The following is an 83143-nucleotide window of genomic DNA, read 5'->3' on the forward strand; positions in this document are numbered from 1 at the left end:
GTGTTGGCGCGGGTGCTGCGAATGCCGAGCAGCAGCCGGACGGCAGGGCGTTCGTCCTTGCTCAGACGGTGCCCGGTCCGTGCGCTGGTCCGCTCACTGGGCGCCGGGGCGCACCAGGCCGCTCTCGTACGCGTATACGGCCGCCTGCACCCGGTCGCGCAGACCGAGCTTGGTCAGCACATGGCCGACATGCGTCTTGACCGTGGTCTCACTGACGAACAGATCCGCGGCGATCTCCGCATTCGACAGACCGCGCGCCACCAGCTTCAGCACCTCGACCTCACGGTCCGTCAGCGTGTGCAGGGTGTCGGGCACCGGCTCCTCGCCGGACGGCAGATGGTCCGCATACTTGTCGAGCAGCCTGCGGGTGATGCTCGGAGCGAGCATCGCCTCGCCCGCGGCGACCACGCGGATGGCCTGCACCAGCTCATTGGCCGGAGCGTCCTTCAACAGGAAGCCGCTGGCACCGGCGCGCAGCGCCTCCACCACATACTCGTCGAGATCGAACGTGGTCAGCACCAGCACCTTCGCCGGACCGTCACGGCCGGGACCGGTGATCTGACGCGTCGCCTCGACGCCGTCCATCCGGGGCATACGGATGTCCATCAGCACCACATCGGGCTGCAGCGCCCGCACCTGGTCGAGAGCCTGGAGACCGTCACCGGCCTCGCCCACCACCGCGAGATCCCCCTCCGCCTCCAGAATCATCCGGAAGCCGGTGCGCAGCAGCGGTTGGTCATCGACCAGTAGGACGCGGATAGCCACAGGGTCTCCTTAAGGTCCTTCGAGGGCCACAGGCCGGCCGGCCTCAGCACGGACCGGATCCATTCTGCCCTGGACATCCTGCTCCGACTCCGCCGGGCGTACTGACAACGGATAGACCGGGGGAGTGCCACCGAATTCGGGGCAGACCGACTGGTGGTCGCACCAGCCGCAGAGCTTCGTCGGCCGGGGCCGCCACTCGCCCGTCTCCGTCGCCTGCCGGATCGCGTCCCAGAGCGCCAGCAGCTTCCGCTCGACGCGTTCCAGATCCGCCACCACCGGGTCGTACGTCATGATGTCGCCGCTGCCGAGATAGACGAGCTGGAGCCGGCGGGGCACCACGCCCTTGAGCCGCCAGATCACCAGGGCGTAGAACTTCATCTGGAAGAGCGCGCCTTCCGCGTACTCCGGGCGCGGCGCCTTCCCCGTCTTGTAGTCGACGATCCGGACCTCGCCCGTCGGTGCCACATCGATGCGGTCGATCACCCCGCGCAGCCGCAGCCCCGACTCCAGCTCCGTCTCGACGAACAGCTCCCGTTCGGCGGGCTCCAGGCGCGTTGGATCCTCCAGTGAGAACCACCCCTCCACCAGGCTCTCCGCCTCCGAGAGCCAACGCGCCAGCCGCTCGCCCCCGGCATCCTCCGCGAACAGCTCCGACAGCTCCGGCTTCGACTCGAGCAGCCGGTCCCACTGGCCGGGGATCAGCGCCGTGGCCCGGCCGGCCGTGCGCTCCACCGCCGGGTTGTCGAAGAGCCGCTCGAGCACCGCATGCACCAGCGTGCCCCGGGTCGCCGCTTCGCTGGGCTTCTCCGGCAGTTTGTCGATGACCCGGAAGCGGTACAGCAGAGGACACTGCATGAAATCGCTCGCCCGCGACGGCGACAGGGACGAAGGCGGCTGAGGCGGCCGCGGCAGGGAGGTCATGTCGAAGACCCTACGGCCCGCCACTGACAGTCGGCGGCATACCATCGACCACACACCCTCGAACACTGCATGATCGTGCCGGACGGCACCGACCGAAGGGACCTCGTGGACGAGAGCGGCGACAGCGGGCGGCCGCAGCCCGGTGCAGGGGGAACGGACCCCGGCGCCGGCCCCGAGAAGGGCGAACCGCGGCGCCCCGAAGAGCCCGGCGGCGGCCTGCTCATGGGCCGTCCTTTCGGCGTGCCCGTGTACGTCGCGCCCAGCTGGTTCATCGTGGCCGCACTGATCACCTGGGTCTTCGGAGGCCAGCTCGAACGGGTACTGCCCGAGCTCGGCGCGGCTCGCTATCTGGTCTCCCTCTTCTTCGCGATCGCCTTCTACGCGTCCGTGCTCGTCCACGAACTCGCCCACACAGTCGTCGCGCTGCGCTACAAGCTGCCGGTGCGCCGCATCCAGCTCCAGTTCTTCGGCGGCGTCTCCGAGATCGAGAAGGAGTCCGAGACCCCCGGCCGCGAATTCGTTCTCGCCTTCGTCGGCCCGCTGCTCTCCCTGGTGCTCGCCGGGCTCTTCTACGTAGGGATGACGTTCGTCGCGCCCGGTACCGTGCCCGGTGTCCTCCTCGCCGGACTGATGATCTCCAACCTCCTGGTGGCCGCCTTCAATCTCCTCCCCGGTCTCCCGCTCGACGGCGGGCGCATGCTCCGTGCCGTCGTCTGGAAGATCACCGGGCGGCCGATGAGCGGCACCGTCGCAGCCGCCTGGGTCGGCCGCGCGCTCGCCGTCGTCACTCTCATCGGCCTCCCGCTGCTCACCCACACCGGCTCCTTCGGGAACAACCCCCGAGACCTCAGCGGCTTGGACACCGTCACCGACGCGCTGCTCGCCGCCATCCTCGCCGCCATCATCTGGACCGGTGCGGGCAACAGCCTGCGCATGGCCCGCCTGCGCGAACACCTCCCCGAACTGCGCGCCCGCACCCTCACCCGGCGTGCCGTTCCGGTGGAGGCCGCCACCCCGCTCTCCGAGGCCCTGCGCCGCGCCAACGAGGCGGGCGCCCGTGCCCTCGTCGTCGTCGACGGACACGGCGAACCCCAGGGCGTCGTCCGCGAGACGGCCATCGTCTCCGTCCCCGAACACCGCCGCCCCTGGGTCGCCGTCAGCAGCCTCGCCCAGGACCTCACCGAGGGCATGAAGATCTCCGCAGAGCTGGCCGGCGAAGCACTCCTGGACAGGCTCAAGGCCAACCCCGCCACCGAATACCTCGTCCTCGAGGAGACCGGCGAGATCTACGGCGTGCTGTCCACCGCCGACGTCGAACGGGCATTCGTCGCCGCCCTGGCCAGGCCCGCCGCCTGACCGCCCGGGCTCGCGGTCGGCGCGCCGGGAATCACCGGTAGGCTGGTCACATGTCTGAACCGACCGGTGCCGCCCGCCGACGCGGGCCCTTCAAGGTCGGGGACCAGGTCCAGCTCACCGATCCCAAGGGACGCCACTACACCTTCACGCTCGAAGCCGGAAAGAATTTCCACACCCACAAGGGTTCTTTCCCGCACGACGAGCTGATCGGTGCCCCCGAGGGCAGTGTTGTCCGAACCACGGGAAACGTCGCCTACCTCGCGCTGCGCCCCCTGCTCCCCGACTACGTCCTGTCCATGCCCCGCGGCGCAGCCGTGGTCTACCCCAAGGACGCGGGGCAGATCCTGGCCTTCGCCGACATCTTCCCCGGCGCCCGCGTCGTGGAAGCCGGCGTCGGCTCCGGGTCGCTCTCCACCTTCCTGCTGCGCGCCATCGGCGACCAGGGCATGCTGCACTCCTACGAGCGCCGTGAGGACTTCGCCGAGATCGCCCAGCAGAACGTGGAACGCTACTTCGGCGAACCGCACCCCGCCTGGCAGCTCACCGTCGGCGATCTCCAGGACAACCTCTCGGACACCGACGTCGACCGTGTCATCCTCGACATGCTCGCCCCCTGGGAGTGCCTGGAGGCCGTCTCCAAGGCGCTCGTGCCCGGTGGCATCCTCTGCGCGTACGTCGCGACCACCACCCAGCTCGCACGGACCGTCGAGTCCATCCGTGAGATCGGCTGCTTCGCCGAACCGCAGCCCTGGGAGTCGATGATCCGCAACTGGCACGTCGAGGGCCTGGCCGTCCGCCCAGACCACCGCATGATCGGCCACACCGGCTTCCTCGTCACCGCCCGCCGTCTGGCCGACGGTGTGGAGGCCCCGCTGCGCCGCCGCCGCCCCGCAAAGGGCGCCTACGGTGAGGACTACGACGGTCCCGGCAGCCAGAGCGGCTCCTCCCGCGGCTGAGCCGCACAACGGACCGGCGCCGCCGACGAGTTCCCGGACCGACACGGGAACTCGTCGGCGGCGCCTTTTCGTTGCCGCTGGGGAAGCCCATCCGTGCCGACCCCACCGTTTCCCTGCTCTGTGAGGTGTGGCACGATGCTGGCCACCCCCACGCCACAGCGGACATCCCACCGGCGGCACCGCCCACCCAGGCATCGTCGAACCACAGGAACCACAGGAGACATCCCGCGTGCAGCCCTCCGAGCTCCCGGACCTCGCGCACACCGACACCAAGCCGCTGCACTGGCTGGCCACCGCGACAGCCATGGCCGCTGTCGTCGCAGCCGCCGGCATGCTCCAGCCGGACCCCACGGCCTCCGCCTCGACCCCCCACCGCACCACCGCGCAGCACGGCACCGCATCCGTCGCCGCACCCGATCCGGAGCGGGCAACCTTCCCCCTGGAATGCGGCGGGCTGGAGAGCACCGTGGCCAAACAGGCACCCGGCGACCTCGACGGCGACGGCCGCCCCGAGACCGTCGCCGTGGTCCACTGCGCGGCCGGCTCCGGCACCCCGCCCAGCGGCGTCTACGTCCTCACGCAAGGAAGCGGGGCCACGCCCAGGGTCGTGGCGACCCTGGTGGACCCCGCCCAGGAGATGAGCGTCGGCGATTTCGCGGTGCGTGACGGCGTCATCTCCGCCACCCTGCTCGGCTACTCCTCGGCCGCAGTGCCGCGCTGCTGTCCCGACCAGCAGGAAGAGGTCACCTGGCAGTGGCAGGGCGGCGCATTCGTCCGCGCCACCCAGGCCGCCCCGAGCAGCGCCTGATCGGTCACTGCGCGTGATCGCCCGCCCGGAACCGCCGGATCAGGCGGCCTCGGGACCGTACACCTCGACCCTGTCCGAAACGCGACGCACATGGATGCAGTCGCCCGGGCACTCCTTGGCCGAGTCGACCACATCCTGAAGAAGCGGCAGCGGTACGGGCGTCGTCGCGCCCTTGTCCTGCAGCAGCTCGTCGTCGCTGCTCTTCACATACGCCAGACCGTCGATGTCCAGCTCGAACACCTCGGGTGCGTACTGCACGCAGATGCCGTCTCCCGTGCAGAGGTCCTGATCGATCCAGACCTCCAGGTCCTGCGTGTCGCTGCCGGTGGGAGCGTCCTGCTGCACGGTCATTTCTCCTGCCGTTTCCTGCGTATCCGAACCAAAAGTAGCCAGCCCTGACGGGTGTTGAACGGTTCGACGATACAACCGGCCGCTTTCCGATGTTGAAGGGTGGGTATTCCCCTGACACGAGGGGGAACGCAAGGGTGAAGATCGGACACGCCTCGCAGTCTTTGTGATCTAGGGGTTTCAATCATCACCCACCCAGGTAGGGTCAGGAAGCGTCCAGCTCCCCTTGGAGGAGGTGAGGACCGTGGCAGCCCACGACGACGACATCAACCGCGGCATCCGGCCCGGGCGGGGGTCCGAAGACCCAGCCGGCCAGGTCGCCTATCTCGAGCAGGAAATCGCCGTCCTGCGACGTAAGCTCGCCGACTCTCCGCGCCATACGAGGATTCTCGAAGAGCGGATCGTCGAGTTGCAGACCAACCTGGCAGGCGTGTCCGCGCAGAATGAGCGGCTCGCCAACACACTCCGCGAGGCCCGCGACCAGATTGTGGCCCTCAAGGAAGAAGTCGACCGGCTCGCACAGCCGCCGGCCGGTTTCGGTGTGTTCTTGCAGGGCAATGAGGACGGCACCTGCGACATCTTCACCGGGGGCCGAAAGCTCCGGGTGAACGTCAGCCCCAGCGTTGAGCTCGACGACCTCCGGCGCGGCCAGGAAGTCATGCTCAATGAAGCGCTCAACGTGGTCGACGCCATGGAATTCGAGCGAGCCGGGGACATCGTCACACTCAAGGAAATCCTCGAGGACGGCGAACGGGCCCTGGTCATCGGGCACACCGACGAGGAACGGGTGGTACGGCTCGCCGAGCCGCTGCTGGACATCACCATCCGCCCCGGCGACGCCCTGCTGCTCGAACCCAGGTCCGGGTACGTCTACGAAGTGGTGCCCAAGAGCGAGGTCGAAGAGCTCGTCCTCGAAGAAGTGCCGGACATCGACTACGACAAGATCGGCGGCCTGGGCGACCAGATCGAGCTGATCCGGGACGCGGTCGAGCTCCCCTACCTCCACCCCGACCTCTTCAAGGAACACGAACTGCGGCCACCGAAGGGCATCCTGCTCTACGGCCCGCCCGGCTGCGGCAAGACACTCATTGCCAAGGCCGTGGCCAACTCCCTTGCCAAGAAGGTCGCCGAGGTCACCGGCCAGCCCGCGGGCAAGAGCTACTTCCTCAACATCAAGGGCCCGGAACTCCTCAACAAGTACGTCGGCGAGACCGAGCGGCACATCCGCCTGGTCTTCCAGCGCGCCCGTGAGAAGGCGGGCGAGGGCACCCCCGTCATCGTCTTCTTCGATGAGATGGAGTCCCTATTCCGCACCCGGGGATCCGGCGTCAGCTCGGACGTGGAGAACACCATCGTCCCCCAGCTGCTCGCCGAGATCGACGGCGTCGAGGGCCTGGAGAACGTCATCGTCATCGGCGCCTCCAACCGCGAGGACATGATCGACCCCGCGATCCTGCGACCCGGCCGGCTCGATGTGAAGATCAAGATCGAGCGCCCCGACGCAGAGGCTGCGAAGGACATCTTCGCGAAGTACCTCACGCCTTCGCTGCCCCTGCACGCGGACGACCTCGCGGAGCACACCGGCTCCAAGGAAGCCGCTGCGCACGCCATGATCCAGTCGGTCGTCGAGCGGATGTACACCGAGTCCGAGGAGAACCGCTTCCTCGAGGTCACGTACGCCAACGGCGACAAGGAAGTCCTCTACTTCAAGGACTTCAATTCCGGCGCGATGATCCAGAACATCGTCGACCGGGCCAAGAAGATGGCCATCAAGGCCTTCCTCGACCAGGGCCAGAAGGGGCTTCGCGTCTCCCATCTCCTCCAGGCGTGCGTGGACGAGTTCAAGGAGAACGAGGACCTGCCGAACACCACGAACCCGGACGACTGGGCCAGGATCTCCGGCAAGAAGGGCGAGCGGATCGTCTTCATCCGTACGCTGGTCACCGGAAAGCAGGGCGCAGACACCGGTCGCTCCATCGACACGGTGGCGAATACCGGGCAGTACCTGTAGAACGCAGACCGGCTGCGGATGCCCGGCCGGGCATCCGCAGCCGGTTGCTTTCCGGACAGCTCACGCGACACCGCAGCAATGACGTATTTGATCTCCCCACCAGCACAGAGTCGCTCTAGGCTCTTGCGTACCGCCCGGTCGCGCAGTGCGGGAACGGGCACCGCACACGCACCGGACAAGCAGCGGTACTTGAGCGCCGCCCCCTCAAGGGAGCGCCGCCGGGCAAGGAGGGCCGCATGACCGTACGGCGAGTAATGGGCATCGAGACGGAGTACGGGATCTCCGTCCCCGGCCACCCCAACGCCAATGCCATGCTCACCTCGTCCCAGATCGTCAACGCCTACGCAGCGGCGATGCACCGGGCGCGCCGCGCCCGCTGGGACTTCGAGGAGGAGAACCCGCTGCGGGACGCGCGAGGTTTCGACCTCGCCCGCGAGACCGCGGACTCCAGCCAGCTCACCGACGAGGACATCGGCCTGGCCAATGTCATCCTCACCAACGGGGCCCGCCTCTACGTCGACCATGCGCACCCCGAATACAGCTCCCCGGAAGTCACCAATCCGCGGGACGCGGTCCTCTGGGACAAGGCCGGCGAACGCATCATGGCCGAAGCGGCCGAACGCGCGGCCCAGCTTCCCGGCGCCCAGCCGATCCACCTCTACAAGAACAACACCGACAACAAGGGCGCCTCGTACGGCACGCACGAGAACTACCTGATGAAGCGGGAAACCCCGTTCTCCGACATCGTGCGCCATCTGACGCCGTTCTTCGTCTCCCGCCAGGTGGTCACCGGAGCGGGACGCGTGGGAATCGGCCAGGACGGCCACGAGCACGGCTTCCAGATCAGTCAGCGCGCCGACTACTTCGAGGTCGAGGTCGGGCTGGAGACCACCCTCAAGCGCCCCATCATCAACACCCGCGACGAACCCCACTCCGATGCCGAGAAGTACCGCCGGCTCCATGTGATCATCGGCGACGCGAACCTCTCGGAGATCTCCACCTATCTCAAGCTCGGCACCACCGCCCTGGTCCTCTCCATGATCGAGGACGGCTTCATCAACGTCGATCTCGCGGTCGACCAGCCGGTGCGCACCCTGCACCACGTCTCCCACGACCCGACACTGAAGCATCTGATCACGCTGCGTAGCGGCCGTACGCTCACCGCGGTGCAGCTCCAGATGGAGTACTTCGAGCTGGGCCGCAAGTACGTCGAGGAACGGTACGGGGTGGACGCCGACGAGCAGACCAAGGACGTCCTGATCCGCTGGGAGGACACCCTCAACCGGCTGGAGAACGATCCGATGAGCCTGTCCGGCGAGCTCGACTGGATCGCCAAGCGGGAGCTGATGGAGGGCTACCGCCGCCGGGACAGCCTGGACTGGGACGCGGCGCGCCTGCACCTGGTGGATCTCCAGTATGCCGATGTGAGGGCCGACAAGGGCCTCTACAACCGTCTGGCGGCCCGCGGGAAGATGAAGCGCCTGCTGGACGAGGACGCGGTCGAGAAGGCCCGTACGAAGCCTCCGGAGGACACCAGGGCCTATTTCCGCGGCCGCTGCCTGGAACAGTACGCGGACGACGTGGCCGCGGCCTCCTGGGACTCGGTCATCTTCGACCTGCCGGGTCATGACTCACTGCAACGGGTACCCACCCTGGAACCGCTCCGAGGCACCCGTAATCACGTCAAGGAGCTCCTGGACCGCTGTCGCACGGCGGAAGAGCTGGTCCAGGTGCTGTCGGGCGGCTGAAAGGGCCGCGATCGGGGAAACATCGGGATGACCCCCGGACGTTGAGACAACTACCGGGCCAATGTCGGACCCCGTAGGTAGGGTCTGATCAAGTGCTTCGAACCGAGCGGGGTGAGCTAGATGGCGACCAAGGACACCGGCGGCGGACAGCAGAAGGCGACGCGCTCCACCGAGGAGGTCGAGGAGCAGGCGCAGGACGCGCAGGCGTCCGAGGACCTCAAGGAGCGCCAGGAGAAGCTGAGCGACGATGTCGACTCGGTTCTGGACGAGATCGATGACGTACTCGAAGAGAACGCAGAGGACTTCGTGCGTTCCTTCGTTCAAAAGGGTGGACAGTAGTTCACGAACGTGAACGCGGGGGAGTGGAGAGGTACGCGCGGTACGGGCCGGGTCGGCCCGTACCGCGCGGCCACAAGCGCACCGCAGGCCGTGCAGCTGTCCCCGCAGTTCATGTGGATCACCGCCGCGGGGCGGGTAGGGTCCGTGGCGTAAACGCATTGACTGCAATTCGGCCGTCGGCACGTTGGGAGACGATCCTGACACCTTGCGCAGGGCCGTCGCATACCTGGAGGGAAACGCGTGGAAGCCAACACTCGTAGCACCGGGCGTCTACCAGCTGCCTTCCTGACGCCGGGATCCTCTTCGTTCATGGATTTCCTGTCCGACCATTCTCCCGAGATGCTCCCGGGCAACCGGAACCTGCCGCCCCTGCAGGGGGCCATCGAGGCGCCGCACGGGACGACCATCGTGGCGGCGACGTTCCCCGGCGGTGTGGTCCTGGCCGGTGACCGGCGGGCGACCATGGGCAACGTGATCGCGCAGCGCGACATCGAGAAGGTCTTCCCGGCCGACGAGTATTCGGCGGTGGGCATCGCCGGCACGGCCGGACTGGCCGTGGAGATGGTCAAGCTCTTCCAGTTGGAGCTGGAGCACTTCGAGAAGGTCGAGGGCGCCCAGCTCTCCCTGGAGGGCAAGGCGAACCGGCTCTCCACGATGATCCGCAGCAATCTGGCGATGGCCATGCAGGGTCTTGCCGTGGTGCCGCTCTTCGCGGGCTTCGACGTCGACCGCGGGAAGGGCCGGATCTTCTCGTACGACGTCACCGGCGGCCGCTCCGAGGAACACGGATACGCTGCCACCGGATCCGGGTCGATCTTCGCCCGTGGCTCGATGAAGAAGCTCTACCGCGAGGATCTGACGGAGCAGCAGGCCCTCACCCTGGTCGTGCAGGCGCTGTACGACGCCGCGGACGACGACTCGGCGACCGGCGGTCCCGATGTGGCCCGGCGGATCTACCCGATCGTCACCGTCATCACCGACGAGGGCTTCCGGAAGCTGGCCGAGGCGGAATCCTCCGAGATCGCCCGCTCGATTCTGGAACGCCGGATGGAACAGCCCGACGGCCCGCGCGCCGCGCTGCTCTGATCCCCGTTCCGCTGCTTCTTCGATGCTCTCGTCACTGACAGAAAGGGACGGATAACCGGTGTCGACGCCGTTCTATGTCTCACCTCAGCAGGCCATGGCCGACCGGGCGGAATACGCCCGGAAGGGCATCGCCCGTGGTCGCAGCCTTGTTGTGCTGCAGTACGCCGACGGCATTGTGTTCGTCGGCGAGAACCCGTCCCGTGCGCTGCACAAGTTCAGCGAGATCTATGACCGGATCGGTTTCGCCGCCGCCGGCAAGTACAACGAGTACGAGAATCTCCGCATCGGCGGTGTGCGCTATGCCGATCTGCGTGGATACACGTACGACCGTGACGATGTGACAGCCCGTGGGCTGGCCAATGTCTATGCGCAGACGCTCGGCACCATCTTCTCCAGTGCGGCCGAGAAGCCGTACGAGGTGGAGCTGGTGGTCGCCGAGGTCGGCGCCGAGCCGGAGGGTGACCAGATCTACCGGCTGCCGCACGACGGCTCGATCGTCGACGAGCACGGATCGGTCGCGGTCGGCGGGAATGCCGAGCAGATCAGCACCTTCCTGGACCAGCGGCACCGCGACGGCATGACGCTCGCCGAGGCGCTCAAGCTGGCGGTGCAGGCGCTGTCCCGCGATCCCAACGGCAGCGAGCGGGAGATCCCCGCGGAGCGGCTGGAAGTCGCAGTCCTGGACCGTACGAGGCCGCAGCAGCGGAAGTTCAAGCGGATCGTCGGCCGGCAGCTGGCGCGGCTGCTGGAGGCGGACGGCGGCTCCGCACCGACGGATGCCCCCTCCGACATCGAGGACGGCGAGGGCACCGAGTCCCCCACGAGCACGACGGATGTCACCAAGTCCACCGATTCCGGTGGGGACGTGGAGTCCTCCGAGGAGTAGTCCACGCTGTGCCGGTGCCCCGGTCCGCCCTTCCCGGCGGGCCGGGGCACCGTCATGAGCGCCGACCGTCCGCGGGCGGGGGCGCCGAGGAGCCCCGTGCGACCAGGTGCACGGGCAGGCTGCCGGGCTCGGCCGGGCGGCCGTCCAGGACCGCCAGCAGGGCGGCCATGCCACGTTCACCGACCCGCTCGGCGGGCAGCTGCACCGTGGTGAGCTCCGGTTCGACGGCCGTGGCCAGGGCCAGATCGTCGAAACCGGTGACGGAGAGGTCGTCGGGGACGCGGAGCCCCAGCCTGCGGGCAGCCTTGCAGGCGCCCGCGGCGAGGATGTCGTCGTCGCAGATGATGGCGGTGGGCCGGGGGCCGGAGGCGCCGAGTGCGTGTTCCGCTCCTTCGCGGCCTGCCTGTACGTCGAGCGTCGCCGTGACGGTCCGTACGGAGGTGCCGGGCACCGCCCCCAGGGCGTCGTGGAGCGCCCGGGCACGGACCGCGAAGGTCCAGGTGTCGACCGCCGACGCGAGGTGGACGAAGCGGCGGTGGCCGAGCGCGAGCAGATGCTCCGCGACCTGCCACATGCCGTCGGCGATGTCGAGGTTGACCCGTGCCGCGACGCCGGTGTCCGCCGGGTCGCTGTCGAGCATGACCAGCGGCAGGCCGGCGCCGCGCAGCACGTCGAGTGCGCCGGCGGCCATGGAGGAGGCGATCACCCCGTCGAGGGAGGCACGCGCCGAGGCGAAGGGATCCCTGGCCGGCCCCGTGCCTTCGGGGGACGGGTAGAGGACGACCCCGAAGCCGTGTTCGGCGGCGACCGCGGCGGCGCCGGTGTAGACGCGCGCGAAGAATTCGCTGGTGAGCGCGGGGACGACCAGCAGTGCGGTCCTGGTGCGGCCCAGGCGGAGGTTGCGGGCGGCGAGATTGGGCTGGTAGCCGAGTTCGTGCGCGGCGTGCCGTACACGCTCGGCGGTGGCCTCGGAGACCCTGCCTCGCCATTTGTCGCCCAGCACGAGGGAGACGGTGGCCTGCGAGACGCCTGCGGCCCGCGCGACATCGCGGCTGGTTGGCCGGGCTGGGGCGGGCTGTGACTGTGGTGCGCTGGTCACTCGGGCCTCCGGGCCGGTCGGGGGGCAGGCGCCGTGAGGTGGACCTGCGGACTGGGCACATGGTACGTATGAACCTCGGCGTTATACGTAAAACCCAGGGTGCCGGAGAGCGCCCGAGGGAGAGGGGCGGGACATGGCCGCGGGATTTCTGGACATCCTCCGGGCGCGGCACGCCGCCCGGCTGCTGGCAGGGACCCTGGTTGGGCGGCTCCCGAGCGGCACCGCCCATATCGCGATCGTGCTGTTCACCCGGGCCGAGGGCGGCAGTTACACCCTCGCCGGTGCGCTCGCGGCCGTGTACGGGCTGTCCACCGCGGTCGGGCAGCCGCTGCTGGGCCGCGCCGTGGACCTGTACGGTCAGCCGCGAGTACAGCTCCCGGCCTCCGTGGTGTCGGCGCTGGGTATGGCCCTGCTGGCACTGGTGGGCCTGGGGTCACTGCCGCTGGCCTACGGGGCGGTGATGGTGGCCGGCGTGTTCACCCCGCCGCTGGAGGGCGGTCTGCGGGCCCTGTGGCCGAGCGTCCTGGGCGGCGAGGACCGGGTGCACCGGGCGTACGCGATGGACGCCGTCGCCCAGGAGGTGATGTTCACCGTGGGCCCGCTGCTGGTGACGCTGCTCGTCTCCCTCTGGTCGCCCGCTGCCGCTCTGCTCGTCATCAACGCGATAGGGGTCCTGGGGGCGCTCTCCGTCGTCCTCTCCGAGCCCTCCCGCGCCTGGCGTTCCGCGCCCCGTGAGGCGCACTGGCTGGGCGCGCTGCGCTCGCCGGGACTGCTGGTGCTGCTCGGCTCGTTCTTCTTCGTGGGGCTCGCGCTCGGTTCGATCACGGTGGCCGGGGTGGCGTACGCCGACGACCACGGCCGGGAGTCGGTGTACGGCTGGCTGATGGCCGCGCTCGGGCTGGGTGCGCTGGTCGGTGGTGCGGTGTACGGGGCGCGGCAGTGGGCCGGGGCGCCGGAGCGCCGGCTGCGTGTCATCGTCGCGCTGCTGGCGCTGGGCTATCTGCCGCTGATGCTGACTCCCGGGGTGGTCGCCATGACCGCTCTGGCAGCAGTGTCCGGAGTCTTTCTGGCGCCCGCGATCGCGTGCTCGTTCATCGTGGTCGACCGGCATGCTCCGCAGGGCACGGTGACCGAGGCGTTCTCCTGGCTGGTGACGACGTTCGGAGTGGGCGCGGCGGCGGGAACGGCCGTGGCAGGTCCGGCCGTCGAGCTGGGCGGCACGACGTGGAGCTTCGCCGTCGCGGGGGCCGGCGGGGTGGCGGCGCTGCTGGTCCTGCTGGCCACGGGAAAGGTCCTCGCAGTTCCCGGGCGTACGGCCGTTGCTGTACAAGGATCGGAAAATGATCGAAACGGTGCTGTCGAACCCGGTTTCAGCTCAGGCCATCAGGCGTAATGTTCAGTCATGGACCGCCGCATTTTCGGGCTGGAGAACGAGTACGGCGTCACGTGCACGTTCAGGGGACAGCGCCGACTGTCTCCTGATGAAGTGGCGCGCTACCTCTTCCGCCGTGTTGTGTCATGGGGCCGCAGCAGCAATGTCTTTCTGCGGAACGGCGCCCGCCTCTACCTTGACGTGGGATCGCATCCGGAATATGCAACCCCCGAATGCGACAACCTGACCGAGTTGGTCACCCACGACAAGGCCGGCGAGCGCATTCTCGAAGGCCTGCTCGTCGACGCCGAACGCCGCCTGCACGAGGAGGGAATCGCGGGCGACGTCTATCTCTTCAAGAACAACACCGACTCGGCGGGAAACTCCTACGGGTGTCACGAGAACTATCTCGTGGCGCGGCACGGAGAATTCTCCCGGCTCGCGGACATCCTCATTCCCTTCCTCGTCACGAGGCAACTGATCTGCGGCGCGGGCAAGGTGCTGCAGACACCCCGGGGCGCCGTCTACTGCGTCAGCCAGCGTGCCGAGCACATCTGGGAGGGCGTCAGCTCCGCCACGACGCGCTCCCGCCCGATCATCAACACGCGTGACGAGCCGCATGCGGACGCGGAGCGGTACCGCCGCCTCCACGTCATCGTCGGTGACTCCAACATGTCCGAGACGACCATGCTGCTCAAGGTGGGCGCGACCGATCTGGTGCTTCGCATGATCGAGGCGGGCACCGTGATGCGGGATCTGACGCTGGAGAACCCGATCCGGGCGATCCGCGAGGTCAGTCACGACACCACGGGGCAGCGCAAGGTGCGCCTGGCCAGTGGCCGCGAGGCGTCCGCCATCGAGGTGCAGCGCGAGTACTACGAGAAGGCCGTCGACTTCGTCGACCGCCGTGGCATCCGGACCGGAACCGTCGCTCAGGTCCTGGAGCTGTGGGGCCGTACGCTCGACGCGGTCGAGGCCGAGGACCTCGACCGGATCGAGACCGAGATCGACTGGGTGATGAAGTACAAGCTCATCGAGCGGTACCGGGCCAAGCACAACATGACCATGTCGCATCCGCGGGTCGCCCAGATAGACCTCGCGTACCACGACATCCACCGCCGCCGCGGCCTGTACTACCTGCTGGAGCGCAAGGGACAGGCCGCCCGTGTCTGCAACGACCTGAAGATCTTCGAGGGCAAGTCCGTGCCCCCGCAGACGACCAGGGCACGGCTGCGAGGTGACTTCATCCGCAGGGCCCAGGAGCAGCGGCGGGACTTCACCGTCGACTGGGTCCATCTCAAGCTCAACGACCAGGCGCAGCGCACGGTGTTGTGCAAGGACCCGTTCCGTTCGGTGGACGACCGAGTGGAGAAGCTGATCGCGGGTATGTGAGCCGGCAACAGGACAACCTCGGCTTCCGACGCGACGCGGGCCCCGTACGTTCCTCGTACGGGGCCCTGCGTACGCCCTAGAGTGTCGAGGACTAAACCAACTGTGCCGTCTGAGATCTGAGGAACAAGTGCGCCGACTTGCCGGCCTTCTCGTCGTCCCCCTGTTGCTGCTGACAGCGGCCTGCGGTGACGAAAAGGGCTCCGCTTCCGCTTCCGCTTCCGCTTCCGCCGCGTCCAAGGACGGGTTCCCCGCGATCACCGCGGGCGCGAAATTCGGCGAGAAGCCCACCCTGTCCAAGGGCACGGGGAACCCGCCCAAGGAGCTGAAGACCAGGGTCGTCAGCCAGGGTGACGGCGCCACGCTCAAGAACGGCGATGCGATCCAGGTCAACTACCTCGGGCAGGCCTGGGACTCCGACAAGCCGTTCGACAACAGTTTCGACCGCAAGCAGCCGTTCGATCTGACCCTCGGCGCCGGCATGGTCATCCAGGGCTGGGACAAGGGCCTCGTCGGCCAGAAGGTCGGCAGCCGGGTCGAGCTGGTCATTCCGCCGGATCTCGGTTACGGAGCGCAGGGCCAGGGCGACATCAAGCCGAACGCCACGCTCGTCTTCGTCGTCGACATTCTGAAGTCGACGCAGATCCCGACGTCGGCCAAGGGCACCGCGGTCGCCCAGGACAATATCGACCTGCCCAAGGTCGGCACCAACACCGACGGCAAGGCCCCCAAGGTCACCATCCCCACCAAGACCGACCCGCCGAAGAAGCTCGTCTCCAATTACATCCTGGAGTCCAAGGGCGACGTCGTGAAGGACACCGACAGCGTCATCGTGAACTACGTCGGTCTGCTGTGGAAGGACGGCAAGACGTTCGACAGCACCTACACGGCGGGCAAGACGCAGACCTTCCCACTGGCCCAGGTCACCCTGAAGGGGCTCAAGAACGGTCTGGTCGGCAAGAAGATCGGCAGCCGTGTGCTCCTTGTCATCCCGCCGGACCAGGGGTTCGGTGACAAGGCGCAGCAGACCATCCCCGCGAAGTCCACGCTGGTGTTCGCCGTGGACATCCTGGCAAAGATGTAAGACTGTCCCGGTTGCCCAGTTCATCATTAAGAGGAGCAAGTCAGTGAGCATCGAGAAGCCCGAGATCGACTTCCCGGGTGGCGAGCCGCCGGCCGACCTGGAAATCAAGGACATCTGGGAAGGCGACGGCGCGGTGGCCGAGGCGGGCGCCACCGTCTCCGTCCACTACGTGGGCGTGGCCTTCTCCACCGGCGAGGAGTTCGACGCCTCCTGGAACCGCGGCACTCCGCTGCAGTTCCAGCTCGGTGCCGGCCAGGTCATCTCCGGCTGGGACAAGGGCGTGCAGGGCATGAAGGTCGGCGGCCGTCGCCAGCTGACCATCCCCGCGCACCTCGCGTACGGCGACCGCGGCGCCGGTGGCGGCCGTATCGCCCCCGGCGAGACGCTGATCTTCGTCTGCGACCTGGTCGCCGTCTGATCCGCATCCGTGCGATACGAGGGCCCGTGCCTGGGGGCACGGGCCCTCGCTTTTGTCCGGACCGCGCGTAGCGGTACGGTCGACGGTTGTAGAGCAAAACAGAAAGGGCGTCGATGGCGATTGCCAAGGCCGAGCGGTTGATGAACCTGGCCCTGTGTCTGCTGGGGACCCGGCGCCCGCTGAGCAAGCGCGAACTGCGCGGCTCCATCGAGGCCTACCTGGAAGCCGGTTCCGACGACGCCTTCAACCGGATGTTCGAGCGCGACAAGGACGATCTGCGCGAGCTCGGTCTGATCATCGAGACCGTGGAGAACCTGGACGGCGACACGGGATATCTCGCCCGCCGCGACAGCAACCGGCTGCCCCCGATCACGCTGGACGCCGAGGAGGCCGCCGCACTCGGACTGGCCGCCAAGGTCTGGCAGCAGGCGCGGCTGGCCGGTGCCGCCAGCGGAGCGTTGCAGAAGCTGCGGGCCGCGGGCATGCCGGAGGCCGAGGACGCGTACGAGGTGCACAGCGCCCTCGAGCCCCGCATCCCCGTTCATGAGGCCGCGTTCGAGCCGTTGATGCTGGCCTGCCGGGACCGCCGCCCGGTGACCTTCGACTACCGCAAGGCCAACGCCGCCCGGCCCGAGCAGCGCCAGGTCGAGCCGTGGACGCTGGAGTGCTGGCGCGGCCACTGGTATCTGGCCGGCTGGGACCGGGACCGCGGCGCCGAGCGGGTGTTCCGGCTCTCCCGGATCACCGGCCGGGTCCGCTCCCGGGCCGGGGCCTTCACCGTTGAGGTGCCCGACGTCGTGACCGTCCGCGAGACCGTCGAGAGCTGGGCGGGGGAGACGGCGACCCGGACCGCGCGGATCAGGCTGCGGGCCGGTGCCGGATACCCGCTGCGCTCGCGCGCCATATCGGTCCGGGAACTCGGGGACGGGTGGGACGAGTTGGAGATTCCGTACGGACACGGCCTGGACGCCTGGCTCGTCGAGTTCGGTCCGGACGTCGTCGTACAGGAACCCGCCGATCTGCGGGCCGATGTGGTGGACCGGCTGCGCGCCGTGGCCAAGGACTGAGGGGGACCGTATACATGGCCACGAACGCGATCGACCAGACCCGCCGGATGCTCTCCCTGGTGACGTATCTGCGTGAGCGCCCCGGCGCCCACGTCCAGGACGTCGCCCGTGCCTTCGGGATCACCGAGGACGAGCTGATCTCCGACCTCGACGTGCTGCCCATGTGCGGTACGAGCTTCCGCGGCGGGGATCTGCTGGACATCGACACCGACGGCGACCGGATCTGGTGGCACAACCCGGACGATGTCGCGGAACCGCTGCGGCTCGCGGCCGACGAGGCGACGGCGCTCCTGGTCGCCGCCCGCGCCGTGGCCACGCTGCCGGGGCTGCGTGAGAGCGACCGGCAGGCGCTGCTGCGGGCCACCGCGAAGCTGGAGACCGCGGCCGGTGAGGTGGGGGCGGCGAGCTCGCGGCTTTCGGTCACCTTCGAGTCCGAGGGCGGTGTCTTCGCCGATGTCGACCGGGCGATCTCCGAGCGGCGCCGGCTCTGGCTGCGCTACTACTCGCCCGCGCGCGATGAACTCACCGAGCGCGAGGTGGACCCGATCCGGCTGTTCGCCGTGGGGCATACGTACATGGAGGCCTGGTGCAGGTCCTCCGAGGACCGGCGGACGTTCCGGCTCGACCGGGTCGCCGAGATCCGGCTGCTGGACGAGCCGGCCGCGCCGCCCGAGCTCGAACTGCGGGATCTTTCCGAAGGGCTCGTCCAGCCGGCGGCCGAGGACCCGGAGGTCGTGGTAGAGGTGGGCCCCGGCGGCCGGTGGGTCGCCGAGTACTACCCGCACGACAGCGCACAGGAGCTGCCGGACGGCGGGCTGCGGATCACCCTGCGCACCCCCGATCCGGCTTCGCTGCGCAGACTCGCGCTGCGACTGGGCCGGGAAGGCCGCATCGTCTCCCCGCCGGAACTGGCGCAGAGCGCACAGCAGGCGGCCCGTGCGGCGCTCGCTGCCTATGACGGACCGGCCTGAGCGGATACCTGAGGGAGATATGCGCAATATATCTGTGGTGTCAGGTGTCCCGACCGTGGTGGTGCCCGAGTCTGTACGGTTCAAGGCCGCCTGCCCGGACTGCCGCGAGCGGTTCGAGCTGGCAGCGGGCGCCATCCGCCTCGCCGTGGGCGCCAGCCGCCGGACGACGTTCTACTCCTTCACCTGCCCGGAGTGCGGCGCGGCCGTCCGTAAGCCCGCCGGAGAACGGATTGTTGAGCTCCTCACCGGTGGCGGGGTGCGGACGCTGCGCCTCCACACCGGCCTTTAGAACTTCGGACACCTAGACACATTGAGGCTCTGCGCATGTTCTGGCCCATGCTCGCCATCGTCCTGGGGTTTCTCGGGATCACCGTTCTCGGCGTGCTGGCCGTCAAGGTCTTCATCGAGGCCCAGCGTCTGGGGCGTCAGGTGACGCGAACGACCCAGCGCATCAACCGGGCGGCGGAGGACCTGGAGCGGGCCGCGACGGATCTTGCTGCCACCGGTGACGCGTTGCGCTAGATGTACCGCCCCACGATCGTGTGAGCCTGTGAGCAGGGTCGATCGATCGGGGGAGGGCGCGGCCTCCAGTTTCTGGGGTTCGGGGGGTACGCTGCTGAAGCGGCCCTGAGAGCGAGGCATGGGCCGTAATCGCAAGGATGCATGGGTATTGCCCTGCGTTTACTTCTGCGGGATACGATCGCTGACAGTACGACGATCGGACGTCCGTCCGACGTTCGATCCGCCCCACCCCTGCTGCCTCGGTGAGAAGGTACACGCATATGTTCGGAAGGCTCGGCGCTCCCGAGATCATCCTGATCCTCGTCGTCGTTGTTCTGCTGTTCGGCGCGAAGAAGCTTCCTGACATGGCTCGCTCGCTCGGCAAGTCGGCCCGCATCCTCAAGAGCGAGGCCAAGGCCATGAAGTCCGAGGGCAGCCCGTCGGCCACCCCGGCCGAGCCGGCGAACGACGCCGCCCAGGACCAGGTTGCCCCGCGCACCATCAAGGCCGCGCCCGGTGATGTGACCAGTTCGCGTCCGGTCGCGGAGCCGACCGACTCGACCAAGCGCTGACAAGAACCGGGCCGACGCAGGCGCCCTGATCAGTGAGGGCCTGCTGCACGAGATGAGGACGTGGGTTGCTCAAGTCTGCCCGCAAGCAGGAGACGGACCCAGAGGGCCGCATGCCCTTGGTGGAGCACCTGCGTGAGCTGCGTAACCGGCTGGCGAAGGGCATGCTGGCCATCGTTGTCGTGACGATCGCCGCAGCCTTCTACAGCCAGGCGCTGATGGAGTTCCTCTCTGCTCCCGTGCCCCGTTGCGAGAAGGGACTGGGCGAGACAACCGGGGGCGCGTGCGCGGTCATTGCGTACACCGACCTTCTCTCCCCCTTCACGACGACGGTGAAGGTCAGCCTCATGGCCGGCGTCATCGTCGCCAGCCCGATCTGGCTGTTCCAGCTGTGGGCGTTCGTGGCGCCCGGGCTCCACAAGCACGAGCGGAAGTACACGTACGCCTTCGTGGCGGCCGCAGTACCGCTGTTCCTCGGTGGTGCCGCGCTCGCCTACACGATCCTGCCGATCAGCATGCGTGTCCTGTTGGGCATCACGCCCGACGGGTCGGCGAACATCCTTCCGATGGACAAGATCCTCGACTTCACGGTCCGGATGGTGCTCATCTTCGGAGCGGCTTTCGAGCTGCCGCTGCTCCTGATCATGTTGAACCTGACGGGCATAGTGACCGGACGTCGCATGCTCGGCTGGTGGCGCGGTGTGGTCATGGGAGTGTTCGTCTTCGGGGCAGTGGCGACTCCCACCACCGACCCCGTGGGGATGATCGCGCTCGCGGGTCCGATCGTGGTCCTGTACTTCATGGCAGTCGGTTTCTCTCTGCTGAACGACAAGCGGCGACGCCGTGCCGATCCCGACGCCGAACTGGACGACGACGAGGCATCGGAGCTGGACCTCACCCCCGAGGACGTCGGCGAGGTCGAATCGGTCTCGTCCGCCCGGGCGTTGCCCGCACAGGCGAGTTCGGACCGGGACCGCGTGAACGGTTACGACGACATCACCTGACCTTGTAGGGTCCCCGGGTGACCAGCGAGATCACCCTTTTCGTCAATCCCACCGCAGGACGCGGCCGGGGCGCGCACGCCGCGCAGCCGGCCGCTTCCGCGTTGCGGGACGCCGGATTCTCCGTACGTACGGTTCTCGGCGTGGACGCCGACGACGCTCTGCGGCGGGCCCGCGAGGCCGTCGCGGGCGGGACCGGTGCGCTGATAGCGGTGGGCGGGGACGGCATGACGTCCCTCGCCCTGCAGGCCGTTGCCGGGACGACGACCCCGCTCGGGGTTGTCGCCGTGGGCACGGGGAACGACTTCGCCCGCGCGCTCGGCATGCCGATACGGGATCCGGCCGCCGCCGGACGGCTGGCCGCCGAGGCGCTCAAGGGCGGCGGTACCGTCCGCGAGATCGACCTCGGACGGGTCGGTGAGCGGTGGTTCGGGTCCGTGCTCGCCTCCGGCTTCGACTCCCGGGTCAACGACCGCGGCAACCGGATGCGCTGGGTCGGCGGACGGTTCAAGTACGACCTCGCGATCCTCGCCGAACTCGCCGCGTTCAAGCCCATCCCGTACCGCGTCAGGCTGGACGGCGGACCGGTCCGGGAGATCGAGGCGACGCTCATCGCCGTCGGCAACGGATCGACGTACGGCGGAGGTATGCGGATCTGCGCGGACGCCGTCATGGACGACGGCCTGTTCGACGTGACCGTCGTCGGGGACTGCAGCCGCACCACCCTGCTGAAGGTCTTCCCCCGCGTCTACAAGGGAACGCACCTCAGTCACCCCGAGGTCACCGTGCACAGGGTTTCCTCGATCGAGCTGGCCGCAGTCGGTGTCACCGCGTACGCGGACGGTGAACAGCTGGGGGTGCTGCCGCTCACCGCGACCTGTGTGCCGGGTGCGGTGCGAGTGCTCGCGCCGGGTTCTCCCACGGGGATTTAAAGATCGCGTCACTGTCAGAGGTGGCGGGTAGGCTCGTATGCAAGATGACAGAGGACCTCTCACCAGCTGAGCGATACCAGGCTTCGCGGATCCGTGCCGCCGAGCTGGCCACCGCACTCGCGCCCTTCCGCGAGATGTACGAGTTCGATCTGGACCCCTACCAGATCGAGGCCTGCGAGGCACTGGAGGCCGGCAAGGGCGTGCTCGTCGCCGCCCCGACAGGCTCGGGCAAGACCATCGTCGGCGAGTTCGCCGTGCACCTCGCCCTCGAACAGGGCCGCAAGTGCTTCTACACCACCCCGATCAAGGCCCTGTCCAACCAGAAGTTCACCGATCTGGTCAAGCGCTACGGACCGGACAAGGTCGGCCTGCTGACCGGTGACAACAGCGTCAACGGCGATGCCCCGGTGGTCGTCATGACCACCGAAGTGCTGCGGAACATGCTGTACGCGGGCTCGCAGGCGCTGCGCGGCCTCGGCTATGTGGTGATGGACGAGGTGCATTACCTCTCCGACCGCTTCCGGGGTGCCGTCTGGGAGGAAGTGATCATTCACCTCCCGGATTCCGTGACCCTCGTGTCACTGTCGGCGACCGTGTCCAATGCCGAGGAGTTCGGTGACTGGCTGGACACCGTCCGCGGCGACACCGAGGTGATCGTCTCCGAGCACCGCCCCGTGCCGCTCTGGCAGCACGTGCTGGCAGGCCGTCGGATGTACGACCTCTTCGAGGAGGAGACCGACCACGGCGGCCGCGGCGCCGGACGCCGCGAGGTCAACCCCGACCTCGTCCGGCTCGTCCGGATGGAGAACCAGCGGGCGTACAACCCGCGTGAGCGCCGCCGCGGCAAGATGGTCCGCGAGGCGGACCGTGAGCGCGAGCGGCGCCAGCGCAGCCGGATCTGGACCCCGGCCAGGCCCGAGGTCATCGACCGGCTGGACGCCGAAGGGCTGCTCCCCGCCATCACGTTCATCTTCAGCCGGGCCGGCTGCGAGGCCGCCGTACAGCAGTGTCTGCAGGCCGGACTGCGGCTCAACGACGAGGACAAGCGCCGCCTGGTCCGCGAGATCGTCGAGGAGCGGACGGCATCCATCCCCGGCGAGGACCTCCATGTCCTGGGCTACTACGAGTGGCTCGAAGGGCTGGAGCGAGGCATCGCCGCGCACCACGCCGGCATGCTGCCCACGTTCAAGGAAGTCGTCGAGGAACTCTTCGTGCGAGGGCTCGTCAAGGCCGTCTTCGCGACGGAGACCCTCGCCCTCGGCATCAACATGCCCGCACGCTCGGTCGTGTTGGAGAAGCTCGTCAAGTGGAACGGCGAACAGCACGCCGACATCACCCCGGGCGAGTACACCCAGCTGACCGGGCGGGCCGGACGGCGTGGGATCGACGTCGAAGGCCATGCGGTGGTGCTGTGGCAGCGCGGCATGGACCCGGGGGCGCTGGCCGGACTCGCGGGTACGCGTACGTATCCGCTGCGGTCCAGCTTCCGGCCCTCGTACAACATGGCCGTGAACCTGGTGCAGCAGTTCGGGCGGCACCGCTCGCGCGAGCTGCTGGAGACCTCCTTCGCACAGTTCCAGGCGGACCGGTCGGTGGTCGGGATCTCCCGGCAGGTCCAGCGGAACGAAGAGGGACTGGAGGGCTACCGGGAGGGCATGACCTGCCACCTCGGTGACTTCGAGGAGTACGCGCGACTGCGCCGCGAACTCAAGGACCGGGAGACGGAGCTCGCCAAGCAGGGCGCGTCGCAGCGGCGGGCCGCGGCCGCGGCGTCCCTGGAGAAGCTCAAGCCCGGCGATGTCATCCATGTCCCCACCGGCAAGTTCGCCGGACTTGCACTGGTCCTCGACCCGGGGCTGCCCGCTGGACGGACCAATGGGCACGGGCACCGCGGGCTCGAATACCACGACGGGCCGCGGCCGTTGGTGCTGACCGCAGAGCGGCAGGTGAAGAGGCTCGCCTCGATCGACTTCCCCGTTCCGGTGGAGGCCGTGGAGCGGATGCGGGTGCCGAAATCGTTCAACCCGCGCTCGCCGCAGTCGCGCCGCGATCTGGCCTCCGCGCTACGGACCAAGGCCGGGCACATAGTGCCGGAGCGGCACCGCAAGGAGCGGTCTGCCGCGGCCGACGACCGGGAGATCGCCCGCTACCGGGCGGAGTTGCGCGCGCACCCCTGCCACGGGTGCGACGAGCGTGAGGACCATGCGCGATGGGCCGAGCGGTATCACCGGCTGCAGCGCGACACCAGGCAGCTGGAGCGGCGGATCGAGGGGCGGACGAACACGATCGCCCGCACCTTCGACCGGATCGTCGCGCTGCTCACCGAGCTCGACTATCTGCGGAGCAATGAGGTCACCGAACACGGGCGGCGGCTTGCGCGGCTCTACGGCGAGCTGGATCTGCTGGCGAGCGAATGCCTGCGGGCCGGGGTGTGGGAGGGCCTGAACCCTGCCGAACTTGCGGCGTGCGTCTCGGCGTTGGTGTACGAGGCGCGGCAGGCCGATGACGCGGTGGCGCCGAAGCTGCCGTCGGGGTCCGCGAAGACCGCGATGGGCGAGATGGTTCATATCTGGGGCCGGCTGGATGCCCTGGAGGAGGAATTCAAGATCAATCAGGCGGAGGGGGTCGGGCAGCGGGAGCCCGATCTCGGGTTCGCCTGGGCGGTCTACATGTGGGCGTCGGGGCGGACGCTGGACGAGGTGCTGCGCGAGGCGGAGATGCCGGCGGGGGACTTCGTGCGGTGGTGCAAGCAGGTGATCGATGTGCTGGGGCAGATTGCGGCTGCGGCTCCGCGGGAGGGTAGCTCTGTGGCGCGGAATGCGCGTAAGGCGGTGGAGGCGGTGTTGCGGGGGGTTGTGGCTTACAGCTCTGTGGGGTGAGGTTTGCGGGGGGTGGGGTGGTGCGCCTGCGGCGGGCTTGTCCCCTACCCGCTCCTTCCCGAAACCGGGGCTCTGCCCCGGACCCCGGTCCTCAAACGCCGTACGGGCTGGAAGGGTGCCGGGCGGGGCGGAGAAGAGCCGGGCCGGCAGGAATGGGGCCTGGACGGGCTGGAAGGGTGCCGGGCGGGTCGGGTTTGTCGGCCCGCCCGGCACCTCTTGCGTATTACGGGGTTGTGCGGGCCGCGTCCCGCTTGGCCACTTCCTCGCGGACTATCGGGATGACGTGCCTTCCGAAGTCGATCGCGTCGTCCAGCAGGTCGTAGCCGCGGGCGGACAGGATTTCCACGCCCAGGTCGTAGTAGTCCAGCAGCGCCTGCGCCACCGTCTCCGGTGTTCCTACCAAGGCCGTCGAATTGCCGGCGCCGCCCGTCTCCGCCGCGGTCGGTGTCCACAGTGCCCGGTCGTGGCGCTCGCTCTCGGCGGCCACTGCGAGGAGTCGTTGGGAGCCGGCGTTCTCCGGGCTGTTCAGCGGGTGACGGCGGCTCAGCGGTGCGCCCGCCTTGCGGGCCTTGATGCGTGCCAGCGTTCGGTGCGCCTTTTCCCAGGCCAGTTCCTCGGTCGGTGCGATGATCGGCCGGAAGGCAACTTGGATCCTGGGGACGTCCGTGCGGCCGGCTGCCTTCGCCGCGGCCTTCACCGATGCGATCTGTTCCGCGGTCTGTGCCAGCGGTTCGCCCCACAGGCAGTAGATGTCGGCTTCGGCGCCCCCGGCCGCGTACGCCGCTGGTGAGGAACCCCCGAACGAGACCCGCGGATGCGGCTGCTGCACGGGGAAGGTGTCGCTCACGAAGTCGTTGAAGCGGTAGTGCGTGCCCTCGTGGTCGAAGGGCTCGTGCGAAGTCCACGCCTTCTTGGTGATCTGGATGGCCTCACGGGTGCGAGCGTATCGCTCGTCCTTGCTGAGGAAGTCGCCCTCGCGCTGCTGCTCGTGATCATTGCCGCCGGTGATGAAGTGCACGGCGAGGCGGCCGTCGCTGATCCGGTCCAGGGTTGCGAAGGTCTTGGCCGCGAACGTCGGGTACGAGACGTTGGGGCGGTGCGCGACCAGGATCTGGAGCGTTTCGGTACGGGCCGCGATGTAGGCGGCGGCGGGGGACGGATCGGGGGAGCCGGAGCCGTAGGCGAACAGCACTCGGTCCCAGCCGTGGTCCTCGTGTGCGCGGGCCAGTTTGAGCGTGTACGTCTTGTCGAAGGACGCCCCGGAGCGGGGTGTCACTTCGGAACCTTCATTGGTTGCTGCGATGCCGAGAAACTCGACGGGCATGGCAAAGCCTCATCTCGTGCTGCGGGGGAACCGGTCGTGTGAAGCGCTGACGTCGGAGCAGTCAGGAACAACACGAGGCGGACCACACTCGACCCAAGTCGATGTGGTCGCGGGTGACCAGCCGCAGCTGAGGGCGCATCTGCCCAGTGGAACAGGCGTGTTGGTGCCGAGTCAACTGTTCTGGGATCAACGACCGAGGTACGCGCGCCAACTGCCGTGCGATGTGATGTCCGCGGCGCTTTCCAGCGCGTACGGCTCGCACAGGAAACCGGTCACCGTGGTTCCGTCCGCGAGTTCGACCCGGCTCGGCGTCATGGGCGTCGGGAGAGCGGTGACGAGTCGCCCGAGTCCTTCGGCGGGCAGTGCCCGGTCTGATCGGAGTGGCCGACACACCGATGGCGCTCGCCGACGACAAGGGCAACAGCATCATCGTCGACGCCGTCTCCAACCACGCTGCCGAGCGCATCGGCCGGGCCGTCTGCGTGGAACTCGGCTGCCAGATCTCCAGTGCCGACACCGTGCTACGGGGGGACCAGCTCGCCGACGGACTCGTCCCCGCCACGCTGACGCTCGCCGAACGGCTCGGCGCCGCCGTCCGCGAGGCGCGCGGTGTACGCCGACCCGGTGCACGCGGCCCGCACCATGCTGTCCGGCACCCATCCGCTGACCGGCAAGGTCGTCGACGTCAGCCGCCGCACCCAGGGCGGCTTCGCCCGGGGCAGCGCCCGTATCGAGGGCATCGGCGACGACGCGGGCCGGGTCCTGGAACTCGGTTTCCAGAACGAGCATCTGCTCGCCACCCGCGACGGCGAGACGGTCGCCACCACGCCCGACCTCATCTGCGTGCTGGACACCGACACCGGTGACCCGGTGACCACGGAGGGCCTGCGCTACGGCCTGCGCGTCAGTGTCCTCGCGGCCCTTGCGACCCGCGTTGGACCACACCGGACGGCCTGGCCCTCGCCGGGCCGCGGTACTTCGGGTACGACGTGGACTATCTGCCGTTCCGACAGGTCTGACCCACGGCACCGGGCTCCGCCAGCCGTCGGCCGGTCCGCGTCACGCGGACCGGCCGAGTGTCCTTGTCTCAGGCCGAGCGCTTGCCGCTCTTCATCGACACCGCTACGCAGACCAATCCCAGCAGCACGGTCAGTCCGCCGATGATGACGTTGTTGAGGACGACGCCGAGGTCCGGGCTGCTGCCGACGACCCACGTCGAGATGATCATCCAGGCGCCTATGGCGCAGATGGCCCAGCTCAGGCCGTACATGCGCTCCGGCATGACGGTGAACCCGAGACCGAGCGCGGCGATCGCGATACCCATGATCAGGTTGTGCGTCATGAGTGCGGGCTGACTTGCCGTGAAGCTGAGCACCCAGGGCGAGATGGCGCAGTAGAGACCGATGAGGAACACCGGTGCGTCCACGAGGGCCACATCACGGCCGCCGAGCATTCGGGCATAGCGATCGCGCATTTCAGAGACATCGGGGTGACTGGCAATGTCACGGCCGGTGTGCGAGAGGTTTGACATGGGTTCGTCTCCTTCGCTCATGCAGACCCGAACGCCGCTTTTGTGTGATAAGCGGCCTGCTATGTCATTCTGCGCTTATCCAGACCTTATGTGTAGATTCAAGGCACGCGAATATCCGTGGGAATCGCGCCGGGTGGGGCACTGTCCAGCCGTCGGGCCAGGGTCAGCAGATCGGGCGTCCGCAGCACACGGTCCCCGTACCCCGGCAGCGGCACGTGCAGCGATTCCGCCCAGTGCGACGGAATCGCTTCGAAGCCGTAGACCGCCCCCGCCAGGCCACCGGTCACCGCTGCGACCGTGTCCGTGTCCCCACCCACGTCGACCGCTGCGGCCAGGGCGTTCTCGTACGTACGTGTCGTGCGCAGTGCCCAGAGCGCGGTGCCCAGACACGGCCACACCGCACCGTTGAACTCCGTTGCCGCGTCCGGATGCCAGCCGGGCGCGAGGACGGCGGCCCAGCGCTCGCGGTGATCCTCGTGCACCCGGTCCAGGGCGCCGGGGACGGCGGCGAGCGGATCGTCGCCGTCCAGTGCCACCCGGATCAGCTCATGGAACACGGCGGTGCCCTCCCAGGCGGCCCGGTCACCGTGCGTCAGCGCGGCGATCCTGCGGGCGGCGTCCATCGTCGCCACCCGCCCCGCCCGCGCGAAATACACCGCCGGTGCGGCGGCCCGCATCAGCGAACCGTTGCCCGCCGCGCGCCCGTTGACCTGGAAGTGCAGCGCTGCCGCGAGGTCCCAGGGGTCACCGCTCGTCAGGACGTCCTCGGTCTGCAGGCCGATGTCCTTCGGCCCACCCTGCGCCCATCGGCGAAAGCGGCCGAACATGTCGGGGAGGTCGAGGCCGCCCTGTTCCAGCAGGGACTCCGCGACCAGAACGGCCATCTGGGTGTCGTCCGTGGCCTCGCCCGGATCCCAGCCGCCACCCCCGCACATCGTGCCGACGCCGTCCGGGAAGCGGGCCGCGTACACACCGGCGGGACCGAACTCGAACGGCGCCCCCAGCGCGTCACCGACCGCCGATCCGACGACGGCACCCGCCACCCGGTCCTGCCGATCCACGACGCTCAGACGGTTCATCCGGTCAGCGTACGGAGGACGATCGCCTCCCGTACACGCGATGAACCGCACCGAGCGGCACCGCCGCGCCCGGGAAGAGGAGCGTGAACCACTGGAAGTACCAGTGGCCGCCCGCCGGGTCGTACACCGCCGCCCGCGGCCAGGCCAGATCGACCGTCATGCCCGGCCCGTACAGGAAGGCCAGGGCGTTGACCGGAAGCCCCGGCCGCCCCGGCGAGAACAGCGGCCTGTCCGTCTGGTCGTGGGGCGTGCCGTCGGTGTCCGGGGTGAGCGGGATGCCGCGCAGCCGGCGCAGCAGTATCGGGCCCGTGACCATCGCGTACGCCAGATAGAGCATCGCGATACACGTGGTGCCGATTGCCAGGAACGCCTCCGGGGACGCCAGGTTGAGAAGTCCGAGCGCCGCTGCTGTCGCGCCCACCAGGAGCGCGGGTGCGGCCGGCATTCCGGTGCGTGGGGAGACCTTCGCCAGCCGGGCGGAGCATGGCAGGACACCGTCCCGGGCCATCGGGAACAGCATCCGGGAACCGGCGGTCTGGATCGCGAGTGTGGCCACGGCGACGGCGACCGCCACATCGGCGAGCAACAGCCGCCCCACTCCGTCGCCCAGGCTGCTGGTCAGCACCTACGAGAGGCTCTCCGTGGCCAGTCGCCCGTCGGTGAGACTCGGCGCGGCCGGCACCCCGCCCAGCACCAGCAGTCCGCCGAGCACGCCGGCCGAGGCGAGCGCCGGCAGGATCGTGCGGGGCGCGGTCGGTACGGCGCGGACCGGCCGAAGTGCTCACGCCTGCCCGTAGGCGGTCCCGGAAGCACTCGGCTGCGTCCTCGTCTCAGGAGACCTCGACCTCCACCGAGTGCCAGCCCGTCGCACCGTTCGGCACCGTGTCGGCCCGCCGACCGGTCTGGGTGGTGCCGGTGCCGTCCGTCGCACGGACTTCGAGGGTGTGACGGCCCGATGTGGCCGGCCACTCCCACACCCACTGGCGCCAGGTGTCGTGGCTGTCCTCGGCCGCCAGCCGGGCCGGGTGCCATGGGCCGCCGTCAACCCGGACCTCCACCCGCGAGATACCGCGGTGCTGGGCCCAGGCCACCCCGGCCACCGGCACGGTGCCGGGCTTCGGGGAGGCGAACGGGCGCGGGGTGTCGATCCGGGACTCGGTCTTGACCGGCGCCTGCTGGGACCAGCTACGCCTGACCCAGTAGGCGTCGTACGCGTCGAACGTCGTCAGCTCGATGTCTTCGATCCATTTGCAGGCCGACACGTATCCGTACAAACCGGGTACCACCATCCGGACCGGAAAGCCGTGCGCGAAGGGCAGCGGCTCGCCGTTCATGCCGAGGGCCAGTATCGCGTCGCGCCCGTCCATGACCGCCTCGACCGGTGTGCCGATCGTCATGCCGTCGACGGAGCGCGCCACGATCTGGTCGGCGGGCCCGCCCCGCGACGGCGGCCGCACCCCGGCCTCGCGCAGCAGGTCGGCCAGATGTACGCCGATCCACCTGGCGTTGCCGATGTACGGGCCGCCGACCTCGTTGGACACGCAGGCCAGCGTGATGTCGCGCTCGATGATCTCCCGGCGCAGCAGGTCGTGGAGGCCGGCCGTGACGGGCCGCGCCACACCCTTGCCGTGGATCCTCAGCCGCCATGCGCCCGCATCGAGGCGAGGCACGACCAGGGCCGTGTCCACCCGGTAGAAGTCCTTGTTCGGAGTGAAGAAGGGGCTCAGCCCCCGGATCCTCATATCGGCACCGGCCGGTACGGCGGGCGCGGCGGAGTCGGGTACGGGGAGGACCAGGGCATGGCGTGAGGCGGTGGCCCCGGCCTGGACGGAGGAGGTGAGCCGTCGTCCCAGGAGCCCCGCGCCGGCCGAGGCCGCCGCTGCCGCGGTTGCCGCGATCACGAAGCCGCGCCGGTCGAAGGTGCCGTGCTCCTCCCCGGCCACCGGGGAAGCACCAGGAGCCGGTGCGAGCCGTCCGACCAGGAGATACAGCACTCCTGCGGCCGCCAAGGCACCCACCGCGGAGGGCAGCGCGTCGGCGGGGCTGCCCTCCGGCCGACCCGTCGCCGCCACTGCCCCGACCGCCCCGAAGACCAGTACGGCAGCTGAGCCCGTCCGCCGGTGGTGCAGCGCCAGCACCCCGACCGCCATGGCGAAGACCGCCAGCAGCACCACGATGCCCAGCTCCAGCACCAGTTTGTCCTGGGTGCCGAACTTCCGTACGGCGAAGTCCTTCAGGGCCGGGGGCGTGCGGTCGATGACCGCCCCGCCCACGGCCGTGACCGGCCCCGCCTCGGGACGCACGACGGCCGAGACCAGTTCGGCCACGGCCAGGGCTCCGAACCCGGCGATCAGGCCGCTGAGCGCGGCGAGGGCGGTGCGGGCCCGGTGCGACCGCCGGGCCCTGGAGGCTCCGTGCCGTTGCGCATCGTTCCGATCCTCTTTCACGCGGCTTACTCCCCGGTCGCGCATCCCTGGTTGCAGTGCGCGAGATCCTTCCACGCATTCCCAAATTCGCGATACATCGTGGTTGACGCGTCCGGGTGAACGCGATATATTCGCTCACGAGTATTAGAAGGCGGAGTGAAGAGCGGTGGGGGCGGGTGGCCATGCGACGCAAGCTCAGCAATCCACTGGCGCTGACGGTCATGGTGCTGCTCGCCGAGCGTTCCATGCATCCGTACGAGATTGCCCAGACGCTTCGCCGGCGCGGCAAGGAACACAGCGTCAAGATCAATTTCGGCTCGCTGTACACCGTCGTCCAGAACCTGGAGAAGCACGGTTACGTCGAGGTCGCGGGCGTCCAGCGGCAGGGCAACCGCCCCGAGCGCACGCTCTACGGCATCACCGAGGCCGGGCGCGCCGAAATGCTCGACTGGCTCTCCGATCTGCTCGCCGTTCCGGCCGTCGAGTACCCGGTCTTCGAGACGGCCCTCTCGCTTCTGCCGGTGCTGCCGCCGGAGGATGTGGCCGAGCTGATGGAGACCCGGGAGGCGGCGCTGGCGGTCCAGGCCGCGGCTCTCCGGGGGGTCCTCGGCCGGCTGGGGGAGAAGCTGCCCCGCGTCTTCGTCGTCGAGACCGAGTATCAGCTCCACATGATCGACGCACAGCTGGAGTGGGTCAAGAACTTCCACAAGGAACTCACCGACGCCTCGATCGGCGGCATCGAGGAGTGGAAGTCCTTCCATGAAACCGGTGAAGTCCCGCAGGACTGGCAGGACTTGGACCAACAGGAGATCGTTCTCGACCCCGAGCGGAAGGTGTAGCAGAAGCGGCACCACAGAAAAAGACCCCGGTGGGAGCTGTTGGAGCAGCAACCGCCGGGGTCTCGAACCCCGGACCGGCCATGCCGTGAAGGCGAGCCAGGCGATCGAGGTGCGGCACACCCAGGATAGCCCGGCGCTCTTCACCCGGCTCGGCTCGGCATGCCCGAGTGCTCGGTGGACCCGAGTACCCCGCTGACCACAGGAGAGCTCTGTCATGAGCACCCGTGCGCCCGCAGTAGCGGCGCGAAATCTGATCAAGACCTATCCCGGCGATGTCACCGCACTGGGTGGCATGGACCTCGACGTCGATGCCGGCACGGTCTTCGGACTCCTCGGCCCCAACGGCGCCGGAAAGTCCACCACCGTCAAGATCCTCACCACCCTGGCCCGCCCCGACTCCGGCACCGCGACCGTCGCCGGACACGACGTCCTGCGCCACCCCGACCGGGTCCGCCGCACGATCGGCGTCGTCGCCCAGAAGTCCGGCGCCGACCCGGTCGCCACCGGCCGTGAGAACCTCCTGCTCCAGGGCAGGCTGTACGGGATGCGGGGCGCCGCCGTCCAGCGCCGCGCCGATGAACTGCTGGACCGTTTCGACCTCGCCGACGCCGCGAAGCGCCAGGTCAAGGGGTACTCCGGCGGTATGCAGCGACGCCTCGACGTGGCGCTCGGCCTGGTCCACCGCCCCGAGGTGCTCTTCCTCGACGAACCCACCACCGGACTCGACCCCGAGGCCCGCACGGCCATGTGGGACGAGATCTCCCGGCTGGCCGGCGACGAGGGACTGACCATCGTCCTCACGACGCACTATCTGGAGGAGGCCGACCGGCTCGCCGAGCGCATCGCGATCGTCGACCGCGGCCAGGTCGTCGTCGAGGGCACCCCTGACGAACTCAAGGGCGAACTACGGGGCGACGCCGTCCACATGGAGTTGCGTGCCGAGGGCGAGGCAAGGGCGATCAACGACGCGCTGACCGGACTGCCCGGGGTGTACGAGGTGCTGGTCGACGCCCGCCGGGTGAGCGTCCGCGCCGAGGACGGTGCAGCGGCCGTCCCTGTGCTGCTCGCCGCCCTGGAGCGGGCCGGTGCGGCGGTCGCCGCCGCCACCGTGGCCCGCCCCTCCCTCGACGACGTCTATCTGCGCTATGCCGGACGCCGTTTCTCCGAGGCCGAAGCAGCGGACGCCCGGCAGGTCCCTGCCCTCACCCCTGCAGGAGGCACCCGATGAACAGTCAGGTTCTCGCTCAGACCTGGTATATGACTCAGCGACAGCTCATGGCGATCATCCGGCAGCCGGTCTTCCTGGCCATCTCGTTGATCCAGCCGGTGATCTGGCTGTTCCTGTTCGGCAGCCTCTTCAAGAAGGTCGTCGAACTCGGAGGCTTCGGTACCACGTCCTATCTGGACTACCTGATCCCGGGCATCGTGGTGATGAGTGCCCTCGGATCGAGCATGTGGGCCGGTATGGGCACCCTGGAGGAGATCGAGCGGGGCACGCTCAACCGCTTCCTGACGACGCCGGTCAGCCGCAACGCGCTGATGAACGCCAATGTCGTACAGAACGGCATCAGCACCGCTGTGCAGTCCGTCATCATCGTGCTGCTCGGCTGGGCCGCCGGGGCCACTTACCCGGGCGGTGCGGGCGGGCTGCTGATTCTGGTCGTCGCCTCGATCCTGCTCGGTACGGTCTTCGGTGCGCTCTCCAACGCGCTCGGCATGCTGGTCCGCCAGCGCGAGTCGATCATCGGCATCAACACCTTTCTGCTGCTGCCGCTGACCTTCCTCTCCTCCTCCTTCATGGCCCCGGGCCAGATGCCGTCCTGGATGCGGCACATCGCCGACTTCAACCCGGTCAACTGGGCGATGGTGGCAGGCCGTTCGGCGCTGACCGCCGACCCCGACCGGAGTCTGGTGCTCAGCCGCGGGGGAGCCCTGCTGGTCCTTGCGGTGGCGGCGGTCTGGCTGTCGACCCGTACGTTCCGCTCGTACCAGAAGTCCGTCTGACGGGCGCCATCACCGCAGCGACGCGTGACCGGCCCGGTCCGGGATTCCGTTCCCGGGCCGGGCCTTCGGCCGCAGCACCGCCCGTAGCACGAGAAAGACCAGCAGCCCGAAGGGCGACAGCGCAATCGTCAGCACCAGCAGTGGCCCCATCACCAGCGGAGAGATCCCCAGCCGGCGTCCCTCCAGGAACATCCACTGGCCCAGCAGCAGATCCCAGGCGATGACCTGCGCCCAGACCGCCCCCGCCCCGTTCGCCAGGGCCGTCAGGTCGCGGAAGGTGTCGATGTCGGGGCTGCGCACCGCGTCCCAGAGTTCGGGGAAGACCGGTACGGCCATGACCAGATAGAGCGCGAGCACCGGCAGGACGGTGAGCGGGGATGCGGCGATACGCGCTGTGGGACGCCAGTTCGGCGCGAGGATCATGAGCAGCCAGAACGGGGCTGCCAGGAAGAACGAGATCTCGAAGAGTGCACCGGTCATGCCACGGGCTCCTTGTCGGCGAAATCGGAGGCGGAATCTGAATCGGCCTTCTGTGGTGCGGAAGTCGACCTCAGTGCCCCATAGCCGCAGACGGCGGTCGCCGCCACGATCAGGGCCGCGGCGACGAGCGTCGCACCGTCCGGGTGGATCAGCGGCTGACCGCGCAACGCCTGCCAGGTGACCAGCGCGACGACCGCCGCGTACGCACCGGAGGCGACCAGCACCAACCGCAGCCGGACCCGCGGGTCGCGCAGTCGGGGGAGGTGCGGGGCCAGGGCGACCAGCGCGAGCAGAAAGAGCGGCAGCAGTTGGAGCGCGTGCATGCCGACGAAGTGCGGTATGCGCAGATCCCCGCCGGCTGTCGACCAGCCGGTGAGGGGCATCGACGGACCGCCGTCCGGTACGCCGACGGAATGCGCGCCGATCACATCGGCGGTGTCGAGATTCCCGGCTGCCCGCTGCTCGGGCGTGGGCTGCGTCATCAGGAAGCCGAATCCGGCACCCACCAGGGCGAGCAGCACGCCCGAGCGGATCGCCCAGGCGGCGGCGCGGTCGGCTATATGGGCGCGCAACAGCAGGACGGCTATGACCAGTGTGCCGGTCCAGAGCACGACGACGGTGACGGCCATCGTGTTGAACAGCGTCTCGTCGAACGGGGTGGTGTGGTTGAAGTGGCTGCGCTTCCCGCGGATCACCTGGCCGGTGATGATCGCCATCTCGCCCAGGCTGGACAGGGCGACCACGGTTCCGGCCCACCAGCCGACGCGTCGGCCGCGGGTGAGCAGCGTCAGCATCCAGGCAAGTGCGAGTGCGTACACGACGAACGAGACCGCGAACTTGAACGGCTTGAACCATATCGCCGAGCCCGCCAGGACCCGGTCGTCGACCAGCAGTCCCACGGCCGAGACGGCCGCCATGACGGCCATCGCGGCCGCGAAGAGGACTAACGGCCGGTGCCATGAAGGCATGAGAACCCCCTGCAATTATGGATAGTGGCACTTTCCGCTATCCGATAGTGGAACTATCTATGATGGGTCGGGGGGTTGGCAAGCGCGGAAGGAAGAACACGCGGTGCGCATCGGTGAGTTGAGTCGCAGGTCCGGGGTTCCGGTACCGACGATCAAGTTCTATGTACGTGAAGGGCTTTTGCCCGCCGGGCAGTTGACCAGCCCGAACCAGGCGAGTTACGACTCCGGCCATGAGCGCAGGCTGCGGCTGATCCGCGCCCTGCTGGATGTCGGCGGGCTCTCGCTCGCGGCCATCGGCGATGTGCTCCGGGCGGTCGAGGACCCGGAGCAGCCGGTCCATAAGGTGCTGGGTGTCGCGGCGAAGCGACTCACTCCGCTGCAGGGGGACGAGCCGGGGCCCGAGCTGGACGACGCCCGCGAAGAGGTGGCGGAGCTGGTGGAGCGACGCGGCTGGCGGGCCGAGGCGCACGGTCCGGCCGGTGAGTGCCTGGCCGGGGTGATCGTCGCGCTGCGGCGGGCCGGGCACGGCGGGTTCGTCGAGCTGCTCGACGACTACGCGGCCGCCGCCGAACCGGTCGCGCGGGCCGACCTCGACTATGTGGGGCGGCGGGTGGCGCGCGAGGACCTGGTGGAGAGCGTGGTCGTCGGCACGGTGCTGGGGGAGGCGATGTTCAGCGCACTGCGACGGCTCGCGCATGTGGACGCGTCCTCGCGAGCGTACGACGGCGACGGCGAGGGTGGTCCGGGCGGCGGCGACGGGGCAGCGGTGCATGCCGCCGGTGGATGAGCCGGCGCCCCGGGAACACGTACGCCCCGGTCGGGGACCGGGGCGTACACGAGTGAGCCGGTGTTACGCCGCGCTCTCCTGCTCGCGCTCCACCTGTGCGTTCCACTCGCGCTTGACCGAGCGCCAGGCGTCGTCGTTCTGGCCGAGCCGCCAGTAGCCGGAGATGGACAGCCGGGGAAGCGGGATCTTGCGGTCCAGGCGCAGATGGCGGCGGATCTCCTTCACGAAGCCCGCCTCGCCGTGGACGAAGGCCTGGACCTCGCCCGCCGGGAACTCCAGCTCCTTCACCGCGGCTGTCAGCGCCTCGCCGACCGGGCGCTCACCGCGGTGCAGCCAGGTCATCTCGACCCCGTCGGGAGTCGCGATCTTCTGCTCCTCCGAGGCGTCCGCCACCTCGACGAACGCGTGCACCACCGCACCCGCCGGCATCTGCTCCAGGGCGGCGGCTATGGCCGGCAGAGCGCTCTCGTCGCCGGCCAGGAGGTGCCAGTCCGCCGAGGCGTCCGGGCCGTAACCCCCGCCGGGGCCGAGGAAGGTCACCTGGTCACCCGCGACCGCCCGCATCGCCCAGGGTCCGGCGAGGCCCTCGTCGCCGTGGACCACGAAGTCGATGGCCAGCTCCCGGGTGACCGGATCCCAGGAGCGCACCGTGTAGGTGCGGGTGGTGGGCCACAGCTCCCGCGGCTGCTCCTCACGGATGCGGGCCATGTCGAACGGGTGCGCGTAGTCCGCACCCTCGGGAGCGAAGCAGAGCTTGACGTAGTGGTCGGTGAACCCGGAGAGTCCGAAGCCGGCGAGGCCGTCACCGCCGAGCACCACGCGCACCATGTGAGGGGTGATCTGCTCGGTGCGCAGAACGTGGGCCCCCTGCGCCTTGGGTGCCTGCCGTGCCGGTCGTTCTGCCACGAGGTTCTCCCTGCTCCGATTGCTTAGGCTTACCTAAGCTAGCACCTCAGTCGCGCAGTGTGGAGAGCAGGCGTTGCAGGGCACCGCCCAGCCCCCACTGCTTCGCGAGGGCTTCGAGGGCGGCGGGATCGCGTGGCTCGGTGGGCAGCGCGGGGTCGAACTCGGGCAGGGGTACGTCACCGGCGACGCGGACCACCTTCGGTGCGACGGCCACATAGTCCCGGGCCTCGTCGAGGCGCTTGCGCTGCGAGGGCGTCAGCTTGGCGGCCGGATCGTCCACCGCGGCCATGATCCCGGCCAGATCACCGAAGGCGTCCAGCAGTTTCGCCGCCGTCTTCTCACCGATGCCGGGAACGCCGGGCAGTCCGTCGCTCGGGTCACCGCGCAGCAGGGCCAGATCGACATAGCCGGGGCCGTCCACCCCGTACTTCTCCCGCAGCCACGCCTCGTCCGTCAGCTGGAGCGAGCCGACCCCCTTCAAGGGGTAGAGCACCCGCACCCCGCGGGCGTCGTCGACCAGCTGATAGAGATCCCGGTCGCCGGTGACGATGTCCACGGGGCCGGTGGCCAGGCCGGTGAGCGTGCCGATCACATCGTCCGCCTCGTAGTCCGCGACGCCGACCCGGGCGATGCCGAGCGCATCGAGGACGTCCTCGATGACCGGCACCTGCGGGGCCAGTGTGTCGGGGGTCTCCTCCTCGTCGGGCAGCCCCTCGGCGGTCTCCACCGCGACGCGGTGCGCCTTGTACGTAGGGATCAGCTCCACCCGCCAGTGCGGCCGCCAGTCCGCGTCCATGCAGGCGACCAGGTCGTCCGGCCGGTGGTCCTGCACCAGGCGCCCGATGAAGTCGAGCAGCCCGCGCACGGCGTTGACCGGGGTCCCGTCCGGGGCGCGCACCGAATCGGGAACCCCGAAGTAGGCGCGGTAGTAGAGGGAAGCGGTGTCGAGGAGCATCAGGCGTCGCGTCACACCTCGATGATGCCGCACCCCACTGACACCGGCCGTCGCGGACACCGGGGCGAGGGGGCGCGCCCCGGTGGCGGCCGCTCATGGGTGACCTGGGTCACTCTTGCGTTTGGCTCGTGTAAGTGAGGGCAGGCGCGCAGCCGGAGCGGATCACGTAGCAGTTTCAACCAGTGCACGTGCCATGCGGACCGAATCCGCGCTGCTCCACGGTCTGCCGGAGGGGGTGGCAGACCGTTTTTCGGTTCAACCCGCGAGGTGTATGTGTCAAGGCTGCAAGCTGAGCACTTGTACAAAGTGTTCGGCAGACGACCCGATCAAGCCGTGCAGAAGCTCGAAAGCGGCGCCGACCGCGACGAGCTGCGCGCCGACGGAACGACCGCAGCGGTGATCGACGCCTCGTTCACCGTCGAACCGGGACAGATCTTCGTCGTGATGGGTCTGTCCGGGTCCGGAAAGTCCACGTTGCTGCGCATGCTCAACGGACTTCTGGAGCCCACAGCCGGACGCGTGCTGTTCGACGGCCAGGACCTGACCGCCCTGAGCCCCGCAGAACTGCGCCATGTCCGGTCCTCCAAGATCAGCATGGTGTTCCAGCACTTCGCGCTCTTCCCTCACCGGAGCGTGCTGGAGAACGCCGCGTACGGGCTCGAAGTGCAGGGTGTGCCGCGCGCCGAGCGCGAGAAGCGCGCCACCGAGGCGCTCGAGCTGACCGGCCTCGCCGGCTGGGAGAAGTCCTGGCCCGACGAGCTGTCCGGCGGTATGCAGCAGCGTGTCGGCCTCGCCCGCGCCCTGGCCACCGACGCCGACCTGCTGCTGATGGATGAGTCCTTCAGCGCGCTCGACCCGCTGATCCGCCGCGACATGCAGGACCAGCTGCTCGAACTGCAGAAGCGCCTGAAGAAGACCATCGTCTTCATCACCCACGACCTCAACGAGGCCATGCGCCTCGGCGACCGTATCGCCGTGATGCGCGACGGGAAGATCGTCCAGCTCGGCACCGCCGAGGACATCCTCGTCACCCCGGCCAACGACTACGTCGCCTCCTTCACCCAGGACGTCGACCGCACCCGGGTGCTGACCGCGGGCGCCATCATGGCCGAACCGCACACCGTCATGGGTACCAGCACGGACGACGGCGAGGAACTGCGTACCGACGACGACGTCCTCAGGGCCGCCCCGGCCACCGTCACCGAGTCCACGCCGATCATCGAGCTCTTCACGCCCTGCTCGCAGAGCGGAGTCGCGGTCGCCGTGACCGACGCCGAGGGCAAGCTCGTCGGTGTCGTACCGCGCGCCCGGCTCCTCGCCGTCCTCGGTGAGCCGATGAGCCCCGCCGAGGCCCCGCAGGACGTCGCGATCACCGCGAAGAAGGTGGCCAATGTTTAGGCTTCCTCTCGGTGACTGGGTCGACTCCGCGGTCGACTGGCTGCAGACCCACCTGTCCTGGCTGTTCGACGCGATCAGCTCGATCGTCAGCGGCATGTTCGACGGCATAGCCGCCGTGCTCTCCGCCCCCGCACCGCTGCTCTTCGCGGGCATCGTCGCCGTCATCGCCTGGTGGCTGCGCGGTCTGCTCGCGGGTGTGCTCGCCTTCGTGGGCTTCGCCGTCATCGACTCCGTCGCGCTGTGGGACGAAGCGATGGACACCCTCACCCTGGTGCTCGTCGCCACCATCATCGCGCTGGTACTGGCCGTACCGCTGGGTATCTGGGCGTCCCGCTCCAAGACCGTCAGCGCGGTGACCCGGCCCGTCCTGGACTTCATGCAGACCATGCCCGCCATGGTCTATCTGATCCCCGGCGTCATCTTCTTCGGCGTCGGCGTGGTCCCCGGCATCATCGCCACCATCATCTTCTCGCTGCCCCCGGGCGTCCGGATGACCGAGCTCGGCATCCGCCAGGTCGACGGCGAACTCGTCGAGGCGGCCGAAGCATTCGGCACCACCCGGCGCAACACCCTGCTGCGGGTGCAGTTGCCGCTCGCCCTGCCCACGATCATGGCGGGCATCAACCAGGTCATCATGCTGGGCCTGTCCATGGTGGTCATCGCCGGCATGGTCGGCGGCGGCGGCCTCGGCGGCGCCGTCTACCGCGCCATCGGCAACGTCGACGTGGGCCTCGGCTTCGAGGCCGGTATCTCCATCGTCATCGTGGCGATGTACCTGGACCGGATGACCAGCGCGCTCGGCCGCGAGGTCTCCCCGCTCGCCCGCCGCGCCCTCGCCAGGGCGCAGTCGATGGCCGGCGGACTGAAGGTCTGGAACCACCGCCCGCAGCCCGTCGTCGCGGTCGTCGGCATCGTCGTCCTCGCACTCGTCGCGGGCGGCATGGGCCTCTTCGGCTCGTCCGGCTCGGACAAGGCCACCGCCGCAGGCGGCTCGAAGATCGGTGCGGGCAAGAAGATCAGCATGGGCTACATCCCGTGGGACGAGGGCATCGCCTCCACCTTCCTGTGGAAGGAGCTGCTGGAGCGGCAAGGCTTCCAGGTCGATGCCAAGCAGTACGAGGCCGGTGCGCTCTACACCGGTATGGCCAACGGCCAGATCGACTTCGAGACCGACTCCTGGCTTCCGGTCACCCACGCCAGCTACTGGAAGAAGTACCAGGACCGCCTGGAGGACATGGGCTCCTGGTACGGCCCCACCTCGCTGGAGCTGGCCGTCCCCTCGTACATGAAGGACGTCCAGTCGCTGGACGACCTCAAGGGCAAGTCCTCGCAGTTCAAGGGCCGGATCGTCGGCATCGAGCCGAGCGCCGGTGAGATGGGCCTGCTCAAGGACAAGATCCTGCCGGGCTACGGCCTGGACAAGGAGTACAAGGTCGTCGACGGCTCCACGCCGTCGATGCTGGCCGAGCTGAAGCGTGCGTACGCCAAGAAGGAACCGATCGTCGTCCCGCTCTGGTCGCCGCACTGGGCGTACAACCAGTTCGAACTGACCAAGCTCAAGGACCCCAAGAACCTCTGGGGCAAGGGCGACGGCATTCACACCCTGGCCCGCAAGGGCTTCTCCGCCGACAACCCCGAGGTCGGCACCTGGCTCAAGAACTTCAAAATGAGCGAGGACCAGCTCACCAGCCTCGAGGCAGAGATCCAGAAGGCCGGCTCCGGCAACGAGCAGGAGGCCGTCCGCATCTGGCTGAAGGCCAACCCGGGCGTCGCCGACGAGTGGACCCCCGTCGCCAAGGACAAGACGTCCAAGGACGCGGGCGGCAAGGACGAGCGCGACCGCGCCGTCGAGATGGCCTGGTTCCCCTGGGAGGAGGACATCGCCGCCACGTACCTGTGGAAGGCGGTCCTGGAGGAGCGCGGCTACAAGATCAACCTCAAGCAGTTCGAGGTCGGTCCGATGTACACCGCGATGTCCCGCGGCCAGATCGATGTGCAGTTCGACGGCTGGCTGCCGTACACCCAGAAGAACTACTGGGAGAAGTACGGCTCGCAGCTGAGCGACCTCGGTTCGTGGTACGGCCCGACCTCGATCGAGGTCGCGGTGCCCTCGTACGTGAAGGACGTCAAGTCCCTCGCCGACCTCAAGGGCAAGTCCTCGCAGTTCAAGGGCCGGATCGTCGGCATCGAGCCGGGCACCGCCACGATGGAGAATCTCAAGAAGAACGTGCTGCCGGCATACGGCCTGGACAAGGAGTACGAGGTCCTCGACTCCTCGACGCCCGGCATGCTCGCCGAGCTGAAGCGCGCGTACGCCAAGAAGGAACCCATCGCGGTGCTGCTCTGGACGCCGCACTGGGCGTACAACGAGTTCAGCATGACCAAGCTGAAGGACCCCGAGAAGGCCTTCGGCGACGGCGACCGGCTGCACACCATCGCCAGCAAGGACTTTCCGAAGCAGTACCCGCAGCTGACGAAGTGGTTCAAGAACTTCAAGCTGAGCGAGGACCAGCTCGCCGGCCTGGAGAACCAGATCCAGAAGCACGGCTCCGGCCATGAGGAAGAGGCCGTGAAGGCCTGGATGGAGAAGAACCCGGGCATCGCGGACAAGATGGCTCCGCAGTAGGGCTCTTTGCAGGGCCTGTGCAGGGGAAGGGGTGGGCGCCGCCGTCGGCGGGCCCGCCCCTTCCGGCTGTCCGGAAGACGTCCATCAACCGGCCGACCTTGCGTAACCGTGTGCGTAATGTGCTGGCAGCCGGAAGGATGACGAGTCGGGAGGGAGCCGGACATGGACGACAAGGAAGCACTCCGCGTGGGCGCCGCGGTCCGCCGACGGCGCAGAACCCTGGGGCTCACACTGGCCGCGGTCGCGACCCGCAGTGGTCTGTCCGTGCCGTTCCTCAGCCAGATCGAGAACGAGCGGGCCCGGCCCAGCGCCCGGTCCCTGGACCGGGTCGCCGAAGCCCTGGAGACCACCACGGCGCGGCTGCGCGCCGCCGCGGACTCGGCGCGCGCCGTCGATGTCGTCCGGGCGGGCGAGGGCGACGGGGTACGCCGGGTGGTGCGCGGACGCCATCAGCTCAGCGCCCTGGAGTTCACCGGTGAACTCGACCTCGGGCGCGAGTTCCAGCACCGCAACGACGAAGTGATGTACGTGGTGCGGGGCGCCGCGGAGGTGGAGGCCGAGGGGCAGGCGCACCGGCTGGAGCAGGGCGACACACTTTTTCTGTCCGGCGGAGTGCGGCACCGCTGGCGGGCCACGATGCCCGGTACGCGGCTGCTGGTCGTCGCGGTCGCCGAGCACATCGACGCCACCTTCGACCCGCGTCGCTGAGAGGGGTTTCCCACCGTGCGAGTCGTCTCCCTGGTCCCCTCGCTCACCGAGGCCGTCGCCGTCACCGCCCCCGGCCTGCTGGTCGGCGTCACCGACTGGTGCACCCACCCGGCCGGTCTGACCGCGGCCCGTATCGGCGGTACCAAGAATCCCGACGTTGCCGCGGTCGTCGCGCTCCGGCCCGATCTCGTCGTCGCCAACCAGGAGGAGAACCGCGAGCCCGACCTCGCGGCCTTCAGGGCCGCCGGGATCGAGGTGCTCGTCACCGATGTCCGGACCCTCGACCAGGCCTTCGAGGAACTGGAACGGGTCCTGGTCACCGCCTGCGGACAGGCCAGGCCGCGCTGGCTGGACGAGGCCGAGGCCGCCTGGGCCGCGCTCCCGCCACCCCGCGCTCCGCGCCGTGCGGTCGTACCCGTCTGGCGCCGGCCCTGGATGGTGCTGGGCCGAGACACCTTCGCCGGAGATCTGCTGGCCAGGCTGGGCGTCGAGAACGTCTACGCGGACCACGCCGAGCGCTATCCCCGCATCCCGCTCGACGAACTCAACAGGGCGGGCGCCGATCTGGTAGTCCTGCCCGACGAGCCGTACCGCTTCACCGCGGACGACGGGCCCGAAGCGTTCCCCGCACTGCCCGCCGCACTCGTCGACGGGCGGTTCCTCACGTGGTACGGGCCGTCACTGGCGCAGGCGCCTGCGGCGCTGCGAGCAGCGCTCCGCTGAGCAGCCCGCGCACCGTCCGGAGCCCGGCCACCGCCCACACCGTCACCAGCAGTACGTACAGCGCGACGGCCAGCCAGGTGTACGCCGTGAGACCGGTGTGCCGGGCCAGGCCGGCGGCGCCCGTGACACACGTACCGAGCGGGAAGGTGAAACCCCACCACGTCATGCTGAAAGTCATGCCGTTGCGTATGGCCCGCACCACGAGCGCGACGGCCAGCGCCAGCCACATCAGCGCGAAGCCCATCACCGGCACCCCGTACAGCACGGCGAACGCCCCCAGGCCCGAGGCGTACGGCTCCCCGATCGCCCCCGGCGCCACATCGGCGAGCTGATTGACCGCGGTCGTCGACTGGCCGAGCGGCCCGAGGACCAGGAACAGCGTGGGCGTCAGCGCGAGCGGCAGCGGGCCCTGGTGGACGAGCCGGGCGAAGATCAGCGGCAGCATCACCAGCGTGGCCAGCAGACTCAGACCGAACATCGCGTAGCAGGCCAGCAGCATTGCTTCCCGCCACTGACCGGCGGGCAGCTCCGGCACCAGCAGCGGACCGAGCGCCGCGGAGACCATCGGGGCCACCACCGGCAGCAGCCACACCGGCGATGCGGTGCCGGGCTCGACCCGGTGACGTACGACCATCAGATACGGAATCGCGACCGCGGCGGCCAGCCCGATCACCGTGCCCGCCGTATAGAGCACCACGTCCAGGGCGAGGGCCGCATCGTGCCCGATGACGTCCCGGCCGACCACCATCGACGAGCCGCCGACCGCCAGCAGGGCCATCGAGAGGCAGCCGTAGAACGGGGCGACGGTGGGGTCGAGCAGATGGGTGCGGGCCTGGTCGCGGTGGGCGATCCAGTGCCCGGTACGGGCCGTGAGCACGGCGGCGAGCATGACCGTCGCGAGCGCCCACACCACCGTGCAGGCACCGCGCAGTCCCGGGATGTGGACGGGCAGCGCGACGCCCGCGCTCGCGACGATCGAGGTGCCCATGACGGTCGCGTACCAGTTGGGGCCGAGGTACCGCAGCTGAGGGAGGTGCGAAACGGCCGGATACGAGGCTGAGGGCTGTTGTGTCTGCGGAAAGGTGGCCATGCCACGATTTTCGCGGCGCGGGCGGAGCCCCACCAGGGGCTCCATGTCTATGAGGTCATAAGGTGGCTTTATGACCGGTGAAGAACATATTCCGCTTTCCCACCGGGTCCCCGACCTCGGTGCGCTTGAGCTGCTGCTCGCCGTCGCCCGGCACGGCAGCCTGGGGCGCGCGGCACGGGACATCGGCGTCAGCCAGCCCGCGGCCAGCAGCCGCATCCGGTCGATGGAACGGCAGCTCGGCCTGGCCCTGCTGGACCGCTCGCCGCGCGGCTCCCGGCTCACCGACGCGGGCGCGCTGGTCACCGACTGGGCGCGCAGGATCGTCGAGGCGGCCGAGGCATTCGACGCGGGCGCGCAGGCGTTGCGTGACCGGCGGGACTCCCGGCTGCGGGTCGCCGCCTCCATGACCATCGCCGAATACCTGCTGCCGGGCTGGCTGATAGCGCTGCGTGCCGAACGTCCGGACACCGCGGTCTCGCTGCTCGCCGGAAACTCGGCGGCGGTTGCGGGGCGGCTGCTCGTCGGCGAGGCCGACCTCGGATTCGTGGAGGGTTTGTCCGTGCCGGAAGGGCTCGACGGCACGGTCATCGCCCATGACCGCCTGGTTGTCGTGGTCGCCCCGTCCCATGTGTGGGCCCGCCGCCGTACGCCCCTGACCCCGCAGGAACTGGCCGCGACCCCGCTGATCCTGCGCGAGCACGGCTCCGGCACCCGCCAGGTCCTGGACGCGGCCCTCGCCGTGCACGGCGGCCTCGCCCAGCCACTGCTCGAACTCTCCTCGACGACCGCGGTGAAGGGAGCGGCGGAGAGCGGCGCGGGGCCGTGCGTGCTGAGCGAACTGGCGCTGGGCGAGGAGCTGTCCTCCAGACGCCTGGTCAAGATTCCGGTCGCCGGGGTGCGGCTGAGGCGGCAGCTGCGCGCGGTATGGCCCTCGGGTCACCGTCCGACGGGTCCGGCGCGCGATCTGCTGTCGTTGACGGGGCGGGACACGTAGCGGGGAATCCCGTGTCCGGCCCGCGCGCCGGTTCGTCCTGCTGACGCCTCTTTCCAGGCCGCGGCACTCCGAGGCCGCCGGCACCCGCTAAGACCGACCGGCAAATGGGGGGGGGCGGCGTCGCGGGGCTGGGCACGCACTCCCCCAAGGCCTTAAGGGCCAGGGGGGACCCCCTCCGGCGTTGTCGTCAATCGCCGACTTCCCCGAGCTCTCGGCTTCGCTCGAGCCGGGGAGGCCCCATCGCGTTGCCTCCCTCCTCCGCCTTGCAGCTGCACGCACCCAGCCCCGCTCCTTCTCCCACCCCCCCCTTTACCGGTCGGTCTAAGGCCGCAAGCGCTCGCGGGCTCCCGTGGTCCGCGGCGGTGCCAGGTCCTCGGACGGCGTACGAGCCGGGATCAGCCGGGCCGTCGACGCCGCCACCAGTGCCTGCATCAGCCGTGGGTCGTCGCCCATCTCCGGATGCCACTGCACCCCGAGCACCCACTGCGGTCCCGGCAGTTCGATCGCCTCGATCGTGCCGTCCGCCGCGTGCGCCGAAGCCACGAGTCCCGGTGCGAGCCGTTGCACGCACTGGTGGTGGTAGGTGGGGACGGCTGACTCCCCGGGCACGATCGACGCGCAGAGCGTTCCCGGCACGGGTTTCACCGGGTGTGCGCCGAGGATTCCCGTCGCGCCCAGCGGGCCGGTGTGCCCGTCGAGGTGCTGGGTCAGGGTGCCGCCGAGCGCCACATTGAGCAGCTGCATGCCGCGGCAGATGCCGAGCAGCGGCGTACCGGACTCCAGCGCGGCCCTGATCAGGGCCAGCTCCCAGGCATCGCGCTCCTGTGCGGGGGGACCGGTCCTGAAGTCGCGCTCCGCGCCGTACAGCCCGGGTTCCACATCGGCGCCGCCCGCGACGACGAGGCCGTCCAGCCGGGCCACCGCGGCCCCGGCCCGGGCGGGGGCGTCCGGCGGGAGCAGGGCGGCCAGGCCGCCGGACTGCTGGACCATCCGCGGGTAGGCGGCCGGGAGGAGGGCGGCGGGCAGCTCCCAGACACCCCAGCGGGTCACGGGCTCCAGATAGGTGGAGACGCCGATGAGAGGTTCGGACACGGGGCGGTCCCTCCGGTCGGCCGCCTGTGCGGGCGGGCTCGGTTCCATGGTTTCAATGGTGGCAGAGGATACCTTTACGTTTCCGGAGGCTGTCACCGAAGCGGAACCGGTGGCACCTCGCTCAGGCCAGGAATCCGCGCAACAGCGCGGCCGTGCCCGCACAGTGCTCGCGCATCACCGCGCGCGCAGCCTCCGCGTCCCCGTCGAGAACCGCCTCGACGAGACTCGCGTGCTGATGCTGCGAATGCTCCAGGTTCCGCACGAGCAGCGGTATGCAGTCCAGCAGGTCGTTCACGGTGGCCCGGACTGCCGCGTACTGCGCTGTCAGGGATGCGGAGCCGGAGAGTTCCGCCAGGGTCAGATGGAACAGGGTGTCGCGCCTGCGGTAGTCGGGCAGAGGTGCTTCGTGAGTCTCCGCCAGAGCCGTACGCAGCCGGTCCGCACCCTCGTCCGTCAGCCCCTGCGCGGCGCACAGTCCGGCCGCCCCGGCCTCCAGCACCTCGCGGAAGCGCAGTACATCCTCGATGTCGACCGACTCCACCTTCCGGCGCAGCTCGTCCTCGCCGGGGCTGCCGGTGCGGGGCAGCACGAACGTGCCGCCGTACCGCCCACGCCTGCTCTCCACCAGGCCCTGGTCCTGCAGGACCTTCAGCACCTCGCGCAGCGTGACCCGGCTGATCCCCAGCAGCTCGGCCAGCTCGCGCTCGGCCGGCAGCCGCCCGCCGCCGGGCACCAGCCCGAGCCTGACCACCTGGAGGATCTGCTCCAGCGCCTCCTCGAAGCCGTTCCCCGCCCGGACGGGCCGCAGTACGGGCATCAGGCGGTCGGTGAACTCGCTTTCCTCGGCCATGTCCCGTTCCCCTTCACAATTAATGGTTCTCTCGCATACCTTAAGCTTTCCGGCTGACCGAAGGAGGAGTATCCCGTGGCAGACCGAACACCACCGCTGGCGATCGAGGAGCTGCGTGTCCTCGTCAGAAGCGGTGAGATCGACACCGTCGTCCTCGCCTTCCCCGACATGCAGGGACGGCTGCAGGGCAAACGGTTCGCTGCCCGCTTCTTCCTCGACGAGGTCGTGGAGCACGGCACCGAGGGATGCAACTACCTGCTGGCCGTCGACACCGACATGAACACCGTCGACGGATTCGAGATGTCCTCCTGGGAGCGCGGCTACGGCGACTTCGCCATGCACGCCGACCTTTCCACCCTGCGCCTGGTGCCCTGGAACGAGGGCACGGCCATGGTCATGGCCGACCTCACCCAGGAGGACGGCTCGCCCGTCGCCGCCGCGCCCCGCCGGATCCTGGGCCGCCAGCTGGAACGCCTGGCCGAGCACGGCTACACGGCTCATGTCGGCACCGAGCTCGAATTCATCGTCTTCAAGGACACCTACGAACAGGCCTGGGACCGCAACTACCGCGATCTGACCCCGGCCAATCAGTACAACGTCGACTACTCCGTCCTCGGCACCGGCCGCGTCGAGCCGCTGCTGCGCCGTATCCGCAACGAAATGGCCGCCGCGGGTCTCACCGTCGAGTCCGCGAAGGGCGAGTGCAACCCCGGCCAGCACGAGATCGTGTTCCGTTACGACGAGGCCCTGGTCACCTGTGACCAGCACGCCGTCTACAAGACCGGCGCCAAGGAGATCGCCGCCCAGGAGGGCGTCGCACTCACCTTCATGGCCAAGTTCAACGAGCGTGAGGGCAACTCCTGCCACATCCACCTCTCACTCCGTTCCACCGACGAGGCCGGGCACGGCGTCATGGCGGGCGAGGACGGCGGCATGTCACCGGTGATGCGCCACTTCCTCGCCGGACAGCTGGCCGCCCTGCGCGATTTCTCCCTCCTCTACGCACCGAATATCAACTCCTACAAACGCTTCCAGCCGGGCTCCTTCGCCCCGACCGCCGTCGCCTGGGGCCACGACAACCGCACCTGCTCGCTCCGCGTCGTCGGCCACGGCCGCTCGATGCGCTTCGAGAACCGGCTGCCCGGCGGTGACGTCAACCCGTACCTCGCCGTCGCCGGACTGATCGCAGCGGGCATCCACGGCATCGAGAAGGGGCTCGAACTCCCCGATCCGTGCGGGAGCAACGCCTACACCGCCGACTACGACCACGTCCCCACCACGCTGCGCGAGGCCGCCGAACTCTGGGAGAGGAGCGAGATCGCCAGGGCGGCCTTCGGCGACGACGTCGTCTCGCACTACCGCAACATGGCCCGCGTCGAACTCGAAGCCTTCGACGCCGCAGTGACCGACTGGGAGCTCCGCCGCTCCTTCGAACGCCTGTGAGGCACCCCGTGACCACGCCCGACCACCCGGTGGAACACCACGTACTCAACCCGGCGACGGAAGAACTCCTCGCCACCGTCCCGTCCACCACCGCCGCCGAGGTCGACGCGGCAGTCGTCCGGGCCGCAGCCGCCCAGCGCACCTGGGCCGCCCTCGCCCCCGCCGACCGCGCCAGGCTGCTGCGCCGCTTCGCCACCGCCGTCGACGGCGAAGCCGAACAGCTGGCCCGGCTGGAGGTCCAGGAGGCCGGCCACACCCTCGGCAACGCCCGCTGGGAAGCGGCCAACGTCCGCGATCTGCTCGACTACGCCGCCGGGGGAGTGGAACGACTCGCCGGCCGGCAGATCCCGGTCCCCGGCGGACTCGACATCACCCTCCTCGAACCCCTCGGCGTCATCGGCGTGATCGCACCGTGGAACTTCCCCATGCCGATCGCCGCCTGGGGCCTTGCCCCCGCCCTCGCCGCCGGCAACGCCGTACTCCTCAAGCCCGCCGAGACGACCCCGCTCACCGCCCTGCGGCTGGCACGGCTCGCCCTGGACGCAGGGCTTCCCGAACACCTCCTCCAGGTGCTGCCGGGCGCCGGCGATATGACCGGAAACGCCCTGGTCGAGCACCCCGGTGTCGCCAAGATCGTCTTCACCGGCTCCACCCGGGTCGGCAAGCAGATCATGGCCAAATGTGCCGACCGCGTGAAGCGGCTCACCCTCGAACTCGGCGGCAAGAGCCCCAACATCGTCTTCGCCGACGCCGACATCGAGGCCGCCGCAGCCGCCGCACCCATGGCGTTCCTGGACAACGCCGGCCAGGACTGCTGCGCCCGCACCCGCATCCTGGTCCAGCGATCCGCGTACGACCGCTTCCTGGAACTGCTCGCCCCCGCAATCGAATCGGTCGTGGTGGGCGACCCGTCCGACGAGAACACCCGGATGGGCCCGCTGATCTCCCGGGCGCAACTGGAACGGGTGCGCAGTTACGTCCCCGAGGACGCGACCGCCCTCAGCGGCAAAGCACCCGAAGGGCCCGGCTTCTGGTTCCCGCCGACCGTCCTCACCGACGTCCGACCGGACTCACCCGTCGCCACCGAAGAGGTATTCGGGCCGGTCGCCGTCGTTCTTCCCTTCGAGGACGAGGCCGACGCCGTCCGGCTCGCCAACGCGACGGAGTACGGCCTCGCCGGGTCGATCTGGACCCGCGACGTGGGCCGCGCACTGCGCGTCTCGCAGTCGGTCCGGGCCGGGAACCTCTCCGTCAACTCCCACTCCAGCGTCCGCTACTGGACCCCGTTCGGCGGCTACAAACAGTCCGGACTCGGCCGCGAACTAGGCCCCGACGCGCTTGCCGCATTCACCGAAACCAAGAACGTCTTCATCAGCACGGAGGCCTGAGCCGGCATGACCACCACCGACAGCGAGAACATCTGCCGCCGCCTGATCGGCCGCACCGCCGTCATCACCGGAGCCGCCAGCGGCATCGGCCTGGCCACCGCACGCCGGCTGGCGTCGGAGGGCGCCAGTGTCGTCTGCGGCGACATCGACGAGAACGCGGGCAAGGCCGCGGCCGAGGAAGTCGGCGGTACGTTCGTGCGCGTCGACGTCACCGACCCCGAACAGGTCGAGGCTCTCTTCAAGACCGCGTTCGACACCTACGGCTCCGTCGACATCGCCTTCAACAACGCGGGCATCTCCCCGCCCGACGACGACTCCATCCTCACCACGGGACTGGAGGCATGGAAGCGCGTCCAGGACGTCAACCTCACCTCCGTCTACCTCTGCTGCAAGGCCGCCCTGCCCTACATGCGCCGCCAGCGCCGCGGCTCGATCATCAACACCGCGTCCTTCGTCGCGATCCTGGGAGCGGCCACCAGCCAGATCTCCTACACCGCGTCCAAGGGCGGCGTCCTCGCCATGTCCCGCGAACTCGGTGTGCAGTTCGCCCGCGAAGGCATCCGGGTCAACGCGCTGTGCCCGGGACCGGTCAACACCCCGCTGCTCCAGGAGCTGTTCGCGAAGGACCCGGAACGCGCGGCCCGCAGGCTCGTGCACATCCCGGTCGGGCGGTTCGCCGAAGCCACGGAGATCGCGGCAGCCGTCGCCTTCCTCGCGAGCGACGACTCCTCGTTCGTGAACGCCACCGACTTCCTCGTCGACGGCGGTATCTCGGGGGCGTACGTCACACCGCTCTAGAGTTCCACCGCCAACAGGGGCTCGTCGGGATCCCGTCGGCGGCGGAACTTCGGAGTGGTGGGATGAGCAACGCGACACCGCCCGGTGTCCGGACGCCGCGACACCGGGCACCGAGCGGTGGGGGGACGGTTCGGCATGGACCGCGCATACCCGCCCGAGCGCCTCCGTGCCTCGGCAGTTCGGGCCGCCCGAGCCGGTCGCGTACGCGTACGGGAACGGCGGCGGCAGCGGCAGTGCGGCGACCGGTGGCGGCACCCGGATCGTCGCGCTCGCCGTGGCCGGACCGGTCGTCGTCGGCGCAGGACGTCACCACCGCCGCCGACAGCGCGTATGAGGAGAACATCGGCGGCGACCGGATCCACGGCGCCATCACGCCCCACAGACAGCTCGCTTCCGCGTCCGTGAGCGTCGCCGGGCGCACCGGCTACCAGGTGCGCCGGCGGGTCACCACCGGCAAGGGCCCCGGCGGCTATGTGCGGTCGCTCGTCTTCCCGTCGACGGTCGGCGGCGAATCACTGATCGTCGTGCGCTACGCCTTCGACGCGGCGCCCGACGGCCCGCCGCCCTCCCTCATGGACACCATCACCGAGGCGATCCGGCCGATCGACGACAGCGGGACGAGCGGAGGCGTGGGCAGCTCCCTGGCTCCCTGAGCTCACAGGAACGTACGGCCCTCGCCGCGGTACGTCGGCACGGTCGCCGTCACCCGGTCACCCTCGATCAGCTGCAACTCGTCGAAGCGTTCGCACAGTTCACCGGCCTTCGCGTGCCGGAACCACACCTTGTCGCCGATCAGCAGATCGTCGGCCGGGGCACCGAGCAGCGGAGTCTGCACCTCGCCCGGCCCCTCCTGCGGGTCGTAGCGCAGTCCCTCCGGCAGATACGGGACGGGCAGCCGGTCCGCACCCGCGGGCCCGGACGCCGGATAGCCGCCACCGAGGACCGTCACCACACCCACACCCGGCCGGCGCACCACCGGCTGGGCGAACAGTGCCGCCGGACGCGCCGTGAACGACGTGTAGTTGTCGAACAGCCGCGGTACGTAGAGCCCCGATCCGGCCGCGATCTCGGTCACCGCGCGCTCCGCCGCGGTGTGCTGCACACTGCCGGTGCCGCCGCCGTTCACGAACTCCAGGTCCGGCGCCACCGCCCGTACCGCCCGCACGACCTCGGCCCGCCGGGCGGCCAGCTCCTTGCGGCCCGCGGCCTGCATCAGCTGGATCGCCCTGGAGCGCAGCGGCCGTCCCGCGACCGAATCCCCGACCCCGGCGATATGCCCCTCGTACGCCATCAGACCCACCAGCCGGAAGCCGGGCCTGCGCGCCACCGCGCGTGCCAGTTCGGCCAGTTGGGCGGGGGAGCGCAGCGGTGAACGCAGAGCGCCGATCCTGACCCGTCCGCCGAGCAGTTGCAGTGAGGTGTCCAGCTCCAGACAGACCCGGATCTCCTCGCGGCCACCGGCCCGTGCCGCGTCGATCAGCTCCAGCTGTGCGTGATCGTCCACCATCACCGTCACGGCGGCGGCCGGCTTCGGATCGGCGGCCAGCTCCGCGAAGGCGGACCGGTCGGCCGACGGATAGGCCAGCAGTACGTCGTCGAAACCGGCCCGCGCCAGCCACAGCGACTCGGCCAGTGTGAACGACATGATCCCGGCGAACCCGGGCCGCGCGAGCACCCGCTCCAGCAGGGCCCGGCAGCGCACGGACTTGCTCGCCACCCGGATCGGCTTCCCTGCGGCCCGGCGGACGAGGTCGTCGGCATTGGCATCGAACGCATCGAGATCGACGATGGCGATCGGGGCGTCCAGATGAGCGGTGGCCCGTTCGTAACGGGTCCGGTCAGCAGCGCGGGCAGTCATGGCCGCAGCTTGCCAGACGGCCGTACCGCTGGGTAGGGGGATGATCTGCGCAGATCGTCCAGGGGCAGGGCGTCCCGCTCCCACCGGGGCCGTTTCACCCCGTAGAGTGACGGGCACGCGGCAACCAACGGGCCTGCCTGTGACGTCGATCCGCGCGCGGTACGGAAAAGGACCAGGGGGGCGGATGAGTACCGAGGCGCAGCGCGCTCCAGTCCCGCCCCGCCCCACGACCCCACCACCCGCGTCCGCGCATCCCGCCGAGGCTCCTTCCGCGACATCCGCGAGCGTGCCCGTTCCGCCGCGCCCGAAGACACCACCGCCCGCAGTGCCGGCGCCGATGCCCGGCCCAGCGGCGCCGGTGGGACCGGCCGCCCCGGTAGCGATGCCCGCACCTCAGCGGCAGGAGCCGGACCCGAAGCCGGTCGCGCCCCCTCAGCCGACGCACCCCTCGGCAGTCCCGCCCGTGGAGACCACAGCGCGGCTCCGGCCCGTGCCCGCCGCGCCCGCGCCCGCCACCACCCCGCCCCGCCCCGAGCAGCCGCCCGCCGCGACCCGCCGGCGGCCCGTCGGCGCCGTGGACCTCACCCCGCGTCCAGGAGCGACCCCGCCACCGCCCGGGCAGGTGCACGTCCCGCACGCGTACCCGCAGCCGCACCCGTACCGCCATCCGCTCCCCGAGACGCCCGTGGAGACCACCACCCGGCTGCGCCCCGTCCGCACCCGCCACCCCGTCAGGACCGCGACCGCCGCCGCCTGCGTCGTCCTCGGGCTCGGACTGATCGGCGGCGCGGCCACCGGCGCCTGGCTCACCAGCGACTCCTCGGCCGACCCCGCCGCCCGCAGCGCCTACACCGTGGGCCGCTCGGCCTGGCACAGCGTCCCAGTGGACACCCTCTTCCCGCGCACGCTGGGTGGCGACGGAGCGGGGCCCGGCGGTGCCGACCGGGTCTGGACCCGGGTCGGCGTCGCCCCGGACAGCGGCTGCACGCCGGCCCTGGACCCGCTGCTGGCCAGGACACTCGGCCCGGTCGGATGCGAGCGCATGCTCCGCGCCACCTACACCGACGCCACCAGCAGCAGTGTCACCACGGTCGGGGTGATCTTCACCGTGGTCGACACCGAGGCCATGAGAGCGCTGAGCACCCGCTTCAGCGACCAGCATCTCGACCGGCGCACCGACCTGATGCCCCGTACGTACCCCGTCAAGGGCACGGTCGCCGCCGGGTTCGGCGACCGGCAGCGCGCCAGCTGGACCGTCCATGTACTGACCGAGGTACCCGTCGTCGTGTTCGCAGTCTCCGGGTTCGCCGACGGGCGTACGGTCACCGATCCGCAACCCGTCGCCAAGGCGATGGCCGCGAACGCCACCACGGCCGCCGCCCAGGCCGGGCTCGGCCACGAGGCCAAGGGAATCGCCGACCGGATCGAGCGCGGCCTGCGCCGGACCGTCACCGACCTCACGGAGAAGCCGGAATGAGCCGCCGCACCCGCCGCCACCGCCGTGTCCTCGGTGCGGTCTGCGCCGCCACCGCGTTCGCGCTCCTGCCCGCGGCGCCGGCCAGGGCCGATGCCATCCGGGACCAGCAGTGGGGCCTTCAGGCGCTCCACACCGATCAGGCATGGCGGACCACCAAGGGCAGGGGGATCACCGTCGCCGTCGTCGACACCGGGGTCGACGGCAGCCTCCCCGACCTGGCGGGCCAGGTGCTGCCCGGCAAGGACATGATCGGCTTCGGTGCCGGCCGCGGCGATCGGTCCTGGGCCCGGCACGGCACCGCGATGGCTGGGATCATCGCAGGTCACGGCCATGGTGCAGGACACGGCGACGGAGTGCTGGGCATCGCACCCGAGGCGAAGATCCTCCCGGTCCGGGTGATCCTCGAAGCCTCCGACCCGGCCCGCGCCAAGGCCCGGGAGTCCCGCGGCACGGCCCTCGCCGACGGCATCCGCTGGGCCGCCGACCACGGCGCCGACGTCATCAACCTCTCGCTCGGCGACGACAGCGAGTCGGCGCACCCCGAATCGGGCGAGGACGCCGCCATCCAGTACGCGCTGAAGAAGGGGGCCGTCGTCGTCGCCTCGTCGGGCAACGGAGGCGAGAAGGGCGACCACGTCTCGTATCCCGCCGCGTACCCCGGCGTGATCGCGGTCGCCGCCGTCGACCGGTACGGCACACATGCCGCGTTCTCCACCCGCCGCTGGTACGCCACCGTCAGCGCCCCCGGAGTCGACATAGTCGTCGCCGCCCCCGACCATCAGTACTACGTGGAGTGGGGCACCTCCGCCGCCTCCGCGTTCGTCTCGGGCGCGGTCGCGCTGGTCCGTGCCGCACATCCGGGACTGACGCCCGCCCAGATCAAGCAACTGCTCGCGGACACGGCCCGCAGCGCCCCGGCGTCCGGCCGTGACGACGCCCGCGGGTACGGCATCGTCGACCCCGCCGCGGCGATCAAGGCCGGAGCCGGCCTCCGTCCCGCCGGCCTGCGTGCCGACTCCGCCGAGGCCGGATACCGAAAGCGGTACTTCGGCCCCGGCCCCACCCCCGGGCACCATGACAGCGGCCCCGCAGGCTGGCTCGCCCCCGCCGCGGGCGGCCTCGGAGCGGTCCTGCTGGCTCTGGCCGTGGTGCTGTGGCGCGGCAGGGGCAACAGGCCGGCCACCGTACGGCGCTGAACGCGGCTCCAGCAACGCTCAGGCCGCGCTCACCGGGCGGCGTCGAGCACGCCCACCGCCGCCTTCGCCACCGACTCCACGAGCGCGATCCCCGTCTCCTTCGTCCGCTGCCCGCCCGAGAGCACCGCCACCAGATAGGTGCGGCCGTCCGCGCTCACCCGCCCGATGCTGTTGATGGCCCACAGCCCGGTCGTCGTCCGGGGCATCCAGCCGTTCTTCAGCGCCCAACTGCTGCCCGCCGCCGACACCCCCCACTGCTGGTCGGCCTCGACCTGCGCCATCAGCCCCTGCAGATAAGTACGGGAACCCGCGCTCAGCTCCGATTCCGTACCGAACACCGCTTTCAGCAAAGTCAGTTGATCCGCCGCCGTGGTCTGGGTCAGCCCCCATGCGTGCGCCGCCGTCGTCTCGGTCAGGCCCAGGCGTTCATTGGCCGCGTCGAGTGCTTCCGCCCCGCCGATCGCCCGCAGCAGCACGGTGGCGGAGGCGTTGTCGCTCCACTCGATCATGGCGGTCGCGTAGCCGTGCTCGCCGGCGGTGAGTGCGCGCTTCTCGTCCTGGGCCCTGAGCAGCAGCGCCGCGAGTATGTCGACCTTGACGATGCTGGCGGTGTCGTACGCCCCGTCCCCGTAGACCGCCCGCGCCCCGCTCCCGGTGTCCAGCACCGCGACGGACACCTCCGCGTCACCCATGTCGGTCAGCAGCGACTCCACCGCCGCGGCCAGCGCCGCGTCGAGATCCACCGTCGGCTCCTCACTCGTCGTTGCCGGGACCGGAGTGCTCCCGGCGGCCGGTACGGACGATACGGACGCCGTGGCGCGGGGAGCGTGATCCGACGACCGGCCGGCCAGACAGATGCCACCCGCGGCCGAACCCGCCAGCAGGAGCACGGCCGTCACGGATGTGGACAGGGCGGAGCCGCGGAATCTGTTTCGGGACATGCCCCGGACGTTAGGAACGGCACCTGAGAACAGGCTGGGTCCGACCTGTTGCCAGGGTAAGAAACCCCCGGTTGCCAGGGTAAGAAACCCCCAGTTGCCAGGGTGAGGAACCCCAGGCACTACGCTCGCCCTGTGGCGCTGAAGAACATTCCGGACCCCGGTTACTCCGACGACGACGGCACGGCTGCCCCTGCCCTGACCGCGGCACTCGCCGCCTGGGCCGAGGACCGGAAGGCCATCGGCCCGGTACTCGAAGCCCTCAGGGGAGCCCGTCTCCTGGTGCCTGTCGTCGCTGTCCTGGGGGAGGTGGAGGAGGACGAGAAGGGACTGCGTCGCGAGAAGACCAGCGACATGGCCGTCCCCACCCTTCAGGCGGGGGACCGTCGCGCCCTGCCCGCTTTCACCTCGACCGCCTCACTGGCCCGCTGGGATCCGCAGGCCCGCCCTGTCGCCGTACCCCTGCACCAGGCGCTGCAGGCCGCCGCGCACGAGAAGGCGGACACGGTCGTCCTCGATCTCGCCGGCCCGGTCGCATTCGAGCTGACCGGCTCCGCACTGCTCGCCCTCGCCGAGGGCCGCACCAGCGCCGATCCGCTGGACGACCCCGCGGTCACCTCGGCGGTACGGGACGCGGTCGCCGCCGAGCCCGCGGTGCTCCGCGCCCACCTCGGCCCCGGCCGGGCCGACGGCACCCTGGCCCTCGTCCTCGCACCCGATGCCGACCCCGCCGACGCGGCCCGCCGGGTCGCGGAACTGCTGGCGGGCGACGACGTCCTGCGCGCCCGCCTGGTGCGCGGCCTGGACCTGGCGCTGCTCCCGGCCGATGCGACCACGCCCGGTGAGGCCCTGTTCACGCGCTGATCCCCGAGCCGGCCGCCGACTCGAAGTGCGGAAGGCCGTCCCGTACCGGGTGGCCCAGCCGCTGGGCGCCGTCCGGCTTCGGCTTCGGCGACGTGAGCCCCCCGCCCGGGAAGGGCGGGGGGCTCACGTCGTCAGAAGTCGTACGACCGACCGGCAAATGGGGGGGAGAAGGAGCGGGGCTGGGTGCGTGCAGGTGCAAGGCGGAGGAGGGAGGCAACGCGAAGGGGGTCCCCCCATGATTTAAGGGGCCTTTAAGGGCTATGGGGGAGTTGTCGACTGACGACAACGCCGGAGGGGTTCCCCCCTGGCCCTTAAGGCCTTGGGGGAGTGCGTGCCCAGCTCCGCGACGCCGCCCCCCATCTGCCGGTCGGTCCAAGTCGCATGAAGGGGAAGGCGGGCGGGCTCAGCCGAAGACGGGACCGGTGTACTTCTCGCCGGGGCCCTGGCCGGGCTCGTCCGGTACGAGCGATGCCTCGCGGAACGCCAGTTGCAGGGACTTCAGGCCGTCACGCAGCGGAGCCGCGTGGAAGGAGCTGATCTCGGTGGTGCTGGCGTCCAGCAGGCCGGCCAGCGCATGCACCAGCTTGCGGGCCTCGTCGAGGTCCTTGTGCTCGTCGCCGTCCTCGGTCAGCCCGAGCTTCACGGCGGCTGCGCTCATCAGATTGACCGCGACCGTCACGATCACCTCGACCGCGGGCACCTCCGCGATGTCGCGGGCCATGTCGTCGAAGCCGGGGGAATCGGTGGTGGGGGTCGCGTCACTCATGCGCCATACGATAGGCCCACTCCGGTGCCGCCCTGTCTGCGGGAGCGATGGGCGAGAGCTGGTTCGCGCACGCCCGGGGGAGCTGCTAACCTTGTGTAACGACCGGCTGGGCACCTATGTGCTCGGCCCACAAGTGGAGGCTCCGATCTCCCACCTGGCCATCTTCCGGGACGGCAGGTCACCGGTCAGGTGGCGCCCATCGTTCCGTACGGACGATGGAGCCACCCGATGCGCCCCGCGGTTGACCGCGGCGGTGTTCCGGTTTTCCAGGAGCCCCGCCTGTGTCCCGTCCGGGGCATTTTTGATGTGCTGGTGCGGTTGGTCTCACGAAACAGACGTTACGTGGCTGTCCGCCAGGCGGCCGCGTGGTGCTACCGAGGAGGATCCATCAGCGCCGAGCCCCGCATCAACGACCGGATTCGCGTTCCCGAGGTGCGACTTGTCGGTCCCAGCGGCGAGCAGGTCGGGATTGTTCCGCTTGCCAAGGCCCTGGAACTCGCACAGGAGTACGACCTCGACCTGGTCGAGGTGGCGGCGACCGCCCGTCCGCCCGTGTGCAAGCTCATGGACTACGGGAAGTTCAAGTACGAGTCGGCCATGAAGGCCCGTGAGGCGCGCAAGAACCAGGCGCACACGGTCATCAAGGAGATGAAGCTCCGGCCGAAGATCGACCCGCACGACTATGACACCAAGAAGGGTCACGTCGTCCGGTTCCTCAAGCAGGGCGACAAGGTCAAGATCACGATCATGTTCCGTGGTCGTGAGCAGTCCCGCCCTGAACTGGGCTTCCGACTGCTCCAGCGTCTCGCTTCGGACGTGGAGGAACTCGGCTTCATCGAGTCCAACCCGAAGCAGGACGGCCGGAACATGATCATGGTTCTGGGCCCGCACAAGAAGAAGACCGAAGCCATGGCCGAGGCCCGCGAGGCCCAGGCCGCCCGCAAGGCGGGGCGTCAGGGTTCGACCCCCGACGCCGAAGCTGCGGGCGAGGCTGCCGAAGCGCAGTCCGAGGCTCCGGCCGAGACACCTTCCGAGGCGTGACCTCAGGGGGCCGCCATCCAGGCGGCCCCGGGTCTCCCCGGAATTCCCACCAAGATCTGACGCCCCTGCTGTCCGGTGCCCGCACCGCGAGGGGCGCCACTGACGAGGAGAGAACGGCGCGATGCCGAAGAACAAGACGCACAGCGGTGCCAGCAAGCGCTTCAAGATCACCGGCTCCGGCAAGGTGCTCCGTGAGCGCGCCGGCAAGCGCCACCTTCTTGAGCACAAGTCGTCCAAGAAGACCCGCTCGCTGACCGGCACGGTCGAGCTGGCCCCGGCCGACGCCAAGAAGGTCAAGAAGCTTCTCGGCAAGTGAGTCCGCAGCCCTCGGTGAATCCGCGGGCGGCGACCTCGACTCAGACCGGGACCAATTCGTTTCCGGGCCGTGTGAGTCCAACCACGGCCCCGCTACAAGGAGTTAAAAAGTGGCACGCGTCAAGCGGGCAGTAAACGCTCACAAGAAGCGCCGGGCAATCCTCGAGCAGGCCAGCGGTTACCGGGGCCAGCGCTCCCGCCTGTACCGCAAGGCGAAGGAGCAGGTCACCCACTCCCTCGTCTACAACTACAACGACCGCAAGAAGCGCAAGGGCGACTTCCGTCAGCTGTGGATCCAGCGCATCAACGCCGCTGCCCGCCAGAACGGCATGACGTACAACCGCCTCATCCAGGGGCTGAAGGCCGCCAACATCGAGGTGGACCGCAAGATCCTGGCCGAGCTCGCGGTCAACGACGCCAACGCGTTCGCCGCCCTCGTCGAGGTTGCCCAGAAGGCCCTCCCGAGCGACGTCAACGCCCCGAAGGCCGCCTGATCCAGGTCGCACTTCTTGGCTGGGCCGGACCCGCAGGCGCTCGTCGTCTGCGGGTCCGGTGCGTTGCACGACATGTTCCGTACGTCCGTCACCTCCGTACGCAGAGAGGCTCGCCGCCGACCATGGGCACCCCCGAACTGATCTCCCCGCGATCGCCGCGCGTCACCGCCGCCCGGCGGCTGGCCAAGCGCAACTTCCGCGGCAAGGAGCGCAGGTTCATCGCCGAGGGGCCGCAGGCCGTGCGCGAGGCCGCCGGGCACCGCGGCAGCGACGGCGAGGCGACGCTGATCGAGCTGTTCGCCACCGTCGAGGCGGCCGAGCGGTACGCCGACATCGTCGACGCCGCCCACGCCGCCGGTGCCCGGGTGCACCTCGCGGACGGCGATGTGCTCGCCGATGTGTCGCAGACCGTCACCCCGCAGGGCCTCATCGGTGTCTGCCGCTTCCTCGACTCGCCGTTCGACGCGATCCTCGCCGCGAAGCCGAAGCTGGTCGCCGTCCTCGCCCACGTACGCGACCCGGGGAACGCCGGTACGGTGCTGCGCTGCGCCGACGCCGCGGGTGCCGACGCCGTCGTGCTCACCGATGCCTCGGTGGACCTCTACAACCCCAAGTCCGTCAGGGCCTCGGTCGGCTCGCTCTTCCATCTGCCGGTCGCCGTCGGTGTTCCGGTGGAGCAGGCCGTGCAGGGGCTGAGGGACGCGGGCGTACGGATCCTCGCCGCCGACGGAGCGGGCGACGACGACCTCGACGACGAGCTCGACGCGGGGACCATGGGCGGGCCGACCGCCTGGGTCTTCGGCAACGAGGCCTGGGGCCTGCCGGAGGAGACCCGGGCGCTGGCCGACGCCGTCGTGAGGGTGCCGATCCACGGCAAGGCGGAGAGCCTCAATCTGGCGACGGCGGCGGCCGTCTGCCTGTACGCCTCCGCACGGGCCCAGCGCCCGCGCCGCTAGGGCCTGGTCCGGCGGATCTTCGCGGATCAGCCCGCGGCGTCTGGTGCGGTGCATCGCAAGGCGAAGGACCGTCCTCGTACTGGACGTACTTGGACGACTTCGACAACGCAGCGAGGTGCCGTGCCAGGCGTGGCGGGCCCGCGAAGATCCGCCGGACAGGCCCTAATCCGCGGCCGCGGTCCTGGCCCGCAGGGCCACCGCGACCAGTGCCGCGTCGTCGGGGCGCCGGACGTCGCGGCCGGTCAGCTCGTGGAAGCGGGCGAAGCGGTGCTGGACCGTGTTGCGGTGGCAGTACAGCGCGGCCGCTGTGTCCGCGATGGAGCCGCTGCCGCGCAGATGCTCGGTGACGGTCTCCAGCAGACGTGCCGCCTCCGTCGCCGACACCCCGGGGCCGTCGAGACCACCCAGCACATCGGCGGCCAGATCCGTGCCGAAGTCCCCGGCCCGCCGCACCAGCACATCCAGCCAGCTGTCCTCCAGCAGCCTCGGTGAACGGGCGTCCGGCGGCAGCATCTGCGCCGTCGCGATGGCCAGCACAGCCGCCCTGGGCACCGCTGCGAGCCCGTTCGCCTGCGGCGAGACACCGCACGGGGTGGACGCGAGCCGGACCAGTACCGACTGCCACGTGGTGCGCCGTCCCAGCTCCACCACGAGCACAGCGTCCCCGCCGACCGCCTGGTACTGCACCGGAGCACCCGCCGCGCGCAGCGCCGTCGCCGCCCGGTGCAGCCCCGAACCCTCCGCCGCCGGGGCCGCCGCGCACAGAAACGTGCCCGCGCCGTCGAAGCCCAGGGCCAGCGCCGCGTTCCGTACCACCGTCGGATTGTGGCCCTCGCTCTCCAGCAGCCGGGAGAACCACATCCGCCGCTCGTCCTCCTGGCGCCGGCCCATCTCCAGAACGGTGCGCTGATACGCCGTCATGATGCCCGTGACATGGGACTCGACGGCCTCCCACACGTGGTACGCGGACGTCACCAGCTCCGCCATGTCCTCCTCGTCCGCGCGCTGGACCAGTGCCGCCCACACCACCCGGAAGTCCAGCCGGGCCGCTTCCAGCAGCGAGTCCAGCGGGACGCCCTGGCGGGCCCGCTGCTCACCCACGCGCTGCGACACCCCGGCGATGTGCACGGGCACCGGAAGCTGCGCCACCGTACGCAGCAGCAGCTCGAACGCCTGCCAGGCGGAGCTGCGGAAATCGGCGTCCGGCACCCGGTCCGCATAGGCGCTCCGGACCGGATTGATCATCTCCATCCACTGGCCGATCAGACCGTCGATGTTGTCCAGGCACTGGCCCGCGAGCTCGGCGATCCGACGGGACGGGGGAGGGAAACCGGAAACCGGAGTGTGCATATGACCAATGTAAGGGGCTGTACGGGTGATGTTTCGACGTTGGATCTGTGCTCGTTGCCCTTGAAGCTGAGGCAATCCGGAATCCCCCCTCCGGGCCCACCGCATTCAGGGAGGTTCTGGCAGTGCATCTGACGCCTCGCGAGCAGGAGCGTCTCCAGCTGTTCACCGTCGCCGAACTGGCCCGCCGCCGCAGGGCGCGCGGCCGGCGGCTGAACACGCCGGAGGCCATCGCGCTGATCTGTGACGAGGTGCTGGAAGCCGCCTGGGACGGGCTCGGTCTGGATGAAGTGATCGAGGTGGGCCGCTCCGTGCTCACCGAGGCCGACGTGATGGACGGCGTGGCCGACATCGTCACCACCGTGCAGGTCGAGGCGCTCTTCCCGAGCGGCACCGCCCTCGTCGCCGTCGACCGGCCGATCGGCCCGGGGACACCCGACACCGCACCCGGTGCCGTACGGACCGCCCCCGATCCGGTACGGATCAACGAGGGGCGTCCGCGCACCACCCTCACCCTCCGCAACACCGGTGACCGTACGGTGTTCGTCTCCTCGCACTATCCGCTGCACGAGGTGAACGCGGCCCTGGAGCTGGACCGGGAAGCGGCGCGGGGGCTGCGGCTGGACATCGCGGCCGGCACCGCGCTGGCCTTCGAACCGGGGGAGTCCCGGGAGGTCTCGCTGATCCCCCTCTCCCGTCACCCGCAGCACACCCAGTCCGAGGAGCAGCGCGCATGACCAGCATCGACCGCCGTACGTACAACGCTCTGTACGGTCCCACCACCGGTGACCGCATCCGGCTCGGCGACACCTCCCTCTGGGTCGAGGTCGAGGCCGACGACGGCACCCCCGGCGACGAACTGCTCGGCGGCTGCGGCAAGACCGTACGCGACGGGCTGCTGGCCTCGCCCCGCTCCGACCGGGACTCCGCCCTGGACATGGTGGTCGCCGGAGTCGTCCTCATGGACCCGGTTCTCGGCGTCCGCAAGACCGACATCGGCATCAAGGACGGCCGGATCGTCTCCGTCGGCGGCGTCGGCAACCCGGACGTGATGCCGGTCGAGTACGCCATCGACTCACACACCTCGGTCGTCCCCGGCGAAGGGCTGATCGCCACCCCCGGCATCGTGGACAGCCACGTCCATCTCTCCTCGCCCGAGGTGGCGCCCGCAGCGCTCGCGGCCGGAGTCACCACGCTTGTCGGCATGGGGCTCGGCGGGGTCTGGGAGATCGGCTGCAATCCGGCCCACAATCTGCACACCCTGATGAGCTCCTGGCAGGGCACCCCGCTCAATATCGCGTTCCTGGCCCGCGGTTCTTCCAGCTCCCGCACCCTGCTCGACGAGTCCGTGCTCGCCGGGGCCGGCGGCTTCAAGATCCATGAGGACTTCGGGGCCACCCCGCGCATCATCGACAACTGCCTCGACACCGCCGAGGCCGCCGATCTGCCGGTCGCCCTGCACACCGACTCCATGAACGAGTCCGGCTATCTGCGCGACACCATCGGCTCCACCCGGGGCCGGACCGTGCACGCGTACCACGTGGAGGGCGGTGGAGGTCACCCCGATCTGCTGGAGATCCTCTCCGAGCCGAACATCCTGCCGTCGTCGACCACGCCGACCATCCCGTACACCCCGAACACCGTCGGGGAACTCTTCCCGATGACGATGACCGTGCACCGGCAGAACCACCACTCCGCCAGCGATGTGGAGATCTCCAGGGGCCGCATCCGCGCCCATGCCATCGCCGCCGAGAACGCTCTGCACGACCTCGGCGCGATCTCCATCGTCAACTCCGACTCCATGGGCATGGGCCGCATCGCCGAGACCGTCCGCCGCACCTGGCAGCTCGCCCACCTCCAGGCACTGGCGGCCGGGGAGGGCGGTGTCGAGCACCGCGCCAACCAGCGGGCCCTGCGCTACCTCGCCAAGATCACCCTCAACCCGGCGATCGCCCACGGCCTCGCGCACGAGGTCGGCACCGCCCAGGTGGGGCGCCTCGCCGACCTGGTGCTCTGGCACCCCGCCTACTTCGGCTCGAAGCCCGAACTGGTCATCAAGGCCGGGTTCGTGGCGTGGGGCAACACGGGGTCCGGTTCGGGATCGACCCGGCTGACCCAACCCCGTACGTACAAGCCCTACTTCGGCGCCCTCGGCCAGGCGCCCGCGCGGCTCTCCCGGATCTTCGTCGCCGAGGCCGCGCTGGCGGACCGGGCCGCCCGGGCGGCGCTGCCCAAGGGACTCACCTACGCGCCGATCCGCGGCTCCCGCGGTCTCACCCGCGCCGACATGCTCCACAACACCGCGACCCCGCGCGTCGTGGTGCCCCGCGAACCGGCGCCCGTCCTGGTCGACGGTGTCCCCACCGGCACCCCCGCCGCCGACGCCGTGCCGCTCGCCCAGCTGCACCACCTCGCCTGAGCCCGAAAGACCTTCGCCCGTGAAACTCGATCTGCTGGTCCGCAACGCGAACATCCTGACCCTCGACGACGCCCGGCCCACCGCCCGCACCCTCGGCGCCCTGCACGGCCGCATCGTCGGGCTCGACGAGGAGGTCGAGCACCTCCCCGCCGCACGGGTCATCGACGCGGGCGGCGCCACGGTCGTGCCCGGTTTCAACGACGCCCACTGCCACACCGCGTGGTTCGGCCTCACCCTCACCCAGCTCGACGTCTCCGGCGCACGGACCGTCGACGAGGTGTACGACGCCGTGGCCGCGTACGCCGCCACGCTGCCCGAGGACACCTGGGTGATCGGCGCCGGACTCGACCACAACCGGACCGGCGGGCGCTACCCGCACCGCGACGCCCTGGACCGGGCAGCAGGCGGCCGGCGGGTGTGGCTGAAGCACACCTCCGGGCACGCCTGCGTGGTCAACACCCCGGTGCTGCGCCTCGCGGGCATCCTGGCCGACGGCTTCACCGACCCGGACGGCGGGGTCGTCTCCCGCGACGAGGACGGCCGGCCCGACGGACTCCTGGAGGAGACCGCCCAGCGCCTCGTGCAGCGGCACGTACTCCCGTACCCCGTGGAGACCGTCGCCGACGCCGTCGACGCCGCCACCCGGCACTACCTCACCGAAGGCATCACCAGCTTCACGGAGGCCGGTATCGGCGGCGGCTGGATCGGCCACACCCCGGTCGAACTCGCCGCCTACCAGCTCGCCCGCGACACTGGCAGACTCCACACCCGCGCCCAGCTGATGGCCGCCTCCGACGTCCTGCACCCGCTGGTCTCGCACGCCGACGACGGCATCGGCCTCGGGCTCGACCTCGGGATGCGCACCGGCTTCGGCGACGACCGGCTCTCCCTCGGACCCGTCAAGATCTTCCTGGACGGCTCCCTGCTCGGCCGGACCGCCGCCGTCACCGAACCCTTCTGCGGCTGCCCGCACAACGAGGCAGAGGCGGCCAACCCCACCGGATACCTCCAGAACGACGCCGACGCCATGACCGAAACCGTCGTCGCCGCCCACCGCTCCGGCTGGACCGTCGCCGCCCACGCCATCGGCGACCGGGCCGTCGACCTCGCGCTCGACGCATTCGCCCGCGCTCAGCGCGAGCTCCCGCGCCCCGGCGTGCACCACCGCATCGAGCATGCCGGAGTGGTCCGCCCCGACCAGCTCGGCCGGTTCGCCGAACTCGGCGTGATCCCCGTACCGCAGCACAACTTCCTGCCGCCGTTCGGCGACGCCATGGCCGAGTCGCTCGGCGCGCAGCGCACCGCCTGGTCCTACCGGTTGCGCTCGCTGCTCGACCTCGGCCTGCCCGTACCCGGCAGCTCCGACCGGCCCGTCGCGCCCGGCGCCCCGCTGCCCGCCATCCAGGCCATGGTCCAGCGGCGCACCGGCTCGGGCGCCGTGTACGGGCCCGACGAGCGCGTCCCGGTCCTCGACGCCCTGCGCGCCTGGACCGAGGGTTCCGCCCGCGCCACCGGCTTCGGCGGCCGCAAGGGACGCCTCGTCCCCGGGCAGCTCGCCGACCTCGCGATCCTCGACGCCGACCCGCTCCGCACCGATCCGGACCGGATCGGCTCGCTCCAGGTCCTCGCGACCGTCGTCGACGGTGATCCCGTCCACGACCCGCACGGCCTCGCGGCCCAGGCCGCCACCCGCACGCCCGTACAGCCCGTTCCCCCGTCCCCTCAAGGCCACCAGGCCCTCCGTCCCCAGGAGAACGTGTGAGCTCGCCCGACATCAAGGACATCCGGCGACTGCTGATCGCAGCCTTCACCGGCACCGCCCTGGAGTGGTACGACTACTTCCTCTACGGCACCGCCGCCGCCCTGGTCTTCAACCGGCTCTTCTTCCCCGAGCTGGACCCGGCCGTGGGCACCATCGCGTCCTTCGTCACCTTCGCCGTGGGCTTTGTCGCCCGCCCCATCGGTGCGGCTGTTTTCGGCCACATCGGCGACCGCTACGGCCGCAAGGTCGCCCTGATCATCACCGTCGTGATGATGGGCGTCACCACCGGCTGTATCGGCCTGCTGCCCAGCTACGCCACCATCGGCATCTGGGCCCCCGCCCTCCTCGCGCTCCTCCGCTTCCTGCAGGGGATCTCGGTCGGCGGTGAGTGGAGCGGCGCCATGCTGCTCACGCTGGAGCACACGCCGAAGGAGAAGCACGGCAGCTACTCCTCGATCCCGCAGCTCGGCTCGCCCGTCGGTACGCTGATCTCGTCCGGCGCGTTCGCCCTCGTCGGGATGCTGCCCGACGACTCCTTCTACTCCTGGGGCTGGCGCCTGCCCTTCCTCGCCGCGTTTCCGCTGCTCGGCTTCGCGCTCTACATGCGGCTGCGGATCGAGGAGTCGCCCGTCTTCCACGCGATGCTCGCCGACGCCGAGAAGAACGGCCCGAAGCCCGCACCGCTCATCGAGGCGTTCCGCCGCACCTGGGGACGCATGATCATCGGCATCGGCGCGGCCCTGCTCGGTGTCGGCGGCTTCTTCCTGATGACCACGTTCATCATTTCGTACGGCACCGACGAGCTGGGCATCGACAAGTCCGTGATGCTGAACGCCACCGTCATCGGATCGGTCGTCGAGATCGTCGTGCTCGTCGTGGCGGGGCGGATCGCCGACCGGATCGGCGCCTGGACGGTCTGTGCCATCGGCGGCCTCGTCACGATGGCCGTCGCCTTCCCGGCCTTCTGGCTCGTCGACACCGGCAAGCCCGCACTGGTCTACCTCGGGGTGGGGCTCGGGATCGGCGCACTCTCCATTCCGTACGCCCCCATCGGTGCCGTGGTCTCCGGAATGTTCCCCGAGGCGTTCCGCTACAGCGCCGTCGCGATGTCCTACAACCTCGCGGGTGTCGTGGCCGGATTCGTACCGCTGCTCGCCACCTCGCTGACCGGCGCGGCGAACGGTGCCTCGTGGGGTGCGGCCCTGCTCCTGATGGTGATCGCGGCCTGCACGGCCGCCGGATCGTTCGCCTCCGGATCGCTCATGAGGCGTGAACGGGCGGCCCGGCCGGCCGGGGACCGCGTCGAGGTCGCCGTCTGACCGACGCCACGCCCCGTACCCCGTCGAACGGCGGACCGCAGCAGTGCGCCCCCGCAGGGTGTCGCTCCGTCACCGACGACTAGTAGGGTGACGAACTCGGGGGCCCACTGCACCGGTTCGAGAGGTGGGGTACGGGATATGGCTGTCGGCATGAGCAGGCCGCGCGAGACACACGCGGCCGTCGTGCGCGCCGGTGAAGGCCCCGGCACGGCGGCCGAACCGGCCGAAGGACCGGACCTCGGTCCCGTCGATGCGACCGTCGATCCCGACGACCTCCCCGACGGCCTGGTCGTCGCCGACGAGACCGGCCGGGTCATCTGCTTCAACTCCGCGGCCACCCGGATCACCGCCGTGCCCCGGGCCGCCGCTCTCGGCCGCCCCCTGGAGCACGCGCTGCCGCTGGAGGACCTCAAGGGCCGCCGCTGGTGGGCGCTGACCGATCCGTACGGCGGCCTCGCCACCCGGGTCGGTCAGCCCGAGCGCAATCTGCTGCTGCCCGGCGGCCGCGAGGTCCTGGTCTCCGCACGGTACGTACGAGAGCACCCGACCGGTCCCGTACGCCGTCTGGTGATCTCGCTGCGCGGCACCGAGGCCCGCCGCCGCACCGAACGCAGCCACGCCGAGCTGATCGCGATCGTCGCCCACGAGCTGCGCTCCCCGCTGACCTCCGTCAAGGGCTTCACCGCGACCCTCCTCGCCAAATGGGAACGGTTCACCGACGACCAGAAGCGCCTGATGCTGGAGACCGTCGACGCCGACGCGGGCCGCGTCACCAGGCTCATCGCCGAACTGCTCGACATCTCCCGGATCGACTCCGGCCGGCTGGAGCTGCGACGGCAGCCCGTGGACCTCTCCGCCGCCGTCGAACGCCACATCCAGGCCCTCACCGCGAACGGCCAGACCCCCGACCGCTTCCTCGTCCGTACCTGCCAGCCGCTGCCCGCGGTCTGGGCCGACCCGGACAAGGTCGACCAGGTGCTCGGCAACCTGCTGGAAAACGCGGTGCGCCACGGCGAGGGAACCGTCACCATTGAAGTCGCACCCGCACCCGCGAAGAGCGACGAGAAGGGAACGGCCGTCACCGTGAGCGACGAAGGCCCCGGCATCCCCGAGGAGTCGATGGGCCGTGTCTTCACCCGCTTCTGGCGGGGGAGCAAGCGCGGCGGTACGGGCCTGGGCCTCTACATCGTCAAGGGCATCGTCGAAGCGCACGGCGGTACGATCACGGTCGGCCGCGGCCCCGGCGGCGGTGCGGAATTCCGATTTATCCTGCCCGTGAGCACGCCGGCCTACCTGGTCTGAGCAGCCCACGGGCCTCCCACACATCCTGTGACCCTTAGACTCGACCTTTGGCACCTTTGCGTCCTCCAGCCGTCGAGCGGGGCCATGGGGGTCCGGGGCTGTCCCCCGGTAAGCGCAGTACCAGCCAATCGGAAGCACGGGAAGAGATGTCGGCACCGAACAAGTCGTACGACCCAGTCGAGGTCGAGGCACTGAAACCGGAAGAGATCGAGCGCATGCGGGACGAGGCGTTCGCCGCCTTCGCCGCCGCCGGTGACCTCGACGCGCTCGCCCAGGCGAAGACCGCGCACACCGGTGGTACCTCGCCCCTGTCGCTCGCCAACCGGGAGATCGGCGCCCTGCCGCCGCAGGCCAAGGCCGAGGCGGGCAAGCGCGTGGGCCAGGCCCGCGGCGCCGTGAGCAAGGCCCTCGCCGCCCGTCAGGCGGAGCTGGAGGCCGAGCGGGACGCCCGTGTGCTGGTCGAGGAGGCGGTGGATGTCACGCTGCCCCACGACCGCGTCCCGGCGGGCGCCCGCCACCCGCTGACCACGCTCATGGAGCGCCTCGAGGACATCTTCGTGTCCATGGGGTACGAGGTCGCCGAGGGCCCCGAGGTCGAGGCGGAGTGGTTCAACTTCGACGCCCTGAACTTCGTGCCCGACCACCCGGCCCGGCAGATGCAGGACACCTTCTTCGTCCAGGGCCCCGAGGGCACCACGGACGACGAGTCCGGCATCGTGCTGCGTACGCACACCTCCCCGGTGCAGGCCCGCACGCTGCTCGACCGCGAGCCGCCGGTCTACGTCGTCGTACCGGGTCGCGTCTACCGCACCGACGAGCTGGACGCGACGCACACCCCGGTCTTCCATCAGATCGAGCTGCTCGCCGTCGACGAGGGCCTGACCATGGCCGACCTCAAGGGCACCCTGGACCACATGGTCCAGGCGCTCTTCGGCCGGGACATGAAGACGCGGCTGCGCCCGAACTTCTTCCCGTTCACCGAGCCGTCCGCCGAGATGGACATGGTCTGTTTCGTGTGCCGCGGCGAGTCCGTCGGCAACCCGGACCGGCCCTGCCGCACCTGCGGCAGCGAGGGCTGGATCGAGCTCGGCGGCTGCGGCATGGTCAACCCGAAGGTGCTCGTCGCCACCGGCGTCGACCCCCAGAAGTACAGCGGATTCGCCTTCGGGTTCGGCATCGAGCGGATGCTGATGTTCCGCCACAACGTCGAAGACATGCGAGACATGGTCGAGGGTGACGTCCGGTTCACCCGGCCGTTCGGGATGGAGATCTGATGCGGGTCCCGCTTTCTTGGCTGCGGGAGTACGTCGACCTGCCGGCGACGGAGACCGGCCGTGACGTCCAGGCCAAACTTGTTTCCGCCGGCCTCGAGGTCGAGACCGTCGAGCAGCTCGGCGCCGGGCTCAAGGGCCCCCTCGTCGTCGGTAAGGTCCTCACCATCGAGGAGCTGACGGAGTTCAAGAAGCCCATCCGCTTCTGCACCGTCGACGTCGGCCAGGCCAACGGCACCGGCGAGCCGCAGGAGATCGTCTGCGGCGCGCGCAACTTCTTTGTCGGCGACAAGGTCGTCGTGGTCCTGCCGGGCGCCGTACTGCCCGGTGACTTCGCGATCGCCGCGCGCAAGACGTACGGCAAGACCTCGCACGGCATGATCTGCTCGGGCGACGAGCTCGGCATGGGCGACGACGGCAGCGGCGGCATCATCGTGCTGCCGCCCGAGCACGAGGTCGGCACCGACGCGATCGAGCTGCTCGAACTCGTCGACGAGGTCCTCGACATCGCGGTCACGCCCGACCGCGGCTACTGCCTGTCGATGCGCGGTGTCGCCCGCGAGACCGCCATCGCGTACGGTCTGCCGCTGCGCGACCCGGCGCTTCTCGATGTCCCCGCCCCGAACTCCTACGGCTACGTGGTGAAGGTGGCCGACCCGATCGGCTGCGACCGCTTCACCACGCGTACGGTCGTCGGACTGGAGCCCGAGGCCCGTTCCCCGATCTGGCTGCAGCGCAGGCTGCAGAAGGCCGGGATGCGCCCGATCTCGCTCGCCGTCGACGTCACCAATTACGTGATGCTCGAGCTGGGCCAGCCGCTGCACGCCTACGACCGCTCCCGTCTCGACGGGCCGATCGGGGTGCGCCGCGCCGAGCCCGGCGAGAAGCTCACCACCCTCGACGGCGTCCAGCGGGTGCTGGACCCCGCAGACCTGGTGATCACCGACAACCGCGGGCCGATCGGTCTCGCGGGTGTCATGGGCGGCGCCAACACCGAGGTCGCCGACCACGACGACCAGGCCGGTGCCACCACCGAGGTCGTCATCGAGGCAGCGCACTTCGACGCAATCTCCATCGCCCGTACCGCGCGCCGCCACAAGCTGGCCTCCGAGGCGTCCAAGCGCTTCGAGCGCGGCGCGGACCCGCAGGCCGCGGCAGCTGCCGCGCAGCGGACCGTCGACCTGCTGGTGCTGCTCGCGGGCGGCACCGCCGAGGCCGGTGTCACGGAGATCATCGCGCCGTCCGCGCCCCGGACGATCACCATGCCGGCGAACCACCCGGACCGTGTCGCGGGCGTCGACTACGGCCGCGAGACCGTCGTACGCCGCCTCCAGGAGGTCGGCTGCGACGTCTACGGGCAGGACGAGCTGGTCGTCACCGTCCCGTCCTGGCGTCCCGACCTGGGTGAGCCGAACGATCTGGCCGAAGAGGTCATCCGGCTCGAGGGGTACGAGAACCTCCCCTCGACGCTGCCCAAGCCGCCCTCGGGCCGCGGGCTCACGGAGCGGCAGCGGCTGTACCGCCGCGCCGGCCGCGCGCTGGCCGGCGCCGGTTATGTCGAGGCGCTGAATTACCCGTTCATCGGCGACCAGGTACTCGACCAGCTCGACATCCCGGCGGACGACGAGAGCCGTCGCCTGGTCAAGCTGGTCAACCCGCTCTCCGACGAGGAGCCCGCGCTGCGCACGACGCTGCTGCCCGGGCTGCTCGGTGCGCTGCGCCGCAACGACGGCCGCGGCAGCCACGACCTGGCGCTCTTCGAGGCGGGCCTGGTCTTCCGGGCTCCCGAGCAGGAGGGCATCGCGGTACGGCTGCCCGTCCACCGCCGTCCGACCGACGAGGAGATCGCCGGTCTGAGCGGGGTGCTGCCCGTACAGCCGCGCCATGTCGCCGTCGTGCTCGCCGGTGCGCGTGAGCAGGCCGGCTGGTGGGGCAAGGGCCGCCCGGCCGACTGGGCGGACGCGATCGAGTCCGCCCGCACGGTCGCCCGTGAGGCGAAGGCCGAACTGATCGTCCGACAGGGCCAGTACGGTCCGTGGCACCCTGGCCGCTGCGCCGAGCTCGCCGTGGTGATCGACGGAGCGGAGCACACCGTCGGATACGCCGGTGAGCTGCACCCGCGCGTGGTCAAGGCGCTGCACCTGCCCGCGCGCAGCTGCGCGATGGAGCTGAACCTGGACCTGCTGGAGCAGGCGTCTCAGGGCGCCCTCCAGGCGCCGCGGATCTCCACCTTCCCGGTGGCGACCCAGGACGTCGCGCTGATCGTCGCCGAGCGCGTCCCCGCCGCCGAGGTGGAGCAGGCGCTGCGTGCGGGCGCGGGTGAACTCCTCGAATCGCTGCGGCTGTTCGACGTCTTCACCGGCGACCAGATCGGTGCGGGCCGCAAGTCCCTGGCGTACGCGCTGCGCTTCCGCGCGGCGGACCGCACGCTGACCGTGGACGAGGCCACGGCCGCCCGCGACGCGGCGGTGGCCCTGGCCGCCGAGCGGACGGGCGCGGTGCTGCGGGGCGCGTAACGCCTCATCCGGCACACATCATGAAAGAGGGGCGTATCCGCTGACCGGATACGCCCCTCCTGTGCTCGCCGAGCGGCACAGAACCGCTCGCGGGCGTTGCCCGCACCGTCCGCGCCGCCACGGAGTGTCGGGCAGGTCGGCGGAAACGGACGGCGCGGGTGCGGGTCGTCGACTGTACGAGGGGGAGCAGACGACCCGGCCGCCTCTTGCGAGACGACTGATTCAACCGATCCGCGCACCGGCGCAACAGAGTGCGCAGCGGGACGGTTCGGGCATTGCGTTCACACCCCGTGTGAATCGTGCTCCACTGGTTCGGCACGCCTCGGCGTGCCGAACCACCGGAGGGGCAAATGGGGGCAACGGAGCCCAACATTCTGCTGGAGGCCCTGATCGGGGAGGCGGGTGTCTCCCGGGCGGGCCTCGCCGCGCACATCAACCGGGCCGGCCGTTCCCGCGGACTGTGCCTGCGGTACGAACACACCGCGGTGGCACGCTGGTTGAAGGGGCAGCGCCCGCGCGGCCAGGTGCCCGACCTGATCTGTGAAGTGCTCGGGAACCGGCTGAACAGGTCTCTTTCGCTGGACGACATCGGCATGGCGGCCCCGGGCGCCGGCGCGGCCGTGCCCGGATCCACGCTCACCGGATTCGTCGAGCGGGCCGCCGCGCTGTGGCGTTCCGACGACCAGCAGCGCCCGCACATACTCGCCTCGGCCGCCGTCACGGGCACCACTGCGGTGATGCCCGTCTGGGAGTGGGAGAACCCGCCGGAGGACGTCGACGTCTCCCGCAGTGGCACGACCCGGGTCTGCATGGCCGACATAGTGACCCTGCGCGCGGCCCGTGCCCACTACGAACTGATGTACCGCAGGGCAGGCGGAATCGCGACCCGTTCCCGCATCGTCGGCTTCCTCAACACCGAGACCGCCCCGCTTCTGCGCGGCGGCTACACCGACGCGATGGGCCGTCAACTGCACCGGGCGACGGGCGGGCTGGTGGCGGTCGCGGGCATCTGCGCCTACGACTCCGACGCGCACGGGCTCGCCCAGCGCTACTTCCACCAGGCACTGCGGCTGGCCAAGGCGAGCGGCGACCGGGGGCTCGGCGGCTATGTGATCGCCCTGCTGGTCAACCAGTCGCTGTTCCTCGCCGACTACCGGCAGTCGGTGGCCTTCGCGCAGGCGGCGCTACGGGCCGCCGGCCGGCACATCACTCCCGCGCTGGCCGCCGACCTGTACGCGATGCAGGCCAAGGCGTACGCCCACATCGGCGACGCCACAAGCGCCCTGGAGTGCATCCGGCGCGCCGAGTCGGAGGCCGGACGCATCCGGCCGGGCCATGAACCGGACGAGACGGGGTACGTCCAGCCGGGCCTGGTCGATGTGCAGGTGGCCGAGGCCCTGCTCGGCCTCGGCGATCTGCCGGGGGCCAGGGAACACGCGGTGACGGCCGTGCGGACCCCGGCGCACGACCGGGGCCGGGTGCACCGGCTGGCCATGCTGACCCATATCGAGCTGCGTCAGGGCGAGGCGGACCGGGCGGCGGCCACGGCCGTGGAGATGGCCGAGCGGGCCAGGGGCATGGAGTCGCAACGGCTGCGCGACCGGCTGCGTGCGGTGCGCGAGGATCTGATCGCGAGCGGCTGCGCCGACGCGGGGCGGGCCGCCGAACTGATCGACGGGGCGTTGCGCGTACCGCTGTGAGTTCGCACCCGCGGGTACCGGTACGTTCCCCTCCGGTCCCGCTCCTGCTGCGATGTTGTCACCTACTTGTCGGAAGGTGGCAAAACTGTGCAGTGGGCGAATCTGAACGAGCAAACTGTGTATGAGAACCGCTGGTTCCGGGTCAATTTGGCGGATGTCCTCATCCCCGACGGCCGCCATCTCGACCATTACCTCATCCGGCTCCGCCCCGTCGCGGCGGCCACCGTCGTCAACGAGGCCAACGAGGTACTGCTGCTCTGGCGGCACCGGTTCATCACCGACAGCTGGGGCTGGGAACTCGCCGCCGGCGTCGTCGAGGACGGCGAGGACATCACAGCGGCCGCCGCCCGGGAGATGGAGGAGGAGACCGGCTGGCGCCCCGGACCGCTGCGTCCGCTGCTGACCGTGGAGCCGTCGAACGGCCTCACCGACGCCCGGCACCACCTCTACTGGTCCGAGGAGGCCACCTGGACCGGCCACCCCAGCGACGACTTCGAGTCCTCGCGCCGCGAGTGGATACCGCTCAAGCTGGTGCCCGAAATGATCGCCCGCGGCGAGGTCCCGGCCGCGGGCATGGTGGCCGGGCTGATGATGCTCCATCACTTACGGCTGGGATGAAATCCCCGGAACCGCGAAGGGGCCGGCCGGGGGTTTCCCGGGCGGCCCCGTGCGGGCACGAGAGACGGATCAGGAGTACGGGTAGAAGCCCGAGCCCGTCTTGCGGCCGAGCCGGCCCGCGTCCACCATCCGCTGGAGCAGCGGGGGAGCGGCGTACAGCGGCTCCTTGAACTCCGCGTACATCGAGTCGGCGACCGAGGCCACGGTGTCCAGACCGATCAGGTCGGAGAGCTTGAGCGGGCCCATCGGGTGGGCGCAGCCGAGCTCCATGCCGTTGTCGATGTCCTCACGGCTGGCGATCCCCGACTCGAACATCCGGATCGCGGAGAGGAGATACGGAATCAGCAGTGCGTTGACGACGAAGCCGGAGCGGTCCTGGGCGCGGATCGGGTGCTTGCCGAGCACGTCCTGCACCAGGGCCTCGGCGCGCTTCACCGTCTCGTCGGACGTCGTCAGCGCGGGAATCAGTTCGACGAGCTTCTGCACCGGGGCCGGGTTGAAGAAGTGGATGCCGATGACCTGGTCCGGGCGAGACGTCGCCACGGCCAGCTTCACCAGCGGAATGGAGGAGGTGTTCGAGGCGAGGATCGCGTCCCGCCGGGTCACCACCTGGTCGAGCACCTGGAAGATCTCGGTCTTGACCTGCTCGTTCTCCACGACGGCCTCGATGACGAGATCGCGGTCGGCGAACTCTCCGAGGTCGGTGGTGAAGCTCAGACGAGCCAGTGTCTCGTCGCGCTCCTCCGGAGTGATCTTGCCGCGTTCGGCGGCCTTCGAGAGAGAGTTGTGCAGCCGGGTGCGGCCGATCTCCAGCGCCTCGCCGGTGGTCTCGGCCACCATGACCTCAAGACCGCTGCGGGCGCACACCTCCGCGATACCCGCGCCCATCTGGCCACAGCCCACCACTCCGACGCGTGCAATGTCGGCCATAGAGTCCGTCACCTCGTGCCTTTCGCTGTTCTGCGTGTCGCAGGTTCCCGTCTGATTCCGGTGCCCGCCCCGACCCCCCGACGTTACTCCGCGACCTACGGGTCATTGCGGGCCGGGGCGGGCATGCTCTGCGTTACGCCCGGATACCGGGGCGACGGACGAGGACAGAGAGACGGCAGGTGCAACGAAATGCGGCAAATGGCCAGAAGAGGCTTTGTGGCGGGTGCGGCCGGAGTGGTCGCAGCGGTGGTGAGCACAATCACCACGGCGGGTGATGCCGTCGCGCTGCCGTTCCGGCAGGCCGGCACCGAGCCGGCGCACACAGCGCCGCGCAAGGGTCACCATGTGGCGCGGCGCGAGCTGCGCGGCATGTGGGTCGCCACAGTCGCCAACATCGACTGGCCCTCCGCGCCCGGCCTGACAGCGGCCGCGCAGGAGGCCGAGCTGATCGCGTACCTCGACGAGGCCGTCGACCGGCGGCTGAACGCCGTGATCCTCCAGGTCCGGCCGACGGCCGACGCGCTGTGGCCCTCACCCTACGAACCGTGGGCCCAGTACCTCACCGGGGTGCAGGGCAAGGACCCCGGCTGGGATCCGCTGGGCACGGCCGTCCGCGAGGCGCACCGCCGCGGGCTCGAACTGCATGCCTGGTTCAACCCGTACCGGGTCGCCAACCACACCGATCCGTCCCGCCTGGTCGCCACCCACCCCGCCAGGCTGCACCCCGACTGGGTCCTGCCGTACGGCGGGAAGCTCTACTACAACCCCGGAATCCCCGAGGTCCGCCGCTTCGTCCAGGACGCGATGCTCGACGCGGTCCGCCGCTACGACATCGACGCCGTGCACTGGGACGACTACTTCTACCCGTACCCGGTGGCCGGGCAGGTCTTCGACGACGACGCCACGTACGCGAAATACGGTGCGGGCTTCCCGGACAAGGCCGCCTGGCGGCGCGACAACACCGACAAGCTGGTGCGCGAGACGGCCGAGCGGATCAAGAAGATCAAGAAGAACGTCCAGTTCGGGATCAGCCCGTTCGGCGTGTGGCGCAACGCCGCGACCGACCCGCTCGGCTCCGACACGAAGGCGGGTGTGCAGACCTACGACGATCTGCACGCCGACACCCGCGGCTGGGTCGAGAAGGGCTGGATCGACTACATCTGCCCGCAGATCTACTGGAACATCGGCTTCGCCGCCGCCGACTACGCCAAGCTGCTGCCCTGGTGGGACGCGGTCGTACGGGGCACGGGCGTCGATCTGTTCGTGGGCGAGGCGCTCTACAAGGCCGGTGACCCGGCCCAGCCCGCCGCCTGGCAGGACCCGGCCGAACTCTCCCGCCACCTCGACTTCGCCGCCGCCTACGACCAGGTGCGCGGCCATGTCTACTTCTCCGGCAATGACGTAGTCACGGACCGGATCGGCACCATGGACCGGGTGGTGGCCGACCACTATCGCAACAGGGTGCGTCCACCCCGCTGACAGAAGAAGCGGAGTGGACGCACCGGGTGTTGTGGGCGGGCTGCCGGGAACTGATCGGCCCGCCCAAGGCCCGGGGGGCGAAGAGCAGTGCCGTCCGCCGGAGGCCGCTACGGAGTCTCCGGCGCCTGCTTACGGACTCTGTGCTGTACGACGCTGTCGGGACCGGGCGAAATCAGGTGTTCGTGTCCGTCCTCGGAGCGGACGCGGTACGGGGGAGTGCCCCCGGCCCCGAGCACTTCGAGGATCTCTGCGACCTGGTCGTGCTGTCCCACGGTCCTGCCGTGCGTCAGCAGCCGGTCGCCCGCGTGTGCCTCCATCTGGAGTGACCTCCTCACGGGTGACGGTCCTTGTCGACAAGTCTATGACCGAAAACCGACTTCGCCCGGCGGAAGGTGTGTGGTTCTCACTCCGGACGCCGGGCGCGCCCCGTCCGCTGGGTGGCCGCGATGCAGACGAGCACCGCGATCGCCGCCACCGGCGCCGCCGTCGAGACCTCCTCGCCAAGCAGGAGGAACGACCACACCAGTGTCAGCAACGGCTGCGCGAGCTGAAGCTGGCTGGCCCGCGGAACCCCGATCTCCGCCATCCCGCGGTACCAGACGTACAGGCCGATGAAGGTGGACCCGGCCGCCACCCAGGCCAGTCCGATCACCCCGTGCGCGGTCAGCCGCACCGGCTCCAACGGCAACGCGATGGCCGCCCCCGCCACCGCGAGCGGCAGGGAGAGAATCAGAGCCCAGCCGACCACCTGCCAGCCCGGCATGATTCCGGCCAGCCTGCCGCCCTCGGTGTATCCCGCCGCGCACACCAGCAGCGCACCGAACAGATACAGATCACCGCCGGACAGCGCACCACCGCTCTCCTGCACGGTAAAAGCGATCACCACGGCCGCCCCGGCGAGCGCCGCGATCCAGAAGGCACGCGGCGGCCGTGCCCCGGTCCGCAGCGAGGAGAACACCGCAGTGGTCAGCGGCAGCAGCCCCACCACGACGGCTGCGTGCGAGGTCGTCGACGTCTGCAGCGCCAGCGTCGTCAGCAGCGGGAAGCCGACCACCACACCGGCGGCGACGACGACGAGCCCGGCCCGGTGCCGGCGGTCCGGCACCGGGACACGGCCCGCCAGCAGCACACCACCCGCGATCGCGGCGGCGAGCAGGGTGCGCAGCGCCACCAGCGACCAGGGGCCGAAGCTCTCCAGGCCCCAGGCCGTGGACGGGAAGGTCAGCGAGAAGGCGACGACACCGAGCCCGGCGAGAACCACGCCACCGCGGTTCGCCGTACCGGCCGTCGATGAGCCAACCGCTATCGTGGTTTCGGGAGTAGCGCTATCCTTAACTTTCATGCAAGAGCGTAGCAGCGTCGCTGAACTCGTTGGTTCTCTGCGCGGTGAACTGAACCGCTACTCACCAGGTGGAAAGCTGCCGTCCAGTCGGGCCCTGGTGGAGCGCTTCCGGGTCAGCCCCGTCACCGTCTCCCGGGCCATTGCCCAGCTCGCCGCCGAGGGTCTCGTCGTCACCCGCCCCGGCTCCGGCGCCTTCCGGGCGCAGCCCCGTACCGATGTACCCCCGCCGGGCGACACCTCCTGGCAGGAGATCTCCCTCAGTGGCGACGGCGGCCCCGAAGCGGTGCCGCGTACCGTCGACGCCTCCGGTGTCCTGGTCACGCTCACCGCACCGCCGCCCGGCGTCATCGAGCTCAACGGCGGCTATCTCCACTCCTCGCTCCAGCCGGAGCGGGCGCTCGCCGCCGCCCTCGCCAGGGCCGGCCGCCGCCCCGGTGCCTGGGACCGCCCGCCCACCGACGGTCTGACCGAACTGCGTGCCTGGTTCGCCCGGGGGGTCGGGCCCGCACTCACCGCCGCCGACGTACTGATCACCGCGGGCGGCCAGAGCGCCCTGGCCACCGCACTGCGCGCCCTCGCCCCGCCCGGCGCCCCGGTCCTGGTCGAATCGCCCACCTACCCGGGAATGCTGGCCGCCGCCCGCGCCACCGGACTGCGGCCCGTACCGGTACCCGTCGACGCCGACGGTGTGCGGCCGGAACTGCTCGACGCCGCCTTCCGGGCCACCGGCGCCCGCGTCTTCGTCTGCCAGCCGCTCTTCCAGAACCCGACCGGCGCGGTCCTCGCCCCCGAACGGCGCGGCGAGGTCGTGCGGATCGCCCGTGCCGCGGGAGCCTTCGTCATCGAGGACGACTTCGCCCGCGGCCTGGTCCACGACGACGCCGGGCCACTGCCCGCACCCCTGGCCGCCGACGACCCCGACGGTGTGGTCGTCCACGTCTGCTCCCTGACCAAGATCACCTCGCCCAGCCTGCGGGTGGGTGCGCTCGCCGCCCGCGGTCCGGTGCTGGGACGGCTGCGCGCCATCCAGATCGTCGACAGCTTCTTCGTACCCCGACCGCTCCAGGAGGCCGCGCTCGAACTGGTCGGCTCCCCGGCGTGGGGTCACCATCTGCGTTCCGTATCGACCGAGCTGAGAAAGCGGCGCACCGCCATGACGACGGCCCTGCGGCAGGAGCTGCCCGTCCTCGCGCTCCCGCACATCCCCGCGGGCGGCGGCAGCCTGTGGCTGCGCCTGCCCGACGCGGAAGCCGGTACGGACGGGTCCGCAGTGGTCTCGGCGGCCCTGCGCGCGGGCGTGGCCATCGCACCCGGCCGCCCGTACTTCTGCGCCGAACCCCCTTTCCCGCAGATCCGGTTGAGCTTCGCCGCGGTCGCCGGAGCGGCCGAGATCGCCGAGGGGGTCCGACGCCTGCGTACCGCCTGCGGCGAAGTCCTGACCGGCTTGGGGGGATGACCTCCGGCCGTGAACGACGACACGCCCCAGCAGCGTCACGAGATCTCGTCCGACCCGTCCCGTCCGGACGCGGCCCGTATCCACGGCAGGTTCACGCTCGCCACCGAGGACGCCCACGGGGTCTACGAGAAGGTCGGTTTCAAGCCACTGAAGGACCCGCACAAGTGGATGTACATCCTGCTCCGCTGAGCCGGAAGCGCTTGTGAAGGCCCTTGACCCGCGTGGCGTTGGGATCCACGATCACCGCCATGACTGTTCGAGTCTCGCTCGTTGCCGCGGCGCGCAGCTCCGCACTGCTTGCCGAGCGCTTCGACGACGACCGGCCGCTCGACCACGCCGGCTGGCACGAGGTACAGCTCGCCGCGCACACCCTGGTTCCCCTGGGCGCCGCCGAACTGCGCTACTGCTCACCGACCCCACGCAGCCGCGCCACCGGCGAGGCGCTCGGTTACGCCCCGCTCGTCCAGCCCGCCCTGCGCGACTGCGACATGGGCCGCTGGCGCGGCTGCACCCTCGCCGATGTCACGGCATGCGAACCCGCGGCCGTCGACGCCTGGCTCGCGGACCCGCGCTCCGCCCCGCACGGCGGTGAACCGCCGCTCGCCTTCATCTCGCGGATAGGGGGCTGGCTGGACACCCGCCCCGCATGCGACGGAGCCATCGTCGCCGTCGCCGAACCGGCAGTCGTCCGGGCCGCCCTCGTCTATGCGCTCAAGGCCCCGCCGTCGACGTACTGGAACGTCGACGTCCGACCGCTGTCCACGGTCACGCTCGCCGGTATGCCGGGCCGCTGGAGCCTCAGGCTCGAAACGGGAGCCCGCTGAACGGCCGCCTCTCGTGGGCGCATGAAGTCTTCCCGCCGGTCCGACCAGTCGGTACGTTGCGTACCCATCGAGTCCGCCGGACGGGGCAGATCGGGCGGCCGGCGGTTTCTCTCCGAGGAGGCCGTCGAGCGCGCCCGCGAGGGACAGGGGTCCTGTCGCGACCTGGTGCTCGGTACGGGCATCGGCCATGGCACGGAGATCGCGCTCGGGCTGTGGCTGAGCGGCCCCGAGGGCTCGTACGGTCCCAACCCGCGGGCCTTCGGCCATGACGGCGCGGGCGGCTCCTGCGGCCTCGCCGACCCGGAGGCCGATCTCGCCCTGGGCCAAGTGATGAACCGGATGGGCCCCCGGATCTTTGACGATCCGCGCAAGACGGTCCTGATCGAGGCGGTGTACGGGGCGCTGTGACCGGCCGACGCGCGAAGGCCGGCACCGGATGACCGGCACCGGCCCTCGCCGCGCATACCCCGGACGGGCTGCTTCGGTCAGGCCTCCTTGTCCGAGGCGTTGGCGATGTGCGTGAGGGCCTCGGCGATGCCCGTCTCGGCGGTCGCCTTGTCGTTGGCGATGAGCGTGAGGGCCTCGGCGATGCTCGTCGCGGCGGTCGCCTTGTCGATGCCGAGGTTTGTCAGCACACCCGCGCCGTCCTCCTGCTCCAGCAGGGCGAGCAGGATGTGTTCCGTGCCGACGTAGTTGTGGCCCATCCGCAGGGCCTCCCGGAACGTCAGCTCCAGTGCCTTGCGAGCCCCGGCGTCGAACGGGATGAGGTCCGGCAGCTCGTCGACCGCGGCCGGCAGAGCCTCGGTCGCGGCCTGACGGACGGCCTCCAGCGCCACGCCCTGGGACTTGATGAACGCGGGGCCCAGTGCCTTCGGCTCGGCGAGCAGCCCCAGCACCAGGTGCTCGGTGCGCACCTCGTTGTTGCCTGCGGCGCGGGCCTCGTTCTGCGCCGTCATCACGACGTTCCTGGCCCGCTCGGTGAAGCGGCCGAACCCTTGGCCGGGGTCCAGGTCCGAGGGCTCGCCGGGGTCCTTGGCGACGAACCGCTTCTGGGCCGCCTGCCTGGTCACTCCCATGCTCTTCCCGATCTCCGTCCAGGAAGCGCCCGAGCGCCGGGCCTGGTCCACGAAGTGCCCGATCAGATGGTCGGCCACATCGCCGAGGTGGTCCGCGGCGATGACCGCGTCGGAGAGCTGGTCGAGGGCGTCGGTGTGGACCTTCTTGATGGCCTCGATCAGGTCGTCGAGGCGTACGGGATTGGTTGGGCGTACAGGTTTCACCATGTGTCAACCTTAGGTTGACACACCTCCACTGTCAACCGTCAGTTGACAGTGGAGGCTGCAGAGGCCGCGCCGCAGGTGCGGGATCACCGGTGCCCCGTACAGAAGACGCATCCCTCCCAGTGGACCGGCGCGCACAGGATGCGGTGCCGTACGCACAAGGCCATGGCAGCTTCTTCCGGGCCGGGAAATGGGAAGCCACCGCTTCGCCGCTCGGAGTCGGCCGGATCGAATGCCTCGACCATCTCCCGGTACTGCCGCAGATAACCGTCGGCCAAGGGTGGCTCGTAGCCCAGCTCGTCCCACCGGTGCCTGCGCAGGGCGAGATCGAGCACTCGCAGGACGAAGTCCTTCTCCGCGGCCCGCTCGCGCGGGGAGCGCCCCCAGTCGATGTCCTCCAGATCGAACCCGACCGCCCCGCGCCCCATGACGCTCTGGTCCTGCAGGGTCAGCAGGGTGGCGAAGCGGTGCTCCCAGATGCTGTCGGCGAGGTCGGACACGGCCAGCATGAGCACATCGACGAAGACGTCCGTGCCTCCGTTGGACATGGACAGACTGCGGCCCCCGCCGTGAAAGACGTTCCCCATCCGAGCACCGTACCGAGCAAAATCGCGCGGCGGCCGGTCGGCCGTGGCTGTCCCTCTCCGGGCCGGATACGACGGAGCGGGGGGGGGGGGGGGGGGGGGGGGGGGGGGGGGGGGGGGGGGGGGGGGGGGGGGGGGGGGGGGGGGGGGGGGGGGGGGGGGGGGGGGGGGGGG

Annotated in this window: 79 protein-coding genes and 5 pseudogenes; 57 read left to right on the forward strand and 27 right to left on the reverse strand. The window is 70.1% G+C overall.

Translation table 11 applies throughout. The annotated features are described in order from the left end of the window. Positions 1-93 precede the first annotated feature (93 nt). Positions 94-765: a response regulator gene (locus ACZ7IB_RS17490; protein ID WP_093541287.1), complete on the reverse strand. Its 672-nt coding sequence runs from the start codon at positions 763-765 to the stop codon at positions 94-96. Between the two features lie 9 nt (positions 766-774). After that, complete coding sequence (locus tag ACZ7IB_RS17495; protein WP_470913381.1) at positions 775-1620, reverse strand: RecB family exonuclease; 846 nt, start codon at positions 1618-1620, stop codon at positions 775-777. Between the two features lie 171 nt (positions 1621-1791). Between ACZ7IB_RS17495 and ACZ7IB_RS17500 the strand changes: the two genes are divergently transcribed. From ACZ7IB_RS17500 to ACZ7IB_RS17510, 3 genes are all read left to right on the forward strand, one after another. Beyond that, positions 1792-3042: a site-2 protease family protein gene (locus ACZ7IB_RS17500; protein ID WP_114248900.1), complete on the forward strand. Its 1251-nt coding sequence runs from the start codon at positions 1792-1794 to the stop codon at positions 3040-3042. Positions 3043-3092: 50 nt separating this feature from the next. After that, complete coding sequence (locus ACZ7IB_RS17505; protein ID WP_093541283.1) at positions 3093-3998, forward strand: tRNA (adenine-N1)-methyltransferase; 906 nt, start codon at positions 3093-3095, stop codon at positions 3996-3998. A gap of 229 nt (positions 3999-4227) precedes the next feature. Continuing rightward, a complete protein-coding gene (locus tag ACZ7IB_RS17510) occupies positions 4228-4806 on the forward strand; it encodes a hypothetical protein (RefSeq protein WP_470913315.1) in 579 nt (192 codons plus the stop codon). Positions 4807-4845: 39 nt separating this feature from the next. Here ACZ7IB_RS17510 and ACZ7IB_RS17515 read toward each other — a convergent pair whose 3' ends face one another. Continuing rightward, positions 4846-5157, reverse strand: a complete 312-nt coding sequence (locus ACZ7IB_RS17515) for a ferredoxin (protein WP_093894146.1) — start codon at positions 5155-5157, stop codon at positions 4846-4848. Positions 5158-5398: 241 nt separating this feature from the next. Here ACZ7IB_RS17515 and arc point away from each other — a divergent pair, with 241 nt between their 5' ends. The 6 genes and pseudogenes from arc (at position 5399) to prcA (ending at position 11224) form a co-directional block, all read left to right on the forward strand. Then, positions 5399-7165 (forward strand): proteasome ATPase, encoded by a 1767-nt coding sequence (gene arc / locus ACZ7IB_RS17520; RefSeq protein ID WP_351087150.1) that lies wholly within the window; start codon positions 5399-5401, stop codon positions 7163-7165. A gap of 236 nt (positions 7166-7401) precedes the next feature. Beyond that, positions 7402-8913: a depupylase/deamidase Dop gene (gene dop / locus ACZ7IB_RS17525; RefSeq protein ID WP_470913316.1), complete on the forward strand. Its 1512-nt coding sequence runs from the start codon at positions 7402-7404 to the stop codon at positions 8911-8913. Positions 8914-9033: 120 nt separating this feature from the next. Then, entirely contained in the window at positions 9034-9252 is a 219-nt protein-coding gene (locus ACZ7IB_RS17530; RefSeq protein WP_016325855.1) for a ubiquitin-like protein Pup, read from the forward strand. 101 nt (positions 9253-9353) lie between these two features. Then, positions 9354-9541 (forward strand): annotated as a pseudogene (locus ACZ7IB_RS17535) (endonuclease domain-containing protein); the annotation flags it as partial. Next, the gene (prcB, locus tag ACZ7IB_RS17540) at positions 9493-10338 is read left to right on the forward strand and encodes a proteasome subunit beta (protein ID WP_470913317.1); all 846 of its coding nucleotides are present in this window, start codon (positions 9493-9495) and stop codon (positions 10336-10338) included. The pseudogene ACZ7IB_RS17535 and the gene prcB, both read left to right, overlap by 49 nt. A gap of 58 nt (positions 10339-10396) precedes the next feature. Beyond that, positions 10397-11224, forward strand: coding sequence for a proteasome subunit alpha (gene prcA, locus ACZ7IB_RS17545; protein WP_389604282.1), 828 nt, complete (start codon positions 10397-10399; stop codon positions 11222-11224). A gap of 52 nt (positions 11225-11276) precedes the next feature. Here prcA and ACZ7IB_RS17550 read toward each other — a convergent pair whose 3' ends face one another. Then, positions 11277-12323 (reverse strand): LacI family DNA-binding transcriptional regulator, encoded by a 1047-nt coding sequence (locus tag ACZ7IB_RS17550; RefSeq protein ID WP_470913318.1) that lies wholly within the window; start codon positions 12321-12323, stop codon positions 11277-11279. A 133-nt stretch (positions 12324-12456) separates the two neighbouring features. Here ACZ7IB_RS17550 and ACZ7IB_RS17555 point away from each other — a divergent pair, with 133 nt between their 5' ends. From ACZ7IB_RS17555 to ACZ7IB_RS17610, 12 genes are all read left to right on the forward strand, one after another. Next, positions 12457-13716 carry an MFS transporter gene (locus ACZ7IB_RS17555; RefSeq protein ID WP_470913319.1) on the forward strand — a complete coding sequence of 420 codons (1260 nt, stop codon included), beginning with the start codon at positions 12457-12459 and terminating at the stop codon, positions 13714-13716. A 9-nt stretch (positions 13717-13725) separates the two neighbouring features. Further along, positions 13726-15087 (forward strand): Pup--protein ligase, encoded by a 1362-nt coding sequence (pafA, locus tag ACZ7IB_RS17560; RefSeq protein WP_093894153.1) that lies wholly within the window; start codon positions 13726-13728, stop codon positions 15085-15087. 127 nt (positions 15088-15214) lie between these two features. Next, positions 15215-16168 carry an FKBP-type peptidyl-prolyl cis-trans isomerase gene (locus tag ACZ7IB_RS17565; RefSeq protein WP_470913320.1) on the forward strand — a complete coding sequence of 318 codons (954 nt, stop codon included), beginning with the start codon at positions 15215-15217 and terminating at the stop codon, positions 16166-16168. 43 nt (positions 16169-16211) lie between these two features. Further along, positions 16212-16586 carry an FKBP-type peptidyl-prolyl cis-trans isomerase gene (locus ACZ7IB_RS17570; RefSeq protein WP_266362870.1) on the forward strand — a complete coding sequence of 125 codons (375 nt, stop codon included), beginning with the start codon at positions 16212-16214 and terminating at the stop codon, positions 16584-16586. A 113-nt stretch (positions 16587-16699) separates the two neighbouring features. Then, a complete protein-coding gene (locus ACZ7IB_RS17575) occupies positions 16700-17653 on the forward strand; it encodes a helix-turn-helix transcriptional regulator (RefSeq protein ID WP_189276192.1) in 954 nt (317 codons plus the stop codon). 14 nt (positions 17654-17667) lie between these two features. Continuing rightward, complete coding sequence (locus ACZ7IB_RS17580) at positions 17668-18624, forward strand: helix-turn-helix transcriptional regulator (RefSeq protein WP_351262375.1); 957 nt, start codon at positions 17668-17670, stop codon at positions 18622-18624. Between the two features lie 19 nt (positions 18625-18643). Beyond that, positions 18644-18913, forward strand: a complete 270-nt coding sequence (locus tag ACZ7IB_RS17585; protein ID WP_470913321.1) for a hypothetical protein — start codon at positions 18644-18646, stop codon at positions 18911-18913. A 35-nt stretch (positions 18914-18948) separates the two neighbouring features. After that, on the forward strand, positions 18949-19146 hold the full coding sequence (locus tag ACZ7IB_RS17590; RefSeq protein ID WP_470913322.1) for a hypothetical protein: 198 nt from the start codon (positions 18949-18951) through the stop codon (positions 19144-19146). A 260-nt stretch (positions 19147-19406) separates the two neighbouring features. Next, positions 19407-19697, forward strand: coding sequence for a Sec-independent protein translocase subunit TatA (gene tatA / locus ACZ7IB_RS17595; RefSeq protein ID WP_470913323.1), 291 nt, complete (start codon positions 19407-19409; stop codon positions 19695-19697). A gap of 110 nt (positions 19698-19807) precedes the next feature. Continuing rightward, positions 19808-20698, forward strand: a complete 891-nt coding sequence (gene tatC, locus ACZ7IB_RS17600) for a twin-arginine translocase subunit TatC (RefSeq protein ID WP_470913382.1) — start codon at positions 19808-19810, stop codon at positions 20696-20698. A 17-nt stretch (positions 20699-20715) separates the two neighbouring features. Next, on the forward strand, positions 20716-21627 hold the full coding sequence (locus tag ACZ7IB_RS17605; protein WP_470913324.1) for a diacylglycerol kinase: 912 nt from the start codon (positions 20716-20718) through the stop codon (positions 21625-21627). A 44-nt stretch (positions 21628-21671) separates the two neighbouring features. Further along, positions 21672-24506 carry a DEAD/DEAH box helicase gene (locus tag ACZ7IB_RS17610; RefSeq protein ID WP_470913325.1) on the forward strand — a complete coding sequence of 945 codons (2835 nt, stop codon included), beginning with the start codon at positions 21672-21674 and terminating at the stop codon, positions 24504-24506. A gap of 223 nt (positions 24507-24729) precedes the next feature. Here ACZ7IB_RS17610 and ACZ7IB_RS17615 read toward each other — a convergent pair whose 3' ends face one another. Both ACZ7IB_RS17615 and ACZ7IB_RS17620 read right to left on the reverse strand, forming a co-directional pair. Beyond that, positions 24730-25830, reverse strand: coding sequence for an LLM class flavin-dependent oxidoreductase (locus ACZ7IB_RS17615; protein WP_470913326.1), 1101 nt, complete (start codon positions 25828-25830; stop codon positions 24730-24732). A 186-nt stretch (positions 25831-26016) separates the two neighbouring features. Next, positions 26017-26193, reverse strand: a pseudogene (locus ACZ7IB_RS17620) (allophanate hydrolase-related protein); the annotation flags it as partial. A gap of 32 nt (positions 26194-26225) precedes the next feature. On the opposite strand from ACZ7IB_RS17620, the pseudogene ACZ7IB_RS17625 reads away from it, so the two are divergent. Continuing rightward, positions 26226-26849, forward strand: a pseudogene (locus ACZ7IB_RS17625) (DUF917 domain-containing protein). A 68-nt stretch (positions 26850-26917) separates the two neighbouring features. Here ACZ7IB_RS17625 and ACZ7IB_RS17630 read toward each other — a convergent pair. The 4 genes and pseudogenes from ACZ7IB_RS17630 to ACZ7IB_RS17645 all read right to left on the reverse strand — a co-directional run bounded on the left by ACZ7IB_RS17630 (position 26918) and on the right by ACZ7IB_RS17645 (position 30887). Next, complete coding sequence (locus ACZ7IB_RS17630) at positions 26918-27361, reverse strand: SPW repeat protein (protein ID WP_470913327.1); 444 nt, start codon at positions 27359-27361, stop codon at positions 26918-26920. A 98-nt stretch (positions 27362-27459) separates the two neighbouring features. Further along, on the reverse strand, positions 27460-28440 hold the full coding sequence (locus tag ACZ7IB_RS17635) for an ADP-ribosylglycohydrolase family protein (protein ID WP_470913328.1): 981 nt from the start codon (positions 28438-28440) through the stop codon (positions 27460-27462). A 4-nt stretch (positions 28441-28444) separates the two neighbouring features. Then, a pseudogene (locus ACZ7IB_RS17640) lies at positions 28445-29194 on the reverse strand (amino acid permease); the annotation flags it as partial. Between the two features lie 76 nt (positions 29195-29270). Then, positions 29271-30887 carry a molybdopterin-dependent oxidoreductase gene (locus ACZ7IB_RS17645; protein ID WP_470913329.1) on the reverse strand — a complete coding sequence of 539 codons (1617 nt, stop codon included), beginning with the start codon at positions 30885-30887 and terminating at the stop codon, positions 29271-29273. 155 nt (positions 30888-31042) lie between these two features. Between ACZ7IB_RS17645 and ACZ7IB_RS17650 the strand changes: the two genes are divergently transcribed. The 3 genes from ACZ7IB_RS17650 (at position 31043) to ACZ7IB_RS17660 (ending at position 33709) form a co-directional block, all read left to right on the forward strand. Then, on the forward strand, positions 31043-31705 hold the full coding sequence (locus tag ACZ7IB_RS17650; RefSeq protein ID WP_470913330.1) for a PadR family transcriptional regulator: 663 nt from the start codon (positions 31043-31045) through the stop codon (positions 31703-31705). A gap of 214 nt (positions 31706-31919) precedes the next feature. Next, complete coding sequence (locus ACZ7IB_RS17655) at positions 31920-32933, forward strand: ATP-binding cassette domain-containing protein (RefSeq protein ID WP_470913331.1); 1014 nt, start codon at positions 31920-31922, stop codon at positions 32931-32933. Further along, positions 32930-33709, forward strand: coding sequence for an ABC transporter permease (locus ACZ7IB_RS17660; protein ID WP_470913332.1), 780 nt, complete (start codon positions 32930-32932; stop codon positions 33707-33709). The genes ACZ7IB_RS17655 and ACZ7IB_RS17660 overlap by 4 nt, the downstream gene beginning before the upstream one ends. 9 nt (positions 33710-33718) lie before the next feature. Here the strand turns inward: ACZ7IB_RS17660 and ACZ7IB_RS17665 are convergent, their stop codons facing one another. Further along, positions 33719-34189 carry an ABA4-like family protein gene (locus ACZ7IB_RS17665; protein ID WP_470913333.1) on the reverse strand — a complete coding sequence of 157 codons (471 nt, stop codon included), beginning with the start codon at positions 34187-34189 and terminating at the stop codon, positions 33719-33721. After that, a complete protein-coding gene (locus tag ACZ7IB_RS17670; protein WP_470913383.1) occupies positions 34186-35115 on the reverse strand; it encodes a hypothetical protein in 930 nt (309 codons plus the stop codon). Before ACZ7IB_RS17670 ends, ACZ7IB_RS17665 begins: the two co-directional genes overlap by 4 nt. Before the next feature lie 145 nt (positions 35116-35260). Between ACZ7IB_RS17670 and ACZ7IB_RS17675 the strand changes: the two genes are divergently transcribed. Continuing rightward, complete coding sequence (locus ACZ7IB_RS17675; protein WP_470913334.1) at positions 35261-35944, forward strand: MerR family transcriptional regulator; 684 nt, start codon at positions 35261-35263, stop codon at positions 35942-35944. A gap of 63 nt (positions 35945-36007) precedes the next feature. Here the strand turns inward: ACZ7IB_RS17675 and ACZ7IB_RS17680 are convergent, their stop codons facing one another. Further along, on the reverse strand, positions 36008-36850 hold the full coding sequence (locus tag ACZ7IB_RS17680) for a siderophore-interacting protein (RefSeq protein ID WP_470913335.1): 843 nt from the start codon (positions 36848-36850) through the stop codon (positions 36008-36010). A gap of 46 nt (positions 36851-36896) precedes the next feature. Then, positions 36897-37805, reverse strand: coding sequence for a 5'-3' exonuclease (locus ACZ7IB_RS17685; protein ID WP_470913384.1), 909 nt, complete (start codon positions 37803-37805; stop codon positions 36897-36899). A gap of 333 nt (positions 37806-38138) precedes the next feature. On the opposite strand from ACZ7IB_RS17685, the gene ACZ7IB_RS17690 reads away from it, so the two are divergent. The 4 genes from ACZ7IB_RS17690 to ACZ7IB_RS17705 all read left to right on the forward strand — a co-directional run bounded on the left by ACZ7IB_RS17690 (position 38139) and on the right by ACZ7IB_RS17705 (position 43260). Beyond that, the gene (locus ACZ7IB_RS17690) at positions 38139-39203 is read left to right on the forward strand and encodes a quaternary amine ABC transporter ATP-binding protein (protein WP_470913336.1); all 1065 of its coding nucleotides are present in this window, start codon (positions 38139-38141) and stop codon (positions 39201-39203) included. Beyond that, positions 39196-41829, forward strand: coding sequence for an ABC transporter permease/substrate binding protein (locus ACZ7IB_RS17695; protein WP_470913337.1), 2634 nt, complete (start codon positions 39196-39198; stop codon positions 41827-41829). Before ACZ7IB_RS17690 ends, ACZ7IB_RS17695 begins: the two co-directional genes overlap by 8 nt. Before the next feature lie 162 nt (positions 41830-41991). Then, complete coding sequence (locus ACZ7IB_RS17700; RefSeq protein WP_470913338.1) at positions 41992-42537, forward strand: helix-turn-helix domain-containing protein; 546 nt, start codon at positions 41992-41994, stop codon at positions 42535-42537. A 15-nt stretch (positions 42538-42552) separates the two neighbouring features. Next, positions 42553-43260 (forward strand): helical backbone metal receptor, encoded by a 708-nt coding sequence (locus ACZ7IB_RS17705; RefSeq protein WP_470913339.1) that lies wholly within the window; start codon positions 42553-42555, stop codon positions 43258-43260. Here ACZ7IB_RS17705 and ACZ7IB_RS17710 read toward each other — a convergent pair. Then, complete coding sequence (locus ACZ7IB_RS17710) at positions 43199-44350, reverse strand: TDT family transporter (RefSeq protein WP_470913340.1); 1152 nt, start codon at positions 44348-44350, stop codon at positions 43199-43201. The two genes, ACZ7IB_RS17705 and ACZ7IB_RS17710, sit on opposite strands and share 62 nt — an antisense overlap. Positions 44351-44420: 70 nt before the next feature. Here ACZ7IB_RS17710 and ACZ7IB_RS17715 point away from each other — a divergent pair, with 70 nt between their 5' ends. After that, complete coding sequence (locus ACZ7IB_RS17715; RefSeq protein WP_470913341.1) at positions 44421-45344, forward strand: LysR family transcriptional regulator; 924 nt, start codon at positions 44421-44423, stop codon at positions 45342-45344. Between the two features lie 321 nt (positions 45345-45665). Here the strand turns inward: ACZ7IB_RS17715 and ACZ7IB_RS17720 are convergent, their stop codons facing one another. Then, a complete protein-coding gene (locus ACZ7IB_RS17720) occupies positions 45666-46436 on the reverse strand; it encodes a gamma-glutamyl-gamma-aminobutyrate hydrolase family protein (RefSeq protein WP_470913342.1) in 771 nt (256 codons plus the stop codon). Positions 46437-46557: 121 nt separating this feature from the next. Further along, entirely contained in the window at positions 46558-47286 is a 729-nt protein-coding gene (locus ACZ7IB_RS17725) for a FadR/GntR family transcriptional regulator (RefSeq protein WP_470913343.1), read from the reverse strand. A gap of 75 nt (positions 47287-47361) precedes the next feature. Between ACZ7IB_RS17725 and ACZ7IB_RS17730 the strand changes: the two genes are divergently transcribed. The 5 genes from ACZ7IB_RS17730 (at position 47362) to ACZ7IB_RS17750 (ending at position 51568) form a co-directional block, all read left to right on the forward strand. Further along, positions 47362-48729, forward strand: coding sequence for a glutamine synthetase family protein (locus ACZ7IB_RS17730; RefSeq protein WP_470913344.1), 1368 nt, complete (start codon positions 47362-47364; stop codon positions 48727-48729). 8 nt (positions 48730-48737) lie between these two features. Then, entirely contained in the window at positions 48738-50117 is a 1380-nt protein-coding gene (locus tag ACZ7IB_RS17735; protein WP_470913345.1) for an aldehyde dehydrogenase family protein, read from the forward strand. Between the two features lie 6 nt (positions 50118-50123). Beyond that, entirely contained in the window at positions 50124-50915 is a 792-nt protein-coding gene (locus ACZ7IB_RS17740; RefSeq protein ID WP_470913346.1) for a 3-oxoacyl-ACP reductase, read from the forward strand. A gap of 166 nt (positions 50916-51081) precedes the next feature. Beyond that, positions 51082-51249, forward strand: coding sequence for a hypothetical protein (locus ACZ7IB_RS17745; RefSeq protein WP_470913347.1), 168 nt, complete (start codon positions 51082-51084; stop codon positions 51247-51249). Positions 51250-51316: 67 nt separating this feature from the next. Beyond that, positions 51317-51568, forward strand: a complete 252-nt coding sequence (locus tag ACZ7IB_RS17750) for a hypothetical protein (protein WP_470913348.1) — start codon at positions 51317-51319, stop codon at positions 51566-51568. 2 nt (positions 51569-51570) lie between these two features. On the opposite strand, the gene ACZ7IB_RS17755 is transcribed toward ACZ7IB_RS17750, so the two are convergent. Beyond that, positions 51571-52773, reverse strand: a complete 1203-nt coding sequence (locus ACZ7IB_RS17755) for an amino acid deaminase/aldolase (RefSeq protein WP_470913349.1) — start codon at positions 52771-52773, stop codon at positions 51571-51573. A gap of 574 nt (positions 52774-53347) precedes the next feature. Between ACZ7IB_RS17755 and ACZ7IB_RS17760 the strand changes: the two genes are divergently transcribed. Together ACZ7IB_RS17760 and mycP are read left to right on the forward strand one after the other, a co-directional pair. Next, positions 53348-54250: a hypothetical protein gene (locus ACZ7IB_RS17760; protein WP_470913385.1), complete on the forward strand. Its 903-nt coding sequence runs from the start codon at positions 53348-53350 to the stop codon at positions 54248-54250. Next, positions 54247-55446, forward strand: coding sequence for a type VII secretion-associated serine protease mycosin (mycP, locus tag ACZ7IB_RS17765; RefSeq protein ID WP_470913350.1), 1200 nt, complete (start codon positions 54247-54249; stop codon positions 55444-55446). The genes ACZ7IB_RS17760 and mycP overlap by 4 nt, the downstream gene beginning before the upstream one ends. A gap of 29 nt (positions 55447-55475) precedes the next feature. On the opposite strand, the gene ACZ7IB_RS17770 is transcribed toward mycP, so the two are convergent. Continuing rightward, positions 55476-56387: a serine hydrolase gene (locus ACZ7IB_RS17770; protein ID WP_470913351.1), complete on the reverse strand. Its 912-nt coding sequence runs from the start codon at positions 56385-56387 to the stop codon at positions 55476-55478. A 132-nt stretch (positions 56388-56519) separates the two neighbouring features. Between ACZ7IB_RS17770 and ACZ7IB_RS17775 the strand changes: the two genes are divergently transcribed. Beyond that, positions 56520-57248, forward strand: a complete 729-nt coding sequence (locus tag ACZ7IB_RS17775) for an SseB family protein (RefSeq protein WP_470913352.1) — start codon at positions 56520-56522, stop codon at positions 57246-57248. Here the strand turns inward: ACZ7IB_RS17775 and ACZ7IB_RS17780 are convergent. Together ACZ7IB_RS17780 and ACZ7IB_RS17785 are read right to left on the reverse strand one after the other, a co-directional pair. Beyond that, positions 57238-57375 carry a hypothetical protein gene (locus ACZ7IB_RS17780; protein ID WP_470913353.1) on the reverse strand — a complete coding sequence of 46 codons (138 nt, stop codon included), beginning with the start codon at positions 57373-57375 and terminating at the stop codon, positions 57238-57240. The two genes, ACZ7IB_RS17775 and ACZ7IB_RS17780, sit on opposite strands and share 11 nt — an antisense overlap. A 276-nt stretch (positions 57376-57651) precedes the next feature. Then, positions 57652-58014 (reverse strand): DUF1844 domain-containing protein, encoded by a 363-nt coding sequence (locus ACZ7IB_RS17785; protein WP_093896122.1) that lies wholly within the window; start codon positions 58012-58014, stop codon positions 57652-57654. A gap of 342 nt (positions 58015-58356) precedes the next feature. On the opposite strand from ACZ7IB_RS17785, the gene infC reads away from it, so the two are divergent. The 4 genes from infC to ACZ7IB_RS17805 all read left to right on the forward strand — a co-directional run bounded on the left by infC (position 58357) and on the right by ACZ7IB_RS17805 (position 60820). After that, a complete protein-coding gene (infC, locus tag ACZ7IB_RS17790) occupies positions 58357-59055 on the forward strand; it encodes a translation initiation factor IF-3 (protein WP_405689143.1) in 699 nt (232 codons plus the stop codon). A gap of 121 nt (positions 59056-59176) precedes the next feature. Next, a complete protein-coding gene (rpmI, locus tag ACZ7IB_RS17795; protein WP_114243588.1) occupies positions 59177-59371 on the forward strand; it encodes a 50S ribosomal protein L35 in 195 nt (64 codons plus the stop codon). A gap of 109 nt (positions 59372-59480) precedes the next feature. Continuing rightward, positions 59481-59864: a 50S ribosomal protein L20 gene (gene rplT / locus ACZ7IB_RS17800; protein ID WP_018103794.1), complete on the forward strand. Its 384-nt coding sequence runs from the start codon at positions 59481-59483 to the stop codon at positions 59862-59864. A 122-nt stretch (positions 59865-59986) separates the two neighbouring features. Further along, positions 59987-60820, forward strand: coding sequence for a TrmH family RNA methyltransferase (locus tag ACZ7IB_RS17805; protein WP_389604330.1), 834 nt, complete (start codon positions 59987-59989; stop codon positions 60818-60820). Between the two features lie 162 nt (positions 60821-60982). Here the strand turns inward: ACZ7IB_RS17805 and ACZ7IB_RS17810 are convergent, their stop codons facing one another. Beyond that, positions 60983-62170, reverse strand: coding sequence for a PucR family transcriptional regulator (locus tag ACZ7IB_RS17810; protein ID WP_470913354.1), 1188 nt, complete (start codon positions 62168-62170; stop codon positions 60983-60985). Between the two features lie 122 nt (positions 62171-62292). On the opposite strand from ACZ7IB_RS17810, the gene ureA reads away from it, so the two are divergent. From ureA to ACZ7IB_RS17855, 9 genes are all read left to right on the forward strand, one after another. Continuing rightward, positions 62293-62904 carry an urease subunit gamma gene (gene ureA, locus ACZ7IB_RS17815; RefSeq protein WP_470913355.1) on the forward strand — a complete coding sequence of 204 codons (612 nt, stop codon included), beginning with the start codon at positions 62293-62295 and terminating at the stop codon, positions 62902-62904. Beyond that, on the forward strand, positions 62901-64586 hold the full coding sequence (locus tag ACZ7IB_RS17820) for an urease subunit alpha (protein WP_266362948.1): 1686 nt from the start codon (positions 62901-62903) through the stop codon (positions 64584-64586). Before ureA ends, ACZ7IB_RS17820 begins: the two co-directional genes overlap by 4 nt. A gap of 19 nt (positions 64587-64605) precedes the next feature. After that, on the forward strand, positions 64606-66348 hold the full coding sequence (locus ACZ7IB_RS17825) for an amidohydrolase (protein ID WP_470913356.1): 1743 nt from the start codon (positions 64606-64608) through the stop codon (positions 66346-66348). Further along, positions 66345-67667, forward strand: a complete 1323-nt coding sequence (locus ACZ7IB_RS17830; RefSeq protein WP_189276129.1) for an MFS transporter — start codon at positions 66345-66347, stop codon at positions 67665-67667. Before ACZ7IB_RS17825 ends, ACZ7IB_RS17830 begins: the two co-directional genes overlap by 4 nt. Positions 67668-67805: 138 nt before the next feature. Beyond that, positions 67806-68969: a sensor histidine kinase gene (locus tag ACZ7IB_RS17835; protein WP_470913357.1), complete on the forward strand. Its 1164-nt coding sequence runs from the start codon at positions 67806-67808 to the stop codon at positions 68967-68969. Positions 68970-69115: 146 nt separating this feature from the next. Beyond that, entirely contained in the window at positions 69116-70243 is a 1128-nt protein-coding gene (pheS, locus tag ACZ7IB_RS17840; RefSeq protein ID WP_470913358.1) for a phenylalanine--tRNA ligase subunit alpha, read from the forward strand. Continuing rightward, positions 70243-72756: a phenylalanine--tRNA ligase subunit beta gene (gene pheT, locus ACZ7IB_RS17845; RefSeq protein ID WP_470913359.1), complete on the forward strand. Its 2514-nt coding sequence runs from the start codon at positions 70243-70245 to the stop codon at positions 72754-72756. The genes pheS and pheT overlap by 1 nt, the downstream gene beginning before the upstream one ends. A gap of 350 nt (positions 72757-73106) precedes the next feature. Then, positions 73107-74456 (forward strand): transcriptional regulator, encoded by a 1350-nt coding sequence (locus ACZ7IB_RS17850; RefSeq protein WP_470913360.1) that lies wholly within the window; start codon positions 73107-73109, stop codon positions 74454-74456. Between the two features lie 87 nt (positions 74457-74543). Next, entirely contained in the window at positions 74544-75074 is a 531-nt protein-coding gene (locus ACZ7IB_RS17855) for an NUDIX domain-containing protein (RefSeq protein ID WP_470913361.1), read from the forward strand. A 69-nt stretch (positions 75075-75143) separates the two neighbouring features. Here the strand turns inward: ACZ7IB_RS17855 and ACZ7IB_RS17860 are convergent, their stop codons facing one another. Continuing rightward, the gene (locus ACZ7IB_RS17860; protein WP_470913362.1) at positions 75144-76004 is read right to left on the reverse strand and encodes a 3-hydroxybutyryl-CoA dehydrogenase; all 861 of its coding nucleotides are present in this window, start codon (positions 76002-76004) and stop codon (positions 75144-75146) included. A 189-nt stretch (positions 76005-76193) separates the two neighbouring features. Here ACZ7IB_RS17860 and ACZ7IB_RS17865 point away from each other — a divergent pair, with 189 nt between their 5' ends. After that, positions 76194-77483: a glycoside hydrolase family 10-like protein gene (locus ACZ7IB_RS17865; protein WP_470913363.1), complete on the forward strand. Its 1290-nt coding sequence runs from the start codon at positions 76194-76196 to the stop codon at positions 77481-77483. A gap of 107 nt (positions 77484-77590) precedes the next feature. Here the strand turns inward: ACZ7IB_RS17865 and ACZ7IB_RS17870 are convergent, their stop codons facing one another. Together ACZ7IB_RS17870 and ACZ7IB_RS17875 are read right to left on the reverse strand one after the other, a co-directional pair. Next, positions 77591-77800, reverse strand: coding sequence for a DUF1918 domain-containing protein (locus ACZ7IB_RS17870; RefSeq protein ID WP_266362966.1), 210 nt, complete (start codon positions 77798-77800; stop codon positions 77591-77593). Between the two features lie 86 nt (positions 77801-77886). After that, positions 77887-78825, reverse strand: coding sequence for a DMT family transporter (locus ACZ7IB_RS17875; protein WP_470913364.1), 939 nt, complete (start codon positions 78823-78825; stop codon positions 77887-77889). On the opposite strand from ACZ7IB_RS17875, the gene ACZ7IB_RS17880 reads away from it, so the two are divergent. The 4 genes and pseudogenes from ACZ7IB_RS17880 to ACZ7IB_RS17895 all read left to right on the forward strand — a co-directional run. Next, the gene (locus ACZ7IB_RS17880; RefSeq protein WP_470913365.1) at positions 78824-80281 is read left to right on the forward strand and encodes an aminotransferase-like domain-containing protein; all 1458 of its coding nucleotides are present in this window, start codon (positions 78824-78826) and stop codon (positions 80279-80281) included. The genes ACZ7IB_RS17875 and ACZ7IB_RS17880 overlap by 2 nt on opposite strands. Before the next feature lie 9 nt (positions 80282-80290). Next, positions 80291-80470, forward strand: coding sequence for a hypothetical protein (locus ACZ7IB_RS17885; RefSeq protein ID WP_470913366.1), 180 nt, complete (start codon positions 80291-80293; stop codon positions 80468-80470). Between the two features lie 59 nt (positions 80471-80529). Further along, the gene (locus tag ACZ7IB_RS17890) at positions 80530-81105 is read left to right on the forward strand and encodes a histidine phosphatase family protein (RefSeq protein WP_470913367.1); all 576 of its coding nucleotides are present in this window, start codon (positions 80530-80532) and stop codon (positions 81103-81105) included. Between the two features lie 75 nt (positions 81106-81180). Beyond that, positions 81181-81513 (forward strand): annotated as a pseudogene (locus tag ACZ7IB_RS17895) (serine hydrolase); the annotation flags it as partial. A 77-nt stretch (positions 81514-81590) separates the two neighbouring features. Here ACZ7IB_RS17895 and ACZ7IB_RS17900 read toward each other — a convergent pair. Next, positions 81591-82388: a Clp protease N-terminal domain-containing protein gene (locus ACZ7IB_RS17900; RefSeq protein ID WP_470913368.1), complete on the reverse strand. Its 798-nt coding sequence runs from the start codon at positions 82386-82388 to the stop codon at positions 81591-81593. Between the two features lie 83 nt (positions 82389-82471). Continuing rightward, entirely contained in the window at positions 82472-82972 is a 501-nt protein-coding gene (locus ACZ7IB_RS17905; protein ID WP_470913369.1) for a hypothetical protein, read from the reverse strand. Positions 82973-83143: the final 171 nt, after the last annotated feature.

The organism is Streptomyces sp. NPDC037301, from assembly GCF_055602785.1.

Bases quoted from the DNA above. Each gene is read 5' to 3' on its own strand.
- ACZ7IB_RS17495 (WP_470913381.1), bottom strand. From the start codon at position 1,620: ATGCAGTGTCCTCTGCTGTACCGCTTCCGGGTCATCGACAAACTGCCG.
- ACZ7IB_RS17505 (WP_093541283.1), top strand. From the start codon at position 3,093: ATGTCTGAACCGACCGGTGCCGCCCGCCGACGCGGGCCCTTCAAGGTC.
- ACZ7IB_RS17515 (WP_093894146.1), bottom strand. From the start codon at position 5,157: ATGACCGTGCAGCAGGACGCTCCCACCGGCAGCGACACGCAGGACCTG.
- dop (WP_470913316.1), top strand. From the start codon at position 7,402: ATGACCGTACGGCGAGTAATGGGCATCGAGACGGAGTACGGGATCTCC.
- ACZ7IB_RS17530 (WP_016325855.1), top strand. From the start codon at position 9,034: ATGGCGACCAAGGACACCGGCGGCGGACAGCAGAAGGCGACGCGCTCC.
- ACZ7IB_RS17555 (WP_470913319.1), top strand. From the start codon at position 12,457: ATGGCCGCGGGATTTCTGGACATCCTCCGGGCGCGGCACGCCGCCCGG.
- pafA (WP_093894153.1), top strand. From the start codon at position 13,726: ATGGACCGCCGCATTTTCGGGCTGGAGAACGAGTACGGCGTCACGTGC.
- ACZ7IB_RS17575 (WP_189276192.1), top strand. From the start codon at position 16,700: ATGGCGATTGCCAAGGCCGAGCGGTTGATGAACCTGGCCCTGTGTCTG.
- ACZ7IB_RS17580 (WP_351262375.1), top strand. From the start codon at position 17,668: ATGGCCACGAACGCGATCGACCAGACCCGCCGGATGCTCTCCCTGGTG.
- ACZ7IB_RS17585 (WP_470913321.1), top strand. From the start codon at position 18,644: ATGCGCAATATATCTGTGGTGTCAGGTGTCCCGACCGTGGTGGTGCCC.
- ACZ7IB_RS17590 (WP_470913322.1), top strand. From the start codon at position 18,949: ATGTTCTGGCCCATGCTCGCCATCGTCCTGGGGTTTCTCGGGATCACC.
- tatA (WP_470913323.1), top strand. From the start codon at position 19,407: ATGTTCGGAAGGCTCGGCGCTCCCGAGATCATCCTGATCCTCGTCGTC.
- tatC (WP_470913382.1), top strand. From the start codon at position 19,808: ATGCCCTTGGTGGAGCACCTGCGTGAGCTGCGTAACCGGCTGGCGAAG.
- ACZ7IB_RS17610 (WP_470913325.1), top strand. From the start codon at position 21,672: ATGACAGAGGACCTCTCACCAGCTGAGCGATACCAGGCTTCGCGGATC.
- ACZ7IB_RS17615 (WP_470913326.1), bottom strand. From the start codon at position 25,830: ATGCCCGTCGAGTTTCTCGGCATCGCAGCAACCAATGAAGGTTCCGAA.
- ACZ7IB_RS17630 (WP_470913327.1), bottom strand. From the start codon at position 27,361: ATGTCAAACCTCTCGCACACCGGCCGTGACATTGCCAGTCACCCCGAT.
- ACZ7IB_RS17635 (WP_470913328.1), bottom strand. From the start codon at position 28,440: ATGAACCGTCTGAGCGTCGTGGATCGGCAGGACCGGGTGGCGGGTGCC.
- ACZ7IB_RS17655 (WP_470913331.1), top strand. From the start codon at position 31,920: ATGAGCACCCGTGCGCCCGCAGTAGCGGCGCGAAATCTGATCAAGACC.
- ACZ7IB_RS17660 (WP_470913332.1), top strand. From the start codon at position 32,930: ATGAACAGTCAGGTTCTCGCTCAGACCTGGTATATGACTCAGCGACAG.
- ACZ7IB_RS17665 (WP_470913333.1), bottom strand. From the start codon at position 34,189: ATGACCGGTGCACTCTTCGAGATCTCGTTCTTCCTGGCAGCCCCGTTC.
- ACZ7IB_RS17670 (WP_470913383.1), bottom strand. From the start codon at position 35,115: ATGGCCGTCATGGCGGCCGTCTCGGCCGTGGGACTGCTGGTCGACGAC.
- ACZ7IB_RS17685 (WP_470913384.1), bottom strand. From the start codon at position 37,805: ATGCTCCTCGACACCGCTTCCCTCTACTACCGCGCCTACTTCGGGGTT.
- ACZ7IB_RS17695 (WP_470913337.1), top strand. From the start codon at position 39,196: ATGTTTAGGCTTCCTCTCGGTGACTGGGTCGACTCCGCGGTCGACTGG.
- ACZ7IB_RS17700 (WP_470913338.1), top strand. From the start codon at position 41,992: ATGGACGACAAGGAAGCACTCCGCGTGGGCGCCGCGGTCCGCCGACGG.
- ACZ7IB_RS17710 (WP_470913340.1), bottom strand. From the start codon at position 44,350: ATGGCCACCTTTCCGCAGACACAACAGCCCTCAGCCTCGTATCCGGCC.
- ACZ7IB_RS17715 (WP_470913341.1), top strand. From the start codon at position 44,421: ATGACCGGTGAAGAACATATTCCGCTTTCCCACCGGGTCCCCGACCTC.
- ACZ7IB_RS17725 (WP_470913343.1), bottom strand. From the start codon at position 47,286: ATGGCCGAGGAAAGCGAGTTCACCGACCGCCTGATGCCCGTACTGCGG.
- ACZ7IB_RS17740 (WP_470913346.1), top strand. From the start codon at position 50,124: ATGACCACCACCGACAGCGAGAACATCTGCCGCCGCCTGATCGGCCGC.
- ACZ7IB_RS17755 (WP_470913349.1), bottom strand. From the start codon at position 52,773: ATGACTGCCCGCGCTGCTGACCGGACCCGTTACGAACGGGCCACCGCT.
- mycP (WP_470913350.1), top strand. From the start codon at position 54,247: ATGAGCCGCCGCACCCGCCGCCACCGCCGTGTCCTCGGTGCGGTCTGC.
- ACZ7IB_RS17770 (WP_470913351.1), bottom strand. From the start codon at position 56,387: ATGTCCCGAAACAGATTCCGCGGCTCCGCCCTGTCCACATCCGTGACG.
- ACZ7IB_RS17785 (WP_093896122.1), bottom strand. From the start codon at position 58,014: ATGAGTGACGCGACCCCCACCACCGATTCCCCCGGCTTCGACGACATG.
- rpmI (WP_114243588.1), top strand. From the start codon at position 59,177: ATGCCGAAGAACAAGACGCACAGCGGTGCCAGCAAGCGCTTCAAGATC.
- ACZ7IB_RS17805 (WP_389604330.1), top strand. From the start codon at position 59,987: ATGGGCACCCCCGAACTGATCTCCCCGCGATCGCCGCGCGTCACCGCC.
- ACZ7IB_RS17810 (WP_470913354.1), bottom strand. From the start codon at position 62,170: ATGCACACTCCGGTTTCCGGTTTCCCTCCCCCGTCCCGTCGGATCGCC.
- ACZ7IB_RS17820 (WP_266362948.1), top strand. From the start codon at position 62,901: ATGACCAGCATCGACCGCCGTACGTACAACGCTCTGTACGGTCCCACC.
- ACZ7IB_RS17835 (WP_470913357.1), top strand. From the start codon at position 67,806: ATGGCTGTCGGCATGAGCAGGCCGCGCGAGACACACGCGGCCGTCGTG.
- pheS (WP_470913358.1), top strand. From the start codon at position 69,116: ATGTCGGCACCGAACAAGTCGTACGACCCAGTCGAGGTCGAGGCACTG.
- pheT (WP_470913359.1), top strand. From the start codon at position 70,243: ATGCGGGTCCCGCTTTCTTGGCTGCGGGAGTACGTCGACCTGCCGGCG.
- ACZ7IB_RS17850 (WP_470913360.1), top strand. From the start codon at position 73,107: ATGGGGGCAACGGAGCCCAACATTCTGCTGGAGGCCCTGATCGGGGAG.
- ACZ7IB_RS17860 (WP_470913362.1), bottom strand. From the start codon at position 76,004: ATGGCCGACATTGCACGCGTCGGAGTGGTGGGCTGTGGCCAGATGGGC.
- ACZ7IB_RS17865 (WP_470913363.1), top strand. From the start codon at position 76,194: ATGCGGCAAATGGCCAGAAGAGGCTTTGTGGCGGGTGCGGCCGGAGTG.
- ACZ7IB_RS17870 (WP_266362966.1), bottom strand. From the start codon at position 77,800: ATGGAGGCACACGCGGGCGACCGGCTGCTGACGCACGGCAGGACCGTG.
- ACZ7IB_RS17880 (WP_470913365.1), top strand. From the start codon at position 78,824: ATGCAAGAGCGTAGCAGCGTCGCTGAACTCGTTGGTTCTCTGCGCGGT.
- ACZ7IB_RS17875 (WP_470913364.1), bottom strand. From the start codon at position 78,825: ATGAAAGTTAAGGATAGCGCTACTCCCGAAACCACGATAGCGGTTGGC.
- ACZ7IB_RS17890 (WP_470913367.1), top strand. From the start codon at position 80,530: ATGACTGTTCGAGTCTCGCTCGTTGCCGCGGCGCGCAGCTCCGCACTG.
- ACZ7IB_RS17900 (WP_470913368.1), bottom strand. From the start codon at position 82,388: ATGGTGAAACCTGTACGCCCAACCAATCCCGTACGCCTCGACGACCTG.
- ACZ7IB_RS17905 (WP_470913369.1), bottom strand. From the start codon at position 82,972: ATGGGGAACGTCTTTCACGGCGGGGGCCGCAGTCTGTCCATGTCCAAC.